101 protein-coding genes and 1 tRNA gene (1 of these 102 only partly in view) are annotated in these 115,343 nt (G+C 64.9%); 52 read left to right on the forward strand and 50 right to left on the reverse strand.

Annotation, left to right across the window (positions count from 1 at the left end; all coding sequences use genetic code 11):
- Positions 1-67 precede the first annotated feature (67 nt).
- On the reverse strand, positions 68-688 hold the full coding sequence (locus ACP146_RS22400; protein WP_422368974.1) for a TetR/AcrR family transcriptional regulator: 621 nt from the start codon (positions 686-688) through the stop codon (positions 68-70).
- A gap of 105 nt (positions 689-793) precedes the next feature.
- Between ACP146_RS22400 and bdcA the strand changes: the two genes are divergently transcribed.
- Positions 794-1,507: an SDR family oxidoreductase gene (gene bdcA, locus ACP146_RS22405; protein WP_422368975.1), complete on the forward strand. Its 714-nt coding sequence runs from the start codon at positions 794-796 to the stop codon at positions 1,505-1,507.
- A gap of 278 nt (positions 1,508-1,785) precedes the next feature.
- Here the strand turns inward: bdcA and infC are convergent, their stop codons facing one another.
- The 3 genes from infC to ACP146_RS22420 form a co-directional block, all read right to left on the reverse strand.
- On the reverse strand, positions 1,786-2,322 hold the full coding sequence (gene infC / locus ACP146_RS22410) for a translation initiation factor IF-3 (protein WP_422369685.1): 537 nt from the start codon (positions 2,320-2,322) through the stop codon (positions 1,786-1,788).
- 189 nt (positions 2,323-2,511) lie between these two features.
- Positions 2,512-4,464 (reverse strand): threonine--tRNA ligase, encoded by a 1,953-nt coding sequence (gene thrS, locus ACP146_RS22415; protein ID WP_422368976.1) that lies wholly within the window; start codon positions 4,462-4,464, stop codon positions 2,512-2,514.
- A gap of 94 nt (positions 4,465-4,558) precedes the next feature.
- Entirely contained in the window at positions 4,559-5,773 is a 1,215-nt protein-coding gene (locus tag ACP146_RS22420; protein WP_422368977.1) for a glycosyltransferase family 4 protein, read from the reverse strand.
- A 39-nt stretch (positions 5,774-5,812) separates the two neighbouring features.
- Between ACP146_RS22420 and ACP146_RS22425 the strand changes: the two genes are divergently transcribed.
- Positions 5,813-6,649, forward strand: coding sequence for an alpha/beta fold hydrolase (locus ACP146_RS22425; RefSeq protein ID WP_422368978.1), 837 nt, complete (start codon positions 5,813-5,815; stop codon positions 6,647-6,649).
- On the opposite strand, the gene ACP146_RS22430 is transcribed toward ACP146_RS22425, so the two are convergent.
- Complete coding sequence (locus ACP146_RS22430; RefSeq protein ID WP_422368979.1) at positions 6,646-7,557, reverse strand: SDR family oxidoreductase; 912 nt, start codon at positions 7,555-7,557, stop codon at positions 6,646-6,648. The two genes, ACP146_RS22425 and ACP146_RS22430, sit on opposite strands and share 4 nt — an antisense overlap.
- Positions 7,558-7,710: 153 nt before the next feature.
- Here ACP146_RS22430 and ACP146_RS22435 point away from each other — a divergent pair, with 153 nt between their 5' ends.
- Positions 7,711-8,436, forward strand: a complete 726-nt coding sequence (locus tag ACP146_RS22435; RefSeq protein WP_422368980.1) for a hypothetical protein — start codon at positions 7,711-7,713, stop codon at positions 8,434-8,436.
- 196 nt (positions 8,437-8,632) lie between these two features.
- Here ACP146_RS22435 and ACP146_RS22440 read toward each other — a convergent pair whose 3' ends face one another.
- The 3 genes from ACP146_RS22440 to ACP146_RS22450 form a co-directional block, all read right to left on the reverse strand.
- Positions 8,633-9,301 (reverse strand): glutathione S-transferase family protein, encoded by a 669-nt coding sequence (locus ACP146_RS22440; protein ID WP_422368981.1) that lies wholly within the window; start codon positions 9,299-9,301, stop codon positions 8,633-8,635.
- 90 nt (positions 9,302-9,391) lie between these two features.
- Positions 9,392-13,948: a glutamate synthase large subunit gene (gltB, locus tag ACP146_RS22445; protein ID WP_422368982.1), complete on the reverse strand. Its 4,557-nt coding sequence runs from the start codon at positions 13,946-13,948 to the stop codon at positions 9,392-9,394.
- A gap of 18 nt (positions 13,949-13,966) precedes the next feature.
- Complete coding sequence (locus ACP146_RS22450) at positions 13,967-15,406, reverse strand: NAD(P)-dependent oxidoreductase (RefSeq protein ID WP_422368983.1); 1,440 nt, start codon at positions 15,404-15,406, stop codon at positions 13,967-13,969.
- 510 nt (positions 15,407-15,916) lie between these two features.
- Here ACP146_RS22450 and ACP146_RS22455 point away from each other — a divergent pair.
- Entirely contained in the window at positions 15,917-16,744 is an 828-nt protein-coding gene (locus tag ACP146_RS22455) for an undecaprenyl-diphosphate phosphatase (protein ID WP_422368984.1), read from the forward strand.
- A 40-nt stretch (positions 16,745-16,784) separates the two neighbouring features.
- Here the strand turns inward: ACP146_RS22455 and ACP146_RS22460 are convergent, their stop codons facing one another.
- Positions 16,785-17,738 carry a complex I NDUFA9 subunit family protein gene (locus ACP146_RS22460; RefSeq protein ID WP_422368985.1) on the reverse strand — a complete coding sequence of 318 codons (954 nt, stop codon included), beginning with the start codon at positions 17,736-17,738 and terminating at the stop codon, positions 16,785-16,787.
- Between the two features lie 326 nt (positions 17,739-18,064).
- On the opposite strand from ACP146_RS22460, the gene ACP146_RS22465 reads away from it, so the two are divergent.
- The 8 genes from ACP146_RS22465 to ptsN all read left to right on the forward strand — a co-directional run bounded on the left by ACP146_RS22465 (position 18,065) and on the right by ptsN (position 25,461).
- A complete protein-coding gene (locus ACP146_RS22465; protein WP_422368986.1) occupies positions 18,065-18,691 on the forward strand; it encodes a ribonuclease D in 627 nt (208 codons plus the stop codon).
- 270 nt (positions 18,692-18,961) lie between these two features.
- On the forward strand, positions 18,962-19,966 hold the full coding sequence (locus tag ACP146_RS22470) for a KpsF/GutQ family sugar-phosphate isomerase (RefSeq protein ID WP_422368987.1): 1,005 nt from the start codon (positions 18,962-18,964) through the stop codon (positions 19,964-19,966).
- A gap of 17 nt (positions 19,967-19,983) precedes the next feature.
- Complete coding sequence (lptC, locus tag ACP146_RS22475) at positions 19,984-20,682, forward strand: LPS export ABC transporter periplasmic protein LptC (RefSeq protein WP_422368988.1); 699 nt, start codon at positions 19,984-19,986, stop codon at positions 20,680-20,682.
- On the forward strand, positions 20,679-21,659 hold the full coding sequence (locus tag ACP146_RS22480) for an LptA/OstA family protein (RefSeq protein WP_422368989.1): 981 nt from the start codon (positions 20,679-20,681) through the stop codon (positions 21,657-21,659). The genes lptC and ACP146_RS22480 overlap by 4 nt, the downstream gene beginning before the upstream one ends.
- A gap of 132 nt (positions 21,660-21,791) precedes the next feature.
- Positions 21,792-22,577 (forward strand): LPS export ABC transporter ATP-binding protein, encoded by a 786-nt coding sequence (gene lptB, locus ACP146_RS22485; protein ID WP_422369686.1) that lies wholly within the window; start codon positions 21,792-21,794, stop codon positions 22,575-22,577.
- A gap of 13 nt (positions 22,578-22,590) precedes the next feature.
- The gene (rpoN, locus tag ACP146_RS22490) at positions 22,591-24,198 is read left to right on the forward strand and encodes an RNA polymerase factor sigma-54 (protein ID WP_422368990.1); all 1,608 of its coding nucleotides are present in this window, start codon (positions 22,591-22,593) and stop codon (positions 24,196-24,198) included.
- A 170-nt stretch (positions 24,199-24,368) separates the two neighbouring features.
- Positions 24,369-24,959, forward strand: coding sequence for a ribosome hibernation-promoting factor, HPF/YfiA family (gene hpf, locus ACP146_RS22495; protein WP_422368991.1), 591 nt, complete (start codon positions 24,369-24,371; stop codon positions 24,957-24,959).
- 37 nt (positions 24,960-24,996) lie between these two features.
- Positions 24,997-25,461, forward strand: coding sequence for a PTS IIA-like nitrogen regulatory protein PtsN (gene ptsN, locus ACP146_RS22500; RefSeq protein WP_422368992.1), 465 nt, complete (start codon positions 24,997-24,999; stop codon positions 25,459-25,461).
- Positions 25,462-25,689: 228 nt separating this feature from the next.
- On the opposite strand, the gene ACP146_RS22505 is transcribed toward ptsN, so the two are convergent.
- The 4 genes from ACP146_RS22505 to ACP146_RS22520 form a co-directional block, all read right to left on the reverse strand.
- A complete protein-coding gene (locus ACP146_RS22505) occupies positions 25,690-25,905 on the reverse strand; it encodes a DUF1150 family protein (RefSeq protein WP_422368993.1) in 216 nt (71 codons plus the stop codon).
- The gene (locus ACP146_RS22510; RefSeq protein WP_422368994.1) at positions 25,902-26,366 is read right to left on the reverse strand and encodes an Hsp20 family protein; all 465 of its coding nucleotides are present in this window, start codon (positions 26,364-26,366) and stop codon (positions 25,902-25,904) included. Before ACP146_RS22510 ends, ACP146_RS22505 begins: the two co-directional genes overlap by 4 nt.
- 236 nt (positions 26,367-26,602) lie before the next feature.
- Entirely contained in the window at positions 26,603-28,300 is a 1,698-nt protein-coding gene (locus tag ACP146_RS22515) for an EAL domain-containing protein (protein ID WP_422368995.1), read from the reverse strand.
- Between the two features lie 227 nt (positions 28,301-28,527).
- Complete coding sequence (locus ACP146_RS22520; RefSeq protein ID WP_422368996.1) at positions 28,528-29,301, reverse strand: metallophosphoesterase; 774 nt, start codon at positions 29,299-29,301, stop codon at positions 28,528-28,530.
- A gap of 456 nt (positions 29,302-29,757) precedes the next feature.
- Between ACP146_RS22520 and ACP146_RS22525 the strand changes: the two genes are divergently transcribed.
- The 6 genes from ACP146_RS22525 to ACP146_RS22550 all read left to right on the forward strand — a co-directional run bounded on the left by ACP146_RS22525 (position 29,758) and on the right by ACP146_RS22550 (position 39,278).
- Positions 29,758-31,533, forward strand: coding sequence for a hypothetical protein (locus ACP146_RS22525; RefSeq protein WP_422368997.1), 1,776 nt, complete (start codon positions 29,758-29,760; stop codon positions 31,531-31,533).
- A gap of 551 nt (positions 31,534-32,084) precedes the next feature.
- Positions 32,085-33,332, forward strand: coding sequence for an ABC transporter substrate-binding protein (locus tag ACP146_RS22530; protein ID WP_422368998.1), 1,248 nt, complete (start codon positions 32,085-32,087; stop codon positions 33,330-33,332).
- Between the two features lie 70 nt (positions 33,333-33,402).
- A complete protein-coding gene (locus ACP146_RS22535) occupies positions 33,403-34,323 on the forward strand; it encodes a carbohydrate ABC transporter permease (protein ID WP_422368999.1) in 921 nt (306 codons plus the stop codon).
- Positions 34,323-35,174 carry a carbohydrate ABC transporter permease gene (locus ACP146_RS22540; RefSeq protein WP_422369000.1) on the forward strand — a complete coding sequence of 284 codons (852 nt, stop codon included), beginning with the start codon at positions 34,323-34,325 and terminating at the stop codon, positions 35,172-35,174. Before ACP146_RS22535 ends, ACP146_RS22540 begins: the two co-directional genes overlap by 1 nt.
- Positions 35,175-35,182: 8 nt before the next feature.
- Positions 35,183-37,321: an alpha-galactosidase gene (locus tag ACP146_RS22545; RefSeq protein ID WP_422369001.1), complete on the forward strand. Its 2,139-nt coding sequence runs from the start codon at positions 35,183-35,185 to the stop codon at positions 37,319-37,321.
- A gap of 7 nt (positions 37,322-37,328) precedes the next feature.
- Positions 37,329-39,278, forward strand: a complete 1,950-nt coding sequence (locus ACP146_RS22550) for a beta-galactosidase (RefSeq protein ID WP_422369002.1) — start codon at positions 37,329-37,331, stop codon at positions 39,276-39,278.
- Positions 39,279-39,321: 43 nt separating this feature from the next.
- Here ACP146_RS22550 and ACP146_RS22555 read toward each other — a convergent pair whose 3' ends face one another.
- The 6 genes from ACP146_RS22555 to ACP146_RS22580 all read right to left on the reverse strand — a co-directional run bounded on the left by ACP146_RS22555 (position 39,322) and on the right by ACP146_RS22580 (position 44,951).
- Positions 39,322-40,764, reverse strand: a complete 1,443-nt coding sequence (locus tag ACP146_RS22555; RefSeq protein WP_422369003.1) for a PepSY-associated TM helix domain-containing protein — start codon at positions 40,762-40,764, stop codon at positions 39,322-39,324.
- A 78-nt stretch (positions 40,765-40,842) separates the two neighbouring features.
- Complete coding sequence (locus ACP146_RS22560; RefSeq protein WP_422369004.1) at positions 40,843-41,286, reverse strand: hypothetical protein; 444 nt, start codon at positions 41,284-41,286, stop codon at positions 40,843-40,845.
- 149 nt (positions 41,287-41,435) lie between these two features.
- Positions 41,436-41,903: a c-type cytochrome gene (locus ACP146_RS22565; protein WP_422369005.1), complete on the reverse strand. Its 468-nt coding sequence runs from the start codon at positions 41,901-41,903 to the stop codon at positions 41,436-41,438.
- A gap of 106 nt (positions 41,904-42,009) precedes the next feature.
- Positions 42,010-43,077 carry a tartrate dehydrogenase gene (locus tag ACP146_RS22570; protein ID WP_422369006.1) on the reverse strand — a complete coding sequence of 356 codons (1,068 nt, stop codon included), beginning with the start codon at positions 43,075-43,077 and terminating at the stop codon, positions 42,010-42,012.
- Positions 43,074-43,955, reverse strand: coding sequence for an alpha/beta fold hydrolase (locus ACP146_RS22575; RefSeq protein ID WP_422369007.1), 882 nt, complete (start codon positions 43,953-43,955; stop codon positions 43,074-43,076). Before ACP146_RS22575 ends, ACP146_RS22570 begins: the two co-directional genes overlap by 4 nt.
- A 111-nt stretch (positions 43,956-44,066) precedes the next feature.
- Positions 44,067-44,951, reverse strand: coding sequence for a LysR family transcriptional regulator (locus ACP146_RS22580; RefSeq protein WP_422369008.1), 885 nt, complete (start codon positions 44,949-44,951; stop codon positions 44,067-44,069).
- Between the two features lie 150 nt (positions 44,952-45,101).
- On the opposite strand from ACP146_RS22580, the gene ACP146_RS22585 reads away from it, so the two are divergent.
- Genes ACP146_RS22585 through ACP146_RS22595 form a run of 3 tightly spaced genes read left to right on the forward strand, consistent with a single transcriptional unit; the run spans position 45,102 to position 47,985 of the window.
- Entirely contained in the window at positions 45,102-46,055 is a 954-nt protein-coding gene (locus tag ACP146_RS22585; protein ID WP_422369009.1) for a tripartite tricarboxylate transporter substrate binding protein, read from the forward strand.
- 42 nt (positions 46,056-46,097) lie between these two features.
- Positions 46,098-47,534 (forward strand): tripartite tricarboxylate transporter permease, encoded by a 1,437-nt coding sequence (locus ACP146_RS22590; RefSeq protein WP_422369010.1) that lies wholly within the window; start codon positions 46,098-46,100, stop codon positions 47,532-47,534.
- Position 47,535: 1 nt separating this feature from the next.
- Entirely contained in the window at positions 47,536-47,985 is a 450-nt protein-coding gene (locus ACP146_RS22595; RefSeq protein ID WP_422369011.1) for a tripartite tricarboxylate transporter TctB family protein, read from the forward strand.
- Between the two features lie 173 nt (positions 47,986-48,158).
- Here ACP146_RS22595 and ACP146_RS22600 read toward each other — a convergent pair.
- Positions 48,159-48,234: transfer RNA gene (locus ACP146_RS22600), tRNA-Ala, on the reverse strand.
- Positions 48,235-48,369: 135 nt separating this feature from the next.
- Complete coding sequence (locus ACP146_RS22605; RefSeq protein WP_422369012.1) at positions 48,370-48,750, reverse strand: TIGR02300 family protein; 381 nt, start codon at positions 48,748-48,750, stop codon at positions 48,370-48,372.
- A 181-nt stretch (positions 48,751-48,931) separates the two neighbouring features.
- Between ACP146_RS22605 and aroA the strand changes: the two genes are divergently transcribed.
- From aroA to ACP146_RS22695, 18 genes are all read left to right on the forward strand, one after another.
- The gene (gene aroA / locus ACP146_RS22610; RefSeq protein ID WP_422369687.1) at positions 48,932-50,263 is read left to right on the forward strand and encodes a 3-phosphoshikimate 1-carboxyvinyltransferase; all 1,332 of its coding nucleotides are present in this window, start codon (positions 48,932-48,934) and stop codon (positions 50,261-50,263) included.
- A 30-nt stretch (positions 50,264-50,293) separates the two neighbouring features.
- Positions 50,294-50,932 carry a (d)CMP kinase gene (gene cmk, locus ACP146_RS22615; RefSeq protein WP_422369013.1) on the forward strand — a complete coding sequence of 213 codons (639 nt, stop codon included), beginning with the start codon at positions 50,294-50,296 and terminating at the stop codon, positions 50,930-50,932.
- Positions 50,933-51,110: 178 nt separating this feature from the next.
- On the forward strand, positions 51,111-52,931 hold the full coding sequence (gene rpsA, locus ACP146_RS22620; protein ID WP_422369014.1) for a 30S ribosomal protein S1: 1,821 nt from the start codon (positions 51,111-51,113) through the stop codon (positions 52,929-52,931).
- A gap of 425 nt (positions 52,932-53,356) precedes the next feature.
- Positions 53,357-53,644 (forward strand): integration host factor subunit beta, encoded by a 288-nt coding sequence (gene ihfB, locus ACP146_RS22625; protein ID WP_422369015.1) that lies wholly within the window; start codon positions 53,357-53,359, stop codon positions 53,642-53,644.
- A gap of 202 nt (positions 53,645-53,846) precedes the next feature.
- A complete protein-coding gene (locus ACP146_RS22630; protein ID WP_422369016.1) occupies positions 53,847-54,269 on the forward strand; it encodes a lipopolysaccharide assembly protein LapA domain-containing protein in 423 nt (140 codons plus the stop codon).
- The gene (locus ACP146_RS22635; RefSeq protein ID WP_422369017.1) at positions 54,269-55,204 is read left to right on the forward strand and encodes an ornithine cyclodeaminase family protein; all 936 of its coding nucleotides are present in this window, start codon (positions 54,269-54,271) and stop codon (positions 55,202-55,204) included. Before ACP146_RS22630 ends, ACP146_RS22635 begins: the two co-directional genes overlap by 1 nt.
- 265 nt (positions 55,205-55,469) lie before the next feature.
- Complete coding sequence (locus tag ACP146_RS22640) at positions 55,470-56,588, forward strand: NAD(P)/FAD-dependent oxidoreductase (RefSeq protein ID WP_422369018.1); 1,119 nt, start codon at positions 55,470-55,472, stop codon at positions 56,586-56,588.
- Positions 56,589-56,723: 135 nt separating this feature from the next.
- The gene (pyrF, locus tag ACP146_RS22645) at positions 56,724-57,458 is read left to right on the forward strand and encodes an orotidine-5'-phosphate decarboxylase (protein ID WP_422369019.1); all 735 of its coding nucleotides are present in this window, start codon (positions 56,724-56,726) and stop codon (positions 57,456-57,458) included.
- A gap of 4 nt (positions 57,459-57,462) precedes the next feature.
- Complete coding sequence (locus ACP146_RS22650) at positions 57,463-58,434, forward strand: hypothetical protein (RefSeq protein ID WP_422369020.1); 972 nt, start codon at positions 57,463-57,465, stop codon at positions 58,432-58,434.
- Between the two features lie 131 nt (positions 58,435-58,565).
- Positions 58,566-59,471: a hypothetical protein gene (locus tag ACP146_RS22655; protein ID WP_422369021.1), complete on the forward strand. Its 906-nt coding sequence runs from the start codon at positions 58,566-58,568 to the stop codon at positions 59,469-59,471.
- Positions 59,468-60,235 carry a hypothetical protein gene (locus ACP146_RS22660; RefSeq protein WP_422369022.1) on the forward strand — a complete coding sequence of 256 codons (768 nt, stop codon included), beginning with the start codon at positions 59,468-59,470 and terminating at the stop codon, positions 60,233-60,235. The genes ACP146_RS22655 and ACP146_RS22660 overlap by 4 nt, the downstream gene beginning before the upstream one ends.
- The gene (locus ACP146_RS22665) at positions 60,232-61,050 is read left to right on the forward strand and encodes a hypothetical protein (RefSeq protein ID WP_422369023.1); all 819 of its coding nucleotides are present in this window, start codon (positions 60,232-60,234) and stop codon (positions 61,048-61,050) included. Before ACP146_RS22660 ends, ACP146_RS22665 begins: the two co-directional genes overlap by 4 nt.
- On the forward strand, positions 61,047-61,865 hold the full coding sequence (locus tag ACP146_RS22670; protein ID WP_422369024.1) for a hypothetical protein: 819 nt from the start codon (positions 61,047-61,049) through the stop codon (positions 61,863-61,865). The genes ACP146_RS22665 and ACP146_RS22670 overlap by 4 nt, the downstream gene beginning before the upstream one ends.
- 68 nt (positions 61,866-61,933) lie before the next feature.
- Positions 61,934-62,605, forward strand: a complete 672-nt coding sequence (locus ACP146_RS22675) for a phosphoribosylanthranilate isomerase (protein WP_422369025.1) — start codon at positions 61,934-61,936, stop codon at positions 62,603-62,605.
- A gap of 92 nt (positions 62,606-62,697) precedes the next feature.
- Positions 62,698-63,930: a tryptophan synthase subunit beta gene (trpB, locus tag ACP146_RS22680; protein ID WP_422369026.1), complete on the forward strand. Its 1,233-nt coding sequence runs from the start codon at positions 62,698-62,700 to the stop codon at positions 63,928-63,930.
- Positions 63,927-64,763, forward strand: coding sequence for a tryptophan synthase subunit alpha (trpA, locus tag ACP146_RS22685; protein WP_422369027.1), 837 nt, complete (start codon positions 63,927-63,929; stop codon positions 64,761-64,763). Before trpB ends, trpA begins: the two co-directional genes overlap by 4 nt.
- Positions 64,764-64,806: 43 nt before the next feature.
- The gene (gene accD, locus ACP146_RS22690; RefSeq protein WP_422369028.1) at positions 64,807-65,775 is read left to right on the forward strand and encodes an acetyl-CoA carboxylase, carboxyltransferase subunit beta; all 969 of its coding nucleotides are present in this window, start codon (positions 64,807-64,809) and stop codon (positions 65,773-65,775) included.
- Between the two features lie 111 nt (positions 65,776-65,886).
- The gene (locus ACP146_RS22695) at positions 65,887-67,227 is read left to right on the forward strand and encodes a bifunctional folylpolyglutamate synthase/dihydrofolate synthase (RefSeq protein WP_422369029.1); all 1,341 of its coding nucleotides are present in this window, start codon (positions 65,887-65,889) and stop codon (positions 67,225-67,227) included.
- Here ACP146_RS22695 and ACP146_RS22700 read toward each other — a convergent pair.
- Entirely contained in the window at positions 67,224-68,123 is a 900-nt protein-coding gene (locus tag ACP146_RS22700; RefSeq protein WP_422369030.1) for a LysR family transcriptional regulator, read from the reverse strand. The two genes, ACP146_RS22695 and ACP146_RS22700, sit on opposite strands and share 4 nt — an antisense overlap.
- A 101-nt stretch (positions 68,124-68,224) precedes the next feature.
- Here ACP146_RS22700 and ACP146_RS22705 point away from each other — a divergent pair, with 101 nt between their 5' ends.
- From ACP146_RS22705 to ACP146_RS22720, 4 genes are all read left to right on the forward strand, one after another.
- Entirely contained in the window at positions 68,225-69,238 is a 1,014-nt protein-coding gene (locus ACP146_RS22705) for a TRAP transporter substrate-binding protein (protein ID WP_422369031.1), read from the forward strand.
- A gap of 118 nt (positions 69,239-69,356) precedes the next feature.
- Positions 69,357-69,911, forward strand: a complete 555-nt coding sequence (locus ACP146_RS22710) for a TRAP transporter small permease (protein WP_422369032.1) — start codon at positions 69,357-69,359, stop codon at positions 69,909-69,911.
- Complete coding sequence (locus tag ACP146_RS22715; RefSeq protein WP_422369033.1) at positions 69,908-71,200, forward strand: TRAP transporter large permease; 1,293 nt, start codon at positions 69,908-69,910, stop codon at positions 71,198-71,200. Before ACP146_RS22710 ends, ACP146_RS22715 begins: the two co-directional genes overlap by 4 nt.
- A 33-nt stretch (positions 71,201-71,233) precedes the next feature.
- The gene (locus tag ACP146_RS22720; protein ID WP_422369034.1) at positions 71,234-72,829 is read left to right on the forward strand and encodes an N-acyl-D-amino-acid deacylase family protein; all 1,596 of its coding nucleotides are present in this window, start codon (positions 71,234-71,236) and stop codon (positions 72,827-72,829) included.
- A gap of 22 nt (positions 72,830-72,851) precedes the next feature.
- Here the strand turns inward: ACP146_RS22720 and ACP146_RS22725 are convergent, their stop codons facing one another.
- The 7 genes from ACP146_RS22725 to tsaE form a co-directional block, all read right to left on the reverse strand.
- Positions 72,852-73,244, reverse strand: coding sequence for a YkgJ family cysteine cluster protein (locus tag ACP146_RS22725; RefSeq protein WP_422369035.1), 393 nt, complete (start codon positions 73,242-73,244; stop codon positions 72,852-72,854).
- A gap of 275 nt (positions 73,245-73,519) precedes the next feature.
- Positions 73,520-73,852, reverse strand: a complete 333-nt coding sequence (gene trxA, locus ACP146_RS22730; RefSeq protein ID WP_422369036.1) for a thioredoxin TrxA — start codon at positions 73,850-73,852, stop codon at positions 73,520-73,522.
- A 96-nt stretch (positions 73,853-73,948) separates the two neighbouring features.
- On the reverse strand, positions 73,949-77,530 hold the full coding sequence (gene addA, locus ACP146_RS22735) for a double-strand break repair helicase AddA (RefSeq protein ID WP_422369037.1): 3,582 nt from the start codon (positions 77,528-77,530) through the stop codon (positions 73,949-73,951).
- Positions 77,527-80,541 (reverse strand): double-strand break repair protein AddB, encoded by a 3,015-nt coding sequence (addB, locus tag ACP146_RS22740; RefSeq protein ID WP_422369038.1) that lies wholly within the window; start codon positions 80,539-80,541, stop codon positions 77,527-77,529. Before addB ends, addA begins: the two co-directional genes overlap by 4 nt.
- A gap of 28 nt (positions 80,542-80,569) precedes the next feature.
- Positions 80,570-81,304: a nucleotidyltransferase family protein gene (locus tag ACP146_RS22745; protein ID WP_422369039.1), complete on the reverse strand. Its 735-nt coding sequence runs from the start codon at positions 81,302-81,304 to the stop codon at positions 80,570-80,572.
- Positions 81,301-82,311, reverse strand: a complete 1,011-nt coding sequence (locus tag ACP146_RS22750; protein WP_422369040.1) for an aminoglycoside phosphotransferase family protein — start codon at positions 82,309-82,311, stop codon at positions 81,301-81,303. The genes ACP146_RS22745 and ACP146_RS22750 overlap by 4 nt, the downstream gene beginning before the upstream one ends.
- Complete coding sequence (tsaE, locus tag ACP146_RS22755; protein WP_422369041.1) at positions 82,308-82,820, reverse strand: tRNA (adenosine(37)-N6)-threonylcarbamoyltransferase complex ATPase subunit type 1 TsaE; 513 nt, start codon at positions 82,818-82,820, stop codon at positions 82,308-82,310. The genes ACP146_RS22750 and tsaE overlap by 4 nt, the downstream gene beginning before the upstream one ends.
- A gap of 146 nt (positions 82,821-82,966) precedes the next feature.
- On the opposite strand from tsaE, the gene ACP146_RS22760 reads away from it, so the two are divergent.
- Positions 82,967-83,986 (forward strand): NAD(P)/FAD-dependent oxidoreductase, encoded by a 1,020-nt coding sequence (locus tag ACP146_RS22760; RefSeq protein WP_422369042.1) that lies wholly within the window; start codon positions 82,967-82,969, stop codon positions 83,984-83,986.
- Between the two features lie 12 nt (positions 83,987-83,998).
- Here ACP146_RS22760 and ACP146_RS22765 read toward each other — a convergent pair whose 3' ends face one another.
- From ACP146_RS22765 to ACP146_RS22800, 8 genes are all read right to left on the reverse strand, one after another.
- The gene (locus ACP146_RS22765) at positions 83,999-86,362 is read right to left on the reverse strand and encodes an ATP-binding protein (protein WP_422369043.1); all 2,364 of its coding nucleotides are present in this window, start codon (positions 86,360-86,362) and stop codon (positions 83,999-84,001) included.
- 281 nt (positions 86,363-86,643) lie between these two features.
- The gene (gene ahcY / locus ACP146_RS22770) at positions 86,644-88,044 is read right to left on the reverse strand and encodes an adenosylhomocysteinase (RefSeq protein ID WP_422369044.1); all 1,401 of its coding nucleotides are present in this window, start codon (positions 88,042-88,044) and stop codon (positions 86,644-86,646) included.
- A 148-nt stretch (positions 88,045-88,192) separates the two neighbouring features.
- Positions 88,193-89,974: a phosphoenolpyruvate--protein phosphotransferase gene (gene ptsP / locus ACP146_RS22775; RefSeq protein WP_422369045.1), complete on the reverse strand. Its 1,782-nt coding sequence runs from the start codon at positions 89,972-89,974 to the stop codon at positions 88,193-88,195.
- Entirely contained in the window at positions 89,961-90,275 is a 315-nt protein-coding gene (locus ACP146_RS22780; protein WP_422369046.1) for an HPr family phosphocarrier protein, read from the reverse strand. The genes ptsP and ACP146_RS22780 overlap by 14 nt, the downstream gene beginning before the upstream one ends.
- Positions 90,275-90,682 (reverse strand): PTS sugar transporter subunit IIA, encoded by a 408-nt coding sequence (locus tag ACP146_RS22785; protein ID WP_422369047.1) that lies wholly within the window; start codon positions 90,680-90,682, stop codon positions 90,275-90,277. Before ACP146_RS22785 ends, ACP146_RS22780 begins: the two co-directional genes overlap by 1 nt.
- Positions 90,683-90,842: 160 nt before the next feature.
- Positions 90,843-92,306: an RNase adapter RapZ gene (gene rapZ, locus ACP146_RS22790; protein ID WP_422369048.1), complete on the reverse strand. Its 1,464-nt coding sequence runs from the start codon at positions 92,304-92,306 to the stop codon at positions 90,843-90,845.
- A 44-nt stretch (positions 92,307-92,350) separates the two neighbouring features.
- Positions 92,351-94,105: a stimulus-sensing domain-containing protein gene (locus ACP146_RS22795; protein WP_422369049.1), complete on the reverse strand. Its 1,755-nt coding sequence runs from the start codon at positions 94,103-94,105 to the stop codon at positions 92,351-92,353.
- Positions 94,106-94,165: 60 nt separating this feature from the next.
- On the reverse strand, positions 94,166-94,870 hold the full coding sequence (locus ACP146_RS22800) for a response regulator transcription factor (protein WP_422369050.1): 705 nt from the start codon (positions 94,868-94,870) through the stop codon (positions 94,166-94,168).
- Between the two features lie 684 nt (positions 94,871-95,554).
- Here ACP146_RS22800 and ACP146_RS22805 point away from each other — a divergent pair.
- Positions 95,555-96,082, forward strand: coding sequence for a PAS domain-containing protein (locus tag ACP146_RS22805; protein ID WP_422369051.1), 528 nt, complete (start codon positions 95,555-95,557; stop codon positions 96,080-96,082).
- Between the two features lie 12 nt (positions 96,083-96,094).
- Here the strand turns inward: ACP146_RS22805 and ACP146_RS22810 are convergent, their stop codons facing one another.
- The 5 genes from ACP146_RS22810 to ACP146_RS22830 form a co-directional block, all read right to left on the reverse strand.
- On the reverse strand, positions 96,095-97,348 hold the full coding sequence (locus tag ACP146_RS22810) for a serine hydrolase domain-containing protein (RefSeq protein WP_422369052.1): 1,254 nt from the start codon (positions 97,346-97,348) through the stop codon (positions 96,095-96,097).
- Between the two features lie 48 nt (positions 97,349-97,396).
- Entirely contained in the window at positions 97,397-97,819 is a 423-nt protein-coding gene (gene pspC, locus ACP146_RS22815) for an envelope stress response membrane protein PspC (protein ID WP_422369053.1), read from the reverse strand.
- Entirely contained in the window at positions 97,816-98,037 is a 222-nt protein-coding gene (gene pspB, locus ACP146_RS22820; protein ID WP_422369054.1) for an envelope stress response membrane protein PspB, read from the reverse strand. The genes pspC and pspB overlap by 4 nt, the downstream gene beginning before the upstream one ends.
- Positions 98,038-98,060: 23 nt before the next feature.
- Positions 98,061-98,768 carry a phage shock protein PspA gene (pspA, locus tag ACP146_RS22825; protein ID WP_422369055.1) on the reverse strand — a complete coding sequence of 236 codons (708 nt, stop codon included), beginning with the start codon at positions 98,766-98,768 and terminating at the stop codon, positions 98,061-98,063.
- A gap of 127 nt (positions 98,769-98,895) precedes the next feature.
- On the reverse strand, positions 98,896-99,042 hold the full coding sequence (locus tag ACP146_RS22830) for a hypothetical protein (RefSeq protein WP_422369056.1): 147 nt from the start codon (positions 99,040-99,042) through the stop codon (positions 98,896-98,898).
- 211 nt (positions 99,043-99,253) lie between these two features.
- Between ACP146_RS22830 and pspF the strand changes: the two genes are divergently transcribed.
- Positions 99,254-100,306, forward strand: coding sequence for a phage shock protein operon transcriptional activator (gene pspF, locus ACP146_RS22835; protein WP_422369057.1), 1,053 nt, complete (start codon positions 99,254-99,256; stop codon positions 100,304-100,306).
- A 16-nt stretch (positions 100,307-100,322) separates the two neighbouring features.
- Here pspF and ACP146_RS22840 read toward each other — a convergent pair whose 3' ends face one another.
- The 3 genes from ACP146_RS22840 to ACP146_RS22850 form a co-directional block, all read right to left on the reverse strand.
- Positions 100,323-101,369, reverse strand: coding sequence for a patatin-like phospholipase family protein (locus ACP146_RS22840; RefSeq protein ID WP_422369058.1), 1,047 nt, complete (start codon positions 101,367-101,369; stop codon positions 100,323-100,325).
- A 191-nt stretch (positions 101,370-101,560) separates the two neighbouring features.
- Positions 101,561-101,869, reverse strand: coding sequence for a DUF190 domain-containing protein (locus ACP146_RS22845; protein WP_422369059.1), 309 nt, complete (start codon positions 101,867-101,869; stop codon positions 101,561-101,563).
- A gap of 23 nt (positions 101,870-101,892) precedes the next feature.
- Positions 101,893-102,897 (reverse strand): sodium-dependent bicarbonate transport family permease, encoded by a 1,005-nt coding sequence (locus ACP146_RS22850; RefSeq protein WP_422369060.1) that lies wholly within the window; start codon positions 102,895-102,897, stop codon positions 101,893-101,895.
- Between the two features lie 231 nt (positions 102,898-103,128).
- Between ACP146_RS22850 and ACP146_RS22855 the strand changes: the two genes are divergently transcribed.
- From ACP146_RS22855 to ACP146_RS22870, 4 genes are all read left to right on the forward strand, one after another.
- Positions 103,129-103,938 carry a HugZ family protein gene (locus ACP146_RS22855; protein ID WP_422369061.1) on the forward strand — a complete coding sequence of 270 codons (810 nt, stop codon included), beginning with the start codon at positions 103,129-103,131 and terminating at the stop codon, positions 103,936-103,938.
- Between the two features lie 208 nt (positions 103,939-104,146).
- Positions 104,147-105,757 (forward strand): phosphoenolpyruvate carboxykinase, encoded by a 1,611-nt coding sequence (locus tag ACP146_RS22860; RefSeq protein ID WP_422369062.1) that lies wholly within the window; start codon positions 104,147-104,149, stop codon positions 105,755-105,757.
- Between the two features lie 173 nt (positions 105,758-105,930).
- Positions 105,931-106,503 (forward strand): TetR/AcrR family transcriptional regulator, encoded by a 573-nt coding sequence (locus ACP146_RS22865; RefSeq protein WP_422369063.1) that lies wholly within the window; start codon positions 105,931-105,933, stop codon positions 106,501-106,503.
- Between the two features lie 260 nt (positions 106,504-106,763).
- Entirely contained in the window at positions 106,764-107,525 is a 762-nt protein-coding gene (locus ACP146_RS22870; RefSeq protein WP_422369064.1) for an SDR family NAD(P)-dependent oxidoreductase, read from the forward strand.
- A 121-nt stretch (positions 107,526-107,646) separates the two neighbouring features.
- On the opposite strand, the gene ACP146_RS22875 is transcribed toward ACP146_RS22870, so the two are convergent.
- From ACP146_RS22875 to ACP146_RS22895, 5 genes are all read right to left on the reverse strand, one after another.
- Complete coding sequence (locus tag ACP146_RS22875) at positions 107,647-108,780, reverse strand: aminotransferase class V-fold PLP-dependent enzyme (RefSeq protein ID WP_422369065.1); 1,134 nt, start codon at positions 108,778-108,780, stop codon at positions 107,647-107,649.
- Positions 108,780-108,992 (reverse strand): mercury resistance system transport protein MerF, encoded by a 213-nt coding sequence (gene merF, locus ACP146_RS22880; RefSeq protein WP_422369066.1) that lies wholly within the window; start codon positions 108,990-108,992, stop codon positions 108,780-108,782. The genes ACP146_RS22875 and merF overlap by 1 nt, the downstream gene beginning before the upstream one ends.
- Before the next feature lie 40 nt (positions 108,993-109,032).
- Positions 109,033-111,807: a DNA polymerase I gene (gene polA / locus ACP146_RS22885; RefSeq protein WP_422369067.1), complete on the reverse strand. Its 2,775-nt coding sequence runs from the start codon at positions 111,805-111,807 to the stop codon at positions 109,033-109,035.
- Positions 111,808-111,900: 93 nt separating this feature from the next.
- A complete protein-coding gene (locus tag ACP146_RS22890) occupies positions 111,901-112,071 on the reverse strand; it encodes a zinc-finger domain-containing protein (protein WP_422369068.1) in 171 nt (56 codons plus the stop codon).
- Positions 112,072-112,147: 76 nt separating this feature from the next.
- A complete protein-coding gene (locus ACP146_RS22895; protein WP_422369069.1) occupies positions 112,148-113,551 on the reverse strand; it encodes a phenylacetate--CoA ligase family protein in 1,404 nt (467 codons plus the stop codon).
- A gap of 318 nt (positions 113,552-113,869) precedes the next feature.
- On the opposite strand from ACP146_RS22895, the gene ACP146_RS22900 reads away from it, so the two are divergent.
- Both ACP146_RS22900 and ACP146_RS22905 read left to right on the forward strand, forming a co-directional pair.
- Positions 113,870-114,910 (forward strand): ABC transporter ATP-binding protein, encoded by a 1,041-nt coding sequence (locus ACP146_RS22900; RefSeq protein WP_422369070.1) that lies wholly within the window; start codon positions 113,870-113,872, stop codon positions 114,908-114,910.
- Between the two features lie 13 nt (positions 114,911-114,923).
- On the forward strand, positions 114,924-115,343 hold the 5' end (the start) of the coding sequence (locus ACP146_RS22905; protein ID WP_422369071.1) for an alpha/beta hydrolase. Its footprint extends 744 nt past the window's final position; only the first 420 of its 1,164 coding nucleotides appear in the window; its start codon is at positions 114,924-114,926; the stop codon falls past the right edge of the window.

The following is a 115,343-nucleotide window of genomic DNA, read 5'->3' on the forward strand; positions in this document are numbered from 1 at the left end:
AAGCCGGAATGCAAGACGCCGCGCGAGGCCCGGATTTCCGGGCCTTTGCCGGTCTGCGGGAGGCGGATCAGGCAGCCCTTTGCGGACAGGCGGCGCGGAAGCCGGTTCCGGCCAGGGTTGCCGTCTCGATCAGCGCCTCGCGCGGCAGGCCATCGCGGGCCGCCGCGGAAAGGCCGGCCAGCACCACCCCGACGAAATCGGCGAGGCGCCCGGCCGCCCCCGGATAGTCCGCCTCTGGGAAATCCTGGCGGAGACGGTCAAGGATACCCTGGCGGGAAGCCGCCTTCAGCTCGGCCATAAAGTCACACACCGCCGTATCGGCGGAATTGCGGGCCCCGTCCAGAATCAGACAGCCCGGGCGCCGGGGGTCGGCGCTGTAGGCCTCGGCCGCGCGGATAAAAAGGCCGGGAATCACGTCATCAGCAGGCCCCTCTTGCGCCAGGGCCTCTCGAACCACGGCGCCCTCGCGGGCGCGGTAGAGCGTCACCGCCCGCTCGAACAGCCCTTGTTTGCTGCCGAAAGCCGCATAGAGGCTGGGCGGCTTCACGCCGGTTGCCTGGCTGAGTTCGGCCACACCCACCGCGTCGTAGCCACGTTCATGGAACAGCGCCAGGGCGGTTTCCACCGCCGCCTCCGGGTCAAAGGCACGCGGCCGTCCCCGGGTTGAGTTAATTTTTTTAGCAGTCATTAAATTTTTCTCTTGAAGCGGCTCTCGAACAATATATCTAACGATCATTACAAAATTCAAGCCTGACAGAAACCAACCACTTCAGATCGTTAAAGGAGCCGCAAAATGACGTCCCTCTCCAACAAGAAAGCCCTGGTTCTCGGCGGCAGCCGTGGTATCGGCGCCGCCATCGTCGAACGCCTCGCCAAGGACGGCGCGGAGACGGTTTTCACCTATGCCGGATCGGCCGAGGCCGCCGCGGCCCTGGCAGGGAAGACCGGCGCAAAGGCAAGCCAGAGCGATTCGGCGGACCGTAAAGCGGTCGCCCAGGTCATCGCCGACCAGGGCGCTCTGGACATCCTGGTCATCAATGCCGGCGTGGCCGTGCTGGGCCATGCGCTGGAGAACGATCCGGACGCCGTCGACCGCATGATCGACGTCAATGTACGCAGCCCCTACCATGCCGCCGTGGAGGCGGCCCGCAAGATGAACGACGGCGGGCGCATCGTGGTGATCGGCTCGGTGAACGGCGACCGCATGCCCTTTCCCGGCGGCGCGGCCTATGCGCTCACCAAGTCGGCGGTACAGGGTCTGGTGCGCGGCCTCGCCCGCGACTTCGGCGACCGCGGCATCACCGTAAACTCGGTTCAGCCCGGCCCCGTCAACACCGACATGAACCCCGCCGACGGCCCGATGAAGGAGATGATGCATTCTTTCATGGCCATCAAGCGCCATGCCGAACCGGCTGAGATCGCCGGCATGGTCGCCTATCTCACGGGGCCGGAAGCCGCCTACGTGACCGGCGCCCAGCACACGATTGACGGTGGGTTCGGCGCCTAGCGTCTCGGTAGAGTCAACGCCATTGCAGCCGGGACGGAAAACATCTTGGGGTTTTGACTGATGACGTTTCCCGGCGAGGCTGTCACCCCCACCCGCGCTGCGCGCGACCTCCCCCGTCGAAGGGGGAGGTTAGTCGTCGCGGAAGTTCGTTAAATTCCCTCCCCCCTTGCAGGGGAGGGCTAGGGTCGGGGGAAAGCCTCACACCGGATTGCCTGAACAGCTCACGCGGTGCCATGACCGCCGCACCGCTCAGCGCGGTGCCATGACCGCCGCACCGCTTAGCGCGGTGCCATGACCATGGTCATCTGACGGCCTTCGAGCTTTGGAAACTGTTCGACCTTGGCGGTCTCTTCCATTTCCTCGCGCACCCGGTCCAAGACGTTCTTGCCGATCTCCTGGTGCACCATTTCACGGCCCCGGAAACGCATGGTCACCTTGACCTTGTCGCCCTCGCCGATGAAGCGGTGGATGGCGCGCATCTTCACCTCATAATCATGGGTGTCGATGTTGGGCCGCATCTTGATTTCCTTGACATCGATCGTCTTCTGCTTCTTGCGGGCCTCGTTCTTCTTCTTCTGGGCCTCGTAGCGGAAACGACCATAGTCCAGGATCTTGCAGACCGGCGGGTCGGCGTTGGGGGAAACCTCCATGAGGTCCATGCCGGCAGCCATGGCGCGGCTCAGGGCATCGACTGTCGAGACGACCCCGACCTGTTCGCCGTTTTCATCGACCAGGCGCACCTGGGGCGCGGTGATGAGTTCGTTGACGCGCGGCCCGTCGCGGGACGGCGTAGAATCAAAGGGTGGGCGTGCTATTGTTTAGGCTCCTCGTTTCCATCCATATGCGGGTCACCACTTTCCTGGTAATAAAATTCCGCCCCGCCATGGCTGGCGGCGGCTTCCCCTCTCGGCTTGCGCGGGTTTTCCATCTTCTTCCGGTTTGTTCCGGCATCCCCCGGCCGTCTCTGCGGTCCGGCTTTAGCGCCTAGAGGACCGATCCAACGGCTATGAGGCCGGCTGCGCCAAGGCGCCCGGACCCGCTGCTTCCGCCTTGATCCTAGCCACTGCGTCGTCAAGCGCAAGAATCTCTTGCGCCTTGCTGCCCAGGCGTCGCAGCGCGACCTTGCCTTCCTCCGCCTCCCGGCGGCCGACCACGGCCATGATCGGCACTTTGGCCAGAGAGTGCTCGCGCACCTTGTAGTTGATTTTCTCGTTGCGCAGATCGGCTTCGACCCGGATGCCGGCGGCCGCCATTTTCTCTTTTACCTGAATGGCATAGTCGTCCGCATCCGAGGTAATCGTGGCAATCGAGACCTGAATCGGAGACAACCAAAGCGGAAATTTACCCGCATGCTGCTCGATCAGGATTGCCAGAAAGCGCTCGAAAGAGCCGAGGATCGCCCGATGCAGCATCACCGGACGGTGTTTCTCGCCGTCTTCGCCGACGTAGCTGGCGCCAAGACGCTCCGGCAGCACGAAATCGACCTGGAAGGTGCCGCACTGCCAGTCGCGCCCGATGGCGTCGCGCAACACGAATTCCAGCTTGGGGCCGTAGAAAGCCCCCTCACCCGGGTTCAGGCTGTAGGGCAGCCCGGCTTCCTCCACCGCATCCTTCAGCGCCGCTTCGGCCCGGTCCCAGGTGGCATCGTCACCGGCGCGCACCGGCGGGCGGTCGGAGAATTTCACCACCAGATCATCGAAACCGAAGTCGCGATAGATGGACTGCAGCAGGTCGCAGAAGATCACCGTCTCGCTGTTGATCTGCTGCGGCGTCGAGAAGATGTGGCCGTCATCCTGGGTGAAGGCCCGCACCCGCATCAGCCCGTGCAGGGCGCCGGAAGGCTCGTTGCGGTGGCAGGCCCCGAACTCCGCCATACGCAGCGGCAAGTCGCGGTAGCTGGTGATGCCCTGTTTGAAAATCTGCACGTGGCCCGGACAGTTCATCGGTTTCACCGCCAACACCCGGTCCTCGGACTCGGCGATGAACATATGCTCGTGGAATTTCTCCCAATGGCCCGAGGTCTCCCAGAGCGAGCGATCAATCAACTGCGGGGTTTTCACCTCTACATAGCCCGCCTCCGCCTGGCGCCGGCGCATATAGGCCTCGACGGTGCGGTAGAGGGTCCAGCCCTTGGGGTGCCAGAAGACCGAGCCCACCGCCTCTTCCTGCAGGTGAAAGAGGTTCATTTCGCGCCCCAGGCGGCGGTGATCGCGCTTCTCCGCCTCCTCGACCATGGTCAGATAGGCCTTCAACTGCTTGTCGGTCTCCCAGCAGGTGCCGTAGACGCGCTGCAGCTGTTCGTTCTTGGCATCGCCGCGCCAGTAGGCGCCGGACACCTTGGTCAACTTGAAGGCATGGCCCAGCTTCTTCGTCGACGGCAGGTGCGGGCCGACGCAGAGGTCGAGCCAGCCACCCTGGCGATAGATCGAGATCTCGGCATCGCTCGCCAGGGTTTCGATATGCTCGGCCTTGTACTTCTCGCCGATCTTCGAAAAGTGGCGGATCGCGTCATCGCGCTCCCAGACCTCGCGGGTGATGGTCTCGTCGCGGTCGACGATCTCGTGCATGCGCTTTTCGATCGCCGCCAGGTCTTCCGGCGTGAAAGGCGTGGCGCGGGCGAAGTCGTAATAGAAGCCGTTTTCAATGGCGGGACCGAAGGTCACCTGGGTGTCGGGATAAAGCTCCTGCACCGCCTCGGCCAGCACATGGGCGCAGTCGTGGCGCAGCAGTTCCAGGCTGTCCTCATGACCGGCCGTCACGATTTCGATGGCCGCATCGCCGTCAATGGCCACCGACAGATCTTTCAGCACCCCGCCCACCTTGATGGCCAGCGCCGCCTTGGCGAGGCCCGGTCCGATACTGGCCGCCACTTCGGCGCCGGTGACCGGCCCCTCGTAATCGCGGGCGGAGCCGTCGGGCAATGTGAGCGAGATCGGTTTCTTCTGGGTCAGGTCCATCTGGGCGTTTCAGCAGGCAGATATGAAGACAACGGCCCCAAAACCGGGGGCCGGGCGGAAAGCGGCGGCAACTCTAGAAGGATTCCAACTGCTGTCAAGGATGCGCGCCGGGGGCCCAGGCGCCGGAGCGCAGCACCTCTTTATAGACCGCCAGGGTCTTGGCGCACATCTGCTCCTTGGAGAAGCTCTGGCGCACCCGGGCGATGGCCTCGTCATGCAGCCTTGCGCGGGCTTCGGGTGAAAGGCCCAGTGCCTTGCGCAGACCGGCGGCCAGGGCCGCCGCGTCGCCGGAGGGGAAGAGAAAACCGGTGCGCTCGGCCAGCAACTGCTCGCGCGCGCCGCCGTGATCGCTGGCGACGACCGGACGGCCCAGGGCCTGCGCTTCACCAACAATGCGCCCGAAACCCTCGGGATCGGTGGAGGCCGAAACCACCACGTCGGAGAGCATGTAGGCCGCCGGCATGTCGTTGCATTCGTCCAGCAGCAGAACCTTGCCGGCGAGGCCGTGGCGGTTGATCAGTTCTTCCAGTTCGCGGCGATAGGCGGTGCGTCCCTGGTCGGAGCCCACCAGCACGCAGCGGTAATCGATGTCACGCAGATAGCTCAGCGCCTCCAGCAGCACCGCCTGGCCCTTCCAGCGGGTCAGCCGGCCCGGCATCAGAATCAGCGGCAGGCCGTCCGGCAGACGCCAGCGGGTCGTCAACTGGATCATACGCTCGGCGCTCACGCGGTCCGGATCGAAGCGCGCGAGATCGACACCACGATGGATGACCCGCAGCATCTTGGGGTCGACCTTGTAGTTGCTGCGAACGTGTTCGGCGATGAAATCGGAAATCGCGATAACACGTTCGCCGTCGGCCATGACCGCGTTGTAGCGCTTCTTCAGCGCGTTCGAAAAGTTATAGGGCGCATGAAAGGTCGTCACGAAGTGACAGCCGGTCTGCCGCGCCGCGGCCCGCGCCGACCAGGCCGGCGCGCGGGAGCGCGCGTGCACCAGGTCGACTTTATAGCCCTCGATCACCTTGACGAGGCGCGCCACATTGCGGCGCATGACCAGCGGATTCTTGGAGGCCAGCGGCATCTTCAGGTGCAGGGCGCCGAGACGTTTCAGATCGTTTTCCATCGGCCCGCCTTCGGAAGCGACGATGGCGGTGCCACCGTCGGCGATGATCGCCCCGGCGATATCCACCGTGCCGCGCTCCGCCCCGCCGGTGACCAGCGCGGGCAGAACCTGCAAAACAACCGGTCCCTGGGCAGCCGTCGCGCTTTCGATCTGCGTGACGCCGGTGCTAACCTCCGGCGCGCTCATGGCGTGACGCTTTTCCGCCGGGCCCGCGGGGCCTCAAATATGACGGTAAACCTGAGAGAAAACATGTCGATTCCCGAAGTGACGGCCGACCGAACTCCCCAAACTTTACCCTGCGAGGACGGTACCGTCCTCGCCTATTACAAGACAGAAGCAGGAAAAGCCAGTGCCGAGGAACAGCCGGCCTTGCCGGGCCTGATGTTCCTGGGCGGTTTCATGTCCGATATGACCGGCAGCAAGGCGCTGGCGCTGGAGGCATTCGCACGCGACAGAGGCCAGGCCTTCGTGCGTTTTGATTACCGCGGTCACGGCGCCTCGGAGGGCAAGTTCACCGACGGCACCATCGGCACCTGGCTGGCCGATGCCCTGGCGGTTCTGGACAACCTCACCGAGGGGCCGCAGGTCATCGTCGGCTCCTCCATGGGTGGCTGGATCATGCTGCTGCTCGCCCTGGCGCGGCCGCAACGCATGGCCGGTTTGGTCGGCATCGCCGCGGCGCCGGATTTCACCGAGGAAATCATCGGCCCCCGCACCACCGACGCCTTTCGCGAAAAGATGGCTCAGGACGGTTACATCCTCTACCCCTCGGCCTACAGCGACGAGCCCTACACCATCACCAACGAACTGATCGAAGAGGGGCGCAAGCATCTGCTGCTGAAGGGACCGATCCCGATCACCGCGCCGGTACGCCTGCTCTACGGCATGCAGGACAACGACGTGCCCTGGCAGATGGCGCTCCGCCTCAGCGAGCTTCTCGAAAGCAGGGATGTCGAATTGAGCATCGTGAAGTCCGCCGGGCACCGCTTCTCGGAACCCGCGGAGATCGACTTGCTGCTGCGCACGGTAGGTGCGCTCAGCAATCCGCCCCGAGCCGCCTAATACCCTTGTTCCAGCAGGGCATCGAGCCCGGCTTTGTAAGTCGGATAGGTCAACGTCACCGCCAGTTCGTCATGCAGGCGGCGGTTGGAAACCCGCTTGTTGTCCTGCCAGAAACTGAGTCCCATGGGGGAGAGTCCGGCCTCTTCCAAGGGCACCAGGGGCGGCGGATCGACGCCGAGAAGCCCGCAGGCATAGGCCGTTACCTCGGCCGGCGAGGCCGGATCGTCGTCGCAAACATTGTAGATGCGCCCGGGTCGCGGTGCCGCCATGGAGGCCTGCAGCACCGTGGCGATATCCTCGACATGAATGCGGCTGAAGACCTGGCCCGGCCGGTCGATGCGCTTGGCCTTGCCCGCCCGCACCGTGTCCAGCATGGAGCGGCTCGGCCCGTAGATGCCGGCGAGACGGAAAATGTGGACCGGCAGGCCTTCTGTGCGGCAGGCCGCCAACCAGGCCTCCTCCGCCGCCACCCGCCGCCGGCTCCGCCCGGCATTGGGCCGCAGCTCTGACTCCTCGTCCACCCAGCTGCCGTCGCGGTTGCCGTAGACCCCGGTGGTGGAGAGATAGCCGGCCCAGGAAAGCCCTGCCAGACCAGTCAGCGCCGGGGCGTGCAAATCCAACACCGGATCGCCGGCGTCGTCCGGGGCGATGCTGGTCAGCAGATGGGTGGTTCCCGCCAGGGCCGCTGCCGGATCCGCCAAGGGCTGCTCCCGGCTGAAGAGAAAAACCTCGATACCCTCGCCCCGCAGCGCCGCCGCCTTTTCCGCCGAGCGCGTGGTCCCGGCGATCGACCAGCCCGCGGCCCTCAGGCGGCGCGCCAGCGCCAGAGCGGAAAAACCGAGGCCGAAGCAGAACAGACGGCCAGGCTTGGGCAGCGTGGCATTCTCAGTCGAAGGGGCGGTTTCCACCAAGGGGCATCTCGCTTAAGTTGGCGCCAATGAACAGTCTCAAAGCATATAGGGTATAGCGTGACGGCACGAAAGAGCGGGCGGAAACACCTCAAGAGTCTTGCTGGACCCCTGCGGTCTGCGGCTGCCGCTGCGATAGGGGGCCTTTGCCTGTTGGTTGCGGCCGGGAACCCTGTTGGGGCGCAGAGCGAGGACCAGGAACAGGCCGCCCGCTACGCCAACTGCATGGATCTGATCGAGCTTGATGCCGACCAGGCCCTGGAACAGGCCCAGACCTGGGCCGACCTTGGCGGCGGCGATCCGGCGAGCCACTGTGCCGCCGTTGCCCTGCTGCGTCTCGGTCACCATGCCGCCGCCGGTGAAGAGCTGGAATCCCTCGCCGCCAGCCTGGAACAGGGCTTCGCCTTTCTGCAGATCCCGATCCTGATCCAGGCCGGCCAGGCCTGGTTCCTTGCCGAGGATCTCGACCGCGCCTATGCAATTCAAACCACGGCGCTGGCGCGGGAGCCCAACAACGTCGACCTGCTGGTCGACCGCAGCATGACCGCGGCCACCGTCGGCGATTTCGACGGCGCCGTCTCCGACCTCAGCCGGGCTCAGGCCAACGCCCCCCAGCGCGCGGATATCCTGGTGCTGCGCGCCAGTGCCTACCGCTATCTGGATCAGGCCGCCCGCGCGCTGGCCGATGTCGAACGCGCCCTGGCGATGGACCCCGGCAATGCCGAGGGCTATCTGGAGCGCGGCAACCTGCGCCGCCTCGCCGGTGACGACGACGGCGCCCGCAACGACTGGGTGGAAGCCGCCAGCCGCGCCCCCGACAGCGCCACCGCCGCCGCCGCCCAGGCCAATCTCGCCAAACTCGACGTGAAGGTGGAGTAGGGCGAGACGGCAGGTTGGGGCCAGCATTCCCCCTCACCCCGACCCTCTCCCACCAGGGGAGAGGGAGAAGCAAAAAAACGCTCTTGTTACCCTCTCCCCTGGTGGGAGAGGGTTGTGGAGGCTTGGTGAGATCGAAGGTCGAACCTTAGCCGAAGCTGGGTGAGGGGGAGCACTCTCGGCCGCCTCCTCTTGCCCCTCAGAAGTCCAGATCGGCGTAGTGTTTGGGCGGGCGGGCGCCGGAGATGTGGTCGCCGAGAATGGCGCGGAAGCTGGGCCGCGACTTGATGCGGGCATACCAGTCCTTAGCGTCCGGGTGTTCGGACCAGGGCACGTCGCCGAGATAGTCGATGGCGGAGATCTCGCAAGCGGCGGCGATGTCGGCGCGGGAGAAGTTGTCGCCGGCAAGCCAGCGCCGGCGGTCGCAAAGCCAGGCGATGTATTCCAGATGATAGTGGATGTTCGCCAGCCCGGCGCGGATGGCGCCGGAATTCGGTGTGCCGAGCCCGAGGAACCGCTTCATGATTTTTTCCTCGACCAGATTCACCGTCACCTCGCGGTGGAACTTTTCGCCGAACCAGGCGCAGAGACGCCGTGTCTCGGCGCGGTCGACCGGCGTATCTCCGAGCAGCGTCGGCTCGGGATAAACCTCCTCCAGGTATTCGGCGATGACCGCAGCACCGGGAATGGCGGTGCCGTCTTCATCGATGAAGACCGGTACCTGCCCCGCCGGATTGAGGTGCAGAAAGACCTCCCGCCGCTCCCAGACCTTTTCGGTCTGCAGTTCGCAGTCGATGTTCTTTTCCGCCAGCAGAACGCGGATGCTGCGGCAGCCCGGATCGATGGCGAGGTGATAGAGTTGGCGCATGGCCGCGGACTATAAGCACCGCGCCGGCCCCTGAACAGTAGCGTTTAAGGGTAACGGAGCAGAGTTGTCCTCAGACTTGGCAAGGCCTGGTCAGGCCCGCGCGGCAACCTCCGCCTCGCGGCTGACCGGGTGAGCCAGACGGTGGATCATTTCCTTGGGCACGACCTGCCAGAAATGACCTTTTTCGTGCTGCCAGTCGACCAGGAGTTGCTGGGCGTAGGCAGACTGGGTTTCACGCCAGTGTTCCTCGATCAACGCGCGCAGTTCGTTCTCCCAGTACTCCGTTTCCAGACGCTGGAAGATCACCGACTCCCCGTTGATGCGCTCGGGCAGGGTGTTGTCCACGTCATAGATAAAGGCCATGCCGCCGGACATGCCGGCGCCGAAGTTGGCCCCCACCGAACCCAGGATGACGGCGACGCCGCCGGTCATGTATTCGCAACCGTTGGAGCCGCAGCCCTCGACCACCGCGACGGCCGCCGAGTTGCGCACGCAGAACCGCTCGCCCGCCTGACCGGCGGCGAAGAGCTTTCCGCCGGTGGCGCCATAGAGCACGGTGTTGCCGATGATGGTGTTCTCGTTGCTCGCCAGACGGCTTGAGGTGAGCGGACGCACCACGATGGTGCCGCCGGAAAGCCCCTTGCCGACGTAGTCGTTGGCATCGCCAAAGACCTCCAGCTTCAAGCCCTGCACCGCAAAGGCGCCGAGCGACTGGCCGGCGGAGCCGCGCAGCCGCACGGTCATGTGATCGGGATCGAGCCCGGCCATGCCGAACTGGCGGGTGATCATCGCCGACAGCTTGGTGCCGATGGCGCGGTGGGTGTTGCGGATCGAATACTGCAACTGCATCTTTTCGCGGTCTTTGAACAGCGGTTCCGCGTCTTCGATGATCTGGGCATCCAGGGTTTCCGGCACCTCGTTGCGCCCCACCAGGGTGCAGTAGGTCGGATCGTCGCCGGCATCGGCCTTCACCAGCAGCGGGTTCAGATCGAGATCGTCCAGATGGGCAGCGCCGCGGCTGACCTGCATCAGCAGGTCGGTGCGCCCGACGATCTCGTTCAGGCTGCGCATACCCAGTTGGGCCAGAATCTCGCGCACCTCCTCGGCGATAAAGCTGAAGAGGTTCACCACCTTCTCCGGCGTGCCGGTGAACTTCTCACGCAGGGCCTCGTCCTGCACGCAGACCCCGACCGGGCAGGTGTTGGAATGGCACTGCCGGACCATGATGCAGCCCATGGCCACCAGGGAAGCGGTGCCGACGCCGAACTCCTCGGCCCCCAGCATGGCGGCGACGACGACGTCGCGGCCGGTCTTGATGCCGCCGTCGGTGCGCAGGGTCACGTTGTGGCGCAGGCGGTTCAGGGTGAGCACCTGGTTCACCTCGCTGAGCCCCATTTCCCAGGGCACCCCGGCGAACTTGATGGAGGTCTGCGGCGACGCACCAGTGCCCCCGACGTTGCCGGAAATCAGGATCACGTCGGCCTTGGCCTTGGCGACACCGGCGGCGATGGTACCGATGCCCGAACGCGCGACCAGCTTCACGCAGACCTTGGCCTGAGGATTGATCTGCTTCAGGTCGTAGATGAGCTGCGCCAGATCCTCGATCGAATAGATGTCGTGATGCGGCGGCGGCGAGATCAGCATCACACCGGGCGTCGAGTGCCGAAGTTTGGCGATCATCTCCGTCACCTTGAAGCCGGGCAGCTGCCCGCCCTCGCCGGGCTTGGCGCCCTGGGCCACCTTGATCTCGATCTCACGGCACTGGTTCAGATATTCCGCCGTCACGCCGAAACGCCCGGAGGCGACCTGCTTGATGGCTGAGTTTTCGTTGTCGCCGTTGGGATGGGGCGTGAAGCGCAGCGGGTCTTCGCCGCCCTCGCCGGAATCCGACTTCGCGCCGATACGGTTCATGGCGATGTTGAGCGTGCCGTGCGCCTCCGGCGACAGGGCACCCAACGACATACCGGGCGTGACGAAGCGCTTGCGGATCGCGGTGATGGACTCCACCTCTTCGATGGCAATCGGGGTGATGCCCTCGTCCTTGAAGCCCAGCAGGTCGCGCAGGTTGCTCGGCGGCTGGCTGTGCACGCCCTCAGAGAACTTGCGGTAGGTGGTGTAGGAGTCCGTCGCCACCGCATGCTGCAGTGTATGGATCAGGCCGCCTTCCCAGGAGTGGCTTTCGCCGCCGCGGCGGTAGCGGAAGAAACCGCCCACGGGCAAGGTAAGGAAGTCCTCGTTCCAGGCCTTTTCATGCAGATCCAGCACCTTCTGCTGGATACCGGTCAGGCCGATGCCCGAAAGCCGGCTCGGCATCGGCATGAAAAACTCGTCCACCAGGGTGCGCGACAGACCGACCGCTTCGAAATTGCAGCCGCCGCGGTAGGAGGAGATCACGGCGATGCCCATCTTGGACATGATCTTCAGGAGGCCGTCGTCCACCGCCTTGATGTAGCGGTGTACGCAGTCTTCCAGGGCCCGGTCGCCGAAGAGGCCGCGGCGGTGGCGTTCGGCAATCGACTCCTGCGCCAGGTAGGCGTTCACCGCCGTCGCGCCGACGCCGATCAGCACCGCGAAATAGTGCACATCCAGGCATTCGCCGGAGCGCACGTTCAGCGACACGAAGGTGCGCAGCTTTTGATATACCAGATGGCGGTGCACGGCGCCGGTGGCGAGGATCATCGGGATGGCGACCCGTTCGGCGGAAACCGCCTCGTCGCTCAGGATGACATGCTCGCAGCCTTCGCGGACCGCGTTCTCCGCCTCCTGGCGGATGCGGTCGAGCGCATCGGTCAGCGCCGTCTCGCCGCCGTCGACCGGGAAGGTACAATCGATGGCCGAGGCGGTGTCGCCCATGTGCACCAGCATGGCATCGAACTCGGCGTTGGAGAGCACCGGCGATTCCAGTTGCAGCAGGCGAAGCTGCGCCTCGTCCTCGTCCAGGATATTGCCGAGGTTGCCGAGGCGGGTCTTCAGGGTCATGACCCGGCGTTCGCGCAAAGAGTCGATCGGCGGATTGGTCACCTGGCTGAAGTTCTGGCGGAAGAAGTGATGCATGCCGCGATAGCGCCCTGAGAGGACGGCCAGCGGCGTGTCGTCGCCCATGGAGCCGATGGCTTCCTTGGCTTCGTCGACCATGGGGTGGAGGATCAGCTCCAGATCCTCCATGGTCAGGCCGTAGTTGAGCTGTCGGCGGCGCAGGTCGTCGCCTTCCCAGCGCACCGGCTCGCCGTGGTCCGGGCGCAGCAGGTCATCGATGGAGGTGACGTTGGCGATCCAAGCGCCGAAGGGTTTTTGCGCGGCGAGATGGGCCTTGATCTCGTCGTTGTGGTAGAGGCGGCCCTCGCCCAGGTCGACGGCGATCATCTGGCCCGGCCCGAGGCGGCCTTTTTCGATGATGCGCTGTTCGTCGATCCGCACCATGCCGGTTTCCGAACCGGCGAACAGCAGGCCGTCGTCGGTGATGGTGTAGCGCATCGGCCGGAGGCCGTTGCGGTCCATGCCCGCCACCGCCCAGCGACCGCCGAAACCGCAGACCGCCGCCGGTCCGTCCCAGGGCTCCATCACCGCGTTGCAGTAGCTGTAGAGATCACGGTGGACCTGGGGCATGGAGGGATCCTGCCCCCAGGCCTCCGGGATCAGCATGGTCTTCACCATCGGCAGGTGGCGGCCGGCGCGCACCATCAGCTCGGCCACCGCATCCAGGGCCGCCGAGTCCGACGAGCCCGCGGCAATGACCGGCTTCAGGTCCTCGACATGATCGGAGAAGGTTTCCGAGGCCATGCGGCACTCATGCGCCTGCATCCAGTTCACGTTGCCCTTCAGCGTGTTGATCTCGCCGTTGTGGGCGAGGATGCGGAAAGGCTGGGCCAGACGCCAGGTCGGGAAGGTATTGGTCGAGTAGCGCTGGTGGAAGATGACGAAGTTGGAGGCGAAGCGCTCGTCCAGCAGGTCGGGATAAAAGGTCGAGAGCTGCTCGGCCAGGAACATGCCCTTGTAGATCACCGAACGGCAGGACAGGGAGCAGATGTAGAAGTCCTGGATCGACTCCTCCTCCGCCGCCTTCTCGATGCGCCGGCGGATAATGTAGAGGTCGATTTCGAACTGCCGGTCGTCGACGCCGCGGGAATTGGCGATCATCACCTGCTCGATCTCGGGCCGGGTCAGATTGGCTTTCTCGCCGACGATGTCGGTGTTCACCGGCACCTGGCGCCAGCCGTAGATGGTGTAGCCGAAGTTCAGAATCTCCCGCTCCACCAGAACCCGGCAGCGTTCCTGAGCGCCGAAGTCGGTGCGCGGCAGGAAGACCATGCCGACGGCCAGCATCTCCTCGCCGGGCTCATGCCCGGTGCGCGCGACGTGCTCGCGGAAAAAGTCCTGCGGGATCTGCAGATGGATGCCGGCCCCGTCGCCGGTCTTGCCGTCGGCATCGACGGCCCCGCGGTGCCAGACCGCCTTCAGCGCCTCGATGCCCGCGACCACCACCTCGCGGCGCGGTTTGCCGTCGATGGAGGCGACCAGGCCGACGCCGCAGGCGTCATGCTCGTCGCTGGGATCATAGAGCCCTTCGCGGCTCAGACGCTCGGCATTGGCCTGCCAGTCGGAGACCCAGTGGGAGACGGCGTCGCGTGTCGGGAGATTCTTTTTCATGGCGCGTTTCCCCGTTTCCTATTCCGCCGCCACGGCGGCGCTGGCCTTGGCCTGAATGTACTTGTGGATCTGCTCGGCGGCGTCACGCCCGTCGCGCACCGCCCAGACGACGAGGGAGGCGCCGCGCACGATGTCGCCGGCGGCAAAAACACCGTCGAGGTTGGTCATCAGGGTCGAGAAGTCGGTCTTCACCGTGCCCCAGCGCGTCACCTCCAGGCCCGGCGTGTCGAACAGCTTCGGCAGATCCTCAGGATCGAAGCCCAGCGCCTTGATGACGATGTCGGCCTCCACGGTAAAGCTGGAGTCCTCCAGGATCTGGGGAGTCTGCCGCCCGGTCGCATCGGGCATGCCGAGGTGGACGCGCTGGGCGCGCAGGCCTTCGACCTCGCCGTTCCCGAGTACCGCCTCGGGCGCCGAGAGCCAGACGAATTCGACACCTTCCTCCTCGGCATTGGCGACCTCGCGCTGTGAGCCCGGCATGTTCTTGCGGTCACGGCGATAGAGACAGCGCACCGCCTTGGCGCCCTGGCGCACCGCGGTGCGCACACAATCCATCGCCGTATCGCCGCCGCCGATCACCACCACCGACTTGCCGGCGGCGTTCAGGGTGCCGTCGTCGAAGGCCGGGACGGCATCGCCCAGGCCCTTGCGGTTGGACGCGGTAAGAAAGTCCATCGCCGGGAAGACATTCTCCAGGCCGATGCCCGGCACCTTGATGTCGCGGGCCTTATAAACGCCGGTGGCGATCAGCACCGCATCGTGACGCTCGCGCAGTTCGGCAAAGCTGAGGGCGCCGCCGACATCGGCATTCAGGTGAAACTGTACGCCGCCGCGCTCCAGCAGGTCGCTGCGCCGGATGACCACGTCCTTCTCCAGCTTGAAGTTGGGAATGCCGTAGATCATCAAGCCGCCGACGCGGTCGTAGCGGTCATAGACATGGGCCTGATAGCCCTTGCGCCGCAGCTCTTCGGCGGCGGCCAGCCCGGCCGGCCCGGCGCCGACGATGCCGATGGATTCGCTGCGCTCGCGGGTCGGCTTCACCGGCTCGACCCAGCCTTCCTCCCAGGCGGTGTCAGTGATGTATTTCTCCACCGAACCGATGGTGACCGTGCCGTGGCCGGCCTGTTCGATGACGCAGTTGCCTTCGCAGAGCCTGTCCTGCGGGCAGATGCGCCCGCAGATCTCGGGGAAATTGTTGGTCGACTGGGACATCTCATAGGCTTCGCGCAGGCGGCCCTCGGCCGTCAGCATCAGCCAGTCCGGGATGTTGTTGTGCAGCGGGCAGTGGACCTGGCAGAAGGGCACGCCGCACTGCGAGCAGCGGCTCGCCTGGGCGGTCGCGGCCTCGGGATCGTATTCGTCGTAGATCTCGTCGAAATCCACACGGCGCGCATCGACGGAGCGCTTCTCCGGCATGGCGCGCTCAAGATCGACGAACTTCAACATCTTGGTGGCCATCTGATCCTTCCCCAAAAAATCCTTGGCCCCGGGTTTTCGGGACTATTTGTTTCTCTGCCTCCGGGGCAGTTTCTGCTGCTGCGAGGGCCGTCTGCGGCCCGGCGTCCATGCAGCCGGACGCGGCAATCGCACGGCGGAGCCCGTCTATAGACGAAGACCTGCGTGCGGGCGAGGAAAAAAGCCTCACTAAGTCAGCAATATTGACCTAATTATCCTGCCCTGTCGATTCTGTCATGGAAATTCCGCAAAATGTCCGCCCTGACGGCTCACATTTAGTCTCGAATTGGTACTATTTTGATCATTCCGGGAATCCTTGCCCGAAATTGCCTGAAACAAGGAAGGTGGTTGAAGATGGCCGGGGATGGTTTAGGAATGAGCGGCCGTTTTTTCACCCCTGCTTAACCATGTTGAAACCGTTATAGGGTTCATGCTGTGCCACGGGCATACAGGCGGAAACCCGCCTGACGAAGCCCACCCGCGTCGCCGCCGGATTCGCCCGAAGGAACCTCTTTGCCGCTGCTTCATATCGTTATCCTGGCCATCGTTCAGGGCATCACCGAATTTCTGCCGATCTCTTCGTCCGGACATCTCATCCTCGCCTGGCACGGCTTCGACGCCCTGGGCATGGACGGTATCGAACAGGCCGAACGGGACCGCCTGACCCTGGACATCGCTGTCCATGTCGGCACCCTGCTGGCGGTCTGCTGCTATGCTTGGCGGGAGATCGGCCAGATGCTGGGCGGGCTCGGCCGTCTGCTGCTGGGGCACTGGACGCCGGGCGCCCGCCTCGCGGCCCTGATCGTCATCGGCAGTCTGCCTCTGGTGCTGATCGGCGGCCTGTTCAAAGAGGAAATCGCCGCCCATCTGCGCAGCCCGGCGGTCATCGCCTGGGCGACCATCGGCTTCGGCATCCTGCTCTATGTGGCAGACCGCAGCGCCATGACCCTGCGCCGGGTCGATCACATGACCTTTCGCTCCGGAATCATGATCGGCCTCGCCCAGGTGCTGGCGCTGATTCCCGGCACCAGCCGCTCCGGCATCACCATGACGGCGGCCCGCTTTCTCGGTTTCGAGCGCGTCGAGGCGGCGCGCTTCTCACTGCTGCTGGCGATCCCCGCCATCCTCGGCGCCGGCGCGCTTGCCGGCCGCGACCTCTATGAAAGCGGCAATCTGGTTCTCGGCTACGAGGCCCTGGTCGGCGGCGTCATCGCCTTCGTCGTCGCCCTGGCCTCGATCCTGCTGATGGTCGGCTGGCTGCGCCACGCCTCCTTCACGCCCTTCGTGATCTACCGGGTTCTGCTCGGCGGCGCGCTTTTGTGGTGGATCTACGGGGCGTAGATTTCCGGCTCAGGCCGCGGCGGCAGCAAGCGTGGCCCGGTTAGGGCTGCTTCATGCGGTCGGCAAACTGCCCGCCGACACGGTACTTACCCAGGTAGCCCGGAATTATCGATTCGACGGTGGTCGGTTCGATCCCCAGATCGGCGAGGGTCAGCGCGCCTTCGCTCACCACATTGTCGCTGCGCAGCAGGGTTACCTGGTCACGGGTCAGCGGCGGCACCGGCAACAGTTCCATGAAGGTCGCCTGAAGCTTTGCCACCCCGAAGGGCAGATTGACCAAGGCCCGGCGCCGTCCAGTCGTCTTCAGCAGAAGTTCCATGAGCTGTTTGAAGCTGTAGACCCGGGGTCCGCCCAGTTCGTAGGTCTTGCCCCGGCTCGCCGGGTCCTTCAGCGCCTGAACCACAGCGCGCGCCACGTCATCGACATAGACCGGCTGGAACCTGGTCCGGCCGCCGCCGATCAGGGGCAGCGCCGGGGCGAAACGCGCCATCTCCGCAAAGCGGTTGAAGAAACCGTCCTCCGGCCCGAAGACCACGCTGGGCCGCAGGATCGTCGCCTTGGGGAAAGCCTGCAGCACGGCGGCCTCGCCGGCGCCTTTGGTACGGGCATAGGCCGCGGCCGCCTGGGGATCGGCGCCGATCGCCGAGACCTGGACCATGGCCGACAGGCCCTTGGCCGCTGCCGCCTCGGCAATCGCCTTCGGCGCCGCCACATGGACCGCGTCAAACCGCTGGCGGCCGCCTTCATAGAGCAGCCCGATCAGGTTGACCGCCGCATCGGCGTCGTGCAGCGCCGCCGCTATCGCCTCGTGGTCCTGCACGGGAACGCAAAGCGGGGTGATCTGGCCGATTTCGCCGAGAGGCTTCAGGAAAGCGGCACGGGCCGGATGCCGCACGGCGACCCGGATCGACCAACCCTCCTGCGCCAGGCGTTGTACCAGGTAGCGACCGATGAAGCCTGAGCCGCCAAAGACCGTGACAATACCGTTGCTCATTTCGCCCCCATCCGTTCTCTTTTGCCGGCGGATCGCCGCTCTGGCCCCAGTCCGGTCTGCCGAAGCACCACCGCACCGCTCAAACCAGCCGATTCTGCACGCTTCGCTTACCACTACGGCGGATATATACAAAGCCCCTGCGCAAGTTGACAGCGACAAATCACCGCCTATGTTGGGCGCCGGACCGCCGGAAATCCAATCCTGAGCGACCCGGGCCCTAAGCAACCCGCACCCGTGCAAGCGGGACCCGTCACGTTCGGGGGTCATACCCCCGGCCCAACACAGAAGCCCGATATCTTGGACCGGGCCAGCAACAGGAAGCACTCATGGCAGCGGCCAATCCGGAAATCCATCTTCACCGCGGCGACCTGCCCTCCGGCCTGGACTTCGGCCGCGCCGTGGCGGTCGACAGCGAGACCATGGGTCTGGACCTGCCGCGCGACCGGCTCTGCCTGCTGCAGCTCTCCGCCGGCGACGGAGTCTGCCATCTGGTCCAGTTTCCGAAAGGCCAGTATGACGCGCCGAACCTGAAAGCCCTGCTCAGCGACCCCAAGGTGACCAAGCTGTTTCATTTCGCCCGCTTCGACGTCGCCGCGATCAGGCGCTACCTCGAGATCGACTGTACGCCGGTGTACTGTACGAAAATCGCCTCCAAACTCGTACGCACCTACACCGACCGGCACGGGCTGAAAGATCTCTGCCGGGAGCTTCTGGGGGTCGAAATCTCCAAGCAGCAGCAGTCATCCGACTGGGGGGCCGAGGAACTGAGCCGGGATCAGCTGAATTATGCCGCCTCCGATGTCTTGTATCTGCATCGCCTGAAGACCACCTTGGATGAGATGCTGGCGCGCGAGGGGCGCAGCGACTTGGCGCAGGCCTGTTTCGACTTTCTGCCGACCCGCGCGGCGCTCGATCTGGCCGGCTGGAACGAGATCGATATCTTCGCCCACTGACGGCGGAGACACTTGCCGAAACACCGCTGAAATCCCCATCGACAGCCGGGCGGGGGACTGGCAGAAGCGGCGCAGGAGTGTTATCCCTTGATCGGGCTGATGCGGGGGCGAATCGTCACTCAGCCGCCGGAGGGTGGGAACGCTGCGCCGTCGGGCTGCGTAATACCCGACGAGAGAGCCCGGCAGGGGGTGGAAGACGCTCTCGCAACGCAACAGGTTCCAGGATTGCTCGCGCGGCTCCCCGGCCGCCGACGGATAGATGTTGAAGGCATGAAAGCACAATTGGATCCCCAAGATACCGCCGTCGCCGCCGATCTCGCGGTAGCACGCCGCGTGCTGACGGTTGAGGCCGAGGCACTGAACACCCTGGCCCGCAGCCTGGACGGGCAGTTTGTCGAAGCCTTGGACCGCCTGGCCGCCGTCGAGGGGCGGGTGGTCGTGACCGGCATGGGCAAAAGCGGCCATATCGCCCGTAAGATCACCGCGACCCTGGCCTCTACCGGCACCCCGGCCCAGTTCGTTCATCCCGGCGAGGCCAGCCACGGCGACCTGGGCATGATCACCGCAGCCGATGCGGTTATCGCGCTTTCCAATTCCGGCAACACGCTGGAACTGAGCGACGTCCTCACCTACGCCAAGCGTTTCGCGATTCCCCTGATCGCCATCACCGCGAAGGCCGAAAGCGCCCTGGCCGAGGCCGCAACCGTGCCGCTGATCCTGCCGGATGCGCCGGAGGCCTGCCCCATGGGCCTGGCGCCGACCACCTCCACCACCATGATGCTGGCCCTGGGTGACGCCCTGGCGGTTGCCTTGCTGGAACGCCGCGGCTTCTCCGCCAGCGATTTCCAGCTGCTCCACCCGGGCGGGGCCATCGGCAAGCGCCTGCTGCGGGTCAGCGACCTGATGCACGACGGCAGGGAACTGCCGCTCTGCACCGCCGACACGGTGATGTCGGAGGCGATCCTGATCATGACCGAGTGCCGTTTCGGCTGCGTCGGCATCGTCGATGCGGAGCGCCGCCTGATCGGCATCATCACCGACGGCGATCTGCGCCGCCACATGGACCCGTCGCTGCTGAACTGCAAGGCCGGCGACATCATGACGGCCTCGCCGCGGACCATTAGGTCTTCGGCCCTGGCGGCAGAAGCGGTCGCCTTCATGAACACCAGCAACCCGCCCTTCCTCTGCGTCTTCGTCGTCGACGAAGCAGGGCCGGCGGACGCGCCGGTCGGCATCCTGCATATGCACGACTGCCTGCGCGCCGGTATCGCTTAGCGGGTTGGCGGACAGGCATGGCTGACACGGTACTCGACGGCATCGGCGGACCCGCGCAAGAGAGCGCGGCCCGCAACGATGGGGGCAAGGAGCCCCAGCCGCCGCGCCTGTCCGGCCGCAACAGCTACAGCCTCTTCGTCACCTCGATGAAATTCCTGCTGCCGGCCCTGGCGACGGCGCTGGTGCTGCTGGTGATCGCCTGGCCGCAGATGATCCCCGACCAGCGCAGCCTCAACATCGACTGGAAGCGGATCGCGCAGGAACAGGCAAAGACCCTGAACATGCTGAACGCGCACTACAGCGGGGTCGACGAGAACAATCAGCCCTTCAACGTGACCGCGGACCTGGCGACCCAGGCGCCGGGCAGCGAAGAGGTCGTCGAATTGCAGCACCCCAAAGCCAATCTGCTGACCACCGAAGGCGCCAGCGTGGGACTTTCCGCCCGCCTCGGTCACTTTGACCAGGAGGTCGAGGTTCTCGATCTGACCGGCACCGTTCATCTGACCCACGACAAGGGCTTTGAGATGACGACCGAAACCGCCACGGTCGACCTGAAGGAGGGGACTGCTTCCGGCGATTCCGCCGTCAGCGGCCAGGGGCCGGCCGGTGAACTGCAGGCCGAGGGCTTTCGGCTGCGGGAAAAGGGCGAGATCATCATCTTCACCGGCAAGAGCCGGATGCTCATCCTGCCCAACGCCGAAGAGAGTTTGAAATGAGTCGAGCCGCCAATCATGCAGACGCAGCGCGGCGGCCCGTCCGATCCGTCGTCGCCGAGTTGATCCTGCTTTCCGCGCTGACCCTCTTCGCCCTCCAGGCGCTGACGCTGCCGGCCGCCGGCCAGGCGATCGGCAATCTTCAGGAAAGCGACGAACCGCTGGAGATCAACGCCGAAGACGGCATCGAGTGGAACCGCAACGACAAGACCTACATTGCCCGCGGCAACGCCCGCGCGGCGAGCGGCGACGTCGAAGTCCTGGCCGAAGTGCTGACCGCCTATTACCGCGAGACCGAGGCGGGCGACAGCGAGATCTTCCTGCTGGAAGCCACCGGCAACGTGCGGATCAACGCACCCGAAGGCACGGTTTACGGCGACAAGGGACAGTACAAGCTCGACGAGCAGGTCTTTGTCATGACCGGCGAGGATCTGCGCCTGGAGGGCGAGAAGGACCGCATCACCGCCCGCGACAGCCTGGAGTACTGGGAAACCAAACAGCAGGCCATCGCCCGCGGCGACGCCAATGCCTATCACGAAGACAAGCAGATCCGGGCGGACGTTCTGGTCGCCAACTTCGTCGAAAACGCCGAGAGCGAGATGGAAGTGCAGCGCATCGATGCAGACGGCAATGTCGAGATCCGCACCCAGCGCGAGTTCGTCACCGGCAACAGCGGCATCTATTACGTCGACCGGGAACTGGCAACCTTGACCGGCGATGTAAAAATTACCCAGGAAGAGAACCAATTGAACGGCGAGTACGCCGAAGTCAATCTGGCGACCGGGGTCAGTTCCTTGAAAGGCGCAGCACCTGGCAGCGAAGCCACGGGCGCCCCTGTCACCGCCATCGTGATGCCGCGTTCGAAACCCACAGCCGATATCGATGGATCCGCCGAAGAAGAGGCGGAAGAAAACCCGGAAGAGAGCCCGGAAGAAGACAATGCCGCACCCGAGACACCGCAACCTGCCGGGGGCTCGTAGTGGCGCGGCGCAGCCCGGCGGCTGCATGCGGGTGGCATGGAGAACTTGGTTCGACGCCGTGCCTTGGTGTATCAGAATACCTATGCAGCGGTTGAGGGAACAAACCCGGTGAGTGATGCAAGCGGCGGCCCCATCGAGGGCGCGACCGAAAAAACAGGCGACGGAAACGTCGAGCGCCCCCGTCTGGTGACCGACAATGTCGGCCTGATGGCCGTCAATCTCGGCAAGAGCTTCAAGAAACGCCCGGTTCTGCGCGGTATTTCACTGTCCGTCCAGCGCGGGGAGGCCGTCGGCCTGCTGGGACCGAACGGCGCCGGCAAAACCACCTGCTTCTACATCGTGACCGGCCTGATCTCGCCGGACTACGGCTGGGTCACCTTTGACGGCCACGACATCACCGACATGCCGATGTATCGCCGCGCCCGGCTCGGCATCGGCTATCTGCCGCAGGAGGCATCGATCTTCCGCGGCCTCACCGTCGAACAGAACATCCGTGGTGTCCTGGAGGTGATCGAACCGGTGCGCGAGAAGCGCGAGGTCGCGCTGGAAAACCTCTTGGCGGAATTCTCCATCACCCACCTGCGCCGCACGCCCTCCGTCGCACTTTCCGGCGGCGAGCGGCGGCGCGTCGAGATTGCCCGGGCCCTCGCCTCGCAGCCCAGCTTCATCCTGCTGGACGAACCCCTGGCCGGCATCGACCCCATCGCCGTCGGCGACATCCGCGACCTGGTGTCTCATCTGAAGGACCGCGGCATCGGCGTGCTGATCACCGATCACAACGTCCGCGAGACCCTGGACATTGTCGACCGCGCCTACATCATCCACGACGGTGTCGTGCTGATGGAGGGCGAACCCGATGCTATCGTCGCCCACGAGGACGTCCGCCGCGTTTACCTGGGCGAAAGGTTTAGCCTCTAAAAGGTTAAGCAGTATGGCGGCGACACAAAGATTGGAACTGCGCCAGCGCCAATCTCTGGTCATGACGCCGCAGTTGCAGCAGGCCATCAAGCTGCTGCAGCTTTCCAATATGGAACTGGCGGCAGAAGTTGACAGAGAAATCGAGCAAAACCCTCTGCTCGATCGCGAGGACAGCAGCAAGGAGACCCTGCTAGAAGCACCTTCGGTGGATCAGCGGGACCCTGAATTCGACCCTGCTGCCGGGTCTGACGCCGAACCGGGCAAAGAGGCCGGCGCCGCCGACACCTCTGCAGACAGCCAGAACAATCCCGACAACAGCCTCGCCGAAAACGGTGTCGCCGACAGCCTGGACCGGGCCAACGCGGAACAACTGCCGAGCAGCGGCGACAGTCCCCTGGACACCGATTACGACAACGTCTTCACCAACGGCGATGCCTGGGAAGGCGGCAGCGACGAGGCGGCCTTTTCAAACCGCGGCCTGAGTCAGGCGCGCAGCAATGAAAACGACTTCTCGCTGGAACAGCGCCTTTCCGACGAGATCACCCTGCGCCAGCATCTCAGCGATCAGCTTCAGCTCATGATCGCCGATCCGGTCGAGCGGGCCATCGGCAACTGCCTGATCGACATGCTCGACGACAGCGGTTACCTCTCCGATGACCTGACCACGCTGGGCGAGCAGTTGGGCTGCGCCCAGGAGCGCATCGAGGCGACGCTGGAGAAACTGCAGCGCTTTGAGCCCAGCGGCATCTTCGCCCGCTCGCTGGCGGAATGCCTGGCGATACAATTGCGGGAATTGGACCGCTACGACCCGGCAATGCAGGCCCTGGTCGAGAACCTGGAAACCCTGGCGAAGGGCGAACTGGCGCGCCTGAAAAAAATCTGCGGCGTCGATCAGGAGGACCTGGCCGACATGATCGCCGAGATCAAGGCCCTGGACCCGCGCCCCGCGCTGTCCTTCGACGGCGAGGTCGCGCCGCCGGTAATCCCCGATGTGCTGATGCGCCCGGACCGCAAGGGCGGCTGGGTGATCGAACTGAACAGCGACACCCTGCCCCGGGTGCTGGTGAACTCCAGCTACTACGCCCAGATCCACACCCAACTGCGCTCAAAGAAAGAGCGCGAATATCTCAGCGAACGCCTGCAGTCGGCCAACTGGCTGGTGAAGGCCCTGCATCAGCGCGCCACGACGATCCTGAGGGTCGCGACGGAAATCGCAAAGCAGCAGGATGCCTTCTTCCGCAAGGGGGTGGAACACATGAAGCCGCTGACCCTGCGCGACATCGCCACCGAGATCGAAATGCACGAATCGACGGTCAGCCGCGTCACCTCGAACAAATACATCGCCACCCCGCGCGGCACCTTTGAACTGAAATATTTCTTCACCGCCTCCATCGCCGGCGCCGACGGCACCGCCCATTCCGCCGAGGCGGTCCGGCACCGGATCAAGCTGCTGATCGACGGCGAAAGCGGTAAGAAAATCCTCTCCGACGACACCATCGTGGCGCTGCTGCGCAAGGACGGCGTGGACATCGCCCGGCGCACAGTGGCGAAATACCGCGAAGCCATGCGGATTCCATCCTCGGTGCAGCGCCGCCGCGAAAAATCAGCGCCCGTTAACTAAGCTTAAGATATTGAAATTTGGCAGCTTACTGCCAATATCTACAACCTTGAGTCAGGGCAATGTGAGGCTATTGACACCGGCCTGACCCGTCTCTATGTTGCGCCCGCCCTGAGGAAAGGGCTATGCTATGGCGGTGGTGAACCACCTCGTTACAATCCATAAAAGCGACTATGCAGCTCTCAGTTAAGGGCCAACAGCTCGACGTCGGTGACGCGCTGCGAACGCACGTTGGCGACAGTCTCTCCCGGATCCTCGACAAGTATTTCGGGGATGCCATCGATTGCGCCGTGACCATGTCCCGCGAGGGCCATCGCTACCGCGCGGTGGTTTCGGCCCATGTCGGCCGGGGCATCAAGCTGGAAGCGCAGGGCGAGGCCAACGAGCCCTATCCCGCCTTCGATGCGGCTGCGGAGCGCTTGTCGACACGGCTGCGGCGCTACAAGCGCCGACTGCGCGACCACAACAACAAAGTGGTCGATATGGATGGAACGCCTCTGCCCGCACAGCAGTACATCCTGGCCGGTGAAGGCGAGGATCAGCAGGGTGAAGAGAGCGGCGGCGACAATCAACCTGTCGTTGTTGCAGAGATGACAACTGAGATCCCCACGCTGACGGTCAGTGAAGCCGTCATGCATATGGACCTGGGGGATCTTCCGGCAATGATGTTCCGCAATACAGCGCATGGAGGATTGAACATGATCTACCGACGCAGCGACGGAAATATCGGCTGGATCGATCCCCGCGGGAACCGTAAGGCGTGATCCCCTGAGCAATCAGGCGAGCTTTCAAGAGTATCTCATGGAACTATCCGACCTCATTGCACCGGAAAGCGTGGTCCCGAGCCTTCGGGTGACCAGCAAGAAGCAGGCGCTTCAGGAGCTGGCCAAGAAGGCGGCGGAGCTGACCGGGCAACCCGAGCGCGCGGTCTTTGAAGTGCTGATCGAGCGCGAGCGCCTGGGCACCACCGGCGTCGGCCACGGCATCGGCATTCCCCACGGCAAGCTGCCGGAGCTGGACCGCCTCTACGGCCTTTTCGCGCGGCTGGAGACGGCCATCGATTTCGATGCGATCGACGAACAGCCGGTGGACCTGATTTTTGTCCTGCTGGCGCCGGAAACCGCGGGTGCCGATCACCTGAAGGCCCTGGCCCGGGTGTCGCGCCTGTTCAGGGACAGGGCGGTTTGCGACAAGCTGCGCGGCACCGACAACGCGGACGCGGTCTATGCACTGCTGACCCAGGGCGCCGCCAGCCACGCGGCCTGAGGCCGGGCAAGACCAAAGCAAAGAGAAAGAGGCGGCCCTGTTCGGGGCCGCCTTTTCCTTTGGACAAAAAAATCTGTTTCAAAACGCGGGGCCAGAGCAGATCCGGGCCGGATGGAATCGCTGAAAGCGACCCATCAACCCGGTGAATCTGCTCTAATTGTTTGATGGTGATCGGATTCACGTGTTTTGGCGCAACCACGACGGGGTTCCGTCAAAACATGATCTGATCTAGTGGACGCTGAGCGGCTCCATGCCGTTCTGGCGTACCGCCGCAAAGGCGACGTCGTGGTCGCTCAGGGCCGCCATCTGGTTGCCGTCGGCTGAGTAAACCAGAAAACAGTCTTTGTCCTCGTGACGGCCTTTTTTCACATAGGCGACGTCGTTGATACCCAGCAGGAGAAAATCCTGGGGCGAGAGTTCGCGAACGGCGATCTGTTCGTTCATGCCTTGCTCTCCTTTCGAATTGCCTGAATGGTCGGCGTCTCCCCTGACTGCGTTTTGGCTGTCGCAATCTTTATTTTTCGGACCTCCGGTTCGACCAGGGGGCGCTCCAGTTCGATGTGCAGCAAACCCTTGTCGAGCGAGGCGGCCTTCACCTCAATTCCCTCTGCCAGAACAAAACTGCGTTGGAACTGCCGCGCGGCAATGCCGCGGTGCAGATAGGCGCGTTCCTTGTCGTCCTGTTGCCGGCCTCTGATCACCAGCTGGTTGTCCTCGATCTGGACGGAGAGGTCGTCTTCGCCGAAGCCGGCCACCGCGAGGGTGATGCGCAGACGATGTTCGGCGAGCTGTTCGACGTTGTAGGGCGGATAGCCGTCGGCAGTCTTCGAAATGCGGTCTATGGCCTGCTCGAACTGCTCAAAACCAAGCAGGAGCGGGCTGTTGAAGAGCGACAGGCGCGTCATAAATGCTTTTCCTTCTCTATTGCGTGAGCAAGGTCAGCCGTTGTCGTTCAGGCCCGGGACACCATGAGAGTCTTCCCGGAACCGGCGGCCCATCCATGGCACCGCTTTCAGATATTTGGGGGCTGAACCGGCGGCAATCAAGCAGCAGCCCCTCAAATACATGATAATAGTCCTATCCGCTGCTGACTGCCGGATCCCGAAGCCGGCGGGCTTTGGGTTGGATTTCAGGGACGGATTCAGTTTCTCGAGCGCCCCGCCCGCTGGAACACCGGCTGCGGTGCCGGTTTGCCCAGCAGATAGCCCTGACCCATGTGGATACCGAGGCTGCGCAGTTCGTCGACCTGCGCTTCAAGCTCGACCATCTCGGCAATGGTCTTGATGTTGAGGTCGCGGCAAAGCTCGCAGAGGTTCCGAATCAGCAGGGAATCACGATCCGAATCCAGGAGCCGGCGGGTATAGGTGCCGTCGATCTTCACAAAGTCGACCTCCAGGGCCCGCAGGTATTGGAAGGACGCCGCGCCGGCGCCGAAGTCGTCGAGGCACATGGAGAAGCCCAGCTGCTTCAGATCCTGGAACACCCGGCTCACCCGTTCGAGGTCATGGATGCGGGAAGATTCGGTAGCCTCGAACATAAGACGGCCGGCCAGTCTCTTGTGTTCCCTGGCGAGAACCATCAGGGCGTCGACAAAGCCATCGTTCTGCAGCGACTGCCCGGAGAGATTGACCGCCAGATTGATCGGCGAACTTTCGGCCTGTTGTGCCAGATAAGAAACCGCGCGCCGGGTGCAGGCCAGATCGAAATCCTGGATCAGGCCGACCTCTTCGGCAAAGACGATGGTCTGGTAGGGCGACTCCCCCTTGGCAAAACGGGTCAGGGCTTCGAAGTGCGAGGTTTGCCCGCTTTCCAGATCGACGATCGGCTGAAAAGCGAAGTCGAACTTGTTCTCGGCCACCATGGTCTTGAAGACCGATATCCGCTCCTGTGTCTGCGACACCTGTTCGTGGAAGCTGCCGGCCAGATCGGTAAACGCAATGTTTGCGGTACCGTGAGAGGCGACCTTGTTGATCGCATAGATCAGCGCCTGGGCGGTTTCCTGGCTGGTCAACTCACCGCTTGCGGTCTCGACGGTCGCCTGCTCTACGTCCAGGCCATTGCCCGAGGGATCGAAGGCCTGCGCGAGATCCTGAAGCTGCTGCTGAATCTTCTTGCCCGTCGCCGCGCCGGCTTGGTGAACGATGCCGAAGCGCTCTTCCGTGATCGCACCGGCCGAATCGTTGTCGATCGCGCCGTCACGCATAACGGTACTGGCATCGGCACAGAATTCCTGCCAGCGATCGAGGCCGACCCGGTCCCGAAACGGCGCCGTATCGACGAATTCGATAAAGGTTAGCTCGACATCCTGCCCCAGCGCCCTGGTCGCCTCGAGGGTTTCGACGGCGGCGCTTTCAAAGGCCTGGCGGTCGAGCAACCCGTTTTCGGTCCGCGCGGCAGACGCCCGCGCCTGTTTGACCAGCGCAGCATTGGCAACCGTGATGGTGCAATAGACAACCCTTTCGCGGCCGGGAATGCGGCAGGCATTGAAGACAACCTTGATACCGGTTTTTCGGGGCCCGCCTCGCCTGGGCGTCATGGTCACCAGAACCGGACCGCAGCGCTTGCCGGATGCGAGCTTGCCGATCTTGGAGACAAGCACCGGCCGGTCCGCCTCTGCAAAGAGTTCGAGCCAGCCCTTGTCGATGAGGTCCGCCGGCGCACCGCCGATCAGCTGATTGGTCGCGCCCAGTGCATAGCGAATCAAGCCATCATCGCCGATCTCCAACAGGAGATCGGAGGCCGCAAAGGCAAAGGCCAGGAAGCGATCCCGTTGCTCGCGCAGGCTGTCTGGATCGTTGCCCGGCGCTTCAACCTGCCGCTTCTGCTCTGGCTCGTTCATGATGTCCTTCTGAAGCGGCGGGAGGCTGCAGGCCCGGCCCGTCCGAACGCGTAAAACGTGTATGAGCGCTATTAAATGATAATAATCACAAAAACTTAGGCTTTGCTTAAGAAAACCAAACCCTTAAGGCGCAACACAGCCGTCAAATTCCACTTAGAGGCAATTTAGCCGGCTGTCCGGATCACGGCATGCTCTAGGGCTTGATGCGGGCTAGTGTTCGATGCGGGCTAGTGTTCGATGCGGGTGGTCAGAAACCGCAACTCTGCATCGCGCAGTTCGACCGCCGTCAGGGAACCGCTGGCGAAAACACCGCTGTCGATGCCGATGCGGTGAGACAGAGCGACCGGCCCCTCCGGGGTGTGGCCATGGACCACGGTGACCGGATGCGGCCAGCCGTAGCCGCTGAGGAAAGGCTCGCGGATCCACAAAAGATCTTCTTCCTCTTGCTCGTCGAGCCGGCGCTCGGGGTTCAGTCCGGCGTGCGCGAAGACGTAGTCGCCGATGCGATGCTGCATGGGCAGCGCCTGAAGAAACCGGATCCGTTCTTCACCCAGGGATTCGTTGAGGGCCGCCCCGACGGATTGCGGATTCTCAATCTCCGCATCCGGGGCCAGACACTTCAGCGTCTCCTCACCGCCGTAGCGCCACCAGTGAAGCATGCGCGGCAGGGAAAGGTCGCGACCGGTCACCGCATCGATAAGGTAGCGCTCGTGGTTGCCCATCAGGCGGACCTCTCTGACCTGCGGCAGACCCAACCCGGCGGCGACGAGGTCGAGAGTCTGCAAAGGCTCCCAACCGCGATCGACATAATCGCCGAGCCAGACGACCGAAACGTCATGTGCGTCATGCTCCAGCGCAATAATCCCAGAGATACGCTCATGCAGCATCCAGAGGTGCTCGGCATGGGCATGAACATCGCCAATGGCAAAGACCGCCTGCCCCATCGGCAAACGGCGGGGTGCCGGCTGCCAGGGGCCGCTTTCAACAACTACGCGGGACATGAAACCACTCTTTGCATCGGCAAATAATAGGGCAGCGCAGCGGCATGGGACAACGAAACCGAGGGCCCGACCGGCAGCACGAGCCGCCGAAGCGGGAGCCGGGCAAGCCGCCACCGGCCGGGGCGGGGTTTATAGCCTCTGGCTTGCCGAGCGTCACAAGACAACAATCAAAGGTATATTCACGCATTAACCAAGCACGCTATGCGACAAGTTTGAATTGACTTTGTCCGGCCTGCCGATAGTTTCTTTCCCAGCAGATCCAGGGGTGGATCACCGGCGCGACACGAAACGCGCCGACAGGAACGCCGCTGAAGGCGCTTCCTGCCACACCTGGAGTGATTTGCCATGCGCCAAATTGCGGCTGCGCCAAGCGACGACACAACACCATCCGAGTCTTCCGCATCGCCGCCCCCCGGGGGAACGGCTGGAGATGCGTCTTCTTCCGAGTCCGGAACGGTGGAGACCATTTTCCTCGGGCCGCCGCCGGCGGGCGAAACCCTCTTCGTCGCTCTGCAATCCGGCGCCGTCTTCGTCCTCGACTTCGCCCTGCAGACAACGTCGCTGCGCAGCGCGGGCGGTGACCTGGTTTTCACCTTCGCGGGGACAACCTCGGGCGCGGCGGCAGGCAATGGAGAGACGGGCAAGGGCAAGATCGTCTTTAAAAACCTGGCCGATGCGGAAGGCGAAACACCGGTCTTTCAGATTGCCGGCGAACTCTATGCCGTTGAGGATCTGGTCACCGTGGCACAGGACTTGGCCGACACGGCCGCCCCCTTGGAAACGGCGGCACCGGACGAACCGGGAGGGCTCCCGGGCGGCGGCGCCACGTCATACAGCGAAGAACTGGGCGACGCCATCGATCTGCTTCCGGTATCCGGCGAGGCGCCCCTGGCATCGGTCAACCTGCCGCAGAGCCTGGAAGGTTTCGAGCCCGTGGCTTCCTCAAGCCCCCTCACCCTGGCCCCGCCGGTCGCGACACCCCCCGGCGCGACGGGCGCCGTGTGGATTGTCGGCTTCGGCGGATCGATCCAGGCCGCGGTCGATGCCGCCGAACCCGGCGACACGATCATAATCGCGGCCGGTTTTTTCTCGGAAAACGTTGTCGTCGACAAGGCAGTGAACTTCGTCGGCCAGGGCGCCGGCGCGACCTTCATCAATGCAAACGGCGGCTCGGGCTTCACCCTTGTCGGCGATCTCGGGGCAGGGTCCACCGTTTCCTTCAGCGGCCTGGCCGTCGCCTTCGCCGGCGACTACGGCATTGCCGTCGACGGGACCGTCCTCGGCGCGCTGGAAATTACCGACAGCCTGTTCCTGGAAAACGGCCGCAACGGCCTCGGCATCATCGACGGACAGAACCTCGGCAGCGTGGCCGTGAGCGCTTCCAACTTCTTTCAGAACGGGCATCCGCATGGCGCCAGCGGCGACGGCGACCTGCTCTTCTACCAGTTCAACGGCACCGCAATACTGAGCGATCTGATTATCGACGGCGGCATCCGCCCCATCGACGGCAGCCAGCACGACCCGGGCCAGGCCGCCGAGAATGCCATCCAGTTCCGCAGCGACAGCGGGGCCCTCGGCGATGTCACTCTTGAGGGTATCGTGATCGCCGGCACCTACGAGAAGGTCGGCATAGCCTTTTACAACTACGACAACGTGGACGGGCTCTCGATGACCGACGTCGGCATCACGGCCACCAGCGGCTGGCAGTTGTCGCTGAATTTCAGCGGTATCGCCGGCGACATCGACCTTTCACAGTTTGCCGGGCTGACCTACGCCCAGATCGCCGCCCTTCAGGGTGGCGATGGAGCCGCCAACGTCCTGGTCGGGGACGATCAGGACAACTATCTGGGCGGCGGCGGCGGCGGCGACCTGCTGATCGGCGGCGGTGGTGACGACACGCTCTTCGGCGGGGACGGCAGCGACGGCCTGGAGGGCGGCAGCGGCGCCGACACCTTCGTCTACTCCGCGGCCGGCGAGGCAGGCGACGTCATTGCCGGTTTTGACGCAACAGGGGTGGACATCGTCGACGTCGATGCCTTGCTGGATGCCCTTGCCGTGGCCGATGCCGATCGTGCCACCCGGGTCCAGGTGCTGCAGGGCGGCACCGACCAGAATGCCGTTATCTCTGTCGACACCACCGATGACGGCGTTTTCGATACCATTCTGGCCATCGTAACGGATGTCACCGGCGATCTTGACCAGGGCGACCTTGCACTGGGAACGCTGGTCTAGATCGGATCATGTTTTGACGGAACCACGTAGTGGTTGCGCCAAAACATGTGAATCCGATCGCCATCAAGTGTTTAGAGCAGATTCACCGGATTAGATGGATCGCTAAGGCGATTCCATCAAACCCGGATCTGCTCTAGCCAAAACCTTTGCAGGAAAAAAAGAAGGCCGGTTCAACATCACGTGGTCCGGCCTTGCAAGTTCACAGGGTGGAACTTTTCCTGAAGCGAGGTTCCCGGCCTCGGCGCTGCCTATGAAGGCAACCTCTGACAACGCCCAAACCTGAGGTTCAGGCGCCGAACCCGGAAAACCCGAATGCAAAGCGCAGGTTAGACCGTCAACGTGACGAAAATGTGACGCTTCCGAGGAAGTTGCTCCGATGAGACCTCGCGGGCTTTGCCGCCGGAAGCCGTCAAACCGCGGCCATGCCACAGATTCGTTCCCAGCGGTCCGTCAAGAAGACCATTCCCAGGCTCCGCATATGAGTCTACCATTGCGCGAAACGGACACAGCCTAAGGTGTGTCTATAAAAAACCGAACTGGGAGGAACAAAGGTGACAGGCTTTTCACGGCGGCTGGCGGTGTTCGCTGGCGCTCTCGCCCTCAATTTCGCTGTCTTGGCGCCACCAATCTCGGCTGAGGCCGGAACCCTGGTCATCAACGCCGGCACCTCCGATCCGGCGCCTAAACAGGCGTTCGAGGAACTGATCGAGCGTTTCAAGGCCGAAAACCCCGATGTCGAGGTAAAGCTGAATGTGTTCGACCACGAGGGCTTCAAGACCTCGGTTCGGAACTTCCTTTCGTCACAAGCGCCGGATGTCATCACCTGGTTCGCCGGCAACCGGATGAAGGCCTTCGTCGACCGCGGCCTGTTGGAAGACGTCAGCGATGTCTGGGAAGACAACGGCCTGAAAGACGCCATGCCCTCCAGCCTCTCGGCCATGACCGTGGACGGCAAGCAGTACGGTGTCCCCTGGAGCTACTATCAGTGGGGCGTCTACTACCGCAAAGATATCTTCGACGATCTGAGCCTTTCCGCGCCGAAGACCTGGGACGAGTTCATGGCGGTGAACGCCAAGGTGAAAGAGGCCGGCATCACGCCGATCGCCATCGGCACCAAGTACCTTTGGACTGCCGGCGGCTGGTTCGACTACCTGAACCTGCGCATCAACGGCCTGCCCTTCCATCTCGAACTGACCGACGGCAAGGTGCCCTACACCGACGACCGGGTGCGCGCCGTCTTCGACAAATGGGGGGAACTGGTCGAGGCCGGATACTTCCTGAACAACCACGCCACCTATTCCTGGCAGGAAGCACAGCCTTTCGTCTTTCAGGGCAAGGCGGCGATGTACCTGATCGGCAATTTCTTCGTACCCTTCTTCCCGCCGGAGATTGCCGACAAGATGGACTTTTTCCAGTTCCCGGTGATCAATCCCGACGTGCCGATGTACGAAGATGCGCCGATCGACACGGTGCACATTCCGGCCCGCGCCCAGAACAAGGAAGACGCCCGCAAGTTCCTGGCTTTCATCGCCCGTGCAGACAATCAGACGGCGATGAACAAGGTGCTGGAACGCCTGCCGCCCAACAAGGAAGCGACGGTCAAGGACGATCGTTTTCTGCAGGCCGGCTTCGACATGCTGTCGACCTCTGAAGGCCTGGCCCAGTTCTACGACCGCGACACCGACCCGGAGATGGCCAAGCTCGGCATGCAGGGCTTCCAGGAATTCATGATCAAACCGGAACGTCTCGACAGGATCCTTACGCGCCTGGAAAAAGCGCGCGCCAGGATCTTCAAGTAGCCGCCTACCGTCTGCCCGGGATCGCTTGAAGCTTTCCCGGGCAGGCCAAGAACAAGCCTGCGGAGGGGACATGAATGCCCAGGCAAGTCTGACCGACCTTCACGTCAGACGCAGCTACTGGCATCGCAACCAGACGAAGATCGCGCCCTATCTGTTCCTGGCGCCGGCCTTCGTGATGTTCATTCTCTTCGTGGTCAACCCGATCGTCCAGAGCATCTGGATTTCCTTCCATGAATGGGACGGCCTGGGCGACAAGGTCTGGGTCGGGATGGCCAACTACGTCGAGCTTTTCGACGACGATCTGTTTTACGTCTCGCTGTGGAACAACGTCATCTGGCTGGTGCTCTATATGCTCTCGCCGGTGATCGGGCTGGCCATCGCCCTCTACCTGAATCAAAAGGTCTGGGGCATCCGCCTGGTCAAGTCGCTGTTCTTTTTCCCCTTCGTCATCAGCCAGGTGGTTGTCGGCCTGGTCTTCGCCTGGTTCTACGATCCCAGCTTCGGCCTCCTGGCCGAGTTCACAGGCCTCTTCGGGATGGAGCCGATCCCGGTGCTCTCCGACGAGCGCTTCGTCACCTACGGCATCGTCATCGCCGGGCTCTGGCCGCAGACCGCCTACTGCATGATCCTCTACCTGACCGGCCTCAACAATCTGAACGGCGAGGTGATCGAAGCGGCACGCATCGACAACGCCAAGGGCTGGTCGATGCTCTATCACGTCATCCTGCCGCAGCTTCGCCCGGCTACCTTTATCGCGGTGGTGGTCACGGTCATCGGCGCCCTCAGGAGCTTTGACCTCGTGGCCATCATGACCGCCGGCGGCCCCTTCGGCAGTTCCTCGGTGCTGGCCTACTACATGTACGAGCAGTCGCTGTTCAACTATCGCATGGGCTACGGCGCGGCGGTCGCCACCGTCCTGTTCCTGATCATGGACGTCTACATCGCCTTCTTTCTGTACCGCATGTTGAAACAAGAAGGCAGGAGCGGCTGATGTTTCCGACGGCCATCCAAAAGGCGCCGCGCAGCGTCGCGCTGGGATACAAGATCTCGCTGCCCATCGCGCTGATCGTCTGGCTGCTGCCGCTGGTCGCCGTGGTGATGACCTCCATGCGCTCGCTGAGCGACATCACCCAGGGCAACTACTGGGGCCTGCCGACGGAATGGCAGATCCTGGAGAACTACACCACGGTCTTCACCGCCACGCCGATGACGCTCTATTTGATGAACAGCGTCATCGTCACGGTGCCGACGGTCGCCATCACCGTGGCGATCTCGGCCATGGCCGGTTTTGCCCTGGCCAAGTACAACTTCCCGGGCAATGTGCTGCTCTTCGCCATGTTCATTGCCGGCAACTTCATTCCCTTCCAGATTCTGATGATCCCGGTGCGCGACCTGATGGTGCAGCTCGGCATGTACGATACTTACTGGTCGCTGATCCTGTTCCACATCGCCTTTCAAACCGGGTTCTGCACGCTCTTCATGCGCAACTTCATCCAAGCGCTGCCCCATGAACTGATCGAGGCGGCAAGAGTCGAAGGCGCGACCGAGTTCGAGGTCTTCTGGCATGTGGTGCTGCCGCTGGTGCGCCCGGCCTGCGCGGCTCTGGCGGTGCTGGTCTTCACCTTCATCTGGAACGACTACTTCTGGGCCCTGGTGCTGGTGCAGAGCGACGAAGTCAGGCCGGTCACCGTCGGGCTGGCGGCGCTGCGCGGCCAGTGGGTCGCCTCCTGGCAACTGATTTCCGCCGGTTCTCTGGTTGCGGCCCTGCCGCCGGTGATTATGTTCTTTGCCATGCAACGTCACTTCATCGCCGGGCTCACCCTGGGCGCGACAAAAGGCTGAAAGCGATCATGCCGCAATCCTTTGTCCGCCTGGACGGCGCGGACTGTAGTTTCCTGCTTGATTGCCGCGGGCCGGGCATCCCGCTGCTGCTCTATTGGGGCGCCGCCCTGCCCGCGAACATCGACCCTTCGGTCCTGGCGACGGCCACGCGCTCCGGCCTGCGGCAGAACGCAACCCTGGACCAGCCGCCGCCGCTCAGCCTGCTGCCGGAAGGCGGGCTCGGCTTCTTCGGCGCACCGGGCCTTGAGGGTCACCGGGGTCAGGGTGATTGGGCCACCGCCTTTGTCCTGCAGGGCATTGAGGCAGACGAACGGCAACTGCATCTGCAACTGGCCGATCCTGTCGCCGGACTGCGGCTCGACCTGGAAATCAAGCTTCACGAAGTCAGCGGCGTGATCTCACGGCGCGTCACTCTGACCAACGAAGGAACCGGCGCCTATAGTCTGAACTGGCTGGCTGCCGCCGCCTTTGTTCTACCCGACAATGCCGACGAAGCAATGCTGCTGCACGGCGCCTGGTCCGCGGAATTCACGACGCGGCGGGTCGCCCTCGGCGCCGGGCAGATCACCCAGGAGAACCGGCGCGGCCGCACCAGCCACACCGACTTTCCCGGCTGCGTGATCGGCCGCCACGGCTTCGACGATATGCACGGTATCGTCTATGGCTTTCACCTGGCCTGGAGCGGCAACCATCGTCTGGTGATCGACCAGCAGGCCGATGCCGGACGCCAGGTCCAACTCGGCGAGCTGCTGCTGCCCGGCGAAATCGTCTTGAGCGCGGGTGAAAGCTATCAAAGCCCCTGGCTTCATGCCGCCTGGTCGCCGTCGGGCCTGAACGATCTGTCACAGCGTTTTCACGGCTTCCTGCGCGATGTCGTCCTGCCGCCTTCGGTCGCTGCTAGGCCGCGGCCCGTGCACTACAATTCCTGGGAAGCGATCTACTTCGACCACAGCGAGGAGAAGCTCTTTGCCCTGGTCGAGCAGGCCGCAGCCCTTGGTGTCGAACGCTTCGTCCTCGACGACGGCTGGTTCCCCGGCCGCACCAGTGCCGAGGCCGGCCTCGGCGACTGGCAGGTCGACCCGGCGAAGTACCCGGAAGGGCTCGATCCGCTGATTGCCAAGGTGAAGAGCCTGGATATGGAGTTCGGCCTCTGGGTCGAACCGGAGATGATCAACCCGAACAGCGATCTCCACCGCAGCCATCCGGACTGGGTGCTGCATCTGCCCGAACGCGACAGGCCGACAGGGCGCCATCAACTGGTGCTCGACCTGACCCGGCAGGCGGTCGCCGACCACATCTTTACCTGGCTCGACCAACTGCTCTCCGACCACGACATCGCCTACCTGAAGTGGGATCACAACCGCGATCTGGCCCCGGCCGGCGACGGCGAAGGGCGCCCGGCGGCGCGGCGCCAGACCCTGGCCTTCTACGCCTTGCTCGACCGGCTGCGCGCCGCCCATCCGACGGTGGAGATCGAATCCTGCGCCTCCGGCGGCGGGCGTGCCGACTATGGCGTGCTGCGGCGGACGGAGCGGATCTGGACCAGCGACAACAACGACGCCCTGGCGCGCCAGACGATCCAGCGCGGCGCCAGTCTGTTCTTCCCGCCGGAGATCCTGGGCGCCCATGTCGGGCCCGCCGCCAGCCACACCGCCGGCCGCCGCTTCAGCATAGACTTCCGTGCCGGCACCGCGCTTTTTGGGCATTTCGGCCTGGAATTCGATCTGGCAGAGTTGAGCGCGGATGAAACCGCTTCCCTGAAGAACTGGATCGCCACCTACAAGCGCTTCCGCCCCCTGCTGCACGGCGGCAGGCTGTACCGCCTGCCGTTCATGAGCAGCAAGGGGCAGGCCTGGCTGAGCGTCGCGCCGGACCGTTCCGCCGCCCTGGCTGCACTGGTCTGTGTCGACCCGCCGCTGCCGCCGCGTCCTTCCCCGCTCTCCCTGCCCGGCCTCGACCCCGAAGCCGACTACCGCGTCACACTGCTGCCGCCGCTGGCCGAGCGTCTGGCCGACCATCTGGCCAACCTCGATGCCTGGCTCGGCGGGAAGATCGTTCTGTCCGGCCGCCTGCTGGCGGCGGGCGGCATGACCTTCGGCCTGCCGAGGCCGCAGTCCATAGCCCTTCTGCATCTGGAAAAGGTCTGAACCCCTCATGCTTGGCGTTTGCTACTACCCCGAACACTGGCCGGAGAAAGTCTGGACCGAGGACGCCGCGGCCATGGCCGCCCTCGGCATCACCTATGTGCGCATCGGCGAGTTTGCCTGGAGCCAGATGGAGCCGCGCCGCGATGCTTTCGACTGGGGCTGGCTCGACCGCGCCATCGACACTCTGGCGGCGGCCGGCCTGAAGGTCGTGCTGGGCACGCCGACGGCGACGCCGCCGAAATGGCTGATCAACGAGCGCCCGGAAATCCTGCCCGCCGACGAGCGCGGCCGGGTGCTGCGCTTCGGTGCGCGGCGCCACTATTGCTTTTCCAGCCCGGCCTGGTGGGAAGAAACGCAGCGCATCGTCGAGGCCATGGGCAGCCGCTACGGCGAACATCCTGCGGTTGCCGGCTGGCAGATCGACAACGAATACGGCTGCCACAACACAGTGCTGTCTTATGTCCCGCACTGCCTGCCGGCCTTTCGCAACTGGCTGCACAAGCGATATCAGACGATCGAATCCCTGAACGAGGCCTGGGGCACCGCCTTCTGGAGCCAGACTTACGGCGGCTTTCACGAAGTGGATCTGCCCAACCTGACGGTCACCGAGGCCAATCCTTCGCACCTCATGGACTATCGCCGCTTCGCCTCGGATCAGGTCGCCGTCTACAACCGGCTGCAGGTGGACATCCTGCGCCGCCTCTCGCCCGGACGGTTCCTGGCCCACAACTTCATGGGCTTCTTCACCGAGTTCGATCACTACCCGGTGGCCCGCGATATCGATGTCGTTTCCTGGGACAGCTATCCCCTGGGTCACACGGACCAGCGCCTGCCGATGCCGGCCGAAGACAAGACCCGCTGGGCGCGTTCCGGCCATCCCGATGTCGCCGCCTTCCACCACGACCTTTGCCGCGGCATGGGCAGCGGGCGCTGGTGGGTGATGGAACAACAGCCGGGTCCGGTGAACTGGGCCGACTTCAACCCGGCACCGGCCAAGGGCATGGTGCGGCTCTGGACCTGGGAGGCTTTTGCCCACGGCGCCGAGGTGGTGTCCTACTTCCGCTGGCGTCAGGCGCCCTTCGCCCAGGAGCAAATGCATGCCGGGCTCAACCGGCCCGACGGCGTACTGGACCAGGGCGGCGAGGAGGCAACCCAGGTCGGCCGGGAGATGACAGCCTTTGGCGAAGCCCTCGGCGCAAGACGTCAGGCGCCGGCGGCCCTGATCTTCGACTACGAAGCGGTCTGGACCTTTCAGATCCAGCCCCAGGGTCTCGGCTTCAACTACAAGGCCCTGGCGCACCGTTTCTACCGCTGCCTCCGGCGTCTCGGCCTGGATGTCGACATCCTGCCACCGGGCGCACCCCTCGACGGCTACGCCCTGGTGGTGGCGCCCAGCCTGCCGATGATCGACGGCGCCGCCGTCGCCGCGTTGGAGAGTTCCGGCGCCACCATCGTGCTGGGCCCGCGCAGCGGCGCCAAGACCAAGACCTTTCAGATCCCAGAAGGCTTGCCGCCGGGCGCCCTGCGCGCCCTCGTCGACCTGCAGGTCACCCGGGTCGAGAGCCTGCCGCCCTCTGTTCAGGACCAGTTGACCTGGGCCAACAAAACCTATCCGGTCGGTTTGTGGCGCGAACGCCTGGAGAGCGATAGCGCCGAGAGCACCGCCACCTTTCAGGACGGCGAAGCGGCGATCATGACACAGGACGACCGCCACTATCTCGGTTTCTGGCCGGAGGAAGCCTTCCTCACCGACTTCATCGCCGCTCTGGCCGAAGCACGCGGGCTGACGATCCAGCGCCTCGACGAGGCCCTGCGCCTGCGCCGCCTCGGCGACCTCACCTTCGCCTTCAACTACGGCGATCGGTCCCTGCCGGCCCCGGCGCCGGAGGGCGCGGACTACCTGCTCGGCGGTCCGGAAATTCCCGCCCACGACCTGGCGGTCTGGAAAACGCAGTAAGCGGGGCGGGCCAGCAATGCCCGCCCCATACTCTGCTGCTGCGCTACTGCAAGGCGCGCCGCAGCGCCGGAGCGTTCGACAGGATCAGAACGTCGAAGGCCAGCACCGCCAGCAGGGTGAGCCCCACCAGGGGAAAGGCGAGGGACAGCAGCAGCATGATGAAGACCGCCCCCTTCCACAGCGGCAGGTTGGCGGGCAAGGGCGGCGCCGCAAGACGCAGGGCGCCGCTGGGCCGGCGTTTCCACCACATGACCACGCCGCTGATGCAGATGAAGATCACGGTGAGACAGAACAGCGCGTTCAGCGCCGTGTTCCACAGCCCCATGTCACCCTGATGCAGGGCGGTGCCCACGGCCATGGCCTTGGCCGCCAGGGAATAGTCCGCGAAACCGACCTCAGCCAGGACCTTGCCGGTGTATTGGTCGATATGCACGGTGCGGTCGCCGGTCGGGGTTTCGGTATCGCCGTCCATGGAATCGGCGGAGACCGTGTAGACCCCAGTGGCATCCCCCGGCAGGCCGATACGGAACTGCTGGTCGAAACCGATGGCCCGCGCCAGATCCTCGATGCTGTTCAGATTGACCGCCACGCCTTCAGGAACACCGGCCGTCCCGACGTCGGATCCGGAGAGCGGCAACGGCGTCTGCTCCAGCCCCCAGGGCACCTCTTTCAGGGCGCCGTGGTTCATGGCCGCATGGGTCTCGTCCGACAGCGGCACGTTGTCCCACTTCTCGGCCGGGAAAGTGCTCCAGGCCTGGACGAACTGGCCGCCCCAGATCCCGGCCCAGGCGAGGCCGGAGATCAGGAAGAAGACCATCACGATGGAAGTGTAAAAACCCGCAGTGACGTGGAGTTCTTTCCAGAGCGCACGGCCTCGCGTGTTCAGCCGCGGGATGAGAACGCGGGCAAAGCCGGTGCCGTCGCGCGGCCACCAGAGATAGAGGCCGGTCACGACCAGCACGATGGCGAGACCGGCAGCGATTTCGATCAGCCGGTCACCGAGATCGCCGATCAACAGAGTGCCGTGGATATCGCTGGCAAAGTAAAACCAAGTCGAATCCTTTTCGACCGCGTTCAGCACCGCGTTGGTGTAGGGATCGACCGCAACGATCATGCTCACGCCGTCCACCCCAACCGTCACCAGCGCCGTACGGTCTGCTGCCGGAGGCGGCATGTACTGTGTGACGCTTCCTGTCGGATACAGCGCCGCCGCGGCCTGGGCCTTGGCGATGGGCGAGCTCATCTCCCCCTGCGGCGTCACGTAGAGGCGCTCGCCGAAACGTGTCTCCACCGAGTTGAAATAGACCATGATGAGGCCGGTGATCGACAGCATCAGGAGAAAGGGTACGACGTAGAGACCGGCATAGAAGTGCCAGCGCCAGGCGGCGACGTAGAACTTTCTTGCGAAGGTGTTGGTTTCACCACGGGTTTCATCGGGCGTGTCAGCGGCCAGCGGCCGGCCCGATGCAGTAGCTGCATTGTCCATAAGAGAGCTTTCCTTTGACGGCAGCCCGACGCGCAAAAAGCGCGGCTACCGAAGCCGATGTGTTTTGGGTGTGAAGAATCAGCCGGGGAAAGTCGGAGGGGCCCGCGCGGCGAGGTCGTAACGCCGTTCGAAGCTTGGAGGGATGTCGCTGTCGCGAACTGCGAGACGTTGCAGGTCTGCCAGAAGCGGTGGCGCGGCAAAGGCCGGCGCCGCGGCCATCAAGGGAACGGAAAGGCCACAAAAACCGGAACACTTTTGGAAGACGTTGCCATCGGCCGGGCTGGGTTGCCGGCGGTCTTCCCCGGTCTGTGATGCAAAGCCGTCTTCCTGCGGATAGAGGCTGCGCAGGTCGACAAGGCCGTTTGGCGTACAGATGATGTAAAAGGCGTCGTCGCCCGTGCTCGCCTGTACGGGAAAGCAGGGCAGCAGCAAACGCGCCATCAGCATCAGCGCGACAACGGCCACCGCACGGCGTCTGACGAGCGCCGGCCGCCGTGGCCGGGCAGGTGCTGTCGCTGACATCATGTGCTACCCAAGGGATCCCAAGATCCGTCGGATGGCTTTACGCCACCCATTCCTCTCTGTTCTCACGGCAGTGTAGGAGCATCAGACGACCAACGCACCGGGACAAGGTGTCGCGGTCTGCAAGCCGGATCAGCCGCTATGGGTCTTTACTTTGCGGCCTCATTGATTTGATCATGCCGTGCCTGAATGGGCGCCGGCCAGCGGCTCTTGATGTAAGACAGCACGGCCCAGATCTCATCATCGCTCAAGACGCCCTCGTAGGCCGGCATATCGCTTTGATAGTTGCCGCCGACGATCGCGGCGGGACCGTACTTCGTGAGAGCAAAGAGCTGTGCGTCGGGATGGTGCCAGGTATGGCCCGTTTCATCATGCGGCGGCGCCGGCAGGCGCCCGTCAGAACGGCGTTGCCGCCAGTCGGGCTGGCCTTCAAGGCCAGCCCCATGACAGGCGGCGCAGTGATCATCATAGACCTGCCGGCCCAGAGCCAGCCTGTCACGGTCTGATGGATCTATGCCGGAAGCCTGATCGCCCCAATTCAAAGCATAGCTCGCCAACACACCCAGACCGAGGGTGGCGACCACAGCCAAAACGGTCCAGCGGTCTTTCCGCCACATGGCCAAACCTGTCCCCTACCAACTGCCGACGGCAAAAGCCTGCACTTTCCAGCAAGGGTAAGGTCAAGGCGCCTTTTGCCTGTACCTCAGCGCTGCAGAGAAGGAATCAAACCAGGGCTTTCAGCACCGCCTCGCCGCAGGTTTTGGTGTCCGCCGTGCCGCCGAGGTCGCGGGTACGGGTCGCCGGGTCCTCCAGCGCCGTTTCGATGGCCGCTTCCAATTCCGCGGCGGCCTCGGCCTCGCCCAGGTGGTCCAGCATCATGGCGGCGGTCCAGACCGCGGCGATGGGGTTGGCGATGCCCTGGCCGGCAATGTCCGGGGCCGAGCCGTGCACCGGCTCAAAGAGGGAGGGGAATTCCCGGGTCGGGTTCAGGTTGGCCGCCGGGGCGATGCCGATGGAGCCGGCCACCGCCGGGCCGAGGTCGGAGAGGATGTCGCCGAAAAGGTTGGAGGCGACCACCACGTCGAACCAGTCCGGATGCTGCACGAAGTGGGCCGTCAGGATATCGATGTGATACTGCGCGGTGTCGATGCCCGGGTGGCGTGCCGAGGCTGCGGCGAAGCGTTCATCCCAGTAAGGCATGGTGTGGACGATACCGTTGGACTTGGTGGCCGAGGTCACGTGCTTGCGCTTGCGCTTGGCCGCCAGTTCGAAGGCGTAGTCGAGAATGCGGTCGGTGCCGCGGCGGGTGAAGATCGAGAGTTGCGAGACCATCTCGTGATCGGTGCCGCCGTAGAGCCGCCCGCCGACCTCCGAATACTCGCCTTCGACATTCTCGCGCACCACGATGAAGTCGATGTCTTCCGGGCCGCGCCCGGCCAGGGGCGAGGTCATGCCGCGCAGCAGGCGCACCGGCCGTACGTTGGCGTAGAGGTCGAGTTCGCGGCGCAGCGGAATCAACAGACCCCAGAGCGAGACGTGATCGGCCACCCCGGGCCAGCCGACGGCGCCGAGATAGATCGCATCAAAGGCCTTGATCTGTTCGATGCCGTCCTCCGGCATCATACGCCCGGTCTCGGCATAGCGCTGGCAGGACCAGTCGAAGTCCTGCCAGTCGATGGTAAAGCCGTGCTTGGCCGCCACCGCCTCCGCGGCCCGCTGGCCGACCGGAATCACTTCCCCGCCGATCCCGTCGCCCGGGATCACCGCTATGCTGTGCTTACGCGTAGTCATCGTTCCGCCTCACTGAAAAAACCATGAAATTCCTGATAGATCAGATCCGGGTTCTCTTCGGCCAGATAGTGACCGCCCGGCACCGCCCGCCCCCGCACGTCCTCGGCCCGCGCGCGCCACAGGGCCAGCACATCGAAACAACGATCGACGGCACCGCCCGCCCCCCAGAGTGCCAAGAGGGGACAGGCGACCTTGCGCCCGCCGTCTTCATCGTCGTGGCGAATATCGATGCCGGCCGAGGCACGGTAGTCTTCGCAGGTGGCGGTGATCGTCGCCGGATCGCGAAAGGCGGCGAGATAGTTTTCAAGCGCTTCAGCGCTGAAGGGTGTCATGCCCGCCGGCCCGGCGCCGCAGCGCCAGCGCCAGAAAGCCTCCGGGTCGGCGGCCATCATCTGCTCGGGCAGCGGCGCCTTCTGAATCATGAAGAACCAGTGCCAGTAAGCACGGGCAAAAGCCTCGTCGGTGAGGCGATACATCTCCCGCGTCGGGGCGATGTCGAGCAGGGCCAGCCGCTGGACCCGCGCCGGCCAGTCGAGCGCCAAGCGGTGCGCGACCCTGGCGCCGCGGTCATGGGCGCCGACAAAAAAGCGGTCATGACCCAGTTGCGCCATCACCTTCACCATGTCGGCAGCCATGGCGCGCTTGGAATAGGGCGTATGTTCGGCATCGCTCGGCGGCTTGGAGGAGCGGCCGTAGCCGCGCAGGTCGGCGGCGACGACGGTGAAGTCCCTAGCCAGCCGCGGCGCGATCTTGTGCCACATGGCATGGGTCTGGGGATTGCCGTGCAGCAACAGCAGCGCCGGGCCCGAACCGCCGGTCACACCGTGAATGGTCGCGCCCGCGCCGGAAAGGTCGAATTCTTTGAAACCTTCGAACATGCTCACCCCTTCAACATGCTCTCTGGGTAACGAAGCGCCGGGCCGCTGTCCAATCGCCGCAATTGATCGCAGATCGCGATCAATCAGCTTCTGCTCTGCCGGCCCTCTGATTCAGTTGGCGGGCTCGCCCGGCAGGTAATCGAGAAACGCCAGCGCGCTCTGCATCACCTCCCGGTCGCGCCAGACGACATAGACCTCAACCAGCGGACCGCCGTCCTGCAGCGGGCGATAGGCCACGTCGTCGCGCTGGAACTGGGTGACCCAGGCCGGCACCAGCGACAGGCCGAGACCGGCGGCCACCATGGAGATGATCACATGGCGTTCGTTGGCTTCCTGCAGAATGCGCGGCTCGTGCCCGCGGCTGCGGAAATAGTCGTGGATGACATCGAAGAGAATCGGCCGGTTGGAGCGGGCCGGAATCACCAGCGGTTCCTTGGCAATCTCCGCCACCGGCACCGTCTTGCGCCGCGCCAGCCGGTGATCCGCCGGCAGCGCCGCGACGATGGGTTCGGTCAGGACATGACGGGCCTTCAGGTGATCGTCCTTCGGCAGAATCCGCACGAAGGCAATGTCCAGGTGCCGGTTTGAGAGGGCATGGAGCGCCGGGGCCGAAAGCAGCTCGTTGACCTTGATTTCGACATCCGGATAGTCGCGGCGAAAACGCCGGACCACCTGCGGCAGCAGACCTGCGGTGGCCGAATCGACCCCGCCGACCTTCAGCAGCTCGGCCCCTTCGCCGGCCACGGCGCGGGCCGCTGCGGCGGCGGCTTCGGCCTGGGCAAGGGTCGCCTGCGCCTCCGGCAAAAAGCTCTCCCCCGCCCGGGTCAGGCTGACCCGCCGGGTCGTGCGCAAAAACAGGCGCACCCCCAGTTCGTCTTCCAGGCCGCGGACCTGGGCGGAAAGGGCCGGCTGCGCCATGTGCAGGCGCTCCGCCGCACGGCCGAAGTGCAATTCTTCGGCCACCGCCAGGAATATCCGCAATTGCTTAAGTTCCATGGATGAATAGGCCTGCAAGGGATCGGAATGACTTATTTTCTTCCAGGTGATTGTTCAATAAATTCATCTCAATCCGCAAGCGGCTGCCGACTAGCATCCGCCACAGCAAACAACGGTGAAGACAACAGTTGTAAATCGGGAGGTTATGCAATGAAGAGATTAGTCACTCTGGCGGCGTCTGCCGCCGTTATCCTCGGCGCGGCGCAGATCAGCCAGGCCGCCGACTATCCGACCAAGGCGATCACCTACATCGTGCCCTACAACCCGGGCGGCGAGTCCGATGTGACCGCCCGCTTCCAGGAGTCCTATTTCAAGGACGTCGCCGGGCAGGACGTGGTCATCCAGTACAAGCCCGGCGCGGGTGGCGCCACGGCCTGGGCACAGTTGAACGGTTTCGAGCCCGACGGCTACACCGTCATGAACGTGAATTTCCCCCATGCCATCCTGCAGCCCTCGATGAAGGATGTCGGCTATCAGACCGAGGACGTGAAACCGGCCTTCGTCTTTCACTACACCCCGGACGCGATCCTGGTGCGTGCCGACAGCCCCTATCAGACCCTGCAGGACCTGATCGACGACGCCAAGGCGAACCCCGGCGCCACCACCTTCTCCGGCTCCGGCACCAATTCGGCCAACCATCTGGCGACTGTGCGTTTCGACCAGATGGCGGGCACCAGGTCGACCTACATCCCCTTCAAGGGCTCGGCCCCCTCCATGGCGGCGCTGCTCGGCGGCCAGGTGAAGGCGGCGATGAGCTACACCACCCAGGGCATCAAGGCCGGTGATCAGGTGCGGGTTCTGGCGATCGCCACCGAAGAGCGGGTGGCGGCCTATCCCGACGTCCCGACCTTCAAGGAACTCGGCTTTGACTATGTGGCCGGCGCCTATCGCGGCGTGACCCTGCCGAAGGATGCGCCCGCGGCGGTGCGCCAGAAGCTTTCCGACATCATCGGCGCGATCAACGCCAAGCCGGAGTTCCGGCAGAAGATGGAGGAGAACGGCTACGTCGTTACCGACATTCCCCACGACAAGGTCGACCAGTTCATTGCCGACCGCCGTGCGGAATACGCTTCCGCGATTGAGGCCCTGAAGGCAGCCAACTAAGCTTCAGGTCCAAGTTTCCCAGGCAGTACCGGAAGCGCGTCGATGCTCGAATCCCTGGTGGCGGCCCTGTCGCCGCTGAACCTTGCCCTCGCCCTTTGCGGCGTTCTGGCGGGAACGGTCATCGGCGCGCTGCCCGGCCTCTCGGCGACCATGGCGGTCGCCGTTCTGGTTCCCTTCACCTTCACCATGGACCCGGCCTCGGGCCTCATCGCCCTGGGGGCGGTCTACACCGGGGCCATCTACGGCGGCGCCTATGCCGCCATCCTGGTGAACACGCCCGGCACCCCGGCGGCCATCGCCACCGCCATGGACGGCTTTCCCATGGCCAAGCGCGGCGACGGCGACCTGGCGGTGACGCTTTCCTGCCTGGCCTCGGTCGTCGGCGGGCTGGTCGGCGCCCTGGCGCTGTTGTTCCTGGCGCCCCCGCTGTCGCAGATCGCGCTCGCCTTCGGGCCGGTCGAGTATTTCTGGCTGGCGATCTTCGGGCTCTCGCTGATCGCCACCCTCTCGGCGGGCCACACCCTGATGGGCATCATCGGCGGCTGCATCGGTCTGCTGCTCTCCACCGTCGGCTCGGCGGTGGTCGGCGGCGACGTGCGCTACACCTTCGGCCAGACCCAGTTGCTCGGCGGCATCCCGATCATTCCCGCCATGATCGGGCTCTATTGCATTCCCGTGCTGATCGATCTGGTGATCCGCCCGGAAGCGCATCTGGAGCGCCGCAGCGAGCAGATGGCCGGATTCCGCCTCATCGAGGCGCTGGGCAAGGTCTGGCGGTCGAAGTTCAATCTCGTGCGCTCCGCCGTCATCGGCACCGCCGTGGGTATCCTGCCCGCAGCCGGCGGCTCGGTCGCCGGGCTGGTCGCCTATACCGAGGCCAAGCGCACCTCCAGGGAATCCAAAGACTTCGGCAAGGGCGCCACCGACGGCGTCATCGCCTCGGAGGCCGCGAACTCCGCCACCGTCGGCGCGCTGCTGGTCCAGGGCATCCGCACCGGCCCGCAGCTCTTCACCCAGCAGGGCGACATCGTCTACACCTTCGTCATCGGCCTGATCATCGCCACCATGCTGATGCTGCCCACCGGGCTGGTGGTCGGGCGCTACGCCTTCCGCCTCATCATCTCGGTGCCCAAGACCGCCCTGGCGCCGGGGATCGCCCTGTTGACCGTCATCGGTTCCTACGCCATCGAGGTCAACACGGTACATGTGCTGATGATGGTCGGCCTCGGCCTCGTCGGCTGGGTGCTGGCGCGCATCGGCCTGCAGGCCTCACCCATTGTGCTCGGCCTGATCCTCGGCCCCATCGCCGAAGCCGGTTTCGTGCAGGCCTGGCTGATCGGCGGCGCCCAGGGCAACATCCCGGCGATGTTCTTCGGCCGGCCGATCTCTCTCGCCATCATCGCCCTCACCCTGCTGACCCTCGGCTGGCCCTTCATCGCCGCCTGGCGGGCAAAGCGCAAAGCCGCGGGGGCCACCTGACATGGAACTCGGCAGCAGAACCGGCGACCTGATCGCCGCCGGCCTGGCCCTGGCGCTCGGCGGCTACGCGCTTTCCCAGACCGGAGAGATGTCGGAGCTGGGGGCCGTCTTCCCCACCACCGCGGCCATCGTGTTGATCCTCGCCGCGCTTGGCCTCGCCCTGCGGGTGGTGCTGCGCCGCGGCGACAATGCCGAAGAGCGAAGCCTCTGGAGCGGCCTGGAATGGCCCCGCCTCATCGGCCTTTCCATCACCCTTCTGGCCTGGGCCCTGCTGCTGAAGCCCATCGGTTTTCTGCCGGTCGCCGCCCTCGGCCTGTTCGCCGTGGGAATCACCGCCTACCGCGAGCGCATGAGCCTGAAGGCCTTCGCCCTGCACCTCCTGGCCGCCGCCGCCCTGCTGGCCGGCTTCTACGGCCTCTTCGCCCTGGTGCTGCGGGTGCCGCTTCCTTAGATTCCTTAACGTCTTGACGGCACCGGCCCACTCCCCCTCCCGGCCACCCAACGCCAGTATCCTATGGGTGGCCGGGAGGGGGAGTGGGCTGGAACTGCTTCGACGTAAGTCGAAAACGCTCTAAGACCGCCCAAAAAGCAAAACCCCCGGTTTTGACCGGGGGTTTTGGAAACTGGTGGAGCCGGACGGAATCGAACCGACGACCTCTACAATGCCATTGTAGCGCTCTCCCAACTGAGCTACGGCCCCACAGGGAACCCCGGTCCTGGCCGGTAAAACCGGCGCCGGCGGGGTGATCGGCGGGAAATTAGGTATCCCGCCCCGGCAAGGCAAGGAAAAAGTCGCAGGCGCGGCCCGCGCCGCGCCCGCCTTCAAACATGTGCCTCAGGTGTCGTCTTTCTCACCCTCGACCACCACATCGGCCATATCGTCGTCGTCGCCAAGGTCCGAGGTGTCTTCGATGACGCTGTCGTCGTCATCGTCGCCGGCCGCCTCCTTCAGCAGGGCATCGGCCTCCTCGTCCTCAACATCGATAGCCTCTTCCTCGTCGTCGGCCGCCTCATCTTCCGCCGGCGCCGGCTTGGCGGCCGCCTTGGGCTTCGGATCGGGTTTGGCCGCCGCGCGCGGACGGCGTGACTTCAACAGCGCTTCGGGATCAAACTGCGTCTCGCAGGACGGGCAGATGATCGGCGTTTTCTTCAGGTCGTAGAACTTGGTTCCACAATTCTGACAAATGCGCTTGGTTCCCCACTTCGGATTAGCCACCAGCGCGTCCTCCAAACGATCTTAATGGTCACGGCCCCTGGCTTGGCAATTGCCATGATCGTGCATCGCTGTCAAAAGGTAATTCGGGGCCGCGCACGATCGCGAGGCCGGAAACGGCGGCAGCCGCTCAAGCAACCGCCGAAGAAACCTCCGCAAGCAAGGAAGCAACCCTTTGAGACCCATGACCGCCCAGCCGACAGAGGCACTGTCCGGTACGGTAAAGCTGCCCGGCGACAAATCGATTTCGCATCGCGCCCTGATGCTGGGCGGGCTGGCGGTCGGGGAGACCACCATCGACGGCCTGCTGGAGGGCGAAGACGTGCTCTGCACCGCCGCGGCGATGCGCGCCCTGGGGGCGGAGATCACCCGCGACGACGTTGGGCGCTGGCATGTCTGGGGCCGCGGCATCGGCGGGCTGGTCGAGCCGGACAACGTGATCGACATGGGCAACTCCGGCACCGGCGCGCGGCTGCTGCTGGGCATCCTGGCAAGCCATCCGCTGACCGCCGTGCTGACCGGCGATGCCTCGCTGCGGGGCCGGCCCATGGCGCGGGTCACCGATCCGCTGTCGGCCTGCGGCGCGGAATTCATCGCCCGCGAAGGCGGACGCCTGCCGCTCACGGTGGTCGGCAGCCGCCAGCCTCTGCCGCTCGACTATGAACTGCCGGTGCCCTCCGCCCAGGTGAAGTCGGCGGTGCTGCTGGCCGGGCTGAACGCCCCCGGCGACACCCGGGTGGTGGAACGCGAGGCGACGCGCGACCACAGCGAGCGGATGCTGGCTTACTTCGGCGCCACCCTGCGGCGCAACGAGATCGCGGTGGAGGGCGGCCGGGCCGAGGAGATTATCCTCAGCGGCCAGCCCGAACTGACCGGCCGCCCGGTCCAGGTACCGGCGGACCCCTCGTCCGCCGCCTTTCCTCTGGTCGCGGCGCTGCTGCTGCCGGGATCGGAGGTCCGCCTGATCGGCGTCGGCATGAACCCGCAGCGCAGCGGCCTGCTGACCACCCTGCAGGAAATGGGCGGCGATATCGAGATCACCGCGGCGCGCGAGGAAGGCGGCGAGCCGGTGGCCGACCTGCTGGTGCGCGGCGGACCGCTGCAGGGCGTGGAAGTACCCGCCGAGCGCGCACCCTCGATGATCGACGAGTATCCGGTTCTGGCCATGGCGGCCGCAGCAGCGGAGGGCCGCACGGTGATGAACGGCCTGGGCGAACTGCGGGTGAAGGAAAGCGACCGCCTGGCCGCCGTCGCCCGCGGACTCTCCCTCTGCGGCCTGAAGGTCGAGGAAGGCCCGGACAGCCTGGCCGTCGAGGGCGTGAAGGGCCGCCCGCCGGGCGGCAACAACCAGCCGGTCGAAACCGAACTCGACCACCGCATTGCCATGAGCTTCCTGGTCCTCGGCATGGCCAGCGAACGGTCGGTCCAGATCGACGACGCAACCCCCATCGCCACCTCCTTTCCGGATTTCACCCGGCTGATGCAGGACCTGGGGGCAGAACTGAGCGATGCGTAATGCGGCTGCGGCCGGACAGCAGCCGGCGCCATGATCATCGCCGTCGACGGACCGGTCGCCGCCGGCAAGGGCACCCTGGCCAGACGTCTGGCCGCGGCCCTGGATTACGGTTATCTGGACACCGGGTCCATCTACCGCGCCGTGGCGGCCAGGATCCTGGCCGGCGGCGGGGACCCGGAAGATCACGATCTGGCCGCGCAGACCGCCGAGAATCTGCAGCCCGGCGACCTGGAACGCGACGATCTGCGCCGCGAAGCAGTCGGGCAAGCAGCCTCAAAAGTGGCGGCGAATCAAGCGGTTCGCGAGGCCTTGCTGGCCTTTCAGCGGCGCTTTGCCGTCCAGCCCCCCGGCGGCAAGACGGGGGCGGTTCTGGACGGCCGCGACATCGGAACGGTGGTCTGCCCCGACGCTCACGTGAAATTATTCCTAACAGCCTCCATGGAGGCCCGCGCCCGGCGACGCCATAAAGAGTTGCTAGAACGGGGTGAGGAGAGTATATACGCGCGCGTTTTGCAGGATTTGCGCGAACGGGATGCGCGCGACAGCGGGCGGGAAACCGCCCCACTGAAGGCCGCTGAAGATGCTTTGCGGCTCGATACCAGCGAGATGGATGCCGATCAGGTTTTCGCTGCCGCGATTGCCGAGATTACCAAGCGGCAGCGCCCGTAGAAGCGGGCGGGACGGGGTTTGCCGGCTGGCGCCCCCGATCACAAAGAAAACCCTGCCGCTTCGATCCGGTTCTGGCAGGTTCTGCAGGATTGCTTTGAGTGCCCGGGATGGTCCCGGGAAGACCGGCGGAACAACCGCCCGGCCTGGATAGTGCAGAAATAGAGAAAGGACGACCCGAATGGCTGATGTGGCCAGCGAGACCGCCGCGGCACCTACCGAAAGCTTTGCCGCCCTCCTAGATGAATCCCTTGGCACTGACGACGCTCTTGAAGGCAAGGTCCTTCGGGGCACCATCATCGCGATCGAAGGCGACACCGCCGTCGTCGATGTGGGCCTGAAATCGGAAGGGCGCGTCGCCCTGAAAGAATTCGCCGAGGCCGGCCAGATGCCGGAACTGAAAGCCGGCGACGAGGTCGAGGTTTACCTCGAGCGCATGGAAAACAAGAACGGCGAAGCCATGCTGAGCCGCGAGAAGGCAAAGCGCGAAGAAGCCTGGACGCAGCTTGCCAAATCCTTCGACAGCAACGAGCGGGTCACCGGCACCATCTTCGGCCGGGTCAAGGGCGGTTTCACCGTCGATCTCTCCGGCGCCGTGGCCTTCCTGCCCGGCAGTCAGGTCGATATCCGCCCGGTGCGCGACGTCAGCCCGCTGATGGGCACGCCGCAGCCGTTCCAGATCCTCAAGATGGACCGCTCGCGCGGCAACATCGTGGTGTCCCGCCGCGCGGTGCTGGAAGAAACCCGCGCCGAGCAGCGCTCCGAGCTGGTCGCCAACCTGAAGGAGGGCCAGGTCCTCCAGGGTGTGGTGAAGAACATCACCGACTACGGCGCCTTCGTCGATCTCGGCGGCGTCGACGGGCTGTTGCACGTCACCGACATTTCCTGGAAGCGCATCAACCACCCGACCGAGGTGCTGTCCATCGGCCAGCAGGTCGACGTGCAGGTCATCCGCTTCAACGCCGAAACCCAGCGCATCAGCCTGGGCATGAAGCAGCTTGAGGCCGATCCCTGGGAAGGCGTTGCCGCCAAGTACCCGGTCGGCACCAAGTTCACCGGCCGCGTCACCAACATCACCGACTACGGCGCCTTTGTGGAGCTGGAAGCGGGCATCGAAGGTCTGGTCCACGTCTCCGAGATGAGCTGGACCAAGAAGAACGTGCATCCGGGCAAGATCGTCTCCACCTCTCAGGAGGTCGAGGTCATGATCCTCGACGTCGACGAGCAGAAGCGCCGCATCAGCCTGGGGCTGAAGCAGTGCGGCTCTAACCCCTGGGAAGGTTTCCTGGAGAACCACAGCGTCGGCAGCGAGCTGGAAGGCGAGATCAAGAACATCACCGAGTTCGGCCTTTTTGTCGGCCTGCCCGGCGAAATCGACGGCATGGTCCACCTGTCCGATCTGGACTGGAACCTGTCCGGCGAGGAAGCGGTCAAGCAGTACAACAAGGGCGACAGCGTGAAGGTGAAGGTGCTGGACGTCGACGTGGAGAAAGAGCGCGTCAGCCTCGGCATCAAGCAGCTCGGCGAGGATCCCTTCGCCGGTTCCACCGAGAACCTGAAGCGCGGCGACGTGGTCACCTGCACCGTCCATCAGGTGGTGGACAACGGCCTGGAGGTTCAGATCGGCGACGGGGCCATCGGCTTCATCCGCAAGGCCGAACTGTCCCGCGACCGCAGCGAACAGCAGCCGAGCCGCTTTGCCGTGGGTGAGAAGATCGACGCCCGCATCACCGCGATCGATCCCAAGACCCGCAAGATCGCCCTGTCGATCAAGCAGCGCGAAATCGCCGAAGAGAAGGAAGCCGTGGCCGAGTACGGTTCCACCGAGTCCGGCGCCAGCCTGGGCGACATCCTGGGTGCGGCCATTTCCAAGGCGGCCCGCCAACGCGACGCCGACTCTGCGGCGGCCAGTCCCGCGGCCGAGGAAGCTAGCGGCTCCGAAGAGGCCTCCGAAGAAGGCCAAGCCGAAGAGACCGGGGAAAACCCGGACGAAAACAAGTAGACCCGAGTCGTCCGAACGGAAGATAAGCCCAACAGCGTCCGGGCTACTTTCGAGAGGTTCATTTGGGGGGTTCCCCCAAGGGTTTAGAAGCGGCCCGCCAAGTCCCGGCGGGCCGCTTTTTCGTGCCTGACCGGCAGTGTTTCGGCAGGCTTGGAGCCAAGTTGATCAGAAAAAGCGAAAAAACGTTTGTTCTGAAAGGCTTACACTTGACGCCCGAGAGATCCTCTGGCAACGTTTCCGGCACTTGGGGCTGAATCGTCTCCAGATCCAGCCAACCAAGGGCAGCGCAGGCCAATCGCCGCACCGGGGCAGAGCAAAGCAATGTCCAGCGGGGGAACATAAGCGGCAAGGTCTGTGAGTTGCGGGAGGCAAACCGGCAGGGGACACCCGATCGATGCAAGGGTCGGGAGGGGAATGAATTCGCTATGACGAAATCAGAGCTGATCCAACATATTGCTGATCTGAATCCGCATCTCTATCACCGTGATGTGGAACGCATTGTCACAACGATCTTCGATGAGATCTCCGAAGCCCTGTCTCGTGGCGACCGGGTGGAACTGCGCGGTTTCGGCGCCTTTTCCGTGAAAAAGCGCGAGGCGCGCGTCGGCCGCAATCCGCGGACCGGCACCGCCGTCAACGTGTCAGAAAAACATGTTCCCTTCTTCAAGACCGGCAAGCAACTGCGCGAACGCCTGAACGGGCGCCAGGGATAGCGGGCCCCAGGAAGCGGGCCCCAGGAAACCGGCAGGTCCCTCACCCGGCCGCCCTCTGATCCGCATTCTGGGCCTGTGATCCATCGAAACGCAGACATCCAAAGCGAAGCGGCAAGAGGCCTCGCAGAGGACGCGCGCTTCGTCTAGACTGCCCGGAACAGCTTGCCTTGAATTCGGTTCCAACCTGCAGAGTGGCACTGACGTGCGGTACTTTTTCTGGATCCTGACACTGCCGCTGGTGGCGGTCTTCATTATCTTTACCGTCGCCAACCGCGCGCCCGTGGTGATCGACTTCTGGCCTTTTGAGCTCACCCAGTCGCTGCCGTTTTCCTTGGTTGTGCTGCTCAGCCTTCTGTTCGGTTTCATCGTCGGCGCCTTCCTGATGTGGCTGCGCTTCGGCGTCGCACGGGCCAGGGCCCGCCATGCCGAACAGCGCGCCGCGGTCCTGGAAAAGGAACTGCAGAACCTGAAGCGCAGCCGTGCCGCTGAGGGAACCGCCGCGGCGCGGGCCGCCGGGGCGGCGCTGACCCTTCAGTCTTCCGGTCAGAACCCGGGCCAGCCCCCCGGTCAGCCTGCCGCTGCCGATCAAGCCCCCCGACTGCCTGCCGCTTCCGGCGATCGGTGATGCGCATCGTCTCCGCCGCAGAGGTGGAAACGGCCCTGGACTACCCCAGCCTGATCGAAAGACTGCGCCAGGCCTTTCGCCGCGACTTTCAGGTGCCGGTGCGCCATCACCACGACGTCGAGGTCACCGGCGGCAAGACCGCGACCCTGCTGCTGATGCCGGCCTGGCAGGCCGACCGTCATATCGGCGTGAAGATGGTGACCATCTTTCCCGACAACGGTGAAAAAAGCCTGCCCGCCGTCATGGGAATCTATGTCCTGCTGGACGGCAAGACCGGCTCACCGCTGGCCCTGATCGACGGCCCCACGCTGACCGTGCGGCGCACCGCCGCCGCCTCCGCCCTTGCCTCCAGCTATCTCTCCAGGCCCGATGCCGAACGGCTGCTGATGGTCGGCACCGGGGCCATGGCGCCACAACTAATCCAAGCCCATGCGGCGGCCCGGCCGATCTGCAACGTGCTGATCTGGGGCCGCGACTTCGACAAGGCGGACAGGCTTGCCAAGCGCTTAAACCGGAAAGACTTTCGCGTCGAGGCGACGGACGACCTGGCGGCCGCTGCGGAGGGCGCCCATGTCATCTCCTGCGCGACGCTGAGCGATCAGCCCCTGATCCGGGGTGACTGGCTGCAACCCGGCCAGCATATCGACCTCGTCGGCGCGTTCCGCCCGGAGATGCGCGAAAGCGACGACAAGGCAATCGAGCGGGCGCGGGTCTTCGTCGATACCCGCGACGGCGCCCTCAGCGAAGCAGGCGACGTCCTGCAGGCCATCGACGCCGGCGTGCTGACGGCGGAAGACATCGCCGGCGACCTCTTCGAATTGACCCGCGGGGAGCGCAGCGGACGGCGTTTCTACGACCAGATCACGCTTTTCAAGTCGGTCGGCACCGCCATCGAGGACCTGGCCGCGGCGCAGCTGGCCTTCGAACGCAGCTGATTTTTCGGACGCCTTGTCTAGAGCGTTTTCGACTTACGTCGAAGCGGTTCCAGCCCGCTCCCCCTCCCGGCCACCCATAGGATACTGGCCCAGAAAACTCGGGGGGTGGCCGGGAGGGAGAGCGGGCCGGTGCCGTCAAAACGTGAAAGACTCTAGATAGAGTCTTCAGGCGGCGCTGGCTTTCACGCGGAGACGGGGCTATTCAAATCCGCAAGATGTGCGGGATCGACCAAGAAGGTTCTTGTTTCATGAAGGGTTTCGGCCGATGAAGGTTCTGGTGGTCGGCGGCGGGGTCATCGGCCTTTCGACCGCCTGGGCGCTGGTGCGCCAGGGTCATGATCCCGTGGTCTTTGAACAGGGACCCCTGCCGCAGACCGGCGGTGCTTCCTACGACCAGCACCGCCTGATCCGCCTGCCCTATGCCGACCAGACCGGGTATTGCGCCATGGTGGTCGACGCTCTGAAGGCCTGGGACCGCTTGTGGGACGATCTGGGCGAGCGCCACTACGCGGAGATCGGCAGCCTCGCCCTTTCCACGGCGGAGGGCGACTGGGCGGATCTGTCACGCCTGACCCTGGATCGCTTGGGTCTCGGCTATGAAACCCTGGACGCCAGACAGATCGAAGAGCTTTGCCCCTTCATGACCGTGCCGCAGGACGCCTGGGGCCTGGTGAACCAGCGCGGCGGCCTGCTGTTCGCCGCGCGCATCGTCGAGGCGCTGGTGCGCTACCTTCAGCATCGCGGGGTCAGTCTGCGCAGCGAAAGCCGTATCGTCAGCGTCGACCCCGGCGCCGGCTGCCTGACCTTGGAGGACGGCAGCCGCGAGACCGCCGAGGCGATCGTGGTGACCGCCGGCGCCTGGACCGCAAAACTGTTTCCCGAACTGGCGCGCAAGGCTGTGCCCCATCGCCAGGTCATCGCCTATTTGGAGCCGCCGGAAAGCCAGGCCGAGGCCTGGGCGAGAGCCCCGGCCATGGTGCACCTGCTGAACGACGTCGATATCTATGCCGCGCCGCCGGTCGACGGAACCGAGCTGAAGTTCGGCGCGGGCGAACACCGCCGCCCCGGCGACCCCGACAAGCTTGACCCGCTGGGCGAGAACGAGGCCGCGGAAGTCGCCGCCGCCTTCCGCCCCCTGCTGAGGGACTTCGACGACTACAAGATCCTGCGCGGCCAGGTTTGCCCTTATGCGATTTCGCCGGACGACCGTTTCGTAACCGAGCGCAACGGCGGTGTCACCGTGATCGGCGGCTGCAGCGGCCATATGTTCAAATTCGGCGCCCTGATGGGGGAAGAACTGGCCAAAACCGCCACCGGCGAACGCGCCTACGCCGATTTCCGCAGCTGGGCCGAGGGGCGCCGGGAAAGCCTTACCGAAGACTAGAGCGGGTCATGTTTAGACGGAAACACTGTGATGTTTGCGTCTAAACATGTGAATCCGCTCTGCACCTAAAAGATTGGGCGGATTCACCGCCGACTGCCACTGGCAGCACCGCCCCGGCTCTGCTAGGTAGTGCCCATGACCAAAGCCCTTGCACCGAAAGACCGAATCTTCGTCGGCCTGGACACGCCGGACATCGAACGCGCCGTGTCGATCGCCAAAAGCCTCGTTGGTGCCGTCGGCGGCATCAAGATCGGCAAGGAACTCTTCACCGCCCAGGGGCCGGACGGCGTGCGTCTGGTGGCCGGTGGCGCGCCGCTGTTCCTGGACCTGAAGTTCCATGACATCCCCAACACGGTCGCCGGCGCCGTGCGCGCCGCCGTGCACCTGCGCCCGGCCATTCTCAACGTCCACGCCTCCGGCGGGCGGGCAATGATGCAGGCGGCCGGACAGGCGGCGCGGGAGACCGCCGAGGACCTGGGGGTCGAACGCCCCAAGGTAATCGGCGTGACGGTGCTGACGAGCCTCGACGCCCAGGATTTGGAAGAGGTCGGCCAGCGCGGGCCCGCAGAAGATCAGGTCCTCCGCCTTGCCCGCCTGACCCAGGACAGCGGCCTGGACGGCGTCGTCTGCTCGCCGCGGGAGATCGCCGCCATCCGCAAGGCCTGCGGGCCGGACTTCCTGCTGGTGGTGCCGGGCATCCGCCCCTCCTGGTCGAGCAGCGACGATCAGAAGCGGGTGATGACCCCCGAAGAGGCCATTGCCGAGGGCGCCGACCATCTGGTCATCGGCCGGCCCATTGCCGCCGCCGACGACCCCTTGGCCGCGGCCCGGCGCATCACCGAAGACCTCAGCGGCACACTGGTGAACTAGGACCATGGCACCGCAGAACCCCACGCCCTCCGGCCCGCCCGGCGGTCCCCCCAGCAGCGCCGTCGCCGATCTGCCGGTCGCCGCGACGGCAGTCGCCAGCTTCGCCTCCGTCTTCGGCCAGTTGGGCCTCGTCGCGCAGGCCGCCAAGGGCGCCTTCTTCATGCTGATGGGCGCCTGGGCCATCTCCTTCATCCTGCCGACTGGCGGCGGTGCCGGCTTCTTTCTGTTTCTGATCAGCCTCGCCGCCAGCAGCCACTTCGGCGTCAACTGGTGCCGGGTCATGTTGCTGGGCCCCGCAGGACTTCCGGCCCGCAGCCTCAGCTGGGGACCGATCCAGTGGCGCTTTCTCGGCTACGGCATGCTGCTGTTCCTCATCATGATGCTGATGACAATCCCGCTCTCGGCGGTCGGCTCCGTGCTCGCCAGCATTCTCGGGCTGATGTCCTCACCCACCGACCTCGGGCCCGGCTTTTTCGTCGTCGGCCTGTTGATGTTCCTGGGCGCGCTCTACGTGCTGGCCCGGCTTGGATTTGTCTTTCCAGCCGTCGCGGTGGGCGAGGAATACGGCCTGGGCCTCTCCTGGCAGCATTCCGCCGGCCAGGGTTTGCGGCTGACGGCGGCCCTCTTCGCGGCCGGCCTGCCCATCGTTGTCGGCCAGCTCCTGCTCGCCGCTTTCCTCTTCCAGATGTTGCTGGGCGTCAGCATCGGCGAGCTGATGCCGGCGCCGGGTCAGGGCCTGCCTGGCGAAGTCGCGCCGGGCGCCGCCACACCGGGCAGCGCGGTCAGCCCGCGTGAAGCGCCGTCGATCCTCAGCGTCGTCTTCTTCAACGTCATCTCGACGGTGGCCAACTTCCTCTCCTTTGCGGTTCTCTTCTCCCTGCTCTGCCTTGCTTTTCGCACCTGCACCGGCTGGGTGCCGGCCAGCGGCGGCAACCTGCCGGCCGGACCGTTGGAAGACGAAAACAACGGACAGTAGACCCTTCCTCGGGCCCTTTCTCTTGGTCGAATAGTCGCCCCCCTGATATCGTCATGGTTGGATTCGGCGGCGGGTGATGTGCTTCCGCCGCAACACTGCCTTGGGCCGGGCAAACAAGGGGGGGGACGGAGATGACCATCGAGAACACGGGCGCCGAGACCATGCCGGCGCCGTCGGTACCGCTGACATTCGGCACCACTTTCAGTGCCGCCTTCTCATTGGTCTTCACGCAGTTCTGGATGGTCGCCAAGGCCGCAATGCTGCCCCTCCTGATGAGCTTCGTTCTGTCCGCCTTGACGTATTATGTGCTAGCCGTTCTTCCGGACGTCAGCATTGGCGTTGAGATTCTCGGTTTCCTCCCTCTCGCGATCTTCGGCATCGCCTGCAACCGGCTGATGTTGATAGGACGGCAGGCTGGCGCCGTACCGCGCCCTCTGCTGGGCAGACGGACTTTGATCTACTTCGGCTACATCTTGCTCTTCGCTGTGGCCCTCGCGCTGCCCGGCTTCACCATCGCCATCGTGATCCTGGGCGGCAGCGCCCTTTCGATGAGCACGGGTTTCGAAACCCGAGCAGCAACGATGCTCTCCCATTTCGGAATCTTGGTGCCGCTGCTTTTTTTCTTCTATTTGATTTACATGTACTTCGTGACCCGCTTCAGCCTCGTGTTCCCCGCCGTCGCCACCGATCAGAAGCTCGGGCTTGGCGGCGCCTGGCGGATAACGCGCGGCAGTGGCCTGAAACTTTATCTGGTTCTGGTCGTCATCACGGTCCTGAGCCTCGTCACCGTGATCATCATTACCCTGATTATGAACAGCCTTACAGCGGTCTTCTTCGGGGGATTTTCCGCTCTCCCAAGCAATCCCGCCGAAGTGACCTGGGTCACCATCGTATTGACTTCTGCACCAAGCGCCGTGATCGGCCTGCTCTCAGAATATCTCGGCCTCGCTTTGATCATCGCAGCGATTACTTCGGCCTACGCCCAACTCAGCGGTTGGGGCGGTCCGCGCGAAGAAGTGCTACAACGCTTTGAATGATCGATAACGAACCCCCGCGCGAGGCCATCGCGCCCCTGCAGGTCTGGCCGACCATCACCGAAGCCTATGCAAGGCTGTTCGGCAACATTCCAACGCTACTGAAACTCGCCGCCATTCCCATGGCCCTGTCGATGTGGATCGACATCATGACCGGGCCCATGGAGGGACCCTTTGCCCGGGTGGTGAGGGCCTTCTTGCTGGAACTGCCCTGGGTGCTGCTGGGGGTCGCCTGGCTGCGCCAGGTCCTGCAGGTGGACGACGCCAGCAAGCTGCGCTTTTTCCCGGTGCTGCAGCGGCGCCATCTGCAATTCCTGCTCTATTCGCTGCTGCTGTCCTGCATCGACCTGCCTTTGCTGTTCTACCCGGTCGACGGCGCGGCGGCGGAGGAGCCGATCCTCCAGGCGGCCTTCTGGGGGCTCTATCTCCTGACGGTCTATTTGGAGATGCGCTTTGCCTTCGTCTACGTGACCACCGCCGTGGACGAGAACTACAGCCTCGGCCTCGCCTGGCGCCACAGCCGCGGCCCGGCCCTGCGGCTGTTTCTGGTGATCTGCCTGGCGGTGCTGCTGCCCTGGCGGGCTTTCGTCTTCCTGCTGGAGGGGGTGGCCGAAAGCGACGACGTCGCGATCTTCGCCTGGGTCTTCTGGCATGCCGGCCTCTGGCTGCTGCAGGCCGCCTATCTGACCATCCTCGCCATCGCCTTTCGCACCTGCACCGGCTGGGTGCCGCCGCCTGACGCAAAGCTGCTCAAGCGCTTCGAATGACGGCGTCGGCGCAACGAGAGGAATCGGCAAGACCGAGACTGCCGGTCTGGCAGAGCGTGAAAGCCGGCTATGGCACGTCGTGGAAAAATCTTGGCGCTTTGGGGCGGGCGGCCGCCCTGCCTCTCGTAATCTCCATTCTCCTGGAAGGCTTGATTCCCGAAGATTCCGGAAGCGCTCTGGGCATGCTTCGCATCGTCCTTTCATTCGTCCTCGCCGCACTTTTCCAGATCGTTTGGCTGCGCTTCCTGCTTTTGCGTTCACCCGAAACCAGACCCGGATTCTTGAATCTCCCGGGAAGTGGGTTCCTGCCTTTTCTCGGCTATTCCCTGCTGCTGTTGATTCCCTACATACCCGCACTGTTTTTCCAGTACGCCGCAACGAACTACGACGGCCCAACGCCCGTAATCACGATTGCGCTGATCATCGTCTTGTACATCTTTGCGCTCTATATCGGCGTACGTTTCGGCTTTGCCTTTCTATGGATTGCCATTAATGCGCCACAACGCCTCAGGGCCTCCTGGCGCGCCACGCGAAAGAACGGGCTGCGGATCGTCATCGCATTCGGCGCCGTTGCAGTCCCGCTTTTTGCTCTGTTCTTCGCGGGCGGAGTTCTTGCATCGATGGTTTCCACAGATATCGCTTTGCAGCTCGAAACAGGCGTTTATGAAACCTGGCTTTTCTGGATCATGGTGGTATTCGGAAATGCTGCGTTTTATCTCTATTACGCTCTCGCCTGCACGGTCATGGTCCAAGCTTTCACCATCCTGACCGGATGGAACACCAGCCAGCGGGAGATCCTGGAACGCTTCGAATGAGCACGGTGGACAGCGACCTTGGATCGCCTGCCAAACTGCCGGTCTGGCAGACCGTGAAGGCCGGCTATGGCGAGACCACGCGCAACTTCGGCGCCTTCCTGACGGCGGCGGCGGTACCCTTTGCCTTGTCCGTGACTCTCGCCGCGATCATGGCCGAAGCGCCGGAGCGGCGCAGCCTGACGCTGCTTCGCAGCCTTCTCGAAATCACGATCATCGCCGTCTTCGAGGTGGCCTGGTACCGGCACTTGCTGCTCAAGTCGCCCGAAACCCGGCCGCGCCTGCTGCCCCGGCCGGGCCGGCGGCTGGTCCCCTATCTCGGCTATGCCTGGCTTCTCGGTGCCGCCTCCTTCCCGGCGCTTATCGCCATGGAGCCCTTTGCCGAAGGGCCGGGCTCGGCCCTTCAGATCGCCATTGTCATTGTGCTGGTTGGCGCCGCGCTCTATCTGAACATCCGCTTCGCCTTTGCCTTCATCTGGATTGCCGTGGACGAAAGCGGTCGGCTCGGCGATTCCTGGCGTCGCACCAAGGGCAACGGCCTGCGACTCCTTGCCGCCCTGGCCCTGATCGCCATGCTGATCCTGGGCGTGCTTCTGGTCGGGATTCTCCTGCTCGAGTTCGTGTTTCCCGACACCATGATTATGACCCGGCTCGGAACCACTGACGCCGACAGCGGACTTCATTGGGTCAGCCTGACGAGCGGGCAGGCCCTGACCTATCTCCTCTATGGTGTGGGTTGCGCCGCTTTCGTCCAGGCTCTGCGCAGCCTGGGCGGCTGGACCGGCGACCAGCGGGAAATCCTGGAGCGCTTCGATTAGCCCCCATTGACTTAACGGCCTCTCGGCCCCCTAATCCGGCGCTGAGAAGCGCAGCGACCGGACGGAAAATGAGCGTTGACGTCAAAATCTGCGGGATTTCGACACCCGAGGCGATGACCGCGGCGGTGGAGGGTGGCGCCGCCTTCGTCGGGCTGGTGTTCTATCCGCCCAGCCCGCGCGCGGTGACGCCCGAAGAGGCCGCGCCCCTGGCTGCCCTGGTGCCGGAAGAGGTCGTGAAGACCGGCCTGCTGGTCGATGCCGACGACGCCACCATCGAAGCCATCCTGAAAGCGGTGCCGCTGGATCTGCTGCAACTGCACGGCGGCGAGACGCCGGAACGGGCGGCTGACATCAAGGCGCGCTTCGGCATCAGGGTGATGAAAGTGCTGAAACTGCGCCAGGAAAGCGATCTGGCGGCGGCCGAACCCTTTTTTGGTGTGGTCGACTGCCTGCTGTTCGATGCCAAACCCCCGGCGGAGATGAAAAATGCCCTGCCCGGCGGCAATGCGCTCGCCTTCGACTGGTCGATCCTGGCCGGCAAGACCTTTCCGCTGCCGTGGTTCCTGGCCGGCGGCCTGACCGCCGACAATCTGGCCGAGGCGGTGCGGGTGACCGGGGCCCCGGCGCTCGACATCTCTTCCGGGGTCGAGGATGCTCCGGGCCGCAAAAACCCTGAGAAAATCAGGGCCTTCCTGGCCGCCGCCCAAGCTTTGGAAAGGCCGGCCCAAGGGCCTCTTTAGGTGCCTGCCCGGCATTGCAGCAGCGGCGCGAATGAGGCAAAGTCCGGCTTTCACCAACGATAAAAACCGCGAACAAGGACAGGACGTCCCCCATGGGAACGCTGAACACCTTCCGCGCCGGTCCGGATGAGACCGGCCATTTCGGCCTTTTCGGCGGCCGTTTCGTCGCCGAGACCCTGATGCCGCTGATTCTGGACGTCGAGCGCGCTTATAACGCCGCCTGCCAGGACCCCAGCTATCAGTCGGAATACGACTACTACGCCAAGCACTACGTCGGCCGGCCGAGCCCGCTCTACTTCGCCGAACGCCTGACCGAGGAACTGCGCAAGGACGCCCCGGCGGACAAGGGCGCCAAGATCTACTTCAAGCGCGACGAGCTGAACCACACCGGCTCCCACAAAGCCAACAACGTGCTGGGGCAGATCCTGCTGGCGCGGCGCATGGGCAAGACCCGGATCATTGCCGAGACCGGCGCGGGACAGCACGGCGTCGCCACCGCCACCTTCTGCGCGCTCTTCAACCTGCCCTGCGTGATCTACATGGGCGCTACCGACATCGAACGGCAGGCCCCCAACGTGTTCCGCATGAAGCTGCTGGGCGCCGAAGTAAAGCCCGTCACCAGCGGCACCGGCACCCTGAAGGACGCCATGAACGACGGCCTGCGCGACTGGGTCGCCAACGTCGAAAACACCTTCTACATCATCGGCACGGCGGCGGGCCCGCACCCCTATCCGGCCATGGTGCGCGACTTCCAGTCGATCATCGGCCGCGAAGTCCGCGAACAGATCATGGAGGCCGAAGGGCGGCTGCCCGACGCGCTGGTCGCCTGCATCGGCGGCGGCTCCAACGCCATCGGGCTGTTCTATCCCTTCCTGGACGATAAGGAAGTGCGCATCATCGGCGTCGAGGCGGCGGGCCACGGCATCCCGACCGGCGAACACGCCGCCTCGCTGACCGGCGGGCGGCCCGGCGTGCTGCACGGCAACCGCACCTATCTGCTGCAGAACGAGGACGGCCAGATCCAGGACGCCCATTCGATTTCCGCCGGCTTGGACTATCCCGGCATCGGGCCCGAACACTCCTGGCTGCACGACAGCGGCCGCGCCGAATACGTCTCCGCCACCGATGCCGAGGCCCTGGAAGCCTTCCAGCTTTGCTCGCGGGTGGAGGGCATCATTCCGGCGCTGGAGCCCGCTCATGCCCTGGCCCATGTCGGCAAGCTGGCGCCGCAGATGGAGCGCGACGCCCTGCTGGTCATGAACATGTGCGGCCGCGGCGACAAGGACGTCTTCACCGTCGCCGAAGCGCTTGGTGTGAAGATATGACCGAACAGAGTCGCATCGAGCGGCGCTTCGCCGCCCTGAAGGCCGAGGGCCGCGGCGCCCTGGTCACCTTCGTCACCGCCGGCGATCCCGATCCCGAAACGGCGCTGGAACTGGTGAAGGGCCTGCCCGGCGCCGGGGCCGACCTGATCGAACTGGGCATGCCCTTCTCCGATCCCATGGCCGAGGGGCCGACGATCCAGGCCTCCAGCCTGCGTGCCCTGAATGCCGGCATGACGCTCGCCAAGACCCTGGCGGCGGTGCGCGCCTTCCGCCAGGCCGACGACGACACGCCGATCATCCTGATGGGCTACTACAACCCCATCTACATCTACGGGGTGGAGCGTTTCGTCAATGACGCCAAGGCAGCCGGAGTCGACGGCCTGATCATGGTCGACCTGCCGCCGGAGGAGGACGAAGAGCTCTGCCTGCCCGCATTGAAGGCCGGTATCCACTGGATTCGCCTGGCGACGCCCACCACCGACGACAAGCGCCTGCCCACGGTGCTGAACAACACCAGCGGCTTTGTCTACTATGTCTCCATCATGGGCATCACCGGCACCAAGGCGGTGCCGATCGATCATGTCCGTGAGGCGGTGACGCGCCTGCGCCGCCACACCGAGCTGCCGATCGCCGTCGGCTTCGGCATCCGCACGCCCGAAGACGCGGCGGCGGTCGCGGACACAGCCAGCGCGGCTGTGGTAGGCTCGGCCATCGTCGATGCCATCAAGGCGGAGCTGGACGAAGACGGCAAAGCCAAGCCGGGGCTGGTCGCCAAGGTACTGGCCTTCGTCGAAACGCTGTCCAACGGTGTGCGCAGCAACCGGGCGGCCTGACGCCGCCGCAGTCTAACGCCGTCAACGTCTGGAGGGTTCCCGCGTGAACTGGATCACCAACTACGTCAGGCCGAAGATCCGCGCCCTGGTCACCAAGCCGGACGTGCCGGACAACCTCTGGGAAAAGTGCAGCAGCTGCGGCCAGATGATCTTTCATCGCGAGCTGGAATCGAATCTCAGGGTCTGCCCGCACTGCAATCACCATATGCGCATTCCGGCGCGCCGGCGTCTGGAGATGCTGTTCGACGAGGGCGCCTTCAAGACCATCGAGTTGCCCGACGTGCCGCTTGATCCCCTGCGTTTTCGCGACCGCAAACGCTACACAGACCGCCTGCGCGAAGCCCAGGCGAAGAACGGCGGCGATGAGGCCATCATCGTCGCCCATGGCGATATCGGCGGCCTGCCGACGGTGATCGCCGTCTTCAACTTCGCCTTCATGGGCGGCTCCATGGGCATCGCCGTGGGCGAAGGCCTGCTGGCCGCCGCGCGTCTGGCGGTGCTGCAGGAGGCCTCCCTCATCGTTATTCCCGCCTCCGGCGGCGCGCGCATGCAGGAGGGCATTCTCTCCCTGATGCAGATGCCGCGCTCGGTCGCGGCGGTGGAGATCGTCAAGGAAGCGGGCCTGCCCTATCTGGTGATTCTGACCGACCCGACCACCGGCGGTGTCTCCGCATCCTTCGCCATGCTGGGCGACGTCGCCATGGCCGAGCCCGGGGCGATCATCGGCTTTGCCGGCCAGCGGGTGATCGAAGAGACGATCCGCGAATCCCTGCCCGAAGGTTTCCAGCGCGCCGAATACCTGCTCGACCACGGCATGGTCGACATGGTGGTCCCGCGCGCCGAGATGCGCGATACCCTGACGACGATCCTGCGCCTGCTGCGCGAGAAGACGCCAACAGCCGAAGTCGTGACCCTGCCGCGCGGCGGCGACGCGCAAGCGGAGCCGGAAGACGAAGACGCCCCGGCGATCCCGCCGCTGCCGGCGGAAGAGGGCAGTGACGCAAGGAGCTAGCGTGTCTTCGACTGTCGTCGAAGCGGTTCCAGCCCGCTCCCCCTCCCGGCCACCCAGCAGGATAATCTCATTGGGTGGCCGGGAGGGGGAGCGGGCCGGTACCGTCAAAACATGAAAAACGCTAGCGGCGGCGCCTATACCACCGTGAGTCCATCCAAAACCAGCGATGCGGTGCTGGAGCGCCTGACGCGCCTCCACCCCAAGGTCATTGACCTGTCCCTCGGCCGGGTCGAACGCCTGCTGACGCGCCTGGATCATCCCGAGCAACGTCTGGCCCCCGTCGTCCACGTCGCCGGCACCAACGGCAAGGGATCGCTGCTCGCCTTCCTGCGCGCCATGCTGGAGGCTGCCGGCCGGCGGGTACAGGCCTATACCTCGCCCCATCTGGTGCGTTTTCACGAGCGCATCCGCCTGGCAGACGGCCTGATCGACGAAGCCGCGCTGATCGCCCTGCTGGAACGCTGCGAGGAGGCCAACGGGCCCGAGCCCATTACCTTCTTTGAGGTCACCACCGCCGCCGCCTTCCTCGCCTTCGCTGAAGACGCATTGGGTGAACGGGGGGCTGACATCCTGCTGCTGGAGACCGGCCTCGGCGGGCGGCTGGACGCAACCAACGTCATCGCGCGCCCGGCCCTTACCGCGATCACGCCCATCGGCCTCGATCACCAGCAGTTTCTCGGCGATACCCTGGCCGCCATCGCCGGAGAGAAAGCAGGCATCCTGAAGCCCGGTGTGACCTGCGTCGTCGGCCCCCAGGAGGCCGAAGCCCTGGCAGTGATCGAGGAACGCGCCGCCCGGGTCGGGGCGGACCTGCATGTTCACGGCCGCGACTGGCGTTTCACGCCTGAGGGTGACGGGTTTCGTTTTGAGGACACTGACGGCGTTCGTTCCTTCCCTGCGCCCGCCCTGCGCGGACCGCACCAGATGGCCAACGCCGCCCTCGCCGTCGCCTGTGCAAGCAAGCTCTCAGGCTTCGGCCTGAACGACAAAGCCGTCGCCCGGGGCGTTGCCGCTGCTTCCTGGCCCGGACGCCTGCAACGCCTGACCGAGGGGCCGCTGGCGGCGCTGCTGCCGCCGGGCTGGGAGCTTTGGCTCGACGGCGGCCACAATCCCGCCGCCGGCGCGGCCCTGGCCGAAGCCCTCGCGGACTGGCGCGACCGACCCCTGCATCTGGTCTACGGCATGCTGAACACCAAGGGCGCCGACGGGTTCCTGGCGCCGCTGGCGCCGCTGGCCAAAGACCTGAAAGCGGTGACGATCCCCGGTGAGGCCGCCAGCCTGAGCGCCGAGGCGGCGGCGGAACACGCGGCGGAGGCGGGCTTTGCCGCGGCCCCCGCGGGGAGTGTCGCCGCGGCGCTGAGCGCTATCGTCGGTCACGCAGACCAACCCGCCCGCATCCTCATCTGCGGTTCTCTATACCTTGCCGGACAGGTACTCGCCGACAACCGCTAGGCCAGCAAGCCTTCCGCCTGTTCGGCAAGATGGTCGATGAAACGCTGCTTTACCGGGGAGAGGGTCTCGCGGTTCCAGGCCGCCAGGGTCGGCACGGTCACCGCGCAGTCTTTCAGGGGCCGGGTTTCCAAGCCCTTGCGCAGGCAGGCCTCGACCGCGCTGGCCTGGATCGAGATACCCATCTCGCAGGCGATGAGGCCGAAGATGCCTTCACCGTTGGATGCCGTCTGCACCACATCCGGCTCAAAGCCCGCATCCCGGCAGAGGCGGTAAAGGTGATCGTGATAGTAGGCCCAGTTGGAAATGGTACCGAGGACGAAGGATTCGCCGGCCAGGGCTTCCAGGGCGATCTCCCGCTCCTTCACCAGGGGGTGGCTCGCGTAGAGGATCACGATAAAGCCATCATGCTGCACCGCCAGGCTGTCGAGCCCCGGCTGCAGCATCGGCCCGGTGACGAAGCCGAAATCGAGGGCCCCGGCTTCGAGGTCCTTCAACTGGGCCTCGGTGTAGTCGTGACGCGGCTCCAACGTCACCTCCGGGTAGCGCTGGTGGAATGATTTCAGGATCTGCGGCAGCCGCCCGGCAATGGCGATGTCGGTGTAGCCGATCACCAGATGGCCCTTCTCCCCCGTCGTCGCCTTCTGCGCCTGGTCGATGGCGCCGTCCATGTAGGTGAGGGCGGTGGAACAGCCACGCAGGAAGTTGGCGCCGGCATGGGTGAGGGCGACATGGCGGTTGCTGCGTTCGAAGAGCCGGACGCCGACCTCCGCCTCGATATGGCGGATCGCCCGGCTGAGGGCCGGTTGGCTGATGTTCAAACGCTCCGCCGCGCGGCGGAAATGAAGCTCCTCCGCCACCGCGACGAAATAGCGGATATGGCGCATGCCGATGTGCATGATGCAAATCCGGTATCAATGACTGCGCCATTATTATTATACGCCGCAAGATGGGGCGGCTATGGTTTTCGACATAAACCAAAAAAACGGGGAGCATCATCATGATCAGGGGATTAACGCGCGCCGCCACCTTCGGCGCCCTGGCCGTTGCGGCATTGGCTCTGACGCCCGCCGACGAGGCCTCGGCCCGCGAAGACGTCGTCCTGAATCTCGGCTGGGCGACGCCGCTGGAGTCCGACTACGGCATCCTGGCCAGCAAGTTCGAAGAACTGGCGGAGAAGTATTCCGATGGCAGTATCGACGTAAAGTTGCGCTGCTGCGCCCAGATCGGTACCGAGGACGACGCCTTCAAGGCGCTCCAACTCGGCACCGTCGACGCCTATTTCATCTCCCAGAACAACGTCTCACCGCACTGGCCGCTGATGGACGTCTTCGTTCTGCCCTACATCTTCCAGAACACCGACCATCTGCTGACCGTCGCCGGCGGCCCGGTCGGACAGAAGATCCGCGACAAGCTGCAGGCCGATACCAGCGTGCATCTGCTGACCTTCGGCGGGCCCGGCTATCGCGACATGTTCAACTCCCGCCGCCCGGTGAACACCATTGAGGATCTGGCCGGCCTGAAGCTGCGCGTGCCGAAGAACCAGGTCATGCTGGCGACCTTCGAGGCCTTCGGCGCCGAGCCGGTGCCGTTGGCCTGGTCGGAAACCCCGACCGCCCTGCAGACCGGCACCATCGACGGCGGCGACAACGGCACCTCGGTGATCCGCGAGATGAAGTTCTTCGAGTTCGCCAAGCATCTGATCATTCTCGATCACTTCGCCGGCTTCGCCCCGGTCTTCGCTTCCAACCGTTTCATGAGCAACCTGGACGACGGACAGCGCGAAGCCGTCCTGCGCGCCGCCAAGGAGGCCGGCGAGTACCATACCAAGGTAAAGCTGGCGGAGATCGAAGAGATCCGCACCTGGCTTTCGACCGAAGGCGGCATGACCGTCACCCGGCCGGAGCGCGCGCCCTTCATCGCCGCGGCCCAGAAGGTCCAGCAGCAGTTCGCCGCCGACCGCGGCGACGAATTCAAGGCCCTGGTTGACGAGATCCAGGCCGCGGCTCAATAGATTCAGCCAATACCCCCTGTCGACTTGCCGGGGCGGGATCGCCACGAGGCTTTCCCGCCCTTCTTTTTCCGGCAGGGACGCTCTGCCCGAGTGACAGCGATTGAGCGGAGGCTCCGGGGTGATTAAACGCGGCCTGCAACTTTTGGAACGGCACTTCGAAGAGGCGCTGTCCTGCTTTGGACTCGCCGTCGTGGCCTGCTGCGTCTTCCTGCAGGTCATCATGCGCTACGGCTTCAATTCCGCCCTGCAGTGGTCGGAGGAGGTCGCGGCCATCGCCATGGTCTGGGCGGTTTATATGGGGGCCGTGCTTTGTGTGCGCGAACGCTTTCACATCCGCATCATGGCCGGTGTGCTGCTGCTGCCGGTCAAGGCCGCCACCATGGTGGTGATCCTGGCGGACGTTATCTGGCTCGCCTTCTCGCTTTTCATGGTCGTCATCAGCATCGAATACCTCGGCGTGCTCTGGACCTTCACCTCGACCACCCCGCGCCTGGGGATCGACGAGTTCTATCCGCAGTCCATCGTCTTCATCGGCTACGCACTGATGATCATCCGCCTGCTGCAGCTCTACGCCGGCTGGTGGCGCGGCGGGCGCCGCGGTATTCCGGGGATGCGCCCGGAACACGATGTCGGACTGCCGGATGAAGCAAAGGCCGGGGAGCCGGGCCGATGAACGAGCTGGTCCTCATCGCCCTGGTCTTCACCGTCCTCACCTTGATCGGGGTGCCGCTCTTCGCCGCCGTCGGCGTCAGCACCATCCTGGCGCTGTTCCTCATCGACATTCCCTATACCCTGATGGCTCAGACCGGCTACACCAGCCTGACGCCCTTTCCGCTGCTGACGATTCCGCTCTTCGTGCTGGCCGGGCGCCTGATGGAGGTCGGCGGCATGGCAACGCGGCTGATTTCCATCGCCACCAATCTGGTCGGCGCCTACCGCGGCAGCCTGGGTCTGGTCACGGTTTTTGCCTGCATGCTCTTCGCCGCGCTCTCCGGCTCCGGCCCCGCCACCACGGCGGCCATCGGCTCGGTCACCATTCCGGCGATGCGCCGCGACGGCTATTCGACGCCCTTCGCCGCCGCCATCGCCGCCTCCGCCGGAGCCCTGGGCAGCGTGATCCCGCCCAGCAACCTGATGATCATCTACGGCCTGGTCTCAGAGACCTCGATCCCGCGGCTGTTTCTGGCCGGCGTGGTGCCGGGCATCCTGGTGACCATCTTTTTGATGATCACCACCTACATCATCGCCCGGCGCCGCGGTTTCGGCGGCTCCGGCAAGCCCTTTTCCTGGAGGCCTTTCCTGCAGGCGCTTTGGGACGGCAAGTGGGCCATCGGCGCACCGGTCTTGATTCTCGGCGGTATCTACGGCGGTGCTTTCACGCCGACGGAGGCAGCCGCGGTCGCCGTCTTCTATGCGCTTTTCGTCGGGCGCTTCGTCTACAAGGAACTAACCGCGAAGAAAATCCTGGAGAGTCTGCGCTTCACCGCCCTGATGGCCGGGCTGTTGATCCTGCTGACGCCGACCCTCGCCTTCGGCCAGCTATCTGCCTTCTACGACATCCCTACGGCGGTCGAGGGGGCGATCACCAGCATCACTTCCAGCCCGATCCTGATCATGATGTTCATCGGCATCTTCTACATCATCATCGGGACCTTCATGGAATCCCTGGCGCAGATCATCCTCTTCACTGCGGTCTTCCTGCCGCTGGTGCAGAGCCTCGGCGTCGACCCGGTGCTGTTCGGCGTCTTCACCGTGATGACCTGCGAGATCGGTTTCCTGACACCCCCCCTGGGCGGCAACCTGAACGTCGCCTCGCGCATCTCCGGCATCAGCATCGAAAGCATTTCGGTGGCGGTGCTGCCCTTCATCCTGGCCTATGTCCTGGGCCTTCTGTTCATGATCTTCATTCCCGAAGCCACCCTCTGGCTGCCCGACGCGGTCTACGGCGTCGCCACTTATTGAGGAGCGGAATGCAGCAAGGAAAGACCAAGCAAGATGTTGGATAAGGTCCTGGAAGGCGGTCTGGTCTTCGACGGCAGCGGCAAGGAGCCGGTCGAAGCCGACGTCGGCGTCAGCGGTGCGCGCATTGCCGCGATCGGCGACCTCTCGGGCAACGACAGCGCGGAACGGATCTCAGTTGCCGGCCTCGCCGTCGCCCCGGGCTTCATCGACCTTCACACCCATTCCGACTTCACGCTGGCAGCCAACGGCCGCGCCGAAAGCCAGGTGCACCAGGGGGTCACTACCGAGGTCGTCGGCCAGTGCGGGGTTTCCTGCGCGCCGGCCCGCAGCCGCCGCGATATCGAGCTGATGTCGCCGGGCTTTCTGCCGGGCGCCGTTGATGCCGACTGGCTGAACTTCGGCGAATACCTGGACCATCTCGCCGGCAAGCCCCTGGGGGTCAACGTCGCCGCTTTCGTCGGCCACGGCACCATCCATCGCGCCGTCCTCGGCGACGCCCTGCGGCCGGCCCGCGACGAGGAGGTCGAGGCCATGGCCTTTCTTTTGGAACAGAGCATCGAGGAGGGCGCCTACGGCTTCTCCTCCGGCCTTGAGTACTGGCCCGGCAGCCTGGCGACCCCCGACCAACTGGCCCGGCTCTGCGAAAGGGCGGCGGCAAAGGATGTGCTCTACGCCACCCATGTGCGCAACCGCGACATCTTCTACGACCTGGGCTTCGGCGAGGCCATGGCGACGGCCAGGGTCTCCGGCGCGCGTTTGCAGATTTCCCACATTCAGCCGAAGCACGGCGCGCCTGATCATGCCATGGAACACAGCCTGGAAATGATCGACCGGGCGAAGCGCCAGGGCGTCGACGTCGCCTGTGATGTCATTCCCCACGACTGGTCGCACACAAGGGTCCTGGCGATCCTGCCGCAGTGGGCACAGGAAGGCGGACTGGAGGCCGTGCGGGCACGGCTGAAGGACCGCGAGACACGGGAGAAGATCAAGCGCAATCCGCGGCCGATGTGGCGGCTGGTGATTGACGGTCTATGGGACGAAATCGTTCTGATGCAGTCGGAAGCCAACCATCACCTCGTCGGCAAGAGCCTGGCCGAGATCGGCAGCCAAAGGAACTGCGATCCCTATGACGCCGCGCTGGACCTGCTGCTGGAAGAAGAAGGCGAAGCGATGAACCACCTGATGTGGACCTCGCATTCCTTTTCGGAGGACGACATCAGGCTGGCGCTTTCCGGCACCGACTGCGCGGTGATTTCCGATACCCTGGCGCTGGCGCCCTACGGCTGCCTGAAGCATTCCATCGGCTCGCTCAGCGGCTACGGCTGGGCGGCGCGCTTCCTGCAACACTATGTCCGCGACCAAAAGGTGCTGTCATTGGCCGAAGGCCTGCGCCGCCTCACCAGCCTGCCGGCGGACCGTCTCGGCCTGAAGGACCGTGGCCGTCTGGCAAAAGGGAACTTCGCCGACATCACCGTCTTCGATGCACAGGCGATCGCCAGCCATTTCGATCTGGAAGAGCCGCGACGCTACGCCAGCGGCATCGCCCATGTGCTGGTGAACGGCCAGTTCGCCATGCGCGACGGCGCCCGCACCGAGACCGACAGCGGCCAGGTGCTGCGCAGCAGTTGACATGCCGTGAGGCGGTCGCTGCTCAGTCGTTGTTGTTGGTGACGGCGATGAAGTTGGGGTCTTCCTGGGCTTCGCGTTCGAACTTCAGGAACTCGTAATAACCGCAGCGCTTGCGGCCGGGGAAATCGCGACAGATTTCCGGCCGCGCCTCATAGACCGTGCAGCGCCTTTCCTTGGTGTCGAAGAAGCGGCAGATGCTGCCGAAGTGCTCGTCCTTCTGGTGGCGCAGCACCCTTGGCGCTTTCTTCTGGCCTTCTTCCTTGTAACCCTTCTTGGAGAAACGCTTATACGCTTCCTCCTTGGTCACACCGAAGTGCTTGGCCAGGCGTTTGATGTCTTTCGGCTTCAGGTGAATGTTCGGATAGGAACAACAGTAGCCCGGACACTTCAAACAGTCGTACTTCACTTTTCCCACGGCTGACCTTTACCCCTGCACCTGAAAAGAACAAACGAGCGCGGACCTTCGGCAGTCCGCCGCAGGCTGTCAAGGGGAACCTAGATTCTCCTTACCCCTTGACGGCACCGATTCGACACAAGTCGAAAACGCTTTAGCAGGCGAAGATGAACAAATTATGCCGGCAAAATGAAAGTGGCCCCGCCGGGGGGACGACGGGGCCACTGGGTACTTGCTTGGGATAATCGTATTTGGGAGCTAAACGTGTCTCTTCAACACATCCTACATGTGGGGTGTCAGACGACGGATTCAACCCATTCCAACAATTGACTCTTGCCGACCGCGCCAACCTTGGTTGCGGCGACCTGTCCGTCCTTGAACAGCATCAGTGTGGGAATGCCCCGAACGCCGTACTTCTGGGGCGTATGCGGGTTGTCATCGATGTTCAGCTTGGCAACGGTCACGCGGCCATCCATCTCGCTGGCGATCTCCTCCAGCGCCGGTGCAATCATCTTGCAGGGGCCGCACCATTCGGCCCAAAAATCCACAAGAACAGGGCCCTGCGCCTGCAGGACATCCTGCTCAAAGGCCCCGTCATTGGTCATCGTTGTGGTCGTTGTCGTTGTCATGGAAACATCCCTATAGCGGTAATGCGATGCGCCCCTTCGAAGGCTCGGGATCGCTCTTGCCTTGGCCAGCAATGTAGGGAGCCGCGAGGCCGAGCGTCAAGGCGCGTGACCGTCCAACAGCGCATCGCTGAGTTGCATCAGGCGGGGTTGATCGGTCCACAGAAGGTAACTAGAGAGACGGTGTCCGGGGTAAATCCGGGCCAGAAGCGCCCGGTAAGCCGCCATTTGTCTGAGGTAAAGCCGGGGGACTTCCTCGGGCGTTTTGGGGGCCGGGCGCTGGGTCTTGAAGTCGACCAGGGAAATTGTCCTATCTTCAACCAAAAGGCGATCTACCTGCCCCGAAATTACTTGTGGGCCATCCTGCGACTCGACGAGGCCCGCCAGCGGCACCTCAGCCCGGCTGCCGGGCCCGAACAGCACCGACAGCGCCGGATCTTCAAGAACAGCCAGGGTTTCCCTCAGAATCTCCGCCGCCTCGGCGTCGCTGAGGTCATGTAACGGGCTGGCGAGAAACCGCTGCCCGGCCGATTCGCGGTCCTCCAGCGGCAGGTCCGGCAAGCTCTGTAACAGCCGGTGGATCAGCCGTCCACGGCGGAACCGCAGGCCGTCATCCAGACCTTCCCCGGGGGTCAGACCGGCGGCCAGACGCGGCGAGCGGACGGCGGGTTCGCTGTCGCTCGGGCGCGAAGGGGCCAGGGGCTGCGGCGGCGCCGGTTCGGCCGGCGCGGCGGCAAAGGCCCAGGCCGGCAGCGGCTCGATGACCGCCGGCGGCGCCGTCGTCTCAGCCGGCGCTGCATCGCTTACGACGGTCTCGGCAACGCCGCGGGCGAAACGCCACCCGGGGCCGGACCAGCCCTCGTCAACCTCCCCGGAGAAATCAAAGTCAACCGCCTCCCCGGCGCCGTCCTCGGCCAGCCCCTTCATGGCGTTCTCGACCAACTGGAACCAGTTGCCTTCCGGCGCCGCCTTGCGGCCCTGCCAGCCGCAGACATAGAGCCGGTCCTGGGCCCGGGTCAGGGCAACATAAAGCAGGCGGCGGTATTCCTGTTCCCGCGCCAGGCGCTGAGCGCCCCGCGCCGCCTCCAGTGCTTCCAGGGCGTAGTCCCGCTTCACCGGCCAGATGGACAAAGGCGGCGCATCCGCCGTGTCATCGACCCAGAGCAGGCCATCGCCGCCGCGCGGCAACTGCAGGGTGTCCGGCAGGATCACCACAGGCGCCTCCAGCCCCTTGGAGCCATGTACCGTCATCAAGCGCACCGCGCCCTGGGCCTGCTCCAGATCGCGTTTGACTTCCAGTTCGCCGGCCATCAGCCAATGCAGGAAACCTTCCAGCGAGGCCGCGTTCTCGCGCTCGTAGGCCAGTGCCAGAGAAAGAAACTCCTCGATCGGATCGGCCGCGTCGGGGCCGAGCCGGGCGAGCAGCTTTTCCCGGCCGCGCCCGGCGCCCAGCAGCGCCGCATAGAGTTCGAAGGGTGCGACAAAGTCGGCCTTGGCGGCGAGGGCGGCGAGGAAATCCCGCGCCGCCGCAAAAGCCGGATCGCCGTCCGGCGCCGCGCCATCGGCGAAGCTGCGCAGCCGGTCCCAGAGACTGGCCTTGCCGCGTTGGTAGGCCAAGGCGAAGAGCTGTTCCTCGTTGAGCCCCACCAGTGGGCCCTTCAGCACCGCCGCCAGGGTGAGGTCGTCTTCCGGCAGCAGCAGCACGCGGCCCAGCGCCACCAGATCCATCACCGCCAGTTGTTCGCTGAGCCGCATGCGGTCGACACCGGCCACCGGCACGTCGTGTTCCTTCAGCGCGCGCACAAGCTCGGTGATAAAAGCATTGCGCCGCCGCACCAGGATCATGACATCGCCTGGGCGGATGCGTCGGCCTTTTGCGGCGAGACGGCAGGCCGGATCCTCGGCGCCTTCCGCCGACTGGGTCCAGTACCAGATGCGCTTGGCGACCAGGCGGGCAAGGCGCAGCGGCGCGGGGCTGTCGCCGCAGCGCAGCAGCGGCAGGGTCCAGGGCGCCAGGGCCTCTTCCTCGGCCGGGGGGGCCGGCGGCCAGATCTCGACCAGGCCCGGCTGGTTCTGACGGGCGGCGGCATGGCGGATTGCTGCCTCGCCGAACAGCACCCCGTCCTGCGCTTCGGGCCGGGCAAAGACCGAATCGACCAGGCCCAGCACCGCCTCGGTCGAGCGGAAAGAGATATCCAGCGACACCGGACGCCAGCGTTGCCTTGCCTGCTGTGCACGTTCGCGAAACAGTTTCCGCATGCGCTCGAACTCGGCAGGGTCCGCGCGCTGGAAGGAATAGATCGACTGCTTGGGGTCGCCGACGGCAAAGACCGTGCGCGGCTGATCGCTGCGTTCTTCGCGCAAGCGGTCTTCATGAGCACCGGCCCCGGTGAAGAAGTCGCCGGCCAGCAATTCGACGATGCGCCACTGATCCGGGCTGGTGTCCTGGGCTTCGTCCACCAGGATGTGATCGAGGCCGCCGTCCAGCTTGAACAGGACCCATGAAACGCCGCCCTGGCGCTGCAGCAGCCGCAGGCCGAAATGGATCAGGTCGTCGTAGTCGAGCAGCACCCGTGCCTGCTTGTGCCGCTGATAGGCCGTGATGATGGCATCGCCCAGGGTGAGGAGGGCGGCGGTCGCCTTGGCAACGGTAATGGCGTTGCAATGCTGCACGACCTGCATCAGGCGCTCTGCTTCGTTCTGCAGTGCTTCGATGGCGCCGGGGAAAGCCTCGGCCGGTTTCTTGGTCAAGGGCCTCTGCCGCGGCTGACCGTCCTTGGTGAGAAAGAGGCTGCAGTGGCTGTCAAAGGCCTCGGCGCGCCCGGCGTCGTCATCGGCCAGCCAGTCGAACAGCGGCTTTGCCTTTTTTTGCTCTGTCGGCGTGCCATTGCTCCAAGCCTCTGCCGCAAGCCTCAATCCCTGGCGATCAAAAACACCCTCGGCCATCGCCGCCGCCTCGGCGGTTTGTGCGGTCTCATCATGATCCACCCCAAGGAACGCGAAGATCGCTGCGTTCAGCCGGTCGACACCGCCGCGGGCGGCAAACAGTTCGGCGAGGCGTCCACGCTCGTGCATCATTTGGGCGAGCACCTCGCCGAAGCGCTCCTCCTGCAAGTGAGCCGTGAGCACGCCGATGGCATCGGAGAGGCGGCCCTGGCCCTGCAGCGCGCGGGCCAGCACCTCCAGACGCGCCGACTCCAACAGCTCCGCCGCTTCGTGTTCGTCCATCACCTGGGCATGCGGCGCCACCGCGGCCTCCAGCGGGAAACGGCCGAGCAGCGACTGGCAGAAGGCATGCAAGGTCAGGATCTTGATGCCGCCGGGGGTATCCAGCACCCGGGCGAAGAGGGCGCGGGCGCGCAGCAACACCGCATCCTCCGCCGGCCCGCCGAGCAGATCTTCCACGCTTTGGCGCAGCGCGCCTTCCTCCGCCGTCACCCAGCCCGCCAGGCGTTCGGACAGCCGGTTGGCCATCTCCGCCGCCGCCGCCTTCGTAAAGGTCAGGCAGAGAATCTTGCCGGGGTCGTTGCCGCTCAACAACAGCGCCAGGACCCGGTCGACCAGCACCTTGGTCTTGCCGCTGCCTGCGGAGGCGGACACCCAGACCGAGGCCGCGGGGTCGGCGGCCTGCTGCTGTGCCGCCGACGCCCGGGCGATGACTTCTTGTGCAGAGACGTTCATGATCCTTCCGGCTCCACCGACCACTCGGCAACGCGCGAGAGATGATCGTAGTCGCCGAAGCGCGGTGCCAGTTCCGGGCGCGGCTTGCACGCGTAGGGCGTTGCGGGATCGTCGAAGGCGGCCACCAGCTCACCGACACCGGCCAGGGCGGCCTCTGCCAGAACCTGGGGATCGGTCTTGCCGGCGGAGAGGATTTCGCCGGGCGGCGTGCCGCCGGAAAGCCGCCAAAAGGCGAGGGCGCCGACCGGCGCCTGGGGCAGCGCGGCAAAGCCGCCTTGTAAGGCGATGGCGGCCTCCAAAGGCAGCTGCGGGGCAAAGCCGGCCTCCACCGTCTTACCCGCCGGCGGCGCCCCGGTCTTGTAGTCGATGATCGCCAGACTGCCGTCGTCCAGCAGGTCAATGCGGTCGGCCTTGGCGGTCAGAATGAAATCCCCGCCGGGCGCCTTCAGGGTCAGGCTGCCTTGGGTTTCGACGAAGCTTTGCCGCAGTCCGCCGCGGCGTTCCCTCTCCGTCGCGACGAACCAAGCGGCGACACGAACGAACCGCGGCCACCAAAAGGCAAAGGCGCCGGGCTTGGCGCGGATCGGATGGAACGTCCGTGCACCGATTTCCAGCAAGGCATCCAGCGCATTCTCGGGAAGCTGCCGCGGGTATTCCTTGAGAAAGCGCTCCAAGGCGGCATGCACCAGGGTGCCGCGCTCCGCCGCGCCGGGGTCGGCATCCAGCGGATCGAGCGGAAAGAGCTTCAGAATCTCCCTTGCGTAGAGCGCGTAGGGGTCACGCATCCAGGTCTCGATCCGCGTTACCGAAAGCTGACGCGGGCGGGCGTGCAACGGTGGACATGGTTTGGGTTCACTGGCGCGGATCATCTCGGCAGGCTCGTCCAGCGCCTTCGCCCAAGCGGAGAGCTGTGCCTGTTCGCGGTGCAGATCGACCCCGAGATCAAGACCGTCGCAGAGCGCGTCGATGCGGCGCAGCCAGCGCGCCGCGACCGAAGGCGTCCCCTCTACACGCTCGGCACGGATCAGATAGACCTTGGCCGCGCAGAAGCCCTGATAGAAATCATGGGCCGCCAGGCCGATGCGCCGCTCCGGCAGCGGCAGGCCGAAGGCGGTCTGCATGGGACGGCTGAGCCAGGGTCCGGCATCCACTTCCGCCGGCCAGGTGCCTTCGTTGAGACCACCCAGCACCAGGGTGTCTGCCTGCTGCAGGCGCGCCTCCAGGGGCCCAAGAATGGAAACCCGGGGGTGCCGGCCATAGCGTGGCCGCACCGCGCGCCCGGCCATCAGCGCTTCCAGCGCCGCCGGATAACGGCGCGGGCGCAAGGCCGGCGCCGCCGCCGCGGCTTCCTGCAGTTCCGCCGCAAAGAGCGCCGCCGCCTCTCCGGCCTCCCCGGCCCAAAGACGCTCGGCGCCTGTCTCGTCATCGCTTTCCGCCAGCGCCTCCACGACTGCCAGATGAGCCGCCACCAGTTCGCTGAGGCTTGCCTCGTCCGACTGCATGACCTCTGCCAATGGCGTCAGACGCGCCGCCAGGTCATCGAACCAGGACAGCAAGGCGTCACCGCCTTTGCCTGCCGCCAGGGCCCTGCGCAGTCCGCCCAGCCCCGGGGCCGGGCGCGCGCCGCGCAGCACCGCCGCCTCAAGCGCGCGCAGATCACGGCGGAAGGCCGCGGGATCCATCCCGCCGGCGGCCAAGGGATGCTTCAGGGCGGCCAGCAGCGGCACCGGCGCCAGGTTCTCGGCCAGCATACGTGCGGTCAGCCGCAGAAAAAGCCCCGGCGGCGTTGCCGCCAGCGCCGTCCCTGCCGAATCGTCGACGGCGATCTGCCAGCGTTGCAGGTTGACCGCGACCCGCCGCGCCAGGTCCCGGTCCGGCGTCACCAAAGCCGCCGTGCGGCCGGGGTCTTCAATGGCCCGGCGCAGGATCAGCGCGATGACCAGCGCCTCCTCCCCGGGATCGGCACAGTCGACCCGCGCCACGCCGTCCAGCGCAGCACGGAAAGCGTCATGCTCTCCGGGCGGCAGAGCCTCGTGCCAGCGCGCGGTGCCGCCGGGCGGACGCAGGGCGAGATTGGCAAAGCGCGCCCGGGCCGCACCCGTTCCGGGATCGCCCAGCGCGTCGCTTTCGCCCTGCCATGAAGCGATGGCGTCGCGCGGCAGATTAAGGCGGTTCAGCAATTGGGCCAAACCGAACTGGGGATGGCCGGCATCGCGCTGGATCTCGCGCCAGGTTTCGGCATCGCTGTCGAGATCAAGACCCGGCAGCACCACCGCCCCGCGCGGCAGCCCGGCAATGACCGCCAGGAGCTCGGCCGTCGCCGGGATCGAGCCGGTGGACCCGGCGGCGATGATCGGCGCCTGGGGCGGCCTGGCGCGCCACAGCGCAGCCTGCTGCTCGGTCAGGCGGCGGCGGCGCTCGGCCGGATCGATGGCGTCGAGCCGCGCCAGGATCGCTGGCCACTGCTCGGTGACGATGGTGAGAAACTCCAGAGTGATCTGCCAATGGGCGGCGTAATCCTCCGGCACCAGACCGGCCAGGGCGGCAAAGTCGAGACCTTCGGTTTCCACCTGATCGAGCAGACGCGCCAGCTCCGCCGCAAGACGGATGGCCTGGTCCTCGTTCAACGCCGCGAGGCCGCTTTCCGCCGCCAGGCCGCGGCTGTGGGTGCGGATACAGGCGGCAAGCAGCAACTGGCGCTGCAGGGCAGAGAGGGCGGGCGGCAATTCGGCCTCGGCGGAACCGGTTCCGGGCCTCTCTTCGAAGAGCAGTTCTTCCGGATCGAGATCGCCCAGCGGCAGCATCCGCGGCAGCAACAGCGGACGTCCACCGGAGGCCCGCAGAAAGGCCGCCTGCAGGCTGCGCCCCGCGCGCCGGGTCGGCAGCAGCACCGTCGCCTCGGCGAGGCCGGCGGGCGTTTCGCCGTAGCGCGCCAGAAGCCCGCTTGCCAGGGTATCGACAAAGGACCGCCCGGCCGGAATGGTGAATACGGCGGGGGCCGGGGAGGTCATCGCGGGAAACGAGTCACGTCTGGGCCCCTTATGTCTGGGCGGAAGAGCGGCCGAAGTGGTGCAGGGCGTCCTCGACCTCGCGCAGGCTTTCCGGCGTGCCGACATGATACCACTCGCCGTCGTGACGGATGCCCCAAAGGCGCTCGGCCTCCTGGGCCTTGTCGTAGAGTTCGTTCAGCGAGAAGGAACCCTCGGCCGTCCCCTCGAAAAGCCGCGGGTGAAGAATCTGTATGCCGGCGTAGATGAAGGGCGCGACCTCGCGCTCGCGGCGGCGGCGCAGGCGTCCGTCCGGCGTCATCACATAGTCGCCGTTGCCCTCGTAGCCCAGCGCGAAGGCGGTGGGATGGAGCAGCAGCAAGGCATCCATCTTCTCCGGATCCCAGGCCGCAACCAGACGGCGCAGCGCCGGGGTATGACCGTCGAGCCAGCAGACATCGCCGTTGAGGGCCAAAAAAGCCTCTTCGCCGAGCAACGGAAGGGCCTTGCGGATGCCGCCGCCGGTCTCCAGCAGATCTTCCTCCCGCGAGAACACCACGGCGGGCGCCTTGCGGCCGGCGATATGCTGTTCGATCATCTCGCCGAGATAGAAGGTATTGACCACCACCTTGGCGACGCCGAGATCCTCCAGGCGATCCAGGATGGTATCCAGCATCGGCCGGCCCCGCACCGGCACCAGCGGTTTGGGCAGATTGTCGGTCAGCGGACGCATGCGCTGGCCGAGGCCTGCCGCCAGAACCATGGCTGTCTTGGGTACGCCCTTCATGACGCTTCTTTCTCCTCTGGTACGCGCCGCAGGTCGGGCGGTATCGCGCGCGCGAACCATTCGGCGAGCGGCTCCAACGCCGGGTGCTGGAGGTCGCCTTCCAACAGACGCCAGACGCGCGGAATGTGATGCAGGTAATGGGGCTTGCCGTCGCGCCGGCAAAGCCTTGTGAAGATGCCGATGATCTTGGCGTTGCGCTGCGCACCCAAGGCGGCATAGGAGGCGGCAAAGGACCATTGATCGATATGACGAAAGGCGGCGCGGTAGCGCGCCAGCATTTCGGCCACCAGATCCGCCGAGACGTCGCGACGGGCATCCTCCAGCAAGGACACCAGATCATAACTGACGGGACCGAGGACTGCGTCCTGGAAGTCGAGCAGCCCGCAGCGGGCCACGCCTTCGCGGCCTTCCAGTACCATCAGATTGTCGACGTGGTAGTCGCGCAGAACCAGGCTTTGCGGCACCGACAGCATGATGGGCACCAGATCGCGCCAAAGGTCCAGGTAATCAGCACGCTCTGCAGCGGTGGTTTCCCGGCCGGTTACGGCAGGCAGGTACCAGTCCACCAGCAGAGCGGCCTCATCGAGCAGGCGCTGTTCGTCGTAGACCGGCAGGCCGGGAACGTCGGGCCACCAGCGCTGATGCAGCGCGATCAGGGTATCGACCGCGAGGCGGTAGAGTTCGGCCTCGTCGGCGCCCTCTTTCAGGGCGCGGGTGAAGGTGCGGTCGCCGAAGTCCTCAAGCAGCAGGAAGCCGGCGTCAGGGTCCATGGCCAGCGGCCGCGGCGCCGAGAGCTCGATTTCCAGAAGGTGGTCGGCGATGGTTCGAAAAGCCTGCACGTTTTCCTGCGGCGGCGGCGCGTTCATCAGGACCGCCGACTCGCCGTCGCGGTTCAAACGGTCGTAGTGCCGGAAGGAGGCATCGGCAGCCAAAAGGGAACGCTCGGCCTCACCCCAGCCGGCCCCGGCAAGAAACTGCCGGCAAAGCGTCTCGCGGGCATCGTTCATGGCCGCAACGCCGCCAGCCGCGCCGGCCAGTCGCCGGTGCCCTGCAGGCGGGCTTGCCGGCCCGGCCCGCCGGTCTGACCCGGGTCTTTCTGGTAGCTCAAGGTCACATCCAGTCGGTCCTGCGGCAACAGGGCGCCCATCCGCTCCGGCCATTCGATCACGGCGATCCCCTCCGCCAAAGCCTCTTCGAAACCCAGCTCATAAACCTCTTCCGGGCTTTCGATCCGGTAAAGATCGAAGTGCCAGACCTCCGCCGGCCGGCGGGCATAGGTCTGCACCAGGGTGAACGTCGGGCTCGGCACCTCTTCCTCCGCAGCGCCCTCGGGCCCGGGCAGCGCCCGGATCAGGGCCCGCGCCAGCGCCGTCTTGCCGGCCCCCAGATCACCGTGCAGGGCCACGACGTCGCCCCGGCGCAGCAATCCGGCCAGGCGGCGGCCCAAGGCGTCGGTGTCGCCGGGCCCCGGCAGCGGCAGATCGAGAGCGGAAAGCGTCGGAGTCGCGGAAACCATCAGGCGCTTTGTACCCAGCCGGCCGCCCGGCGGCAAGGGATGCGCCCCCTCTCGCTGGCCTTGTCAAGGCGGCCCGCGCTCGCCATCTTGTCCGCCAGACCCTCGCCCCAACGCTTATACCCAGGGGGCACAACCAGGAGGCCTTTTTGGCGCCAAACCTGCAAACCACAGATGTCGCGATCATCGGCGCCGGGCCGGTCGGCCTTTTCGCAGTCTTCGAATGCGGCATGCTGAAAATGCGCTGCCAGGTGATCGACAGCCTGGCGGTCGTCGGCGGCCAGTGCGCCGCCCTCTACCCGGAAAAGCCGATCTACGACATTCCCGGCTACCCGGAGGTCATGGCGCAGGACCTGGTCGACCGCCTCAGCGAGCAGGCCGCCCCCTTCGCGCCGGCCTATCACCTCGGCCAGCAGGTCACCGCCCTGCGCCCGGGCGAGAATGGACGCTGGCATCTGACGACGGACAAGGGCCTGGAAATCGACGCGGCGGCGGTGATCATCGCCGCGGGCTGTGGCGCCTTCGGCCCAAACCGGCCGCCCCTGGCCGGCATCGACGACTACGAAGGCACCTCGGTTCATTATCTGGTTCAGCGCCGGGAGGACTTTCGCGGCAAGCGCATCGTGATCGCCGGTGGCGGAGATTCGGCCGTCGACTGGGCGCTGTCTCTTGCGGAACTGGCCGAGAAGATCCACGTCGTCCATCGCCGCGCCAAGTTCCGGGCGGCGCCGGAATCCATCGACCGGCTGCAGCGTCTGGCGGAAAGCGGCAAACTGGATCTGGTGATCCCCTATCAGTTGGCGGGGCTCACCGGCGAAGGCGGACAACTCTCCAGCGTCGAAGTGGCCGATCTGGAGGGCAAGACGAAATCGCTGCCCGCCGACGTGCTGCTGCCTTTCTTCGGCCTGTCGATGAATCTGGGGCCCATCGCCGACTGGGGCCTCAACCTGGATCATCAGCACATCACGGTGGCTCCGGCGACCAGCGAGACCTCCGCCAAGGGGATTTTCGCCATCGGCGACATCGCCCACTATCCCGGCAAGCTGAAACTCATTCTCTCCGGCTTTTCCGAAGCGGCCATGGCGGCCCATGCCATCCGCACGCTGGTCTATCCCGACGAAGCGCTGCATTGGGAATACTCGACGACCAAGGGCGTGCCGGCAGCCTAAGTCTGTTCTGTTTCAGGCAACGTCTTTCGGAATTTCTTTGCCGTCGTCGGCGATAGGCACATGGCAGATGACCCTGGTGCCGCCGCCGATTTCGGACTCCATCTCGACCTCGCCGCCGTGCAGCTCGATCAGGCTCTTGACCAGTGACAGACCGAGCCCGGCGCCGCCCTGGCGGTTTTCCCGGGAACCTCGTTCGAACTTCCCGAAGACTCTGGCCTGATCCTCTTCGGCAATGCCGATCCCGGTATCGGTCACCTCCAGCAACATCTCGCCGTCCAGGCGCCTTGCCGACACGGTGACAATGCCGCCCTCCTTGGTGAACTTCAGGGCATTGGAAAGCAGGTTGAACAACGCCTGGCGCAGCCGACGCCCGTCGGCCATCAACTCGCCGGTGTCCTCCGCACAGTCCAGGCGCAGATCGATCTCCCGGTTGTGCGCACGCTCACGTCCCAGCGTCACAATCGATTCCAAGAGATTGTAGACATTGGTCGGCTGCAGTTCGAGGTGCAGATAGCCCGCTTCGATAGAGGCCAGATCGAGGATGTCGTTGATCAGCGCGATCAGTTCCTGCGAGGATTTGACGATCGCGTTGCTGTACTCCATCTGGCGTTCGTTCAAGCTGCCGAAGAACTGGTTTTCCAAAACCTCGGCAAAGCCGATGATCGCATTCAGCGGCGTGCGCAGTTCATAGGAAATGTTGGCGATGAACTCCGACTTCAGGCGGTCGGTGGTTTCCAAAGCCTCGTTGCGCTCGATCAGCGCCCGCTCGACCCGAATGGTGTCCGTGACATCGATGAAGCTGAAGAGCACGCCGCCGTCGGGCAGCGGCACCTGGGCCCAGTCGATGGCCGCCCCGTCGGTGCGCTCGTGGCGGCCGCTGCGAACATCCGGCTCGGTGGTGCGGGCCACAACACGGCTGGCAAAATCATCCCACTCCTCTTCAGGAACAGGGAAGAGGTCACGGGCCATGGGCAACACGTCGCGGATATGCGGCTCTGCCCGCAGCAGATCGGCATCCAGTTTCCAGATGCGGCAAAGGCCGGGATTGAAAAGCTTCAGGCGTCCGTCGGCGCCATAGACCGCCACGCCCTCGTGAAGGTTGTCGATGGTTTCGCGCTGCACCTCGGTCAGGGTGTTGTAGCTGCGCTCCAGCGCCAGCCGGTCCGTCACGTCCTCGTAGGAGGTGAGGATGCCGCCGAAGGGATGCGGGGTGATCACCATGCGCAGAGTCGAGCCGTCGGGCAGGTGCACCAGTTCTTCTTCTTGAGCGATCAGGGTGGCGTACTTCTGCAGCACCTCGCGCTTGTAGGCGGGAAAATTCGGATACTCGGGAAAGCGCCGGCGCTCGCGCAAGGCTTCCAGCAGGTCGCCGAGATGGGGATTGCTTTGCAGGAACCCCTCGTCGATGTCCCAGAGCCGCGCATAGGCGGTGTTGGCGAACATCAGGCGCAGGTCGCGGCCGTAGATCGCGATGGCCGTGGAGAGGTTCTCCAACATTTCCGACTGCACCCGGATGTAGCGTCCCAGTTCGGCCTGAACCTCCTCCAGCTGGGTGCGGTCGACGGCAAAACCCAGGGTGCCTTTGTCGCCGAAAGGCAGCTCGCAGATTTCCATAAGACGGCGCGCGCCGTCGATCACCACGTGATGGGTTTCAGTGCTCGCCTCACCCGAATCGCGCGCCTGCCCGGCCAGCGCCCGGGCCGCCGCCGACTTGGCCTTGCCGAGAAACTCTGCGCCCTCTTCCAGAATCTTCGGCACCGTGGAATCGACGGCTGCCGCGTAAGCCTGGTTGCAGTCCAGCAACTCGCCCTGCGGGTCGCGCAGCCAGAGCGCGATGGGCATCGCATCCAGGACCGAGCGCTGTTTCTGCGCCTCCGCTTTCAGATCGGCTTCGCGGCGCAGGGTCTCGGTCACCTCCTCCATCCAGAGGACGGAACGGTCCCCCGCCGCCCGGCCCCGCAACCGGAGGACCCGCGGTTCATCGCGCAGCCTTACCCGGAGGTCAAAAGGCGTCGCATCGCACGCCAATGCCTGCAGAGCCGGCTCCAGCTTGACCCGCGCGGTTTCGTCCAGACGCTCAAAGAGAATCTGCGGGTCGATACGGCTCTGGCCGTCAAGGCCGAGAAGCTCGGCAACGGCGGCGGTATCGGCCTCTCCCGCCGGCGCGGAAGAGTCAGAGGTCAGCACAAGATGCGGAGCGGGAGAGGACGCCAGTTCGGCAGCCAAATCGGCGGCCTGGCCTTCGGCCAGTTCGGCCCGGGCCTCGCTGATCTGCAAGGCTTCGCGGTAGCGCCAGATCCGCCAGAGACAGAATGCCAGAGCGCCGACCGCGGCCAGCAGCAGAATCGGCCAGAGCAACTGCGGCGCTTCAGCCACGGCAACCGCCCGCCGAACGCGCGCGCGCAGAGACCCTAAAACGGTTTACAGGTAGAGGATTTGCGTCCGGTGACTGCATCAGTCCCGGCGCTGCTTCAGGCCGGGTGTCCCGGCTGCTTGTCGTGGCCCCTCTCACGGTCCGGGAGTCTAAGCCCAAGCGCCCAGTGCGGCAAGGCGGGGCTTAGAGGGTCTTAGACTGACGTTGCAGCGGTTCCAGCCCGCTCCCGCCCCGGAGGGGGAGCGGGCCGGTGCCGGTAAGAACCTAAAGAGGCTACGGCCGATCAGTAGCGGTAGGCTTCCGGCTTGTGCGGGCCGTCGACGTTCACGCCGATGTAGTCGGCCTGCTTCTGCGACAGCTTGGTCAGCGCAGCGCCGACCTTTTCCAGGTGCAGGGCGGCGACCTTTTCGTCCAGATGCTTGGGCAAAACCGCAACCGTCTTGCCGTATTTCTCGGCATCGGCCCAAAGTTCCATCTGCGCCAGGACCTGGTTGGTAAAGGAAGCGCTCATCACGAAGCTGGGGTGACCGGTAGCGACACCCAGATTCACCAGCCGCCCTTCGGCCAGCAGGATGATCTTCTTGCCGTCGGGAAACTCGATCTGGTCGACCTGGGGCTTGATGTTATCCCACTTGAAGTTGCGCAGGGCGCCGACCTGGATCTCGGAATCGAAGTGGCCGATGTTGCAGACGATGGCCCTGTCCTTCATATCCCGCATGTGATCGACAGTGATCACATCGACATTGCCGGTGGCGGTCACGAAGATGTCTCCCTGGGGGGCCGCGTCCTCCATGGTCACCACCTCGAAACCCTCCATCGCCGCCTGCAGGGCGCAGATCGGATCGGCTTCGGTCACCACCACGCGGCAGCCGGCGGAGCGCAGGGATTCGGCGGAGCCCTTGCCGACATCGCCGAAACCGGCGACCACGGCGACCTTGCCGGCCATCATCACGTCGGTGCCGCGGCGGATGGCGTCGACCAAGCTTTCGCGGCAGCCGTACTTGTTGTCGAATTTCGACTTGGTGACCGAGTCGTTCACATTGATGGCGGGGAACAGCAGGGTGCCGTTCTTTTCCATTTCATAGAGGCGATGCACACCGGTGGTGGTCTCCTCGGTCACCCCGCGGATCGCGGCGCCAAGGGTGCTGTACCAGCCAGGCTTTTCCGCAACCCGTTTTTTGATCGCCGCGAAGAGGGCCTCTTCCTCCTCGTTGCCGGGATTGTCGAGCACAGAGATATCCTTTTCCGCCTTGATGCCCAGATGGATCAGGAGGGTCGCGTCACCGCCGTCATCGAGGATCATGTTGGGGGTGCCGCCGTCGCTCCACTCGAAGATGCGATGGGTGAAATCCCAATACTCCTCCAGGCTCTCGCCCTTGAAGGCGAAGACCGGGGTACCGCCGGCAGCGATCGCCGCGGCGGCATGATCCTGAGTTGAAAAGACGTTGCAGGAAGCCCAGCGCACATCGGCACCCAGCGCCTTCAGGGTTTCGATCAGCGCCGCCGTCTGAATGGTCATATGCAGCGAGCCGGCGATCCGCGCACCCTTCAGGGGTTGAGCCGCGCCATACTCCTCACGCAAGGCCATGAGCCCGGGCATTTCGGTCTCGGCGATATCCAGTTCCTTGCGGCCCCAGTCAGCGAGAGAAATATCGGCCACCTGATAGTCGGTGAATTCGGCCATGCTGGTCTTCCTTTTTTGGATGCTTGCCTTGATGAGGTGAGGTCTTTCGGCGGCTGCCGCAGGGCGCAACCGCAATCTGAGAAATCCAGCCGGTCATTTAACAGTGAACGCTGGGCACCGCAAGGCCGCGCGCCTCGGGTGCAGCGTTTCAGACGATACTGTCGTTGAAGTCGTCCAGCAGCGTTGCGATACGTCCGCTGTCCACCTGGTCCATGATCATCCGCGCCCGGCGCCCGGCGGCCTGCATGTCCAGCCCCAGGATGCGGCTCTTGACCCGGGGGATCGCCTTGGCCGTCATCGACAGTTCCCGCACGCCGAGGCCGACCAGCAGGGCCGCAAAACGCGGATCGCCGGCCATCTCGCCACAGACCGAGACCGGAATCCGCGCATGAAGGGCGGCCTCCACCGAAAACTGTATCAGCCGCAGGACCGCGGGATGCAGCGGATTGTAGAGATAGGCGACCTGTTCTTCGCTGCGGTCGATGGCCAGGGTGTACATGGTCAGGTCATTGGTGCCGATGGCGAAGAAATCACAGGCCTGGGCCAGGGAATCTGCCGCCAGGGCGGCGCCCGGCACCTCGATCATCACCCCCAGAGGCGGCAGGGGATCGGCAATGGCGACACCGCGGCGGCGCAGGCGGCGCGCCGTTTTGGTCAACTCCTTGCGCACCGCGGCGACCTCGCCCGGGTTTGAGATCATCGGCAGTAGAATACGCAGCGGCCCATGCGCGCCGGCACGCAGGATCGCCGCCAGTTGGGTGCGCAGCAGCTTGGGTTCCTTCAAGGACAGACGAATCGCCCGCAGCCCGAGCGCCGGGTTCTGGGACTCGCCCAAATGCACGCCGAGCGAAGAGGCAAGCTTCTCGCCGCCCACGTCCAGGGTGCGCACCGTGACCGGCGCCCCCTTCATCGCGCGGACGATCTCCGCCAGAGCCGCGTACTGCTCATCCTCATCCGGCAGGTCCTCGCGGTTCATGTACATGAATTCAGTACGCAGCAGACCGACACCCTCGGCGCCCACCTGGGCCGCCTGTCCGGTTTCACGCGGCAGCTCCAGATTGACCTCCAGGGTGACGCGCTGCCCGTCGCGGGTTTGCGCCGGCACGTCGCGAAGGCGGGCCAGGGAGCGCACCTCGCGCGCCATATCCTTGAGGCGGCGCTGATAGGCCGCCAGGCGCTTGGCGGTTGGATTGACGATCACCAGCCCGTTGTTGCCGTCAACGATCAGGGTATCGCCGGTCTTGATGGCCGGGATCAGGCCGGGCACGCCGAGCACCGCCGGCAGACCCAGGGAGCGGGCCATGATCGCGGTATGGCCCTCGGCTCCACCCAGGACGCAGGCGAAACCGGCGATCTCGCGCGGGTCCATCAGGGCGGTGTCGGCCGGCGAAATCTCTTCCGAAATAACGATGCTTTCTTTTTCGAGCCCGCCGAAACCGCGAAAAGCGGTATCGGTCAGATTGCGCAGAATGCGGTGACCGACCTCGCGCACATCTTCGGCACGGGCGCTGAGATAGGCGTCTTGCATGGCCGCGAAATCCTGGGCGATCGCGGATATCTCGGCCATCACCGCGGCTTCGGCATTGCGCCGGTCGTTGTCGATCCTCGCCTCTATGCCGCCGATCAGGCGGCTCGACTTCAGCATCTGCATGTGGGCGTCCAGCAGATAGCCCAGTTCCTCGGCCGCCACGCCGTGGATACCCAGGGACTTGGCCTTCAGCTTGCCGACCTGCCGCACCGCCTTCGCGGTGGCCTCGGCAAAGCGCTTTTGCTCGCGGGAAACGCGGGAGGCGGGGATCTGATACTCCGGCACGTGCAGGTCGCCGGCTTCGCGCACATAGGCCGGGCCGATACCGGCCCCCGGGGATACGCCCAGCCCTTCGAAGATCTGTTCCTGGCTGCGCCGCCGGCGCTTGTTATCCGTCTTCATGGAATTTGTCGTCGACGAGGCGGGACAGCGCCTCGACCGCCTTGGCGGCGCCGAAGCCGGACGCCTCCACATCGATGTCGCAGCCCGGCCCGGCCGCCAGCATCATCAGGCCCATGATCGAACAACCCGAGACCCGGGTGTCGTTCTTGATCACCGTGACCTGGGCATCGAACGTCTCCGCCAGCTTGACGAACTTCGCCGCGGCCCGGGCGTGCAGACCTTTCTGGTTTTGGATGGTCAGGCGGCGGCGGATCGTCTCCGCCCCGGCACCGTCCTGTCTAGCCTGCGCCAGTTCGTCCATCAGTCCTTGTCCGATTCCAAAAGCTGCGAGGCCACGTTGATGTACTTGCGCCCGGCAAGCTGCGCCTGGGTTACCGCTTCTGCCAGATTGGCGGTGCTGCGCAACCCGGTCAGCTTGATGAGCATCGGCAGATTGATCCCGGCGATCACCTCCACCCGGTCCTTGTCGAGAACGGAAATCGCCAGGTTGGAGGGCGTGCCGCCGAACATATCGGTCAGCAGCACCACGCCGTCGCCCTGCTCCGCCGCGCCGACCGCGTCGATGATGTCCTGGCGGCGCTGTTCCATGTCGTCCTCCGGGCCGATGCAGATCGCCGCCACATTGTCCTGCGGACCGACCACGTGTTCCAAGGCCTGAACGAACTCCACGGCAAGACGCCCGTGGGTTACCAAGACAAGACCGATCATCCTCTGCTCCCTGCCGACTTTCGCCGCTTCGCCCGACCGTCGCCGTTTTTTGCCGACGCGGTACTCTTTATTGTCATGATAAGGGTCCGAAGCAAAGGCGCGGTCAACGTTTTATATCAACCCAAAGTTTCCGAAAAGCGGCCCAGGTTGCGCCTGAGGCTCAGGTCTTGGCCGCCGCACGCAGCGGATCGCGTGCAATATCGCGGTGGCCGAGGTGTACCGGCCGGCCCTGCTCGCCCAACCATGCGGCGAGCCGCTCGGCGGTAAAAACCGAGCGATGCCGCCCGCCGGTGCAGCCCACGGCGATCGTCAGATAACTTTTTCCTTCTCTTTCGTAGCGCGGCAGCAGGGGTGCCAGCATCGCCGTCAACTGGCCGAAGAAAGGCTCAAAGCCGGGATCCCGGCTCACGAAAGCGGCCACCGCATCGTCGCGGCCCGATAGCGGGCGCAGCGCGGGATCGTAGTGCGGATTGGCCAGAAAACGGACGTCGAACACCAGATCGGCCTCGCGCGGCAGGCCCTGGCGAAACGAGAAAGAAGTCACGAAAACCGCCATGCTGCCGCCCGCCGTCAGGCCGACATGACCCAGCAACTGGGCGCGGAAGTCCGCCGGGGTCAGGCTTGAGGTGTCGATCATAAGATCGGCCCGTTCACGCAAGGGCGCCACCAGGCGCCGCTCTGCGGCGATGCCGTCGGCCAGCGGGCGCCCCTCCGCCAGGGGATGGCGCCGCCGGGTCTCGGTGTATCGCCGGCCCAGCACCTCGTCCTCGCAGTCAACGAACAGCAACGTCGAGGCAAAGCGCGGGTCCCGCGCCAGGGCGTCGAGCTGGCCCAGCACCGGTCCCACGGCAAAGTCACGGGTGCGAATGTCGACCCCTATGGCGATCGGACGTTGCAGACCGACCTCGCCGACCACCGCATCCAGGAGACTGAGCGGGAGATTGTCGATGGCCTCCCAGCCCTCATCTTCCAGAACCCGCAGAGCCGACGAACGGCCGGCGCCGGACATGCCGGTGACCAGGACCAGACGGAGGCCGGTGCCATCGCCCGCGTCCTTTTCCATCAGCTTCTGATCGCTCAAGGCTCGATTGCTCTCCGCTTTGCCGGTATCGCCGGGCCGTGCCGGACTGCCGGCCTCTGCCGATCCGGACGCGTCCGGATCGGTCTCCGCCCCCGGGACGCCCATGTCAGGGGGGCGCATTATAAGCGCGGCCTCGGCGCGCAGCGCAAGCTGCAGCTTTTCGGGCGCCGAGACAAAGTTGGGATCGAGCGCGACGAGGCGCAGCGGCACGCCGCAGAGCACCCGTCGTTCGTCCGCCGGCAGGCGTTCGATCTCCTGCTGCGGGCGCAGCTCGACCAAGAGGCGCAGCGGCACGCCGGCGCGAAACGGCAGGTCGACGATGCCGATACCGCGCACCTCAAGCTTACCGGCAATGCTGTCCGGCGGTGCCGCGATCACCTGGCCGTCGCGAACCTCTAACAGGGTCTGATCGTCGCTGACCAGCACGGCGCCCCGGTCGATCAGGCGCAGCGCCAGATCCGACTTTCCGGCACCCGGCGGCCCCAGAATGGCAACCCCATGATCGCCCAGGGCGACAGTGGTGGCATGCAGGTTCTCAGCCATCTGCGGGAACGCCTGTTGCCATGCCGCCCGCGCATTCGCCGGTTTCAGACACCGCTTTCTTCCGCCGGCAGCGTGACGACGAAGCAGGCCCCCAGCACCTCTCCGTCGCGGTCGCAGCGGTTCTCCGCTTCGATGGTGCCGTTATGCGCCTCGACGATCTGCTTGGAGATCGACAGCCCGAGACCGGAATGGGTGCCGAACTTCTCACCGGCCGGGCGTTCGGTATAGAAGCGTTCGAAGACCGCTTCCAGCTTGCCCTCGGGAATGCCCGGCCCGTCATCGCAGACCGACACCTCGATTTCATCGCCCTGGCGCTGTGCCGCCAGCCGGATCTGTCCATCGGGCGGCGAGAAGGTAATCGCATTGGTGATCAGGTTGCGGAACACCTGCCCAAGGCGGTCTTCCAGGCCCGGCACCCGCAGATTCTGGTGATCCAGCATCTCCAGGACGAAGCGCGGCCCATGCTCGTTGTCGACGGTTTCGTGAAGCGAGACCAGGGCGCGCAGCAACTCGCCGACATCGATGGACTCAGTCTGCGCACGCGACAGCTCGGCGTCCAAACGCGAGGCGTCGGAGATGTCGCTGATCAGGCGGTCGAGCCGATGAACATCGTCAAGGATGATCGACATCAGGCGGCGCTGCTGGTCCGGGTCTTCGACCCGGGCCACGGTTTCCACCGCACTGCGCAGCGAGGTCAGCGGATTCTTGATCTCGTGGGAAACGTCGGCGGCAAAGGCCTCGATGGCGTCCATCCGCGTCCACAGCGCTTCGGTCATCGACCGCAGGGCATCCGAGAGATCGCCGATCTCGTCGCCGCGCCGGCGAAAATCGGGGATTTCGAACTGGCGGCCTTTGCCGTAGCGCACCAGATCGGCGGCCTGGGCAAGGCGGCGGATCGGTCTGGCGATGGTGCCCGCGAGATAAAAGGACAACAGCACCGTGACCGCGAAGGCGAGGCCGCAGACGATCAGGATATCCCGCCGCCGGTCGTCCACCGCCGCGTCCACGTCGGCGCCGTCCTTGGACAGCATCAGCGCGCCCAGGACCTGGCGGTAGCGCTGCACCGGCACCGCGATCGAGAGGACCAGCCGACCCTGGCGGTCGACCCGGACCATGCCCGGGCTTTCACCGGCGAGAGCGCCGCCGACCTCCTCATAGTGAACCGCCTTCTGCACCCGGTCTTCCCGGTAGATCGGAAAGTTGTCTTTACCGGGAACCCACTTCAGAACCGCCTCGTAGAGGACTCCGAGCAGGCTGAGGCCGCTTTTCTGTTCCGGCGGCAGGGCCATCACTTGAACCTTGCCGCCCGGTCCGCTGAGCACGAAGCTGTCGGCCAGAAGCTCGCCCGAGCGCGCAAAGATCCGGGCGCGGACGCCGGTATCGACCAGAAGCACGCGCATAAGGTTGCGGGTGACCTCGGGCAACAGGCGCTCGTCACCGACCTGGGTGGCGACGACCGCCGTGCTGCCCAGGGAAAGCGAGAAAGCCCGGCCCTGAATGCGCAGGGCGTCCAGCTCCGCCGCGATCAGGCTTTGGCGGTATTGATCCAGATGCAGCAGGCCCAGGACCGGAATCAGCAGCACCAGCACGTTGATGGTCAGAATCCGCCGCGTGAGCGGTGAGCGCCAGCGCCGCCGGCTCCGCGGCAGAGGACGGGCAGCGGCTTCCGAGGCCCCGGGATCCTGCCGCTTATCCTGCCGCTTATCCTGCCGCTTATCCTGCCGCTTGTTCACCGCTGCAGCCTTGCGACCGGCAAGGCCGAACCAGCCACCGGCGCTGCCTTCGCTTTCAACGGTCATTGCCCCGGGTCCGGCATTGCGGTGCCTTGATCACTCGGTCATCCCTTTGTGCCGCCGGCCCTATTGCTCGCGGTAGCGGTAGCCGACACCGTAGAGCGTCTCAATGTGCTGAAAATCGTCATCGGCGTCGCGGAACTTCTTGCGCAGGCGTTTGATGTGGCTGTCGATGGTGCGGTCGTCGACATAGATCGACTCCCCATAAGCCGCGTCCATCAACTGGTCGCGGTTTTTCACGTGCCCGGGTCGCACCGCCAGGGCTTTCAGGATCAGAAACTCCGTCACCGTCAGGTTGATACGCCCTTCCTTCCAGGTGCAGAGGTGGCGCGCCGGATCCAGCGTCAGGTCGCCGCGCAGGATCGGCGCCTCGTTGCCGGCCGTGCCCGGGGGGCCGTCGTCGCCGCCCCTTTCGCGCCGCAGGAGCGCACGGATCCGCTCGATCAGCAGGCGTTGGGAAAAGGGCTTGGTGATGTAGTCGTCGGCGCCCATGCGCAGGCCAAGAACCTCGTCGATCTCGTCGTCCTTGGAGGTCAGAAAGATCACCGGCAGGTTGGAGGCCTTGCGCAGATGGCCCAGCAGTTCCATGCCGTCCATGCGCGGCATCTTGATGTCGAGCACCGCCAGATCGACCGGGCTGGCGGCGATGCCGCGCAGCGCCTCGGCGCCGTCGTTGTAGGTGCGTACCTTGAAACCCTCGGCTTCCAAGGCAATGGAAACCGATGTCAGGATATTGCGATCATCGTCCACCAGGGCGATGGTTTCTTGCATCTTGTCTTGTCCGTCTCGTGCCTGTCTGACCGTAAGGCGCAGGATCATCCAGGCTGGTTCAGTAAATCAAATCAGGGCACAAAAACCAGATCAACCCCAGCCCCAATAAGCGCGACCCAATCAGCGCGCCCCGCTCAGCGCTCCAGCCTGAAAGGCCCGGGTGGGCGGACCAAAGCAGAACCCGCGGTCAACGGCAAGCCGCAGACGCGGCAAGACTTGAGTGGCTGTCGCTGGACCCGACCTGGTGATGCTCCCCCCAAAACGCGCCCGCGCGGCCGTCAAGCGACCGAGAAGCGGCTGTAAGGCCGGCAGGGTGGCGGTCGAGTGTGGCGGATTTGCGGCATTTTTAGGAACAAAGAGAGTCGCCGACACTGAAATCGGCCAATTTCGGCCCTTCGCGATTGCACCCGCAGGCAAGCGCCCCTTCACAGGCCTTGAGCATACGGGGAAAACCCGTGACAATTAGTTCCCGCATTGGCCAAATTGTGTTTAGGATTGGGTGATTTGCGTTCCCAAAGGGAGTATAGTTTGAACGGGCATATCGACCAGAGAGCAATAAATTCTTCTTTTGCGCGTCTATTACTTATTTATTGCTCTTAAAAAGAGTGTTTTCGCTTGCTTCTCTTTGCTGGATGGCCGAGGGCGGAAAGATTGTCTGGGCAACAAGTAAGGGCCGATTGCGGCGTGACTTTGAGTGAGGGTTTTCGCAAGGCCAGATATGGCCTGCCGACGCGCTGTACCAACCGCGCCTTCCTCGATCATTGTCCGGAGCGCATCGCCGAGATCTTTCATTACTGGGACGGGCTGCGCGGCGACCGGCGCATGCCCTGCCGCGCCGATTTCGACCCCGCCGAGGTGGTTCGCCACCTGCCCAGCCTGCTGCTCATCGATGTCGAGGGCGTCGACGACCGCGGCAGCGCCATCCTGCGCTACCGGGTGGTGGGAACCGAAGAGGTGCTGCTGCGCGGCCACGACCCCACGGGCAAGCTGGTTTCCGAAGGCTTTGTCGGGCCGAGCCTGGAAGTGGTCATGGAAGCCTATGAGCTGGTGCGCAAAGAGCGCTGCTTCCTGTTCGAGCTGCTGGAGTTCAAGACCCACCGCGGCGTCATGCGCAGCGAGTACGGTATCCTCCTGCCGCTTTCCGAAGACGGCACCAACGTCAGCCAGATCCTGGTCTATTCCCTGATGCGCGACGCCGACGAAGAGGGGTGAGGCTCTGCACGGTCAGAGCCGCGCCGCAACAATCAACGACAGCAATCGATCGAACTCGCCGCGCAGGATGAAACGGTCTTCGCGGCAGAATTGCGTTTCACCCGCCAGCGGTTTGAGACAAGACAGAGCCAGCTCCTCAAAAGCGTCTTCGGCATCGCTTTCTCCACCTCCCACCGAGCTGCGAAGGTTTTTCATGAAGGCCGACATATCGGCTTGATGAACGATCACGGTCCGCCAGGCTGGAACAACAAAAAGCGCCTGCTGGCCGAACCCCCAGGCCCAGAACGTGCCCGGCGGCAAGCCGCTGCCCGGCCCCGGAATCCACCAAAGATAGCCATGGCCGTGGCGCAGGCCGTCACGCCCGGTTTCCAGGTAGTCGGTGGTGATGCGATCGATCCAGGAAGCCGACAGGATGGACTCGCCGTCGACCTCGCCGCGGTCCAGATAAAGCCCCCCGAAGCGGGCCAAATCACGGGCCGACATCCGGAACATCACGGCGCGGTGCTGCGACAGGGCCGGTTCGGCCTTGTAGGTCACAGCCGCCACCGTAAAGTCCTGCAGACCCAGCGGATTGGCGATGCCGGCGTCAAAGGCGTCGGCAACCGAGAGGCCGGTCCGCGTTTCGAAGACTGTTGTCAGGGCATTGGTATCCCAGTTGTTGTAGGCCCAGGTCGTGCCCGGCGTGTTTTCCGCCTTGCCCAGGCGGCGGTTCTTTTCCGCCACGAGGCCGCCTTCGGCCGCGGCGGCGTGGTTGATTCCGGAAACCGATTTCACGAGATGCAGGACCGTCGCCTGTTTCTGCGGCGCTGTCAGCGGGTCCGGCATATCGTCTATGCCCAGCTCCGCCAGCGTGGCGGAGAGGTCGATCTGCCGCGCGCCCATCCCCTGGTGCTGGCCGACCAGCGCCGAGAGCAGGACCTTGCGCATGGAGTGAATGGGGCGGGGCTGCGCAAGATCGCCGAAGGAGGCAACCGTTTCGCCCCGGGTTACGATCATCAGACTGTCGCTGCTGAGCTGCTCCAGATAAGCGAAGACAGCAACGAGCGCCGCCGGGTCCCAACCCAGGCGCTGCAAATCGGCATCGCCCAGGCAGTTGACTGCCGGTGCTGCCGGGAGCGCCGGGGGCGCGACCTGCGAGGCCGGGCGCGCATGGTCGCCGGGAAGCAGCGGTCCTTCATAGGTCGCGATGAAGTAGGCGAACAGGGCCATCAGGCTGAGCGGGATCACCGCCAGGGCGGCGACCCCGCCGCGTCTTGGACGTCTCATGACTTTTTTCCCGATGATGGCACCGCCGGTTTCCCGGCGGGCCGTTTATCAGAGGTCGCGGAACTCGCGATGCAGCCGCGCTTCGGAGGAGGTCACGAAGGCCTCCATATTGCGGACACGCTGTTCCTGATCGCGGAACTTGTGGCGCAGCCGGGACAGCGATTCGCTCGGCTTCAGCCGTACCTGGCGCCAGAACTCCTTTTCCTCTTCGGACTGGTAGGTGAACTCAGGCGCCGGGTCGAGCAGGATGGTCGCCAGGATGTAGCAGACCAGGGTCGGGAAGGTGAACATGAAGAGCGAGATCAACGCGACCAGACGCACGACGAAGGTACTGATGCCGAAGTAATCGGCGATCCCGGCACAGACGCCGGATACCTTGCCCCTTGCCCGGTTGCGGTAGAGGCGGCTGGGCCGCGCCTTGGGGTCCCTCTGGTGTCGCGGCCCGCAGGAGCGGGGGCCATGCCAGCTCATAACTGTTTCCTCCAGTCCGTCACCTCGGCATCGAGGATGCGCTCCAGGGAATTGATACGCTGCTCCATGCGCTCGGCGCTGGTCCAAAGCTCCTCGAGCAACTGTTCCTCATCACTCGACAGCGACTTGGTCGCCCGCCAGCGCGTGGCGTAGTGGGCGATGATCCAGATCGGCGCGACGACCGCGAGGAAGAGTATGACCGGTACTTCGAAATCCATGGTCTTCTAGCCCCTGGGATCTTTTAGTTGCTGTCCGTTTTGCCGCCGTCAGCCGGCTTCCTGGCGCCGGACTTCTCCATCCGGGCCTTCAGCGCCGCCAGTTCGTCCTCGATGGCGGATTCGGCCGCCAGTTCGGAGATCTCATCGGCCAGCGAGCGGCCGTCACGCCCGAGGTCGTAGGCCTCGACCGCACCCTCGGCCTCGTCCAGCTTCTTTTCGACCTGCTCGAAGCGGGTGAAAGCCTCTTCGACACGGCCGTCATAGAGCGTGCGCCGGACCTTCAGGCGCGAGCCGGCGGTCTCGTGACGGGCGGCCAGGGCCTGCTGCTTGGCCTTGGCTTCGCGCAGCTTGCTCTCCAGCTTGGCGACATCGGCCTCGCCCTGCTGCAACAGGACTTCCAGATCTTCGAACTCCTCGCGCAGGGCCTCGGCCGCTTCGGCCAGCTTGGCCTTCTCCAGCAGCGCACCCTTGGCGAGATCTTCGCGTCCCTTGGACAGCGCCAGTTCGGCCTTTTCCTCCCAGCCGCGCTGGGCATCGCCGAGGCGCGACAGGCGGCGCGAAATCTCTTTCTTCTCGGCAATGGTCTTGGCCGCGGTGGAGCGCACCTCGACCAGGGTGTCCTCCATCTCCTGGATCACCAGGCGGATGATCTTTTCCGGCTCTTCGGCGCGGTCCAGGATGGCACTGAGGTTCGAATTGATGATGTCGGCGAGGCGGGAGAAAATACCCATCGGTGATGTTCCTTGTTTCGGGGGACTCGGGGTTTCGGGGGGCTTGGGGTTTCGGGAGGCTCGGTGTTTCGGGGCTTGGGGGTAGCGTTTCAGGGTTCAATAAATGCGGCGAGGGTCAGGTCTTGCATCAGGTGAGAATAGCGCCGACCACAATGCCGCCGATGAACATCAGCCAGTGATCCGCCGTCCGGCTGCCCAGATAGGTGCAGATCTTGTTGACCCAGTTCTCCAGGGTTTTCGTTCGGGGTTCATCGTCCAGGCGGTGCATTGACATCGGTGCCTCTCTCTTGGTTTTGCGGCTTCACGGCCGCAGTGGTGCTTTTCACCAAGGCAAATAGCAGGGAGCGTGCCAAGTTTGATGAAAATCGACAAACCATTGATTTTCATAGATTAAATAATCCAGATTGGAATACAGTGATCTCACCAATAATGTGAAAAGCGCCAATTCTTGGTGTAATTAGCTTTTTGTTAGCTATATTCAAATCATGCAGACGCCAGACCTCCCACCCCTGCTCGGCGAGTCGCCGGCCTTCCTCGCCCTGGCGGAAGAGATCTCCCGCATCGCCCCCCTGGACAGGCCGGCGCTGGTAATCGGTGAGCGCGGGACCGGCAAGGAACTGGTCGCCGCGCGGCTGCACTTCCTCTCCCGGCGCTGGGACGGCCCCTTCGTGAAGCTGAACTGCGCGGCCCTGGCCGAGAGCCTGCTTGAATCCGAACTCTTCGGTCATGAAGCCGGGGCCTTCACCGGCGCCGTCAAGCGCCGGGCCGGACGCTTCGAACTGGCCGACAGCGGCAGCCTGTTTCTGGACGAGATCGCCGCGGCCACCCCGGCGATCCAGGAAAAGCTGCTGCGGGTCATCGAGTACGGCAGTTTCGAGCGGGTCGGCGGCAATGCCGGTCTGACCGTCGATGTCCGGGTGATCGGCGCCACCAACGAGCACCTGCCGGAGGCCGCCGCCGAGGGGCGGTTCCGCGCCGACCTGCTGGACCGCCTGGCCTTCGAGGTCATCACCCTGCCGCCGCTGCGGGCGCGGCCGGAGGACATCCCCCTGCTTTCCACCCATTTCGGGCGCGAGATGGCCAAGGAACTGGACTGGCCGCAGTTCCCCGGCTTTTCGGAGGCCGCCCTGGCCCGTTTGGCGGAACATGCCTGGCCGGGCAACGTGCGCGAACTGCGCAATGCCGTGGAACGCTCCGTCGCCCGCGGCACGCCGGACGCAGCGATCGACAAGGTGGTTCTGGATCCCTTCGCCAGCCCCTATCCGCTGGCGCCCCTTGCGGCAAAGCGTGCGGCTGCCGGCGAGACAAAGCCGGATGCCGATGGCGCGGAACCCGGCAGGACCGGCGGCGTCTTATCCGATCCGCTGCGCGCTTTCGATCTGAAGGAAGCCCTGAAGCGGGTGGAACACGACCTGCTGCAGCAGGCCCTGGAGGCCCAGCGCTTCAACCAGCGCGCCACCGCGAAACAGCTCGGCCTTACCTATGACCAACTGCGCAACCGGCTGCGCAAGCACGGGCTGCTGGAACGCCCCGCCTGAGACCGAAACCGCCGCATCAGACGCCAGGCAATGCCATTGAAGAGCGTTCCCCCAAGGCGTCACCATGCCGTTCCAGCCAGGCGGCTGCCGCATCCCGGCCGATCGCCTTCAACTTCTGGAAGAAATGCCAGTCGGCGCGCTGTTTGCTGGTGACGTCCAGGGCCCGCATGGCGGCGCCGCCATCCAGCAGGTGCAGGTTCAGACCGCGCACCCGGGCCGCCATGTCGCCGCCGCGCTGGCGGCCCGGCCCGGCAATGCGCCCCATGTAGCCGAGCGCCTCCAGCTCGCGCATCAGCGGGGCATTGAACATGATCTGACTGCGCCGGTTGTTGATCTGGCGGACGCTGCGCGGCACCTCGTCGGTGGTCATGGAGTCAATCTGTATGATCATCACGTCCCGGCTGTCGCAATGGAACACCAGGGGAAAGATCGTCGGGTTGGCCATGAAGCCGCCGTCCCAGTAGTGCCCGTCGTCAATCGCCACGGCACGGTAGAGATGGGGCAGGCAGGCGGAGGCCAGCAGGACATCGACCGTCATATCGGGATTTTCGAAGAGCGCGGCGCGGCCCTGCTTCAGCTCCGTGGCCGAGATGAACAGCCGCGGCGTCTCCGCGAGCTGCAGGCTTTCGAAGTCGATCACCTCATCCAGCAGGCGGCGCAGCGGGTTCACATCCAGGGGATTGAGCTGATAGGGGGAGAACAGGCGGGTCATCATGTCCAGGGCCGGGGTCGCGGCGGCCGCCGGAGAGAACTCTCCCAGCCCGCTGACCCGCCGCCAGAGCCGCTCAAGGCTGACCCGGGCGCCCTCGGCCCCGTCCTCCAGCCAGCCGCTCGCCAGAGCCGCGGCATTCAGCGCACCGGCGCTGGCGCCGCTGAGGCCGTCAATCTCCAGCCGGTCTTCTTCCAGCAGGCGGTCCAGCACGCCCCAGGTAAAGGCGCCGTGGGCACCGCCGCCCTGCAAGGCAAGCGAGAGCCTGCGCCGGGCGGATTTGCGGCGGGCAGCGCGGCCCAAGGGGCGCGCCAGGGCGGAATCGAGACGTGAAATGCCGTTTCTTAAAGCCATGATGCCTCCAGACATCGTCTGGAGCATCTCCAACCCGGGGCGGTTTCTTTGCGACCTTGCTGCGCTCATGCCTCCCCAAAAGGGGATCCGGCAAGGCGCTCGCCAGTGTTCTAATTGTGATTGGTGAACAAGAACTTAAGGCAATTCCAAGGCACATTGGGCCGCCGGCCGCAAAGGCCGGCCCCAAAGGCTCAGAAATGATCGGCGCGGATGACCTCGACGTCGGAGAGGGTAATGATGGCGCTGTAGTCGCGCAGCAGTTCGTGAGCCGCCGCCATAATCCGGTGAGCCGCCTCTTCCCGGGCGATGACGACGATCAGGCGCATGGAGAGCGCCTCGCTGATCTCCCCCTGCTGCCAGGCGCCGTCGGCCCCCTTGCCGGAAAGGCAGGGCATGATCGTATAGCCGCGCACCTCCTGCTCCTCCAACAAGGCGACCACGCGGCGCTCCAGCGGGGCTTCGACGATGATATCCAGCTTCTTGCGGAGGTGGGTTTCCATGGATGGCGTCTTCCCGGGTTGTTTTAGGGCGATGATATCGCCGCAGCGACGGAAAAGTAGAGCGGAATCCCGAAGGTGAGATTGAATGGAAAGGTGATCGCCAAGGACAGAGTGAGATAGATGCCGGGACTGGCCTCCGGCACCGCCAGGCGCATGGAGGCGGGCACGGCGATGTAGGAGGCGCTGCCGCAGAGCAGGGCCAGCAGCGCGGTCTCGCCCGGACCGAGGCCCAGGGCCCAGCCGGTCGTGAGACCCAGGGAGGCGCCGACCACCGGCATGGTGATGCCGAAGAGAACCAGCCGCCAGGTCAGCTCGGAGGCGCCGCGCAGGCGGGTCGCCGCCACCAGCCCCATATCCAGCAGGAAGAGGCAAAGCACCCCTTTGAAGGGCCCCACCACAAAGGGCGCGATGGCATCCAGCCCCTTGGGTCCGGTGATCCAGCCGATGACAAAGGATCCGATCAGGATCACGACGCTGCCATTCAGAAAGATCTCGCGCATCAGGTCGCGGTCCAGCAGTCCCTTTTGCCGCCGCGGCCTCGCCTCCGCGGTCCCCTTCAGGTTGCGCCGGGCCAGCCAGATACCGGTGACGATGGCCGGGGTTTCCATGATCGCCATGACCGCGACCATGTAGCCTTCGAAACCGATCCCCATGAGCGTGAGAAATTCACTGCCGGCGACGAAGGTGACCACGGAAATGGAGCCGTAGTGGGCGGAAACCGCCGCCGCATCGGCCTGACCGAGACGGGTGAAGGTTCGCAGCAGGGTATAGGCAATCATCGGAATGACGAAACTGAGGGCGGCGCCAGCCAGCAGAATGACCGCGACGGTCCAGTTCAGACCCTGCTTGTTCAGTTCCACGCCGCCTTTGAAGCCGATCGCCAGCATAAGGTAGAGCGCCATCGCCTTGGCAAAGGCCTCGGGTATCGAGAGGTCGGAGCGCAGCAGCGCCGCGCCGAACCCCAGCGCGAAAAACAGGATGATCGGCGAAAGCAGATTATCGATGGCCAGGGGAAGCAGATCAGGCACGCAGGCTTTCCGGAACAGCGGGAGGGAGGCAGGAGGGCTGAAAAGGACACTACATAAGATAGGGGCGTCTCGAGACTTTTAGTCCAAGACCGGAACCAAACCAAGAAGCGATGGATCGCCGCAGGCGCGCCCTCTCGGCGGATTGCCGGCTGCGGAGCGGAAATCGATGGGTTACCGTCACCGGGTTCCCGGGGCAGGGAGCTCTTGGGGCCGGATTGTCGGAGGACAGCGATGGCATTGGAAAGCGGCGGCGAGAAAGAGGCAGCCTCGCCAGGGCCCGGGAGGCAGCCCGGAAAGCACCCGGCAGGGCAGCCCGGTGATCTGGCGCGCGGCCTGTTGAGACGCGCGGAGCGGGCGAGCCTCGCGACCAGCCTGCAGAAGGACGGCAGCGGCGACCCCTATGCCTCTCTGGTGATCATGGCGGTGGACCAGGACGCCGGCCCTCTTCTGCTGCTCTCCGATCTGGCCGATCACACCGCCAACCTGAAGGCCTCGCCGCGCGCCGGGCTGCTGATCGACGGCACCGCCGGCTACGACGATCCTTTGACCGGGCCGCGCATCAGCCTGCAGGGCAGGCTCGACCGGATCGACTCGCCGGCGGCGCTGGCGCGTTTCACACGCCGCCATCCCGGCGCGGCGCTCTATGCCGGCTTCGGCGATTTCAACCTCTACCGCTTCGAGATCGAGAAGGGGCACCTCGTCGCGGGCTTCGGCGACATCCACTGGCTGGCGGCAGAGCTGTTGCTGCACGACTGCAGTGGTGCGGCGGCCCTCGCCGCGGCCGAAGCCGACGTCGTCGCCCATATGAACGAAGACCACGGCGACGCCCTGGCCCTGATGGCGCAACACCTTCTGCGGCGGAAAGGCGGCCCCTGGATCATGACCGGCATCGATCCGGAGGGTTTCGATCTGCGCGGTCCGGGACCGGAAGGGCCCCTGCAAAGGCTCGACTTCCCCCAGGAAATCAACGATGCGGAGAGCGCCAGAGCGGCCCTTGTGGCCCTGACCCGGCAGGCCCGGGAAGCCGCCGGAACGGCTTAAAATATCCAGCAGCGGATACGTTAGAGAATCCCTTTGAAAAGGATTAGAAAGAACACATAAACGCCATGACAAAGCCCCAGGGGATGGACTATCTGTGATGGCCAAGGGGGTCCATGTGACCCTCAAAAGGCCCGGCATCTCGAAGGGACAGTCAACGTCTCCGCCACAAAAGGGCCGTCACCGGAATAGAGCAGTGGGAGACAATTCGTTGGAAAACATCGGCGCGGCCATCAGCCGCCACGGCCTCGATCTGCACGGCCTCGTCAATCTTCGAAAAGCACACTGGAATCTCAACGTCGCCGCCCTCTACGGCGCCTCTCTCTGGCGCGGCGAGTCGCAGCTTTCCGAAGGCGGGGCCATGGTGGTCCTGACCGGCAAGCACACCGGACGCTCCCCCAAGGACAAGTTCATCGCCCGCGAAGCCTCCAGCGAGCAGAACATCTGGTGGGGCGATGTGAACGTGGCCATGGACGAAGACGGCTTCGATCGCCTGCACCGCAAGGTCTGCGGCTACCTACAGGGCCGCGACGTCTTCGTTCAGGACGTCTATGCCGGTGCCGACCCCGACTACCGCCTGCCGGTGCGGGTGGTCAGCGAGTCCGCCTGGCACTCGCTTTTCGCGCGCAACATGTTCATCCAGCCGCGGCCGGACGCGCTGGCCGACTTCCTGCCCGGCTTTACCGTGATCCATGCGCCCTACTGCCATGCCGATCCGGAAGTCGACGGCACCAACAGCGAGAGCTTCATCGTCGTCAACTTCGCGCGCCGCCTCGTGATCATCGGCGGCACCGTCTATGCCGGCGAGATCAAGAAGTCGATCTTCTCCGTCCTGAACTACCTGTTGCCGGAACGCGATGTCCTGCCGATGCACTGCTCCGCCAACATCGGGCCCGAAGGCGATACGGCGATCTTTTTCGGCCTTTCCGGCACCGGCAAGACCACGCTTTCCGCCGACGCCAGGCGCAGCCTGATCGGCGACGACGAGCACGGCTGGTCGCCCAAGGGTGTCTTCAATTTCGAGGGCGGCTGCTATGCCAAGGTGATCCGGCTGGACGCCGAGTCCGAGCCCGAGATCTACGCCACCACGGGGCGCTTCGGCACGGTGCTGGAAAATGTCGTGATGGACCCGGCCAGCGGCCAACTGGATCTCGACGACGCCCGCCATACCGAAAACACCCGGGCGAGCTATCCGCTCGATTTCATTCCCAACATCTGCGCCGACGGCCAGGGCGGGCAGCCCAAGAACATCGTCATGCTGACCGCCGATGCCTTCGGCGTGCTGCCGCCGATTTCCAGCCTGACGCCGGACCAGGCCATGTATCACTTCCTTTCCGGCTACACCGCCCGCGTGGCGGGGACGGAAAAGGGCATGGGCTCGGAACCCTCGGCGACCTTCTCGACCTGCTTCGGTGCCCCCTTCATGCCGCGCCACCCCTCCGTCTACGCCAAGATGCTGGGCGAGAAGATGGCGGCGACCGGGGCCAAGTGCTGGCTGGTGAACACCGGCTGGACCGGCGGTGCCTACGGCACCGGATCGCGCATGAAGATCGCCCATACCCGCGCCATGGTGCAGGCGGCCTTGAGCGGCTGTTTGAGCGAAGCCGCGACGGCGCGTCACCCGGCCTTTGGCCTGGCCATGCCGGAGGCCTGCCCCAACGTGCCCTCCGAGGTGCTCAACCCGCGCAACACCTGGGGCGATAAACGGGCCTATGACCTGACGGTCCGCGATCTGACCCAGCGCTTCGAGGCCAATTTCAAGCAGTTCGAACCCTATGTCGGCGAGACCGTCCGCGAGGCCGGTATCCGCGCCGCCGCCTGATTTGCACCCATCTGCCCAGACCCGCCGGCAAGCGCCCGAGCCGCTGCCGGCGGGAGGGGACCTTTGTGCAGATCGCGTCAGGGTTTCGATGGCCGCAACGGCCCGATGAAATCGTTGCACTCTGCGGCGATCCCTTCAATATTGAGACTTCTGAGGGGAAGGGCTCGGTAGATATGTCGGCGATCACCGCAGACAAGGTCTTGGATGTGGCGCAGCGTCTTGTGCAGACGCGCGGCTACAATGGTTTCAGCTATCGCGACATCGCCGGCGAGATCGGCATCAAGTCGGCCAGCATCCACTACCACTTTCCCAGCAAGACCGATCTCGGCGTGGCCCTGGTCGACCGCTACCAGGACAACTTCGACAGCGAGCTGCAGAAGATCCTCGCGCGCAGCGACGAGGCGCCGAAGCGGCTGAAGGACTTCATCGCCTTGTTCCGCCAGACCCTGAAAGGCGACCGCCTCTGCCTCTGCGGCATGCTGGGGGCGGAAAGGGACAGCCTGCCGGAGGCCGTCAGCGAGCGGGTGCGCAGCTTCTTCATGCTCTGCGAGGCCTGGCTCGTCGAGGTTCTGAAGCAGGGCCGCAAGGCCCGGGAGATCGCCTATCTCGGTTCTCCCCAGGCGGTCGCCGATCAGTTTCTCTCGCTGCTGGAAGGCGCCATGGTGGTGGCCCGCGCCCTGAACGATCCCGAGCGTTTCGACCGGGCCGCCAATGCCTTCCTGCGGGTCCTGAAGTCCATCGACTGAAATGCATCCGGCCCGGCGAACGGCCCGAGGCGATTCCGTTCAATCCGACAGACAGGGCCCGGCCAATTGAAAGGGGGCAGGTTAACCATCGCCTCCCTTGCAGCCAGCCGCCTCAACACACGCGCCTGGGCCCCCGGCAGTCTAGACAGGTAAATCCAGGCTGAACAATTCTGACTCTGAGCCTTGATCTCCTTAGCCTGCATCTTATCTACCTATCACTAGGTAGATAAGATGCTTCTCTCACAGCAAGGGGATGGGTCATGCGTTTTGAAAACAAGGTCGCCGTTATCACCGGCGGCGGTTCCGGTATCGGTCTGGCAGCGGCGGAGCGTCTCGCAACCGAAGGCGCCAGGGTCGTGATCAACGGCCGCAGCGAAGAAAAACTGAAACAGGCCGTTGCCAACATCGGCGCCGAACAGGCCGACTATCTGGCCGGCAACATCGGCGACCCCAAGGTCGGACAGGCCCTGGTCGACAAGGCCAAGGCGCGTTTCGGCGGCGTCGATATCCTGCTGAACAATGCCGGCATCTTCACCCCCAAACCCTTCCTGGACTTGAGCGAGGCCGACTACGACGGCTTCCTGACCACGATCCTGAAAGGAAAATTCTTCACCGCCCAGGCTGCCGCCCGGGCGATGCGCGAACGCGGCGGCGGCGCCATCGTTCATACCGGATCCATGTGGGCCGAGGTGGCGGTCGCCGCGACACCCTCCAGCGCCTATTCCGCCGCCAATGCCGGCGTCCACGCCCTGGTGCGTAACCTGGCGATCGAACTCGCCGGGGATAAGATCCGGGTGAACGGCGTCGCCCCGGCGGTCGTCGAGACACCGGTCTACGGCACCTTCATGAGCGAAGAGGAAGTCGCCAAGACCCTGCCCACCTTCAACGCCTTTCATCCCATCGGGCGCAACGGCCAGCCCGCCGACGTGGTGGCGGCCCTGCTGTTCCTCGCCTCAGAAGAAGCCGGTTGGATCACCGGCACCGTCATGCCGGTCGACGGCGGCGTTACCGCCGGGCGCTAGAGGGTTTTCGACTTACGTCGAGGCGGTTCCAGCCCGCTCCCCCTCCCGGCCACCCAATGAGATTATCCTAGTGGGTGGCCGGGAGGGGGAGCGGGCCGGTGCCGTCCTAACATGACAGACGCTAGTTCGAAGCCAGATAACGCGGTAGCCGCTCCAGGAAGATCTCGACATCCGCCTCCGTGGCGAAGAGGTGGGCGGACACGCGGAGACGTCCATTGTCGCCCCAGACAAAGACGTCTTCCGCTGCCGCCCGGCGGGTCAGGCCTTGCGCATCGCTATAGGCGAAGGCGGCGTTACCGGCACGGTGCGCCGCCGCCGCCGGTGTCATAACATCGAGGCCGAGATCGGTCATGCCGGCGATCAGCCGCCCACTCAAAGCGCGGGTGTGGGCGGCGATGGCATCGATGCCGAAGCTTTCCAGATAGGCGAGGGAGTCCCGCAACAGATAGGCGCCCAGATGCCCGGCGTTGCCGAACTCCACTCTTCGTGCATCGGGTTTCAAGTGATAGTCCGCCGGCGTGTCACCAGCGGTGGCCGAAGCCCAGCCGGCGCCTGAGGGCGCAAAGTCTGGCCGGCGCCGCCGGTTCCACACCAGGATTCCGTCGTGAATGCCGAGCAGGAATTTATAGCAACAACTGACCGTGAAGTCGGCAACGCGCGCATCGACCGGCACCACGCCGAGGGCATGGCTGGCATCGACCATCAGCGCAACATCCGATCCGTCCAGCGCACCCGACAGCGCGGCAACGTCGTGATGCTGTCCGGTCAAGGCGTTCACCTGGCTGAGGTAGATCAGGCTGGTGCGGTCGTCGCAGGCGGCCAGGATGTCGTCCCGCTCGATCCACCAACCGCGACCGGGCACCAGGCGCACCTCGACACCCGAGGCCTTTAAGCTGGCGAGCGCAAAGCGGCCGGAAGCGTAATCAAACGCCGGTACCACCACGTTGTCACCGGCCTGCCAGTCGATGCTGGAGACGACGCGCATGATCGCCTCTGAAGCATTGCCGAGCAGACCGATGTCACCAGGCTCGGCCTGTGTCATTCGGGCCAGGGCCTTGCGCGCTTCGTCTGCTTCTTCCCAGTGGCGCCAGTAGCCGTCGAAGCCGGCCGCCTTGTCCGCGGCAAAGCGCTCGAAAGCGTCACGATGCACCTTCAGCAAAGGTGGTTCGCCGCCGGTGGAAAGATGGATCTTGCCCTCCAGGCCGATGAAGTCGCTTTTCGGGGCGGGCAGGGGGCGGATACTTGGCGGCGACATCAACCGGCCTTGCTGCGATTGCTTTTCCGGAAGGCATAGACCGTCAGGCCGATGAAGAAGGCAAGGACAGGCAGCAGTACATAGTCCAGAACACCGATCCAGGCGGAGAGGCCGAGCCCGCCGAGGAGCACGACCAGCAAAGGCGTGAAACAGCAGAGCGCAGTCACCACCGTTCCGACGACACCGATCTTTAGGAGCCTGCGATCCGCCATGGTGCGACCTTAACCCGTCACCGAAGTTGACGCCTCGTCCCTAATGCGCCTCGGCCCAATTGGCGCCGGTGCCGGCATCGGCGACCAGGGGGATGGAGAGTTCCAGCGCCGGCGCGCAGGCGTTTTCCATCACCGCGCGCACCAGAGCGGAGGTTTCCTCGACTTCGTTCTTCGGCACCTCGAACAGCAGTTCGTCGTGAACCTGCAGCAGCATCATCGCCTTGAGCCCGGCCTGTTCCAGCGCCGGGGGCACGCGGATCATGGCGCGCTTGATGATATCGGCGGCGGTGCCCTGGATCGGTGCGTTGATGGCGGCACGTTCCGAGAAGCTGCGCCTTGCCGGGTTCTTGTCCTGAATGCCGGGGATGTGGATCTTGCGCCCGAAAAGCGTGGTGACGAAGCCCTGCTCGCGCGCCTGTTCCTTGGTGCGGTCCATGTAGCTGCGGATACCGGGATAGCGCTCGAAATAGGCAGCGATGTAGTCCCGCGCCTCGCCCTGGGGAATGCCCAGGTTCTGCGCCAGACCAAAGGCCGACATGCCGTAGATGATGCCGAAGTTGATCGCCTTGGCCTTGCGCCGGGTCATGGGGTCCATGCCCTCGACCGGAATGTCGAAAACCTGGGCAGCAGTGATGGCGTGGATGTCCTGGCCGTCATGGAACGCCTGCTTCAGAGCGTCGACCTCGGCGATCTCGGCGGTCAGGCGCAGTTCGATCTGACTGTAGTCCACCGACAGCAGAACATGATCCTTCTCGGCGACGAAGGCGGTGCGGATCTTACGCCCCTCCTCGGTGCGGATCGGAATGTTCTGAAGGTTGGGGTCGTTGGACGACAACCGCCCGGTGGAAGCCACCGCCTGGGAATAGGAGGTGTGGACCCGCCCGGTTTCCTCGTTGATCTGATTCTGCAGCGCGTCGGTATAGGTGCTCTTCAGCTTGGAGAGCTGGCGCCAGTCCAGCACCCGCGCCGGCAGATCGTGGCCCTGAGCCGCCAGGCCCTCAAGAATGTCGGCCCCCGTGGCATAGGAGCCGGACTTGCCCTTCTTGCCGCCCGGCAGGCTCATCTCGTCGAAGAGAATCTCGCCGAGCTGCTTGGGCGAGCCGATGGTGAAGGGCCGCCCCGCCAGTTTATGGATCTCGACTTCCAGCTCGCCGATGCGCGCGGCAAAGTCATTGGACATGCGGCGCAGGGTGTCGCGGTCGGCCTTGATGCCGATCAACTCCATGGCCGCCAGCACCGGCACCAGGGGCCGTTCGATGGTCTCGTAAACCGTGGTCAGACGGTCGCTCACCAGACGCGGTTTCAGCACCTGATGCAGCCGCAAAGTGATGTCGGCGTCCTCCGCGGCGTAGTCCAGTGCCTTGTCCAGCGGCACATGGTCGAAGGTCACCTGGTTCTTGCCGCTGCCCGCCACGTCCTTGAACTTGATGGTCTGGTAGTCCAGGTGGATCTGCGCCAGGTCGTCCATGCCGTGGCCGTGCAGCCCGCCCTCGACCACGTAGGACAGCAGCATGGTGTCGTCGACCGGCGCCACCGCGATGCCCTGGCGGGCGAAGACCAGCATGTCGTACTTGATGTTCTGGCCGATCTTCAAAACGCCGGGATCTTCCAGCAGCGGCTTCAGGACGGCGATGGCCTTGTCCATCGGGATCTGCTTGGGCGCCTCGGCGCCGCCGCCTTCCAGATCGAGGCCGCCGTCGCTGGGCGCATCCCCTCTGTGGCCCAGCGGGATGTAGCAGGCCTTGCCCGCCTCGGTCGCCAGGGAGATACCGACCAGATCGGCGGCCACGGCGTCCAGCGAGGTGGTTTCGGTATCCACCGCCAGGACACCACGCTTGCGCGCCGCGCTCACCCAGCCCTCCAGCGATTTCAGGTCCTGAACCAGTTCGTACTTGGCCTCGCCCGGTGCCGCCGGAGCCGCCGCCGCTTCCTCCGCCGTTGCATCGCCCAGCTGTTCGGAAAGCCGGCGCAACACGGAGCGGAACTCGTAGCGCTCCAGAAAGGCGCGCAGGGCTTCGGGCTCCGGCTGGCGCAGGGCAAAGCCCTCGATGCCCTCTTCCACCGGGGCATAACGCTCCAGGGTCACCAGCTTCTTGGAGATGCGCGCCATCTCGGCGTTTTCGATCAGCTTCTCGCGGCGCTTGTTCTGTTTGATCTCGCCGGCCCGCTCCAGCAGCGTTTCCAGGTCACCGTATTCGTTGATCAACTGGGCGGCGGTCTTGATGCCGATGCCGGGCACCCCCGGCACGTTGTCGACCGAATCCCCGGCCAGGGCCTGGACGTCGACCACCTTCTCCGGCCCCACGCCAAACTTCTCCACCACCTCATCCGGGCCGATGGATTTGTCCTTCATCGGATCCAGCATGGTGATGCCGCCGTCAACCAGCTGCATCAGGTCCTTGTCGGAGGAAACCACGGTCACTTCGGCCCCGGCCTCCTTGGCCTGGCGGGCATAGGTGGCGATCAGGTCGTCGGCCTCATAGCCCTCCATCTCGATGCAGGGCAGGTTGAAGGCCTTGGTCGCCTCGCGGATCGCCGCGAACTGGGGAATCAGATCTTCCGGCGGGTCGGGCCGGTGGGCCTTGTACTGGTCGTAGATTTCGTTGCGGAAAGACTTCGACGACTTGTCGAAGATCACCGCGATGCCGTCCGCGTCGCTGTCGCGCAGCAGCTTGATCAGCATGTTGGTGAAGCCGAAGGTCGCGTTGACCGGCGTGCCGTCGGAGGTGCTGCGCGGCGGGATGGCGAAATAGGCCCGGAAGATATAGCCGGAACCGTCAACCAGATAGAGGTGCTTGTAGGGGGCTGTTGTCATACCCCGGAGAATGCCGGAGCGTCCGGCCTAAGTCGAGCGCGCAGAGGCGCAGGACCGGCAAACCAACTGACAGATCCTGACGCCGCCGGCGGACTACTCGGCAGCGCTGTCCTGTTTCAGGACGAAGCGCCTGCCGCAGTAGGGGCAGTCGATCTGGCCTTTGCCCTCCATGTTCAGGAAGATGCGGGGATGGCCGAGAGCGCCCTTGCCGCCATCGCAGGCGACCTGCTCGCGGTCCACGGTGACGATTTCAGGCGGCTCCATGCGTCTTCTCCAAAAGAGCGGTTGCTGGCGCGATGATAGCGCGCCACCCCAGCTAATCAATCCCTGAAGGGTCTTCTTAAACAGCCACTTCCGAACGGAAATCCTCGAACTTGCCGCTGGGGCCGCGGGGAATTTCCTGATGATAGCTGAGGACAATGTTGAAGGGGTGGCCGCTGCGGTCGCGAAACCAGCCGCGGACCTTTTCCTCCTCGGCGGGCGTCAGCGAGCGTTCGGCGACGATCTTGATCTCGATGTCTTCGACCGTCTTCTGGACGATCTGGAACTGCCGGATCGCCGGGATCTCGGTGTAGTACATGTCGCCCAGCAGGGCCCAGGCCTTGCGGCCGTCGGGATAGACCAGGACGTTGCGCACCCGCCCGAGGATGCGCTTCAGCACCGGCAGGCCGCGCCCGCAGGCGCAAGGTTCCCCCACTTCGGCCAGATCACCCACCGCATACCGCAGCATCGGCATGGCGAAGTTGTGCAGCGGCGTGACCACCACGGTGCCGACCTCGCCCGGCAGGCAGGGCGCGCCACTGTCGTCCAGCACCTCCAGCAGCATGGTCTCGGCCTGAACGTGATAGGACCCTTCTTCCGGACACTGAAAAGCGAGGTAGCCGCATTCCTGAGTGCTGTAGAGGTCGGCGATCTCCAGGCCCCAGACTTCGCGGCAGAGATCGCGGATTTCCGGGTTCAGCAGTTCGGACAGGGTCCGGATCTGGCGCAGCTCGGGAAACCGCAGCGACTTGCGCTGGCAATAGAGCAGCAGTTCCCGCAGGGCCGAGGGATAGGTCAGCAGGTAGTCGGCCTTCTGGCGCTGCAGCCACTCGGCCTGATCCTCGATTTTGCTGCCGATGTGCAGCATCACGGCGGGGCCGGTTTCGAAGACGTCTTTGGTCGAGCGCCCCCAGAATCGCGAGGCGGCGCCCTTGGGATAGTCCGCCGCGCCGTTGGGAAGGGATCGGATGGCCGCCAGCTTGCCGCTGAAATCGCGGCGGTGCCAAAGATGCTCGCGCAGCGTCATCGCGTCCCAGATGAACTGCACCAGCCGCGTTCCCTTGGCTTTCACCGGCCGGCCCGTCGAACCGCTGCTGGAAATGTCGTAGGTCTTGCCGTGGCGCTCCGGAGTTTCAGGGCTGAACAGCTTGTCGCCGGCCTCCTGCAGATCGGCGCGGGTGAGCACCGGGATGCGCGACCAGACCTCTTCACTGAGGGCCTGGCCAGGCACGAATCCGGCCTGGGCCAGGCGGTCGCGGTAAAAAGGCACGGTGCGATAGGCATGCACCATCAGGGCATTGGCCTGACGTAGCTGCTGGCGACGCAGGTCCTCCGGCGACCACCACTGGCTCTCGTCGAGCTGGTGCAGCATGCCGGTCAGAAGCGCGACCTCGGGGCCGGGCAGGGCCGGCCAAGCGATGGTGCTGTGGGCGGAAGGAAGCGGACGATAGAGCGGCGGGACCGTCGGCCGTGAGGATTTCATGCCCCCGGATAACAGAGGTCCGCCCGCCAGGTAAACCCTTTGCAATGCCGCTTGACCCGCCGAATCCCGCCATTTTGGCCGATCCGCGGCCTCTGTTGACCCTGTCAGACCCTGGTGTTACCCATGTCAGCCGCAATTTCCGCCTGAAAAAGCGTCTGAAAAGACGCAACAGGCGGCACCGCTGCCGCAGCGGCTGCGCGTGTCTTCGTATAAGCTCAGCACCGCAGTGAAATGGCAGGGTCGAAAGCGTCAGGATCGAAGGATTGGGACCGAAGCACCTGCGGTTTGCGGAGATCCGCTTTGCTAGGAAAGGCAAGCATGAACAGTGAACCCCCCAAAGCCACCATGGACGGCCTCCCGCCAGCGGCGATCGAGGGCCTGCCGGAACAGGCGGTCTCCGTCAAAGGCCTGACTAAGACCTACAAGGCCGCCGGCAAAGCGCCGGCCAAGCTGGCACTGGACGACGTGGACCTGGACATTCCCCGCGGCTCGCTCTTCGGTCTGCTGGGCCCCAACGGCGCCGGCAAGTCGACCCTGATCAACATCCTGGCCGGGCTGGTGAACAAGACCGCAGGCGCGGCGGCGATCTGGGGCTTCGATCTCGACCGGGAAACCCGCCAGGCCCGCAGCGCCATCGGCGTGGTGCCCCAGGAACTGAACATCGACCCCTTCTTTACCCCCTTTGAGTTGCTGGAATTGCAGGCCGGTCTCTACGGCGTGCCGCCGGCAGAGCGCCGCAGCCACGACATCCTGGCCGCCATGGGCCTGGCGGACAAAGGCGATGCCTATGCCCGCACCCTCTCCGGCGGTATGCGCCGCCGGTTGATGGTGGCCAAGGCCATGGTGCACCAGCCGCCGGTGCTGGTGCTGGACGAACCCACCGCCGGCGTCGATATCGAACTGCGCCAGCAACTCTGGGCCAATGTGCGGGAACTGAACCGCGCCGGCACCACGGTGCTGCTAACCACGCATTATCTGGAAGAGGCCGAAGAGCTTTGCGACCGCATCGCCATCATCAACCACGGCAAGGTGATCGCCTGCGACCGCACCGAAAGCCTGCTGGCGCGCCTCGACAACAAGGCTCTGACGCTGATCTTCGACCGCGACCTGCCCGGCGTGCCCGAGGTGTTGAACCCCTTCGCGCCGGAGCAGACCGGGGCGCGGCGCCTGTTGTTCCGCTACCACGCCAGCGACAGCCCGGTGCCGCAGATCCTCGACGCCGTCTGCGGAGCCGGCCTCTCGGTCATCGACATGTCGACCGAAGAGACCGACCTGGAGGACATCTTCCTGCAGTTGACCCGCGGCGCTCATGAGGGGAGCGGGCGCAGCGAAGACGGAGACAAGGGCGCCGCAGCCTGACGAGACGGCCGTCATGAAGATCCATCGCTCAACCCGGTTGTTCACGGCCTTTCTTTTGCTGGTGCTGATCGCAGGGGGCCTCGGCGCCTGTGCGCCGCGTCTGGCGCCGCCGGGGCCCGGCCTGGACGCTTTGGTCGCCGACGGCCTGACGCTGGACGGCCCGCAGGTCCGGGAGAGCGAATTCATCACGGCCGACGGCACCCGCCTGCCGCTCCGGTCCTGGGCGCCGCCGGGAGGCAGCGAACCCCACGGCGTGGTGCTGGCGCTGCACGGCTTCAACGACTACTCCAACGCCTTTGCCGAAGCCGGTCCCGAACTCGCGGCGCTCGGGCTTTTCATCTATGCCTATGACCAGCGCGGCTTCGGCGCCGCGCCCCATACCGGGCTCTGGGCCGGCAAGGAAATACTGACCGGCGACCTGACCGACGCCGCC

This window comes from Pelagibius sp., assembly GCF_965249265.1.
In the GTDB taxonomy this organism is placed as follows: Bacteria; Pseudomonadota; Alphaproteobacteria; order Kiloniellales; family Kiloniellaceae; genus Pelagibius.

Coding starts and splice junctions, on each gene's coding strand:
- ACP146_RS22400 (WP_422368974.1), bottom strand. CDS start 688: ATGACTGCTAAAAAAATTAACTCAACCCGGGGACGGCCGCGTGCCTTT.
- bdcA (WP_422368975.1), top strand. CDS start 794: ATGACGTCCCTCTCCAACAAGAAAGCCCTGGTTCTCGGCGGCAGCCGT.
- thrS (WP_422368976.1), bottom strand. CDS start 4,464: ATGGACCTGACCCAGAAGAAACCGATCTCGCTCACATTGCCCGACGGC.
- ACP146_RS22420 (WP_422368977.1), bottom strand. CDS start 5,773: ATGAGCGCGCCGGAGGTTAGCACCGGCGTCACGCAGATCGAAAGCGCG.
- ACP146_RS22425 (WP_422368978.1), top strand. CDS start 5,813: ATGACGGTAAACCTGAGAGAAAACATGTCGATTCCCGAAGTGACGGCC.
- ACP146_RS22440 (WP_422368981.1), bottom strand. CDS start 9,301: ATGCGCCAACTCTATCACCTCGCCATCGATCCGGGCTGCCGCAGCATC.
- gltB (WP_422368982.1), bottom strand. CDS start 13,948: ATGAAAAAGAATCTCCCGACACGCGACGCCGTCTCCCACTGGGTCTCC.
- ACP146_RS22450 (WP_422368983.1), bottom strand. CDS start 15,406: ATGGCCACCAAGATGTTGAAGTTCGTCGATCTTGAGCGCGCCATGCCG.
- ACP146_RS22460 (WP_422368985.1), bottom strand. CDS start 17,738: ATGAGCAACGGTATTGTCACGGTCTTTGGCGGCTCAGGCTTCATCGGT.
- ACP146_RS22465 (WP_422368986.1), top strand. CDS start 18,065: ATGGCAGCGGCCAATCCGGAAATCCATCTTCACCGCGGCGACCTGCCC.
- ACP146_RS22470 (WP_422368987.1), top strand. CDS start 18,962: ATGAAAGCACAATTGGATCCCCAAGATACCGCCGTCGCCGCCGATCTC.
- lptC (WP_422368988.1), top strand. CDS start 19,984: ATGGCTGACACGGTACTCGACGGCATCGGCGGACCCGCGCAAGAGAGC.
- ACP146_RS22480 (WP_422368989.1), top strand. CDS start 20,679: ATGAGTCGAGCCGCCAATCATGCAGACGCAGCGCGGCGGCCCGTCCGA.
- rpoN (WP_422368990.1), top strand. CDS start 22,591: ATGGCGGCGACACAAAGATTGGAACTGCGCCAGCGCCAATCTCTGGTC.
- hpf (WP_422368991.1), top strand. CDS start 24,369: ATGCAGCTCTCAGTTAAGGGCCAACAGCTCGACGTCGGTGACGCGCTG.
- ptsN (WP_422368992.1), top strand. CDS start 24,997: ATGGAACTATCCGACCTCATTGCACCGGAAAGCGTGGTCCCGAGCCTT.
- ACP146_RS22505 (WP_422368993.1), bottom strand. CDS start 25,905: ATGAACGAACAGATCGCCGTTCGCGAACTCTCGCCCCAGGATTTTCTC.
- ACP146_RS22510 (WP_422368994.1), bottom strand. CDS start 26,366: ATGACGCGCCTGTCGCTCTTCAACAGCCCGCTCCTGCTTGGTTTTGAG.
- ACP146_RS22515 (WP_422368995.1), bottom strand. CDS start 28,300: ATGAACGAGCCAGAGCAGAAGCGGCAGGTTGAAGCGCCGGGCAACGAT.
- ACP146_RS22520 (WP_422368996.1), bottom strand. CDS start 29,301: ATGTCCCGCGTAGTTGTTGAAAGCGGCCCCTGGCAGCCGGCACCCCGC.
- ACP146_RS22535 (WP_422368999.1), top strand. CDS start 33,403: ATGAATGCCCAGGCAAGTCTGACCGACCTTCACGTCAGACGCAGCTAC.
- ACP146_RS22540 (WP_422369000.1), top strand. CDS start 34,323: ATGTTTCCGACGGCCATCCAAAAGGCGCCGCGCAGCGTCGCGCTGGGA.
- ACP146_RS22545 (WP_422369001.1), top strand. CDS start 35,183: ATGCCGCAATCCTTTGTCCGCCTGGACGGCGCGGACTGTAGTTTCCTG.
- ACP146_RS22550 (WP_422369002.1), top strand. CDS start 37,329: ATGCTTGGCGTTTGCTACTACCCCGAACACTGGCCGGAGAAAGTCTGG.
- ACP146_RS22555 (WP_422369003.1), bottom strand. CDS start 40,764: ATGGACAATGCAGCTACTGCATCGGGCCGGCCGCTGGCCGCTGACACG.
- ACP146_RS22560 (WP_422369004.1), bottom strand. CDS start 41,286: ATGTCAGCGACAGCACCTGCCCGGCCACGGCGGCCGGCGCTCGTCAGA.
- ACP146_RS22565 (WP_422369005.1), bottom strand. CDS start 41,903: ATGTGGCGGAAAGACCGCTGGACCGTTTTGGCTGTGGTCGCCACCCTC.
- ACP146_RS22570 (WP_422369006.1), bottom strand. CDS start 43,077: ATGACTACGCGTAAGCACAGCATAGCGGTGATCCCGGGCGACGGGATC.
- ACP146_RS22575 (WP_422369007.1), bottom strand. CDS start 43,955: ATGTTCGAAGGTTTCAAAGAATTCGACCTTTCCGGCGCGGGCGCGACC.
- ACP146_RS22580 (WP_422369008.1), bottom strand. CDS start 44,951: ATGGAACTTAAGCAATTGCGGATATTCCTGGCGGTGGCCGAAGAATTG.
- ACP146_RS22585 (WP_422369009.1), top strand. CDS start 45,102: ATGAAGAGATTAGTCACTCTGGCGGCGTCTGCCGCCGTTATCCTCGGC.
- ACP146_RS22590 (WP_422369010.1), top strand. CDS start 46,098: ATGCTCGAATCCCTGGTGGCGGCCCTGTCGCCGCTGAACCTTGCCCTC.
- ACP146_RS22595 (WP_422369011.1), top strand. CDS start 47,536: ATGGAACTCGGCAGCAGAACCGGCGACCTGATCGCCGCCGGCCTGGCC.
- aroA (WP_422369687.1), top strand. CDS start 48,932: ATGACCGCCCAGCCGACAGAGGCACTGTCCGGTACGGTAAAGCTGCCC.
- cmk (WP_422369013.1), top strand. CDS start 50,294: ATGATCATCGCCGTCGACGGACCGGTCGCCGCCGGCAAGGGCACCCTG.
- rpsA (WP_422369014.1), top strand. CDS start 51,111: ATGGCTGATGTGGCCAGCGAGACCGCCGCGGCACCTACCGAAAGCTTT.
- ihfB (WP_422369015.1), top strand. CDS start 53,357: ATGACGAAATCAGAGCTGATCCAACATATTGCTGATCTGAATCCGCAT.
- ACP146_RS22635 (WP_422369017.1), top strand. CDS start 54,269: ATGCGCATCGTCTCCGCCGCAGAGGTGGAAACGGCCCTGGACTACCCC.
- ACP146_RS22640 (WP_422369018.1), top strand. CDS start 55,470: ATGAAGGTTCTGGTGGTCGGCGGCGGGGTCATCGGCCTTTCGACCGCC.
- pyrF (WP_422369019.1), top strand. CDS start 56,724: ATGACCAAAGCCCTTGCACCGAAAGACCGAATCTTCGTCGGCCTGGAC.
- ACP146_RS22650 (WP_422369020.1), top strand. CDS start 57,463: ATGGCACCGCAGAACCCCACGCCCTCCGGCCCGCCCGGCGGTCCCCCC.
- ACP146_RS22655 (WP_422369021.1), top strand. CDS start 58,566: ATGACCATCGAGAACACGGGCGCCGAGACCATGCCGGCGCCGTCGGTA.
- ACP146_RS22660 (WP_422369022.1), top strand. CDS start 59,468: ATGATCGATAACGAACCCCCGCGCGAGGCCATCGCGCCCCTGCAGGTC.
- ACP146_RS22665 (WP_422369023.1), top strand. CDS start 60,232: ATGACGGCGTCGGCGCAACGAGAGGAATCGGCAAGACCGAGACTGCCG.
- ACP146_RS22670 (WP_422369024.1), top strand. CDS start 61,047: ATGAGCACGGTGGACAGCGACCTTGGATCGCCTGCCAAACTGCCGGTC.
- ACP146_RS22675 (WP_422369025.1), top strand. CDS start 61,934: ATGAGCGTTGACGTCAAAATCTGCGGGATTTCGACACCCGAGGCGATG.
- trpB (WP_422369026.1), top strand. CDS start 62,698: ATGGGAACGCTGAACACCTTCCGCGCCGGTCCGGATGAGACCGGCCAT.
- trpA (WP_422369027.1), top strand. CDS start 63,927: ATGACCGAACAGAGTCGCATCGAGCGGCGCTTCGCCGCCCTGAAGGCC.
- ACP146_RS22695 (WP_422369029.1), top strand. CDS start 65,887: ATGAAAAACGCTAGCGGCGGCGCCTATACCACCGTGAGTCCATCCAAA.
- ACP146_RS22700 (WP_422369030.1), bottom strand. CDS start 68,123: ATGCACATCGGCATGCGCCATATCCGCTATTTCGTCGCGGTGGCGGAG.
- ACP146_RS22705 (WP_422369031.1), top strand. CDS start 68,225: ATGATCAGGGGATTAACGCGCGCCGCCACCTTCGGCGCCCTGGCCGTT.
- ACP146_RS22715 (WP_422369033.1), top strand. CDS start 69,908: ATGAACGAGCTGGTCCTCATCGCCCTGGTCTTCACCGTCCTCACCTTG.
- ACP146_RS22720 (WP_422369034.1), top strand. CDS start 71,234: ATGTTGGATAAGGTCCTGGAAGGCGGTCTGGTCTTCGACGGCAGCGGC.
- trxA (WP_422369036.1), bottom strand. CDS start 73,852: ATGACAACGACAACGACCACAACGATGACCAATGACGGGGCCTTTGAG.
- addA (WP_422369037.1), bottom strand. CDS start 77,530: ATGAACGTCTCTGCACAAGAAGTCATCGCCCGGGCGTCGGCGGCACAG.
- addB (WP_422369038.1), bottom strand. CDS start 80,541: ATGACCTCCCCGGCCCCCGCCGTATTCACCATTCCGGCCGGGCGGTCC.
- ACP146_RS22745 (WP_422369039.1), bottom strand. CDS start 81,304: ATGAAGGGCGTACCCAAGACAGCCATGGTTCTGGCGGCAGGCCTCGGC.
- ACP146_RS22750 (WP_422369040.1), bottom strand. CDS start 82,311: ATGAACGATGCCCGCGAGACGCTTTGCCGGCAGTTTCTTGCCGGGGCC.
- tsaE (WP_422369041.1), bottom strand. CDS start 82,820: ATGGTTTCCGCGACTCCGACGCTTTCCGCTCTCGATCTGCCGCTGCCG.
- ahcY (WP_422369044.1), bottom strand. CDS start 88,044: ATGGCCGAATTCACCGACTATCAGGTGGCCGATATTTCTCTCGCTGAC.
- ptsP (WP_422369045.1), bottom strand. CDS start 89,974: ATGAAGACGGATAACAAGCGCCGGCGGCGCAGCCAGGAACAGATCTTC.
- ACP146_RS22780 (WP_422369046.1), bottom strand. CDS start 90,275: ATGGACGAACTGGCGCAGGCTAGACAGGACGGTGCCGGGGCGGAGACG.
- ACP146_RS22785 (WP_422369047.1), bottom strand. CDS start 90,682: ATGATCGGTCTTGTCTTGGTAACCCACGGGCGTCTTGCCGTGGAGTTC.
- rapZ (WP_422369048.1), bottom strand. CDS start 92,306: ATGGCTGAGAACCTGCATGCCACCACTGTCGCCCTGGGCGATCATGGG.
- ACP146_RS22795 (WP_422369049.1), bottom strand. CDS start 94,105: ATGACCGTTGAAAGCGAAGGCAGCGCCGGTGGCTGGTTCGGCCTTGCC.
- ACP146_RS22800 (WP_422369050.1), bottom strand. CDS start 94,870: ATGCAAGAAACCATCGCCCTGGTGGACGATGATCGCAATATCCTGACA.
- ACP146_RS22810 (WP_422369052.1), bottom strand. CDS start 97,348: ATGAGACGTCCAAGACGCGGCGGGGTCGCCGCCCTGGCGGTGATCCCG.
- pspC (WP_422369053.1), bottom strand. CDS start 97,819: ATGAGCTGGCATGGCCCCCGCTCCTGCGGGCCGCGACACCAGAGGGAC.
- pspB (WP_422369054.1), bottom strand. CDS start 98,037: ATGGATTTCGAAGTACCGGTCATACTCTTCCTCGCGGTCGTCGCGCCG.
- pspA (WP_422369055.1), bottom strand. CDS start 98,768: ATGGGTATTTTCTCCCGCCTCGCCGACATCATCAATTCGAACCTCAGT.
- ACP146_RS22830 (WP_422369056.1), bottom strand. CDS start 99,042: ATGTCAATGCACCGCCTGGACGATGAACCCCGAACGAAAACCCTGGAG.
- pspF (WP_422369057.1), top strand. CDS start 99,254: ATGCAGACGCCAGACCTCCCACCCCTGCTCGGCGAGTCGCCGGCCTTC.
- ACP146_RS22840 (WP_422369058.1), bottom strand. CDS start 101,369: ATGGCTTTAAGAAACGGCATTTCACGTCTCGATTCCGCCCTGGCGCGC.
- ACP146_RS22845 (WP_422369059.1), bottom strand. CDS start 101,869: ATGGAAACCCACCTCCGCAAGAAGCTGGATATCATCGTCGAAGCCCCG.
- ACP146_RS22855 (WP_422369061.1), top strand. CDS start 103,129: ATGGCATTGGAAAGCGGCGGCGAGAAAGAGGCAGCCTCGCCAGGGCCC.
- ACP146_RS22865 (WP_422369063.1), top strand. CDS start 105,931: ATGTCGGCGATCACCGCAGACAAGGTCTTGGATGTGGCGCAGCGTCTT.
- ACP146_RS22870 (WP_422369064.1), top strand. CDS start 106,764: ATGCGTTTTGAAAACAAGGTCGCCGTTATCACCGGCGGCGGTTCCGGT.
- ACP146_RS22875 (WP_422369065.1), bottom strand. CDS start 108,780: ATGTCGCCGCCAAGTATCCGCCCCCTGCCCGCCCCGAAAAGCGACTTC.
- merF (WP_422369066.1), bottom strand. CDS start 108,992: ATGGCGGATCGCAGGCTCCTAAAGATCGGTGTCGTCGGAACGGTGGTG.
- polA (WP_422369067.1), bottom strand. CDS start 111,807: ATGACAACAGCCCCCTACAAGCACCTCTATCTGGTTGACGGTTCCGGC.
- ACP146_RS22890 (WP_422369068.1), bottom strand. CDS start 112,071: ATGGAGCCGCCTGAAATCGTCACCGTGGACCGCGAGCAGGTCGCCTGC.
- ACP146_RS22895 (WP_422369069.1), bottom strand. CDS start 113,551: ATGAAATCCTCACGGCCGACGGTCCCGCCGCTCTATCGTCCGCTTCCT.
- ACP146_RS22900 (WP_422369070.1), top strand. CDS start 113,870: ATGAACAGTGAACCCCCCAAAGCCACCATGGACGGCCTCCCGCCAGCG.